Raw genomic sequence first — 112,948 nt, forward strand, 5'->3', positions numbered from 1 at the left:
CGAGAAACGGTAAGACCTGAGTGCATGAATGATGATGTACGACGGCTCGGTTCGGTGAAGTGGGAATCCCTTTCCTTTTGGGAAGGGTGCAGCCAAGATGTCCTCAAGTGATCACGGGTTATTTCAATGCGTCGCCGGATTCGGCCAGCTGAATCAGCATCGAGGCTGGCTGCCAGAATTTCGGATTGCGCGACTGCGCGGCAAACCGGCGCATGGCGCGCACCACGTTGTACAGGCCGACCTGCTGGGCATAGTGCATGGGGCCACCGCGATGCAGCGGGAAGCCATACCCATTGAGGTATACGATGTCCAGGTCAGAGGCCCGTTGCGCGATGCCTTCCTCCAGGATTCGTGCGCCCTCGTTGACCAGCGCGAACACGCAGCGCTCGACGATCTCACGCGAGGTAAAACTGCGCGGCACGATGGATTTCTCCTGGCGGTAGGCATCGAGAATCTCGGCAACCGCGGGGTCTGCGTGAGCAGTGCGGCTGCCAGATTCGTATCGATACCAACCCGCGCCAGTCTTCTGACCAAATCGTCCTGCTTCGCAGAGGCGATCCGCTACGCAGGAGAAATCCCGGTCCGGATGCTCGGCTTGCCGGCGCTTTCGGATGGCCCAACCAATGTCCAAGCCTGCCAGGTCGCCCATGCGATACGGGCCCATGGCAAAGCCGAAGTCCTCGAGAGCACTGTCGATCTCCTTGGGCGACGCCCCCAGCAACAGCAATTCCTCGCCTGCTTCACGATACCCGTTGAGCATGCGGTTGCCGATAAAGCCGTCACACACGCCTGAGACTACCGGCTGTTTGCCAATCACCTTCGCCAGGCCGAGAGAGGTCGCCAGAACTTCGTCAGAGGTCTGATCGGCACGCACGATTTCAAGCAATCGCATGACATTGGCCGGGCTGAAGAAATGCAAGCCCACCACATCTGAGGGACGCTTGACGAATCCGGCGATGGCATTGACGTCAAGGGTAGAGGTGTTAGTCGCCAGGATCGCACCTGGCTTTAGCACCTCGTCCAACGTGCGGAATATTTTTTCCTTGATCGCCATGTCTTCGAATGCAGCCTCGATGACCAGGTCCACATCGCTCAGATCGCTATAGCTGAGGGTCGTCTGCAACAAGGCAATTCGCTGTTCCACCTGCGTTTGGCTGATTCTTCCCTTACGCTTGGTCGCTTCGTAGTTCTTGCCAATGGTGGCTACGCCCCGGGCAAGTGCCTCGTCGCTCATATCAAGCAAGGTCACCGGTATGCCGGCGTTCAGGAAATTCATGCTGATGCCGGTACCCATGGTGCCAGCACCAATGAGGCCGACGCGGCGGATCTCGCGTTTCGGAGTATGTGGCGAGATGCCCGGCACCTTGGCCGCGGCACGCTCGGCAGCGAAGACATGCCGTAGTGCCGCGGATTCGGGCGTATTCATCAGTTGGATGAAAAGCGACCGCTCTTTCTTGATCCCATCGTCGAATGGGAGCAGGCAGCCGGCGACGGCCTCGACGCATTGCGAGGGTGCGGGCAGCCGAGGGTGAGCGGCTGCTGTGTTGCGTCGAACGACTTGCAGGAACGCTTGCGCATCCGGCTCCGTGATGGTGAGGTCGCGCGTGCGGCGGATCGGATCGCCGGCGCGAACGCGTTCGCGGGCAAACGCCATGGCGGCATCCGCCACAGCGCCCTCGACCACTAGATCAAACAGGCGGGTGTCGGTCAGGTCAGCGGCTTTTTCTTTTTTGCCGTTGACGATCATATCCAGCCCACGCTCCAGTCCCACCAGGCGTGGCAGCCGCTGTGTGCCTCCCGCGCCCGGCAATAAGCCCAGTTTTACTTCCGGCAAACCAACCAACGCCCGTATGGTAGCGACACGGTAATGTGTCGCCAGGGCTAACTCGAGCCCGCCACCAAGGCATATGCCATCGATGGCGGCGACGACAGGCTTGGAATATGCATCGAGCGCGTCAATGACGTCGCGCAACGTCGGATGCCGGTTCGCCTTTGGCGTTCCGAACTCAGTAATGTCGGCACCACCCGAGAACACTTGCTCGGAACCCGTTATCACCACAGCCTGTACAGCGGCGTCTGCCTCGGCTCGATCCAAAGATTCGAGGATCTGTCGGCGTTGCATGTGCCCCATGCTGTTGACGGGTGGATTCTGCATCGTGATCAGAGCGATGCCGTCGACCACGGTATAGGTGAGCTGCGTCATATGTATGAAGAACCTTTCACGTTCGGTGTAATGGGAAAAGCGATACTGGCATTGCCTACAGCGGTAACCTAGACAGGAGCGCCCGTCTGTTCCTTGATCTGTGATGCCAGATCCAGCAAGCGCGGACGGACCTCGTTAAGCAGATACTCGCGTGACATGCGAAACGCAGGCCCGCCGAAGTTCAGCGCCATCAGTGGTTGACTGCCGCCGAGCCGCAGGCCGACGGCGATGCTGTGCACGTCGGGGTTCCAGTCGCCAAAGCAGCAGGTGCAGCCTAGCTTGGCGTAGTCTTCCTTTGCCTGCTCGAGCCCTCGTGCGATGGCTTGCCCGGAGCTGATGTCCAGTTCGCTGGCGCGTTCAATGATCTCGCGTTGCTCTGCGGGGCCCGCCTCTACCAGATAAGCACGCCCGATGGCCGTGACGGCAATAGGCACATGCGAACCCATTTGCAGATTCAAGGTCAAGGCAACCTGACTACGGCAGGCCTCCAGATACAGCATCGAAAACCTGTCACGGGCACCGAGCGCCACCAGACCACCGCAAGCGGTCGCCAACTGCTGCATGCCGGGTTTGGCAATCTGGCGTACGTCCAGCTTGGCGAGCATACCGGCCCCCAAAGCCAACGTGGCTACACCGAGGTGATATTTGCCGGTGCTCTCATCCAGCCGCAGGTAGCCCAGTCGTGCCAGCGTGGCGGTCAGGCGCGACACCGTGGACTTCGGCAGCCCACAGAGACGCGCGATCTCCTGATTGCCCAAAGCGCTATCGCCGCCGTTAAAGCTGGCTAGAACCTCCAAACCGCGCGCGAGCGCTGTCACGAAATGCCTGTCTTCCGAGTCCGTGCTTTTTGAACGCGTCAGAGTGTCTGTAGAGGTTTGCGCAATGGTCATGTTTTACATCTAGGGCACGAAGCCCGAATCGTTACAGGCCTAGATCGGTGATCAAGGGTTTTTGAGTTTCATACTCGTTCTTGGCGAACGCAGCATAGGCATCATGATCGAGATAGTACGTTCTGACACCGAAGTTCTTGGCAGCGGTCTTGACCTCGTTATCCTCCAATGCCGCTTTGATGGCTTTGTCCAGCTTTTCGACGATAGGCGCAGGCAGATTCGCAGGGCCGCCGATTCCCAGGGGGGATTTCACAACGACGTCGTAGCCGAGTTCTTTCAGCGTAGGTACGCCCTCGAACTCGGGGTTGCGCGCCTCGTCCGCTGTGGCCAACACGCGTACGTTGCCCGACTTGACCTGGGCGAGAATGCTGTTCGTCACAACGGCGGCCCGAACATGCCCGCCCACCAACGCTGCGGTCGCGTCCGCGTCGCCTTTGTAAGGGATATGGGTGAACTCTACGCCCTCGCGTTTGCCCAGCATGGCGAGCACAACTTGATTGCCTGTGTACCGCCCCGGCGTACCGTAATCGATCTCGCCCGGATGCTGTTTCGCATAGTCGACCAGGTCCTTGGCCGTCTTGAACGGTGAATCAGCCTTCACGGCCACCGCGAAGTCATAGGTCAGGATCGTCGCTATGTAGGTCACATCACGGATGGGATCCCAGGACACCGGTTGCAAATGGGGCTGGCGAAAGATGCCTACCGGCGTCATGGTCAGGGTGTAGCCGTCGGGTTTGGCGGTCTGCATCGCCGCCACCCCCATGGACCCGCCCACGCCTGGCTTGTTCTCGATGATTACGGGCTGCTTCAGCTGTTTCGACAAGCTGGTCCCCAGCGCTCGCGCCATGACATCAGTAGTACCGCCCGCGCCATACGGAACAATGAGGGTGATGGGCTTTTCAGGATAGTTGTCCTGGGCAGCGGCAACTGAGAGGGACTGACTCACGGCCAGCACGAATATCGCCAAGGCAGCGCTGAATTTCATAGTTTGTCTCCGTAGGTGGGCATGTCGAAACTGCAAAAAGCCGCGGCAGACATACACCAACTCGTCAGCCATAACCAAACGCAGCGTGTAGAACCCCATACCGGATTTTTCCGGTCTTGTATGTGATTTGATGCTAGCATGGTCAAAATAGTTCTGCAATGCAGTTTTATATTCTGCACTGCAGAACTTAGATAGCCTTCTTTGACGATTCGGAAGCCTGATGACCAACCTTCTTATCTGCCGCGACCATCTCGATTTTGTGCTCTACGACATGCTGGACAGTGCGTCATTGACCCAGCGGGAACGCTATGCCGATCATTCTCGCGAAACCTTCGACGCCGCGATCGACGCGGCACAGCGTTTGGCCAGCCAATATTTCGCTCCTCACAATCGGCTCGCGGACGAGAACGAACCTGAGTTTGATGGCCAGACAGTCAAAACCTTGCCCGCGGTCGGCGAAGCGGTACGCGCTTTTGCCAAAGGCGGATTCCTGGCCGCGACGCACGATTACGAACTGGGTGGCATGCAACTGCCGATCACCATCTCTCAATCCTGCCTGGCATTGTTCCGTGCGGCGAACGTCGGGACCTCTGCATACTGTTTCCTCACCGCTGCCAATGCCAACCTGATACGCGCGTTCGGCACTGCCGAACAAAAAAGGCGATTCCTGCCGTCCTTGCTTGAGGGGCGCTGGCTGGGAACGATGGCGCTAACCGAATCCGATGCCGGATCCTCGGTGCCTGATCTGCGCTCTACCGCTACCCCGCTATCTGACGGCCGCTATTCGATCAAGGGTCAGAAGATTTTCATTTCTGCAGGCGACCACGATATCAGCGAGAACATCGTGCACCTCGTTCTGGCGCGCATTGCCGGTGCGCCGCCGGGCGCTCGGGGCCTGTCGCTGTTCATCGTGCCGAAACTTCGCGTTGACAATGAGGGGCGAGCTGGTGAATCGAACGATGTCGCGCTCGCGGGCTTGATCCATAAGATGGGCTACCGGGGCACCACCTCAACGATGCTCTCATTCGGGGAAAACGATGGTTGCATCGGAGAGTTGATCGGAGAACCCGGCCAAGGCCTGCGCTGTATGTTCACGATGATGAACGAGGCGAGAATCGGCGTCGGCATGGGAGCCACCATGTTGGCCTACACGGGCTACCGTCATGCGCTGGCCTATGCAAAAGAGAGACGCCAGGGACGGCTGCCCGGCGCCAACGATCCGCAGAGTCCCCAGGTACCCATCGTTGAACATGCGGATGTGCGGCGGATGCTGCTGACTCAGAAAGCCTACGCAGAAGGCGCGTTGTCCCTATGTCTCGTCGCAGCGAGGTTGGCCGACGACGAGGCGAATCATCCCGATGCGGATGAACGCGCGGAGGCCGCGCTGTTGTTGCCGCTGCTGATTCCTGTGGTCAAGTCCTGGCCTGCGCGATTCGGATTGGCAACCAACGACCTCGCGATTCAGGTGCATGGCGGATACGGCTACACGCGCGAGTATCCAGTGGAACAATTCTATCGAGACAATCGCCTGAACGCCCTGCATGAAGGCACGCACGGTATTCAAGCGATGGATTTGCTCAACCGAAAGGCGGGCATGCACAATGGGCAGGCGCTGGAGCGTTTGCACCAGCGTGTGATGCGCTCGATAGAGGCTGCAAAAGCCAGCGGCGACCCAAAGCTTGCTGAGCATGCGATTGCATTGGACCTGTCGTGGCGGGAACTGCGTGAAACGACCAGGGTCTTGTTGGACACCATTGCGCAGAACCCCCGCGAAGGATGCGCTAATGCGGCCTACTACCTGGACTTGTTCGGTCATAACGTCGTCGCATGGATCTGGTTGTGGCAGGCGCAAGTCGCGCATGCGCAGATGGCGGTACGCCCTGACCTTGCGGATTTTTACCGGGGAAAAATCGCGGCGTGCGATTGGTTCTTTCACACTGAACTTGCATTGACGTCGCCGGTGCATCAGTTGCTGCGGGCCACGAAAAACTCAGCGCTGGGAGTGGAGATTGACTGGTTGTAAAGAAACGGGTGCAACTTTTTGTATTGTCCACCCCCAAAACGTTGTGCAATCGCTACGGTCTTTGCTCCGCTGGACAATTGCCCGCGACCAGCAAGCAGTGTGGACAGGCCAGCTAACGACGGATGGTGTTGAGCACCGGTGACCCCCAGGGAGTGCTATTTCCCGAAACTTTGTATATGCTAGTTCTGACGTCCTGCTGCATTAGGTCCCTGTATTGACCAATCAAAGGAGGTAAACGCAATGAACAAGACATTCATAGCCATCGCGCTGATGGGCGCGTTGGCGGGCTGCCAATCGGGTGGCGGCATGCACACCAGCTCGGAATTCGACTGTATTGCTGGCACCGTGGGGGGCGCCGTTGCGGGTGGCCTGCTAGGTAGCATGGTCGGCGGCGGCACGGGCAAGACCGTTGCCACGATCGCGGGCGCTGGTGCCGGTGGCTACGCCGGTAATCGTTTAGGCTGCAAATGAGGTTCACCATGAAAAAGACACTGCACCGCCTCGCCCCCATTGCCGCGTTGTCCTTTTGCCTTGCCGGTTTTGCGGCTCAGGCCCAGACCCAGATGCAGCCGCGTCCGACCGAAGCTCAACTCTTTGAGCGGATGGACACCAACCGCGACGGCAACGTCACCGAAGCCGAATATCGGACCTTCATGGAGCAAGCCTTCACCAAGCTTGACACCACCGGTGACGGCAAGCTCTCCCGGCCGGAAACCGCCACCGTATTTACGGACTCCGAATTCACCATGCTGGACAAGAACAAGCGTGGCTACATCACGCGTGATGAATTCATGAGCCAAGTCATGGACGACTTCCGCAAGCAGGATCGTGACGGTAACGGCATGCTGTCCCGTTGATATGTTCCGCTGGCGGTGTGAAATGACGGAGTAGTCTTTACACCGCCGCCAAGGCCTTTGCCCACTTGGATAGCCACCACCCGTAAGGTTCCGGCCAACGGGAGAAGTCCGGGTCTTCTCCGAGCTCTTGCGCGCAATGCTGCACCCAGGACGGGTTGAACAGCAATTGCCGGCCAATCGCCACCAGATCCGCCTTGCCGTCGCGCAGCACTTGCTCTGCCTCGGCGCCGGTACGAATCATGCCAACCGCCATCGTAGGAACGTTAGCCCTGCGGCGCACGGTTTCGGCAAAGGGAACCTGATAGAGCGGCCCACGAGCGAGGTTGGAGTTGGTTGCGCCCCTGAGCAGATTTCCGCCAGACGAGCAATCGATCAAATCAACACCAGCTTCCTTCAGTCGTTCGGCCAGCACCACGCTGTCTTCCAGTGTCCAGCCGCCATCAATCCAGTCAGTGGCGGAGATACGCGCAAAGATCGGCGTTTTATCGGACAGCGCCGCACGCAGGTCACGCGCAATCTCCAAAGGGAGACGCATGCGGTTCTCCAGCGAGCCGCCATAGGCATCCGTACGCTTGTTTGCCAGCGGCGTGAGAAAACTCTGCAGCAGATAGCCATGCGCCAAATGCAGCTCAATAATGTCGAATCCTGCCCGCTCAGCCAATAAGGCAGTCTGCACAAATTCTCGGCGCAGCAGCTGGATTCGATCTAGCGTCATCGCTTCAGGTACCGGCCACCCCGGTGCAAACGGCAGATCCGAGGGGCCTTCCGGCTGCCACAGCTCCTCTCCACGCGCGATATCGTCTGCAGTCAGGGGGCCATTACCTTGCCACGCTCGTTGCGCACTGGCTTTGCGTCCGCCATGGTTGATCTGAATCGCCGCCTTGCTGCCAAAACTATGTATCACATCGGTGAGCCGGCGAAAGGCCGGCAGATGGTCTTCGCTCCAAAGGCCAAGGCAGCCATTGGTAATTCTGCCTCGACGGCAAACCGCTGTTTGTTCGACAGTGACCAGGCCCACACCCCCCATGGCGAACTTGCCATAATGGGTCATATGAAAGTCATTTAGTGCGGCTTCTTCAGCGATATACATCGCCATGGGAGACAGGACAATGCGATTCGGGAGCGTCACTCCACGGAAAGAGATCGGGCTGAAAATCAGATAGTCATTCGACATGATCGACACTCACAAAATATGGGTTCAACGCAACGGATTAACGGGGCAGATTTCTTAAGCTGGGGTGGCAGCGCAGATACGGATCTGCGACACGCATTTCGCCTTTCAGCGTCAGGCCGGCATGCCAGGCCCAACGCGGGTTAAACAACATTCCGCGGCCCACGGCAATCAGATCGGCTTTTTCTTCGATCAATACGCGATTCGCCACATCTGGATCGGACAACATGCCAACTGCCATCACCGGCAGCCCGGACTGAGCACGGACCTCAGCAGCGGCGGGGACCTGATAGGCAGGTCCAACGGTAATTTTCTGATCGGGTGAAATGCCCCCACTCGAGATGGCGACATAATCGCAACCCAATACTTTTAAACGCTCGGCGAACACTACGGACGATGCAATATCCCAGCCGCCTTGCACCCAATCGGTGACGGAGATGCGCACACCCATGGGTTTCTCAGCCGGCCATGCCTCGCGCAGACGCCGGAAAACCTCCAATGGATAGCGCATCCTTCCCTCGATGTCTCCGCCCCACTGATCATCGCGGGAATTGCTCAAGGGAGACAAAAAGGTGTTCAAAAAATAGCCGTGCGCGGCATGCAGCTCCACCAAATCGAAACCAGCCTCATCGGCCCTTCTGAGCGCCGCCAGATAGCTCTCGGTGATCCGTTCCAGGTCCGCCGCATCGGGGCAGATGGGTTCATCACGGCCCGGGTAGGGCGTGGCCGATGCTCCCCACAATTTCCATCCGCCCTCCGATTCAGATAGTGCTGCGCCCCCGTTCCAGGGTTGGGCAACCGAGGCTTTACGCCCTGCGTGTGCCAGCTGGATTCCCATATAGCTTGCGTTCGGCCGGCGGGCAAAATTCACGATCCTCCGCAGGCCTTCGACCTGCGCGTCGTCCCACAAACCCAAGCAACACGGCGATACACGACCCTCGGGCACAACAGCAGTGGCTTCCATGATCACCAGGCCAGCACCGGACAGAGAGAGGCCTCCATAATGAACGAGATGCCAGTCCGTCACCAGGCCATCGGCATTGGCCGAGTACTGTGCCATTGGCGACACGACAATTCGATTCGGCAACGTCAGCTCGCGCATACGATAAGGCTGAAACAACAAATCGTTCACTTGTATCTCTCTCCATCCGTTGCTGAATCCGATATCAGCAGAGTGTTATGAGGAAATGCGCCTACAAGATTGGCGCAGTACCAATTCCGTTGGGATCTCGATCCTGACGGACTTGTCTTCGTGAGTCCGGTTTTCTATTTGGTCAATCAGGTTTTCCGCAGCCATTCGGCCCAGGGCCAACGCGTCATATCGCACAGCAGTGATGTGGGGGGTCACGATTCGCGCGATGTCGGAGTCATTGCCGCAGATCAAAGACAGATCGTCGGGGATTTTCTTGCCAATCAGTTGCAAGGCCTCCAGCACGCCTGGCAACAGGCGTACCCCCATCGATAGCAGCGCCGTGGGCGGCGCTTTCATACTCATCAAGCGTTGGGTTTGTGAAAGCCCGTATTCGGCCGAAAAAGAGTCCAGGCAAAACAGCGCAGGATCAGGCTCAATCCCGGCCGACCGTAGTGCTTCCTCGAGTGCGCGCACTCGATCGCGAGCGACTTTCGTACCCCGGCCGCCTGTAATCAAAGCAATTCGGCGATGGCCGAGACCCAGCAAATACTCCACTGCCTGACGAGTCCCGTGAAAATGATCGGCACCAATGGACACCGAATTCATGGGAATTTCCCGCTCCATCATCACATGCGGAATGCCCCAGTTCGAGATCGCAGAAAGCACCGCACTATTGTTTTCGTCCTGGATCGTCAGGATCATTCCGTCCGCACGGCGGCGTTTGAAAAATTCCATCAACGCCACTTCACGCTCGGGGTTACCATCGCTGCTGGCGGTGACGAGCAAATAGCCTTTGGTGCTCAGCACTTCTTCAGCGCCTTTGGTCATACTTGAATAAAGCGAATTCCGAATATCCGAGAATATGAATCCGATCATTCGCAGCGACGGCGATCGTATGTTCTGCGCGGCGATGTTCGGGCTCCAGCCCAACTCGTCTATCGCCGCCTGCACTTTTTTGACATAGGCAGGCCGAACTCCGGGAACGTTGTTGACAACGCGAGAGACCGTACCGATCGATACTCCCGCGCGATCGGCAACCTCTTGCACCGTGATTCTGGGGGGTGATGATGGTGACATCGTTTTTTTTGCGCGCGCCATAAAAATGCTCCAATTCAGCTGGTTTCTTTCAGCATAGCCACGGCGCCGCAAGAGTGAGTCAAAGCCTTAATCCTCATTCGCCGTAGGTAGTGCAGGTTGGGAAATATCCCATACACCATCAATGCCCGCAACAGCAGGGAATCGCTCGCGCAACTTGGGGTCATGCCCGGGAATAATGTGGTCTGGCGTCGCTGCCAGACGCTTGAGCAACGCCAGGCCGTTCATATAATCCAGCACATTCACAATCACGGGATAAGGGTTGGTCAGCTCTCCATTGGCATAGAAATGCATGGCGTCTGACGCGAGGATCACCTGCCCGCGGGCTGTCGTGACCTCGACGATCTGAAGGCCTGGCGCATGGCCTCCCACTGGCCGGATGAAAATACCTGGCAGGATTTCGGCAGTCTGGTCCGTAAATGAAACACGGCCAGCATATAGCGCGCGCAATACCGTACAAACCTGATCGACGTCATATGGACGGCGTAGCGTTTCGTGACACATCGCGCAGCCCGTAGCGTGCTGCATCTCGGTCTTGTGCACATGAATCCGCGCATTAGGGAATTTTTCCAGATTGCCCAGATGATCCCAGTGCATATGGGTGACGATAACGTCCGTGACCTGCTCGGGCGACACGCCCAGACTGCGTAACGCGTCAGTCGGGCAGCGATGAAACGTATGTCCACGGCGATTGCAGGTCTCCTCGTCGCAACCGCTGTCTATCAGCACGACCTTGTCCTTTGACATCGCCACCCAGACATAGAAATCCAGTGGCATGGGCACATCGTGAAAATCCACGGCTGCCATGAAATTGTGCTGTGCCTTGCGGTTTGCCGGACTGGACGCATAGTGCACCGTGAGCAGCCGATACTGGGAATCGTCCACCTGGGTATTCTTTGACGAACTCATAAATATTCCTCCTCAAGCGCTGTGCTACGCAGCTCATCCACCGTCCCTTGACGCAGGATATGGCCCGTACGCATCACATAACCACTGGTCGCCACCTTGAGTGCCGGTACCGCCATTTGTTCGGTCATCAGCACCGTTACACCTTCGGCGCGAAATACACGGATCGCCTTGCTGATCTGCTCGATCCACACAGGAGCCAAACCAAGAAAGGGTTCGTCCAACAGCAAAAGCTTGGGCGCCGCACTCATCGCCCGGGCGATTGCGACCATCTGTTGCTGGCCGCCGCTCAGAAATCCGGCGTAATCATTCGCGCGTTCTCTGAGCATGGGGAACAAGTCAGCCAGTTTTTCGTATATGGTGCTCTGCTTCGCCCTACCGAGCCGGGATGCGCCCGCCAGCACGTTGTCGCGTACCGTCATGGTCGGAAACACCCGACGCCCTTCCGGGGAATACCCTATTCCCTGATTGGCACGCTCATAAGGCGGGATCTTTCCCAGATCGACGCCATCAAGCAGGATGCTGCCGTCGCTGATCGGCGCCATTCCGATAATCGCGTTGATCAGACTGGATTTTCCCGCGCCATTTGCCCCGACGAGAATGACCGTCTCGCTCTTTGGCACCGTAATGGAAACCCCGCTCAAGGCGGAAATGCCGCCATAGCGGACGGCGAGATTGCGTGTCTCAAGCATGAGCGTGCCCCTCCTCTGTCGTCGTTCCCAGATAGGCATCGATCACGTCGCGTCGGGCCAGCACCTCGGCGGGCGGGCCATCGGCGATCAGAACGCCTCCGTCCAGCACGCACACGCGGGGACACAGCCGTTTAACGAGATCCATATCGTGTTCGACCAACAGTACGCAGCAGCCCATCTCTCTCCTGGCTGCCTGCACGTACTGATCGATGAAAAACCGTTCTTCCTTTTCCAGTCCAGCGGCGGGTTCGTCCAGCAGGAGGATACGTGGGTCAGTGACAAACGCCATGAGCAGGCCCAGCATTTTCTGCATACCATAGGGCAAGGAATCGCTGACGTGATCCAATCGGCTGAGCAAGCCCGCCGTACGTAAAAGCTCGGTCAAATAGGGCTCGTCGAGTGAGATTCCCCGTCCGCTGAATAATTTCGCTCGATGCAGGTTCTCGTATACCGATGCCGTCTTGAAAGTTTTCGTCTGCTGGAAAGAGCGCACCAGACCCATCGCACTGCGGGTATGAAACAGCTTGTCGCTGATATCACGCCCGCCATACAGGACGCGGCCGCTGGTTGGCGCTATCTGGCCTGAAACCACGTTGATCAGCGTGGTTTTTCCCGCCCCGTTAGGGCCGATGACGCCAAGCACCTCGCCTGCGCTCAAGGACAAGCTGACATTGTTGAATACCCGATTGCCGCCAAACTGCTTAGAAACGTTATCGACCTGCAGTATCGGACCAGAATGAGCAGAAACGTCAGTCATACGTACTCCTTTTCATTTTGACCCTTGACCTGCCCTGTGGAACGGCGTTTGCGCGAGAAAACGCGGACTCCATATTGCTGGATGAGGCCGATGAGGCCACCTTTGGCGAACACCACGGCTAGCATCAGCACGAGACCGAACAGGCCTTGCGAAATCTCGCCCTGCAAGCTGAATAAGTTGGCCGCCCATACCAGAATCCCTGCTCCCACCAACGGCCCCAGAATGGCGCTTTGCCCCCCAACGATGGCATAGGCCACGTAATTTACCGACGACATCGCGGAAAACGACGAGGGATGCGCGGTCATCAACATTTCCACCAGTGCAAATCCAGCCAGTCCCGCAACACCCGCAGCAAAACAAAAACCGATGATTTTGTAGCGGGCGACTGCCAGACCCACGCTTTGAGCCAGGACTTCGTCTTCGCGGATAGAGTCGAATTGAGACTTGAAATAGCGGGTGAGTGCCACGGTCAACACGACGGACAACAAGGCCAAGCCAGCGGCCAGCATCAGCACGGCGTTATTGGACTCGATGGCGTAGGTGTCCCCAAACACCGTGACGGCTGGCAACCCCGCTATCCCGTTCGATCCGCCCGTAAAGCCAGGTGTCTCAAAAAGAATGAGCGGCATGATTTCAGCGAGCACGAAGGTAACGAGCACGAAATACACACCCTTCATCCGCAATACCAGTAGACCGAGCGGAATGGCCAGCAGAAAGGGCAACCCGAATGCCGTCACCGTCAGGATAGATAGATCCGTGATGTCGTGACGGGCACTCAGAATCGCTGCGGCATATCCTCCGATCGCCATGAAGGCGGGCACCGCAAAAAACATCAGATCCATACGCAGCATGATGTAGACGCTAAGCGCTCCCATCGACGCGATCATGAACTGCGTCAGAACAGACACCGCCGCCGCGTCGGTCATGATCGCCGGCAGAATCAGCGCAAGCGCCATCAGTGCCAGCGCGATCGACTCCGAAGGCCCGACAATACGTATCAGATTACTTTTTTGCATGATCTCAGGCTCCGCGTGTCCGCACGCCCATGAGTCCGGTCGGTCTCACAAGCAAGACAATCAGAACAAGCACAAACAGCATCAGCGCGCCTTTGGAGCCGCCCAGATAGACAGCGGCATAGGCCTCGACCAGGCCAACCAGAAAAGCGGCGATTGTGGCGCCGCCCAGGCTGCCCAGACCTCCCAAGATAACCACCAGGAACGAGGCGGCCAGCACTGGATCACCTACGTGAGGCGTGAGCGAGAGTATGGGCGTGACCAGCGCTCCGGTCATCCCCGCCAGGCCGGTAGCCAGAGCAAAAGCCAAGGGAAACATTACTCTGGCACGAATACCCAGGGCCACTGCCACCGGGCGGTCCTCGGACAATGCCCGCAGGCTGCGTCCGAAGTTGGTCCGGTACAAAAGCCCATAAGTCAGGCCGATTGCACCAAAACAAACCGCGAAAACGATGAGATTGGCTAACGGCAGATACACACCGCCAAAATGCAGCACCCCGTCTACCGGGAACTGAAAGAGCGGCGCATCCGGCCCGAACACCACGACCACTGCGGTGCAAATAACCAGATACAGCCCCAGCGTCAGAATCAACGTTGCCAGGTGGTTATCGATAACCCGTTCCAGGAGCAGAAGTTCGAACAGATATCCCAATACTGCCGTCGCCAAGGCGGCGCACACGACCGCGAGGGGATAAGGCATCCCGAACCACGATACGCCTACGTATGCCACATACCCGCCCAGGAGATAAAACCCTCCGTGGGCAAAATTCACCACACCGAGGATTCCGAAAATCAACGTGAACCCCAAGGCAAGCAGTGCATACTGAGCGCCGAGCGAAAGCCCGATCAGGCCTGCTGAGATAAAGCTATCCACGATCGCCCCTCGTCTTGAATCTCAATAATCGACAGGAGCTTTAACCTGGATCACAGGTTGTTCCTTGCCGCCAAGAATCGTGCCGATACCAAACGGCAACGACAACTCCTGGTTGATCTTGTAGGTGGCCTGGCCGATCCACTTGCCTTCACCGAGGTTGGGGTCAACCACGTCGAGCTTGCGCAGCACTTCGGCTACCTTGTCAGCGTCGCTATACGTGCCTGCTTTTTCAATGGCTTGCACCAAAGCGCGGCCACCGGCGACAAACAGATAGAAGAAATTGTTCTCTGGCGGCTCTGCCTTTAACAACGTCTGGTAGCTTTCCTGCAGCTTCAACACATTCTCATCAATGAAGACCGGCTCAAACCAGTAGAAGTCGCGCAATACGTCCATACCACCCGCCACACGTGCAATCTCGACAGTGCCTGGTCCGCCAAGGCGGCCGATTACCCCTTTGTAGCCTGCCTGGCGCAATTGCTTGACGAGAATGCCGGCATCACCCGGCGGCGTCGATACCGTATCCACCGTATCGGGGTTGCTCGCCATGATGCGTGTGACAATGGGTGCGAAATTGGTCGTGCCACGTTGGTAATACTCGAGCTTGGTCGGCACACCATTTTTTTCATAGATACCAGCAACCACCTCGGCCACATCGGTGCCAGCCTGGTCATTCGGTGCAATCGTCAATGCAGTTTTAATGCCAAAGGTTTGCTTCGCGTGCTTGACGATCGGATCTCCCCAGGCAGCCGGGCCCGGTCCAATATGGAACGTGAGCGGCCAACGAGGACCGATGGCGTCACGCGCGTAGCTATCGCTCATCATGAGCATCTTGTTGCGCGTGGCGATCGGCTTCATACCAGTGACCTCCGGCGAACCCATGGGTCCCAGGATGAACTTGACGCCCTGGCTGACAAAATTGTTCGCCGCTGCGGCGGCACCTTCTGCGGTGTACTTCGCATCAATGGCAACAACACGCAGCTGACAGGTTTCGTCCCCGACCTTCATCCCGCCTTTGGCATTGACTTCGGCGGCCACATAGTCAGCAGCCCCTTTGATCGCCAATCCCCACTGCGTGGCGGCGCCGGATAGCGGACCCGTTGCGCCTATTTTGATTTCGCAATTCGCCGCAGCCACACCGGGCAGAGCCGCTATCGTGCATGCGGCGACAAGGCCTACAAGCTTCTGGTTCATATCGTCTCCTCAACCTCTTGATTAGCCATAATCAAAGCTATGGTCGTTTTAAATAAATGAAGTGGGTTCAAGCGTTATTGGCTTGTCCGTTCATCTCTACTCTCGCGCAAACATCAGAATGCTTCAGCGAACAAGGCGCGAAAGTCCTCTGTAGTTGTCGTGCGTGGATTCCATCGGTTGTAATTGGCTTGGGTGCACAACTCCGCGATTTCATCGAACTTGTCTTCTGTTGCTCCGACGTCGCGCAACCGGGCCGGTATCGCCAGATCCCTGCACAATGCCTCGATAGCCTCTACCGCGGCACGCGCGGCATCCATCTCGGCCAGTCCTCGCACCGGGCAGTCCATGGCGGCGGCCACGCGGGCGAACTTGCGCGGGTTGGCAGAGAGATTGAAACGCGCCACGTGTGGCAAACACACGGCGTTGGATAGGCCGTGAGACAAATGCCAATAAGCGCCGACGAAACGCGCCATGCAGTGGACATTACCCAACCCTGTCTGACCGAACGTGATGCCAGCCAGTGCCGAACCCACCAGCATGTTCAGGCCGGCCTGCAGGTTGTCACGGTTGGCAACGAAGGGCCGGATATTGGCTGCCAACAGTTCGATCGCTTCGATGTTGATGGCGTCGGTGACCAGATTTGCCTGACGCGAGATATATGATTCGAACGCATGTACGAAGGCGTCCATCCCTGAGTGCGCCGCCACGTGTGCCGGTAATGTCCGCAACGCGAGCGGATCGAGGATGGCAAATCGCGCAGGGTTGAGCGCGGCATGGCGAATCGACATCTTCAGGTTCTTCTCGGTATCGGTGATGACACACGATCCCGATACTTCGGAGCCCGTTCCTGCCGTCGTAGGAATGGCGATCAACGGCAGCGGCGGCGTAGTGAATTTCTCGATCCCCTCATAGTCGTGGATACGTCCGCCGTTGGTAGCCAGGATACCGACTGCTTTTGCGACGTCCATGGCGCTGCCGCCGCCCACTGCCAGCAACGCGGTGGCTTGATGAGCCTGGCATGCTGCGAATGCGCGCTCTACGGTAATCGCGCTGGGGTCCGGCTCAATCTCCGAATAGCTCGCAATGGCGATTCCCAGATCATCCAGCATCGTGCGGATGTTGGTATAGAACTCGCCGGACAATAGTGCGCCGTCGATGACGACGAACAGTCGATTGCAACCCTGCGCTCGCAGCAGATCGCCGAGTTTTCGGTGCGATCCTATACCCATATACAAGCGGGTTGGACAAAAGAATGTGCTGATTTCGGAGACTGCCATGCTGAACCTTTGTGTGAGTTGTCTTGCTGTAAACGCTTAGTCGTTGCTATCCCAGTCCTTGGCCAGACCGGTCCAACGTACTGTTTCCTCGTGGACGAACTTCTGGAATTCGGCCGGGTCCATGCCGCCAGGGTTTGCGGCCATGCCTTCGAGCGTCTTGCGCATGACGGGGTCGTCCATACTGGCCTTGACGGCCTGCCATATGCGTTGGACGACGGCAGGCGGCATATCTTTGGGGCCAGCCAGGCTGTACCAGGTAGACATCTGATAACCAGGCACACCAGATTCGTTCAATGTCGGCACATCGGGCAGGAACCGCGTTCTCTCCAGGCTGGTCACCGCAAGCGGCTTGACGCCCCCGCCGTTGATCTGCGCCGCGGCCGAAGCTGCTGAATCGAGGGCAAATGTGAGACGGCCGCCAATGAGATCCGTCATCATGGGCGCAGCGCCTTTGAACGGTATATGCAGGGCTTGCATACCTGTCTGTTTCTTTAGCAGTTCCGCCGACAAATGCTGTGTGGTGCCGATACCGGCCGAGCCGTAATCGATTTCCTTGGGATGGGCTTTGGCATAGTCCAGCAGTTCGTGGACGCTGTTGATCGGCGAGCTTTTCGCGACGACCAGGACATTGGGCACGTCGGCCACTGTCGTGATCTGCGTCATGTCGCGTTCGAAGTCATACGGCAGATTCTTGTACAGCGCACTGGCTGCAGTGTGGCCGACATTGGCCAGCAACAAGGTATAGCCGTCAGGCTTGGCTCGGGCGACGATGCCTGCCCCCAGGGTGCCGCCTGCGCCAGGCTTGTTTTCGACGATCACGGTTTGACCGAGTTGCTGTTGCAACTGCATCGCTACGGCACGCGCGACGATATCGGTCGTACCGCCCGGGGTAAACGGCGCAACCAATGTGATGGGCTGTTGAGGCCACTCGGCTGCCTGAGCCGCCGTCCCTGGCATGAGGAACATCGCACAGGTGGCGAGCGTAGCCGCGGCACGTGAACTGAGTTGACGCATTGTGTCTCCTGTATTGTTATCAATCAACGGTGATGTTGAGCTTGGTCAGAATGGGGGCCCAGCGCTGTACTTCACTGGCGAGCAGTTCGGCCGCACCTTCCGGTGTCTGGCTGCGTGAATTGGGCACTTCGATACCGGAGCCGGACAGGCGCTCGCGGGTAGCTGGCGCAGCTACGGAATTGCGCAACGCCTGATTCAGGCGCTCAACGACAGGCGCAGGAGTGCCACGCGGTACCAACAACATGTTCCAGATGTCGTAGTGCAGGTCTGCGAAGGCCGACTCGCCCGCGGCCGGCACGTCGGGCAACGCTGCAATTCGCTGCGGCCTCAGCACGGCGACACCGCGCACCATGTTGGACTTCACATAGCCGACCGAAGTTGTGCTGCTGTCCACCAGATAGTCCAGATGCCCAGCGATCACATCATTGAGTGCCTGACCGGCGCCGCGGTAGTTGACTGCAGTGATTTTCAGGCCCAGCCGCTCATTCAACAGGATCCCTCCCAGAAACGAGCCTGACCCCACACCGGCTGCACCGAAATTCATCTCCTTGGCGTGATCGCGGGCGTAGGCCGCAAACTCGTCCAGACCGGAAACCGGCAGATCTTTTCGTGCCGACAAGACTTGTGGCGCATCGCCGACAGAACCCAAGGCGATGAAGTCCTTGAGGATGTCGTACGGAAGCTTTTTATACAGCGTCGTGTTGGCTGCCAACGTGCCTACGTTGCCAATGAGCAGCGTATATCCGTCACCCGCCATGCGTGCGGCGCGAGCATTGCCCACGGTGCCGCCGGCACCAGGTGTGTTCTCGACGATGATGGGCTGCCCCAGATCCTTGGCCATCCCCTCGGCGATGACTCGTGCCAGCACATCAGTAGGGCCGCCCGGCGCAAATGGAACGATCAGGACAATCGGTTTGGAGGGAAAGGCGCCGCCGCTGGCACAGGCCCTCCCCAATGGGAAGGCAGCACCAGCGGTTGCGATGGCCGCTCCCAACAGGAGGCGGCGTCGCGCATCGCATGTCTCACTCCGAATGAATTTTTCTTTTTTCATGATTATTTTGCAGAACGCCTCATGGATTGAAAACGACCAGCCGTTCTTCGGTCATTTCGCGAATCGCGTGAGCGGGGCCTTCTTTGCCAAAGCCGCTGTCCTTGACGCCGCCAAAAGGCATCACGTCAGAGCGGGCGCTCGAGGTTTCATTGATCTGTACAGTCCCGAAACGCAAGGTCGAAGCCGCGCGCAAAGCACGATCAATATCTTGGGTAAACACGCCGGCCGACAGACCGAACGGCGTCGAGTTGGCATCGCGTATCGCTTCCTCGAAATCGTCGAAAGGCCGCAGGGCCAGCAATGGCGCGAAGGCTTCCTGGCACCAGACTCGTCCGCCGTCGGGTGCATGCGTCACGATCGCAGGTGTGATGACCGAGCGTTCGCGTTGCCCGCCACACAGCAGTTTGGCGCCGCCTTGTTCTGCTTCGCGCAGCCAGCTTTCGGCACGGATGGCAGACTGCTCGCTGATCAGCGGACCGACTTTGGTATCCGGGTCACGCGGATCGCCGGCTTTGAGCGTGGCAGCGAATGCCGCAAGACGCTGGCCGACCTCTTCGGCGATATCCCGCTGCACGTATAGCCGCTGCACAGAGGTGCAGACTTGCCCGGCCTTGCGCAGTCCGGCATTGGCAATCTTTGGTATTGCGCGTTCCAGGTCGGCATCAGAGCAGACGATCGTGCTGGCGATACTGCCCAGCTCCATCTGGGTACGCCGCAGACCGGCCGCCTGTTGAATGATGCGACCAACCCTCGTACTGCCCGTAAAGGTATAGAAAGCGATGTCCTGTTCCTCGAGCAACCACGTGCCGACGGTATCCCCCTCCCCCTGCACCACAGCCAGAAATGCGGGCGGCATTCCGGCTTCCAAAAGCAGTTGAGCCAGCAACGCACTGGTCAAGGGCGTAAAGGCCGAGGGCTTGAGTACGACTGAGTTGCCTGCTGCATACGCGGGCCCGACCTTATGCAGCACCGTATTGAGGGGCGCATTAAAGGGCGTAATGGCACAGACAACTCCAATGGGGAATCGCTGCGTAAAGCCCATACGGCGATGTGCGCCCGGGCTGGCGCCAAACGGGATGACTTCGCCTACCAGGCGCAAAGCTTCATCGGCAGACAGACTCAGTGTGACGATCGCACGATCGATTTCGCCATTGGCATCAACGATAGTGAAGCCGGCTTCGGCCACCATCACGTCGACCAGGCGCTGACGGTAGGACTCAATCAGTCTGGCAGCGCGACGCAATACCTGGGCACGGTCGTGCGGCGGCGGTGGACCGCCATCAACGGCGGCTCGCGTGACGCGGACGGCTTCGGTGACTTGTTCACGGGTTGCCGAGGAGACTTCGGCAATAGGACGGCCGCTGAATTTATCCTCGACCGTAAAGCGGGGACCGCCATCCAGCCACTGGCCATTGATCAGTTGTCCGGTCGGCGGCAGGCCATCGATGTGCAGGGGGGCTGCGCTCATTAGTTGGTCCTATAGTGAAACGTTATCTGAAATTTAAAGCGCTAAATAAGGGAAATTTTCATCCAATATTCCTATCTGAATGAAATGATTCATTCTCAGATTATAGGTAGCTCAGCCTTTTCTCCGTATCCAGTTTTCATGAAGAGGTGTTTAAAGCGGGTGAAGTCGCTTTACTGCTCGACCCCGGGGAAGAGCAACGCACGACAACACATCTCCCGACGGTCGTGCTGCTGGATGAGGCAAACAAAGTGAAGGAAGTCCGGTCGTTCGAACCACGAAATGCCGGCTAGGATGCCGAGCGCTGATATTGATCTGCACCCTGTTTAAAGCATATGGAATCGGGCAGGCACGACTCCATATGCATCAGGGTCGGCTTCTGCGGACGACGAGGGCGGCCGCCACCAGCAAAGAAGTCAGCACAGTGAAGATCAAGCTGGCAGCAGCCAAGCCCCACAGTACTGCCGCCAGGCCTATGCCTAATACCGGAATGGACGCACCGACGAAACAAGCGAGATAGTATGCGGACGAAATCGACGCGCGATGGCTGGACGGGCTGATTTGGCCTACAACGCGCAGACTGCCGCCGAACCCCATCCCCGATGCGGCGGCCGTGAGCAGCGTACCGAGGGCTAGCAACCAGAGCGACGACTCGCGCTGTGCCAGATAGAACGTGCACAAAGCCGGCACCAACAGTATCAGGCCGATGCACATACTGCGATCGCAAGGAAAGTGACGCTCAGCCAGCAGCGCCCCCAGACCTCCCATGAACAGCACGAACATGATGACGCCGGTCACCAGGCCACCGCCCGACGGCAAGATCGCCTGCACGATACTGGGCAATAGAGCCAGGTAGTAGCCAATGAAAGCGAACACGCAGAAGGCCGTCAAGGCCGGCGTGATGAAGTATCGGCGCAGACGCCGCGGTACTGCGATGCGCGGCCGCAGATCCGGCCGACCGGATGCCATCGACCGGTCCGCCGGCACGCGATACAGCAATATCAGTACGCCAACCAGTGCGGCTAGATAGCAGATCCATGCCAATTGCATCGGCGCGAACGCGTACTGATACAGCACGCCGCCCGCCAGTGGACCGATAGCAGATCCGACGAAGTTCGCTCCTGCCGCCCGCACGGTAGCATGTTCGGTGTGGTGCTCGGCGTCGATGTCGACCAGCCAGGCCGTGCCCGTGCTGGACGCCAGGCCTACCGCCAGCCCGCTGACCAGCCGGGCAGCAAATAGCCAGATCGTGCCAGTTGCGAAAATGAACAGCAGGGTAGACAGGCAGGCGAGCAGCAATGCCGCCATCAGGATGGGTTTTCTGCCCAGGCTATCGGACAGGCGCCCCAGAAACAGCAGCGCCACCATATTGCCCAGCACATAGATTGCATAGATCTGCGTCAGCGTGAACTCGCTGAACCCGAAAGTTTGCTGGTACGGCAGATAAAAGGGTGTCGCGAGCGTGCTGCCCAGGAATGCGGCCCCGATGATCAGCATGGCAGTGGGGACGCTATGAGGAGGCCGATATTGTTGGTTGTTCATATATATCGGCCCATCATAGGCACGCAGCCGCACGTGCTCAACGCTCGACAGGTTTCCGCTCCTGAACGAATGTTTCGCCCGAACTGCCTCCGACTCAGCGAACGCTACGTGGAAATCCCTCACCAAAAATGTAACAACCGCCCCTCCCCCCCTTGAACCTCCCGCCATCATCCCTATAATTAGCACTCGCTGCCGGTGAGTGCTAACACGACTTCCCGGCCTGAAACCCGATTTTTTCACCTTCTATATTTAGAAACAGGAGTTCCTCATGGCCCTGCGTCCCCTGCACGATCGCGTGATCGTCAAACGCCTGGACAACGAGCGCAAAACTGCCTCGGGCATCGTTATCCCCGACAGCGCCGCTGAAAAGCCGGATCAAGGCGAAGTCGTGGCCGTTGGCCCGGGCAAGAAGACCGAAGACGGCAAAGTGCTGCCGGTCGATCTGAAGGCTGGCGACAAGGTTCTGTTCGGCAAGTACGCCGGCCAGTCGGTGAAAGTCGACGGCGAAGAGCTGCTCGTCATCCGCGAGGACGAAATCCTCGCCGTGATCCAGTAATTACCTGAACAAAATTTCGAAGGAAGCTCACAATGGCTGCCAAGCAAGTCCTGTTCGGCGATGACGCGCGTGTGCGCATCGTTCGTGGCGTGAATGTTCTCGCCAACGCTGTCAAAACCACCCTGGGCCCCAAGGGCCGTAACGTTGTGCTCGAGCGCTCGTTCGGCGCCCCGACCGTCACCAAAGACGGCGTGTCGGTTGCCAAGGAAATCGAACTGAAAGACAAGTTCGAAAACATCGGCGCTCAACTCGTTAAAGACGTTGCTTCGAAGACCTCGGACAACGCCGGCGACGGCACCACCACCGCCACCGTACTGGCTCAAGCCATCGTTCAAGAAGGCCTGAAGTACGTTGCCGCTGGTTTCAACCCCATCGACCTGAAGCGCGGTATCGACAAGGCTGTGGCCGCTGCCGTGGCTGAACTGGCCAAGCAATCCAAGCCGGTCACCACCAGCAAGGAAATCGCTCAAGTCGGCTCGATCTCGGCCAACAGCGACCAATCGATCGGCCAGATCATCGCTGACGCGATGGACAAAGTCGGCAAAGAAGGCGTCATCACCGTCGAAGACGGCAAGTCGCTGGAAAACGAACTGGACGTGGTCGAAGGTATGCAATTCGATCGCGGCTACCTGTCGCCCTACTTCATCAACAACCCGGACAAGCAAGTCGCCGCTCTGGACGACCCGTACGTTCTGATTTTCGACAAGAAGATCAGCAACATCCGTGACCTGCTGCCCGTGCTGGAACAAGTCGCCAAGTCGAGCCGTCCTCTGCTGATCATCGCCGAAGACGTCGAAGGCGAAGCCCTGGCTACCCTGGTTGTGAACAACATCCGTGGCATCCTGAAGACCACCGCTGTCAAGGCTCCTGGCTTCGGCGATCGCCGTAAGGCCATGCTGGAAGACATCGCCATCCTGACCGGCGGCGTTGTGATCTCCGAAGAAACCGGCATGTCGCTGGAAAAAGCCACGCTGCAAGAGCTGGGCCAAGCCAAGCGCATCGAAGTTGCCAAGGAAAACACCACGATCATCGACGGCGCCGGCGACGGCAAGTCGATCGAAGCTCGCGTCAAGCAAATCCGCGTGCAGATCGAAGAAGCGACCTCGGACTACGACCGTGAAAAACTGCAAGAGCGCGTGGCCAAGCTGGCCGGCGGTGTTGCCGTGATCCGCGTCGGTGCTGCTACCGAAGTCGAAATGAAGGAAAAGAAAGCCCGCGTCGAAGACGCCCTGCACGCTACCCGCGCTGCTGTGGAAGAAGGCGTGGTTGCTGGCGGCGGCGTGGCTCTGCTGCGTGCCAAGCAAGCTATCGCCGGCCTGCAAGGCGATACGCCTGACCAGAACGCTGGCATCAAGCTGATCCTGCGTGCTGTCGAAGAACCCCTGCGCACCATCGTTACCAACGCCGGCGAAGAAGCCAGCGTCGTGGTGAACACGGTTCTGGGCGGCAAGGGCAACTACGGCTACAACGCTGCTACCGGCGAGTACACCGACCTGGTCGAGCAAGGCGTGCTGGATCCCACCAAGGTGACCCGCACCGCGCTGCAAAACGCCGCTTCGGTTGCCAGCCTGCTGTTGACGGCTGAAGCCGCTGTGGTCGAACTGGCTGAAGACAAGCCCGCTGCTCCCCCGATGCCTGGTGGCATGGGCGGCATGGGTGGCATGGACTTCTAAGTCCAAGCCATTGTCGCGAAATATCCCCGGCATGCCGGGGATATGCCGAATCAACACCCTCGGGGTTTATGCTCCGAGGGTGTTTTTTTGTCTCATAGCCCCCAGATCCCGCTCGAGGGCAGCAAGCCGTAGACTCAGCGTGAGGGCCTTTTTACGCAATGCGGGGGAGCGTTAGCTCAAACTTCGTCGTCATGTCGTCCGATGTAACGGACACCGCACCGCCGTGCGCTTGTGCGATGGACTTTACGATGGCGAGCCCCAAGCCTGCACCGGCAGAGTTTCGTTGACGTGCAGGATCGACCCGGAAAAATCGGTCGAACAATTTGGGCAGATATTGCTCGGGAATTTTCTGGCCGGGATTTTCCACCCTGATCCGCGTCGACTGCTCGTCCTGCATCAAGCTGACTGTGACAGATGCACCGCGAGGCGTATAGCGAATCGCATTGGACAAAAGATTGCTCAGTGCACGCAAAATCATTTCCTTGTCTGCACGCACAGCCTGGGCTCCGCCCTCTAGTCGAAGCACAATACCTGCCTCCTCTGCGAGCGCTTCAAAGTAGTCGAACAAGCCCCGAATCAGCTCAGCAAGGTCTATAGTCGATCTATGTAGATTCCCGGGATCATTTTCCGTTTGAGCCAGAAACAGCATGTCGCCGATCATGCGACCCATGCGGTCAAACTCTTCCAGGTTGGAGTAGAGAATTTCCCGGTATTCGTCGGCGGAGCGAGCCTGGCTCAGCGCTACTTCCGTCTGAGTCACCAGATTCGTGACAGGGGTTCTCAGCTCATGGGCAATATCACCAGAGAAGTGCGATAGCTTGGAAAAACTGTCTTCGAGGCGTCCGATCATATCGTTGAATGATGTGGCCAATTCAGCCAGCTCCTTGGGAACATCGGCTGGATGCAACCTGACGTCGAGCTGCGAAGAACGAATGGCTTGAATTTCTCTGGTGATCTTGCGGATCGGACGATGCCCCCACTGAACAGCCAACCAAGCGACGATGATCGAAATAAGGAGCACGATAGCCGTTGCCCAGCGTTGCATCTGCTTGAAGGAATCCAGGAAATGCACATGGAAATCAATATCCATCGCCACGACAACGCGGGGCGCGGACATATCCGGGTCCGTAGCATCAGTCCAGAATGCCCCACCGCGATACGATTTACCGCCCTCATCCCACACTAGCAAGCTATCAGGATCGAAACGAGAGGACTTGCTTGGCGGAGAAATTGCAGAAAGATCCGGGCCCGGAGTGGCATAGATCATTCGCCCTGCATCGTCGAACACGCCATAGAACACACCATGATGTCCCACGGCGATCGCACTCAGCCGTTGCACTAGCGAGGCGTCATCATGGTTTCCTGCTTGCAGGGTGTTGACGATAGCTTTTGCTACGGCATCGAGTTCCCCTGCGTCCTGCTCCGAGAAATGCATATGCAGAGCCCGCAAGACGACCCAGTTGAATGAGAGAAATACCAAGGTGGTCGCGATGCCTACCAGCAACGTCACGCGCAACGCCAGTGAAGCAGGCCGCCGCCCTGCGGCTGGTTTATTTCTCATCGGGCGCGTCCAGCATGTAACCCATCCCCCGCACGGTATGAATGAGCTTGGGCTCGAACGCATCGTCTATTTTTGCGCGGAGCCGGCGTATGGCAACATCGATCACGTTGGTATCGCTATCGAAGTTCATATCCCATATCTGGGATGCGATCAACGAGCGAGGCAATACCTCGCCTTTGCGTCTTGCCAGCAATTCGAGCAAGGAGAACTCTTTATTCGTCAGATTGATCCGCACGCCTTTGCGGGTGGCGCGCCGGCCAAGTAGGTCAAGCACCAGGTCTGCGACTTCGAGGCGGTCTGGATGAGTAGAGGCGCTGCCACGCCGCAAGAGCGTGCGGACTCGCGCCAGCAACTCTGAAAACGCAAACGGCTTCACGAGGTAGTCATCGGCCCCTAATTCCAGGCCTTTTACGCGGTCGTCCACGCTACCACGCGCGGTCAGGAACAAGACAGGCACACGCGCCCCCGCGTTTCGCAACGACTGGACGATACGCCAGCCGTCCACATCCGGGAGCATGACGTCGAGCACGACCAGATCATAGGTCTCGTTCATCACCATGTGCTGACCATCCAACCCATTGCGCGCCAAGTCCACCACAAACCCCGCCTCTGTGAGGCCCTGCCTGACATAGTCCGCGGTCTTGTTTTCGTCTTCGACGACCAGCAACTTCATTGCTTATCCCTCGTGGTATTCCGGTGACGACGGCTGTCATACATGAAGATGCGACGCTCGACAGACCACCATCGTGCAATTTACCCACCGCCACCTGCCATCAACATTACCGGAACATTACATAAATGTAATGCGCGGGTCATTTAACGGAAAGTGGCGGATCCGTATTCTGCCCATAACACGTCAAAACAAGCGATTCCATGCCCGCAGGGATCTGTGCCGACGCTTTTCATTGATCCTCTGAGGAAATCTTTCTATGCCACGTCGATCATCGTTTATCTTGCCTCCCTTTGGACTGAGCCGCCGGCGCTTTGTGCAGGGGTTGGCAGCGGGTGGCGTATTGACCAGCCTGTCTATTCCGGCAATGCGGGCGATGGCTCAGGAAGCGAGGACCAGCCATGGCGCACCGCCGATTCTACGCGGCAACGAGTTCGACTTGGTGGTCGCCGAAACGCCGGTGAACTTCACCGGCAAGCCCGGCGTCGCGACGACGATCAACGGCTCGCTGCCGGCTCCTACGCTGCGCTGGCGCGAGGGGGAGACAGTCACAATCCGTGTGACCAACGGGCTGCGCGAGTCGACCTCGATCCATTGGCACGGAATCATTCTGCCCTACCAGATGGATGGCGTGCCCGGCATCAGTTTTGCGGGTATTGCACCAGGAGCAACATTCACCTATCGGTTCAAAGTCCAACAAAGCGGATCCTACTGGTACCACTCGCACTCGGGCATGCAGGAACTGACCGGCATGTACGGCGCCATCATCATCGACCCTGCTGGCGCCGAGACCATCAAGGCAGATCGGGACCATGTGCTGGTCTTTACCGACTGGACCGATGAAGATCCGATGCGAGTATTCGGCAAGCTCAAATCACAGAGCGACTACTACAACTATCACCAGCCTACGGTGCTTGATTTCTTTCGCGATGCGGCACAGGACGGCTTCGGCGCGGCATTCGACAAGCGCAAGATGTGGAATGAGATGCGCATGAGCCCGACCGACCTGGCCGATCTGTCTGCGCAAACGCTGACTTACCTGGCCAACGGCGTCACGCCAGCTGGCAACTGGACGGCGCTTTTTCGTCCTGGTGAACGCGTGCGATTGCGTATGGTCAACGGCGGCGGCAACACCTTCTATGACGTGCGCATTCCCGGCTTGAAGCTGCGGGTCGTGCAGGTCGATGGCGTGGATGTCGAACCTGTGACCGTAGACGAATTTCGTTTTGGTCCGGGAGAGACGATCGATGTGATCGTCGAACCTCGTGATGATGCATACACGATCTTTGCCCAATCGATGGACCGTTCAGGATACGCGCGCGCAACGCTGGCCGTACGGGAAGGACTGCAGGCAGCCGTACCTGCAGTCGATCCGGCTGAGTGGTTGAGCATGGCGGACATGATGGGGGCTATGGATCATGGGGCCATGGGACATGGATCGATGGACCATGGTTCGATGACTGGTATGGCTGATACGACCGAAATGACGGGCATGACTGGAATGACAGGCATGACCGGAATGAGCCCTGAGCCGATGACCAGCATGAATCATGGCGCGATGACGGGGATGAATCATGGCGCCATGGCGATGGATCACAGTCAGCACACCGCTGCAGTGGCGGGCCTGAACGCGCCGTCAACGACGGCGCGCCACGCTCGCACCGAATACGGACCCAGCACGGATATGCGCGTCGACATGGCCCGCACCAATCTTGACGATCCTGGCATAGGGCTGCGCAACAACGGACGGCGGGTACTGACGCTCGCGGATTTACACACGCCTTCGGGCCCGATGGATGCGCGCGGACCGGGACGGGAAGTCGAGTTGCATCTGACGGGCAATATGGAGCGTTACACCTGGTCCTTTGACGGATTGGAATTCAGCAAATCCACGCCGATCCATTTCCGCCATAACGAACGTCTACGGGTGATCTTGCATAACGACACCATGATGACTCATCCGATGCATCTGCATGGTATGTGGAGCGAACTCGAAAGCCCGGACGGAAAGTTCCTGGCACGCCGCCACACCCTGCCCGTGCAACCCGCGCAGCGGGTGAGCTTCCTGGTGACGGCCGATGCACTTGGCCGCTGGGCGTGGCACTGCCATCTGATGTTCCACATGGATGCGGGGATGTTCCGCGAGGTCGTGGTGTCTTGAGCCAGTGCAGAAAAAGGAAACGTTGATGTCGAAACTAGCACCTATCAGAGCACTGGCCATGGCTGTTGCTTCGCTGACGAGCATTGCGGTACAGGCGGCAGACCCGCACGCAGGCCACGGCACCGAACAGAATGCAGCAGCATCCGAGCCGTCAATGGATCACGGCGATATGAAAATGCAGGGTGGCTCGGCGCCACCGGACGCACGCGATCCGAATGCATACTCCAATGGTTTGAAGCTGGGCGAAGGCGACTATGCAGTGCCGGGTGTTCCGAAGCTCATGCTACACGGAGAACACCGTTTCATGTCACTGCGCGCCGATACCTTTGAACGCCGCTTTGCCCGCAAGGGCGCCGACAGCACGGCCTATTCTCTGCAGGGTTGGTATGGCACCACGTACGACCGGCTGGTGATGAAGGCCGAAGGCGACTGGGCCGAGGGAAAGCTGCAAGAGTCCCGGACCGAGCTGCTGTGGGGCCACGCGATTTCTTCGTACTGGGACAGCCAATTGGGTGTGCGCCTGGACGCTGGCGAAGGCCCTAATCGGGAGTGGCTGGCATTTGGCATACAGGGGCTGGCGCCGTATTGGTTTGAGGTCGATGCCACGGCCTACGTGGGCAGCGCCGGCCGCACCGCGCTGCGTCTCGAGGCGAGCTATGAAATGCTCCTCACCCAACGGCTGATTCTGGAACCCAAGGTCGAGATGCAGCTCTTTGGTAAAGACGACCCCGCCCGCCAAATCGGCAGCGGCTTGTCCGAAGGCTCTGTCGGGTTGCGCCTGCGCTACGAACTGCATCGGCAGTTCGCACCATACATAGGGATAGAACAGGCCGCGACTTTTGGAAAGACTGCCGATTACGTGCGCGCCGAGGGCGAACGAACGACACAGACTCGTTTCGTGGCAGGCGTGCGCTTCTGGTTTTGACTTCAACCTCAATACAACGGGAGTTTCCATGTATCTTTCACGTGTTACAGCAAAGTTCGCGATGGCAGCCGCGAGCACACTATTTGCCACCGCTGCGCTTGCGCAGCCCGATCTGTTGTCCTCTACGCCAACAGACAAATCAACAGGCGCGGCACCGGCCGCCATTGAGCTGAAGTTCTCCGAACCCCTGACGACGCAGTCGTCGGCGGCAAGCTTGACCATGACGAGCATGCCGGGCATGGCAGACCATGGCGAAATGAAAATGAAAATCAGCGTGGCTGGCGCAGGAGACGGCAAGACGATGGTCATCACACCGGCCAGTAAATTGACCGCAGGCACGTATCGAGTGGACTGGCGTGCAGTCTCTTCGGATGCTCGCCCTGCCGTGGGAAAAATTACTTTTCAAGTGCAGTGATCGGCGCCGGGGGTTTGTAACATCATAGGAACGCCCCCTACAATGCGGGGACTCTGACTGCATTCCGCCGCACGCCATGCCCATTCCTGCCCGTCTGCTGAAAGTACTGCGTCCCTCGGAAATCTATGGATTGCTTGTCGAATCGGGCAAGCAATGGTCCAAACACCGCGCATCGAGCAAGGGCGCTGCGCTATCGCTGTACATGGTGTTTTCGCTGGCGCCGATGTTGATTCTGGTCATTGCAGTGGCGGGCGTGTTCTTCGGCGAAGAAGCCGTACGCTCGGAGCTCTTTGGCCAAGTGCATGACATTATTGGCGCACGTGGGGCCGAGGTAGTGCAAACCGTACTGGCCAGCGCCCACGAGTCTGGAGGAGGCTGGATCGCGGCTTTGCTGTCCATTGCAATTCTCGTATTCAGCGCGACGACTGCGTTTGCGGAATTGCAGGCGAGCCTGGACGAGCTGTGGGACGCGACCAAGAACCGTAAATCGGGCCTGCAAGGCATGGTTCGCAGCCGGATGGTGTCGTTTGGACTGGTGCTGGTGTTGGCGATGTTCCTGCTGCTGTCGTTGATGATGAACGCGGCGCTGGGCGGTGCCAAGGCGTATTACGGGGATCTGTGGACAAACTCGGTTTTCGCGACGGTGGCTGAATGGATGTCGAATCTGTTCTCTTTTGCAGTGGTGACGGCACTGTTCGCTGTGGTGTACAAGCTGCTGCCCAGCATCAATATCCCCTGGCGCGACGTCATCCCCGGTGCGATTGTGACCGCAGCCCTGTTTCTGGTCGGTAAATGGGGCATAGGCCTTTATCTGAGCCGTGGCGGCGCAGTGTCTGCGTATGGCGCTGCGGGCTCGATGATTGCACTGTTGTTGTGGATTTATTATTCCGCGCAGATTTTCTTTTTTGGCGCGGTGTTTACGCGCCAATTTGCAGAACGGTTTGGCAGCAGGCAGGCCGAGGAAATGATAGCCAAGGCCTCAGGCGACGACCCCGGCACGGTGTAGTCGATAGTCAGGCCGTGTCAATGACTGAGGGTAGCTGCAGATGCAACCGCTCGCTCCATTGCGTAAATTCCCGCCATAGCCCCGGCTCGATGGGAATGCCATCATGCAGACGCTGTGTTTGGGCTGACTGTTCGGGGTCGCCAGGCATACGTGGCTGGCCCGGTTGCGCTGCGAGTTCTTGCGCCATTTGGGCAACGACAGCACCCAACATAGGGCCGCCTGCGAAACGTGCAGGGTCTATCACGATAAAGAAAGCCCCTAATCGGCGAGCCACGTCCAACTGTTCGTACATCGGAGAGATATGCGGGCCGAATGGATTGCCGTTCAATGGTCCACACAGCAGTTCGATCATCAGCGCGAGGCCGTAGCCCTTGTAGCCTTGTTGGGGGCCGCCCAGAGGACGCAATGCACGGGCTAATTGAGGGTCGGTGGCCTCGTTTCCGTCTACATCAAAGGCCACACCTGGCGGGAGTTCATGGCCCTCGCGACGGGCGTTCATCACGCGGTTCCAGGGAATGGCGGTCGAGGCCATGTCCAAGCAGACCGGAGCAGCATTATCGCGAGGTACCGCCACGGAAATGGGATTAGTGCCTAAAAACGGGGCATAGCCGCCAAAAGGCGCTGCGATGGAATCGGAGTGCGTAGACGCAAGGCCGATCAGGCCCGCCTCGGCCGCGGCTCGGCTGTAGAGACCAACTGCGCCGCAATGAGATGAGTCACTGACGCCTACCGCAGCGATGCCGGTTTCTCGTGCCAGGTCCATGGCTAATGCATTGGCACGATGCGCGACGACAATACCCAAACCCTGGCCGCCATGCACCTGTGCCGTGGCGGGGCCGCTCTGCACGACACGGATGTCAGGGCGTGGCAGAATCGAGCCATGTGCCAGGCGATTCAGATAATGCGGCAGGCGCGCGATACCGTGAGAATCTATACCCCATAGGCTGGTCTGGACCAGGCTATCCGCCACGCAGGCCGCGTCGGTCTCGGAAACGTCCATGGCCAGCAAACAATCTCGCCCCCACTCCCGCAGCGCGGCGGCGCCGCAGTGACGCAATAAAGTTGATGTGTCGTCCGTAGTCATATCCACGCTCATTCCATCAGAAAAGACGGACCGCCGCGCCGGCCGCGGCGCGCACGCCCTGCTGTCTCAACACCGTCGCATGGCGCGCCACCTCGATAATGAGTTCCTCGCATCCGGCGAGATCGCCAAATACCGGCGCATAGCTGATCAATGCACGCGCGCGCTGAATATCATCGATGTCGCTGCCCTGCCCTACAGCGGCGAGACGAGCCTGGAATGCCTCTGCCAACGGATCCTGTATCGGGTAGGTTTTGCCCTGCTCGTCATGCCCCCGCAGATAATGCATCCAACCCGCCAATGCCAACGCCAGTCGTTGGTAACCGGCCCCTGCACGCATACGGTCGCGCACTGTGCCCAGCAAGCGCTGCGGCAGTTTTTGAGAACCGTCCATGGCGATCTGCTGGGTGCGATGTGGTAACGCAGCGTTGGAAAAGCGAGTCAAAAGACGCTTGCGTAACGCCGCGAGATCGACGCCGGGTACGGACTGCAGTGTGGGGGCAATTTCCTCTCTGATCAGGGCATCGAGATAATCATGCAATGCAGGATTCGCCATCGCCTGGCTGACCGTGTCCAGCCCTGCGGAAGCCGCCAGATAGGCCAGCGCGGAATGGGGGCCGTTGACCATGCGCAATTTCAGATGCTCGAACGGGGCGGCGTGTTCGACAAAGCGCGCGCCGCCGGGCTGGTCCCACGCAGGGCGGCCGTTGACGAATCTATCCTCGATGATCCATTCAAGAAACGGTTCTCCGACCACAGGCCAGGCATCGACCGCCCCCAACCGTGCGGCGATCCGCTGACGGTCGGCATCGGTCGTGCGCGGCACGATGCGATCCACCATGGAATTGGGAAAGGTGCAATGCGCGGCGATCCATTCCGCCAGACCAGGATCGCGCAAGCCTGCGAATTCCAGCACCAAGCCGCGTAGCGTATCGCCGTTGGATGGCAGGTTATCGCATGAGAGCAAGGTAACCGGAGGCAAACCGACATCGCGACGGCGTGCAAGACCATGCACCAGCATGCCGATGGCGCTGCGTGGCGTGTCGCTGTCTACCAGGTCGTGAGCGATATCGGGATCGTCGCGATGTAAACGTCCCGTGGCGGGCTCGTGACAATAGCCCTTTTCCGTCACAGTCAGGCTGACGATACGGGTATCGGGATGCGCAATCTGCGCCAGCACGGCACCAGGGTCCTCGGTTGCCACCAACACCCTCAGAACCGAACCTACTACCGACAAGGTCTCGCGCGCTGCGCCGCTACCATCCGTGTCGCGCAGCGACAGCGTATACAAGCTGTCTTGCGGCAACAAAGCGTCGCGCGTATCGGGACTGCGCAACGATACGCCAATAATTCCCCAGCGCAGATCACCGGTGGCCGAGAGCGCCATATCAGTGACAGGGGCCTGGTGGGCGCGGTGAAACGCGCCAATACCCAGGTGGACAATACCTGGCCGCAACTGTGCGCGCTCGTAACCCGGACGCTCAACATCAACGGGTAATTGAGCCAAGCTACCGGGACCCAGCCGCCGAGTCTCAGCGTTGAAAGACTTCATCACCAGTTCCACAACGTACCATCGTGCGCCTGACGATTCACCGGCAGATACGCACGCTGATATGGATATTTTGCCGCCAGCTTTTCATCGATATCTACACCATGCCCTGGCGCATCGCCGGGATACATCATGCCGTCGGCAAAAGAATACGCATGGGGAAACACCGCATCCGTCTCGTCGGTGTGACGCATGTATTCCTGGATCCCGAAATTGGGCACCCACAGATCAAAATGCAGCGCGGCGCCCATGCAGGCCGGCGACAAGTCTGTCGCGCCATGGCACCCGGTGCGCACCTGATACAGCGATGCGAGATCAGCGATCCGGCGTAGATGCGTAATGCCTCCTGCGTGGACTACGGTGGTGCGGATATAGTCGATCAATTGATTCTGGATAAGGTCTTTGCAGTCCCATACTGTGTTGAATATCTCGCCCACCGCCAATGGCGTCATCGTATGCTGGCGGATCAATCGGAACGCTTCCTGATTCTCGGCCGGCGTGGCGTCCTCCATCCAGAACAGCCGGTAGGGCTCCAGCGATTTACCCAAGCGCCCTGCCTCGATTGGCGTCAGACGATGATGGACATCGTGCAGCAGATGTGTATCCCAGCCCACGGCATCGCGCACGCGCTCAAACAGTTTCGGCGCATGGTCCAGATATTTTTCGGTGGACCAGTCATGCTCGGATGGCAGGTCTGCATCGGCAGGCTCGTAAAACATGCGGCCACGGCCTACACCGTAGACGGAATTCAGGCCCGGCACGCCGCTTTGCGCGCGGATGGCGCGGTAGCCCATATCGCGATAGCGCAATACCTCGTCGACCGTTTCGTCGATATCGCGGCCATTGGCGTGGCCGTAGACCATGACCCCGGTGCGGCTCTTGCCGCCCAGCAATTGATAGAGCGGCATGCCGGCAGCCTTGGCTTTGATATCCCACAACGCGGTATCGACTGCAGCGATGGCCGACATGGTCACCGGTCCACGCCGCCAGTAGGCGCCGCGATACAGGAACTGCCAGATGTCCTCGATCTGATGCGCATCACGACCGATCAAGCAAGGGATGACGTGATCGGTCAGGTAGCTCGCCACCGCCAATTCGCGGCCATTCAGCGTCGCATCACCGATGCCGGTGAGACCCTCGTCGGTCTCTATTTTCAGGGTAACGAAGTTGCGTCCGGGACTGCACACGATGACACGTGCGTTGCTGATCTTCATCCGAAGCTCCGAGAAATGGGAATCCGCGCGCATCAAGGCGCGGCACAATCAAATCGACCGGGATCGCTACATCACTGCGCCTAATTGCCAGGGCACAAATTCGTTCTGTCCGTAGCCGTGGATCTCACTTTTGCTGCGCCGTCCTGAGGCTGTGTTCAGCATCAACTGAAAAATCCTTTCGCCCATGGCTTGCACATCGCTATCGCCGTCGACGATTTCGCCACAGTTGATGTCGATGTCGTCCTCCTGCCGCCGCCACAATTCGGTATTGGTCGAGAGCTTTAATGAGGGCGACGGTGCACAGCCGTAGGCCGAGCCGCGACCTGTCGTGAAGCAGATCAGGTTCGCGCCACCTGCGACTTGCCCAGTTGCAGACACGGGGTCGTAGCCGGGCGTGTCCATAAAGACCAACCCACGCGCCGTGACGGACTGCGCGTACTCATAGACGTCTACCAGATTGGTCGTGCCGCTCTTGGCTATTGCGCCCAGAGATTTCTCCAGGATGGTCGTCAAGCCGCCGGCCTTGTTGCCCGCCGAGGGGTTGTTATCCATCTCGGCATCGTTACGAGAGCAGTAGTCTTCCCACCAGCGCAGTCTTGCGAGCAGCTTGTCGGCCACAGCGGCCGACACGGCGCGGCGCGTCAGCAGATGTTCACCCCCATAAATTTCTGGGGTCTCTGACAGGATGGCAGAACCGCCGTGACGCACCAACAGGTCCACTGCTGCGCCGAGCGCTGGGTTTGCACTGATTCCCGAATAGCCGTCCGACCCGCCGCACTGCAGCCCTACGGTCAGGTGACTGGCCGACACGGGCTGACGTTGCACGCGATTCGTTTCCTCCAGCATCTGTTCGATCAACTCGATGCCGCGAGCCACCGTCCGGCGCGTACCGCCAGTGCCCTGGATGCTGAAGGTATGCAGCCGCCCGCTTTCCCGCAGGTGTTCTTGTTCCATCAGGCCTTCGATCTGGTTGGTTTCACAGCCGAGACCCACCACCATCAGCGCACCGAAATTGGCGTGACGCGCATAACCGCCCAAGGTACGGCGCAGTACCCGTAAAGGTTCTCCATCGCTGCCCGTCGCACATCCCGCGCCATGCGTCAACGCCACGACGCCATCGACGTTGGGATAGGCGGACAAGGCCTCGGGATGAATGTCGCGCCGAAAATGATCAGCGATGGCGCGCGCCACCGTGGCAGAGCAATTCACCGACGTCAGCACACCGATATAGTTGCGCGTGGCCACGCGACCATCAGCACGCACAATGCCTTCAAACGTCGCAGGCTTCGCGACATAGTCCGTCGCATGGGCATCTTGACCTACGGCATAGTCGCGCTCGAAATCGGAGAACACCAGATTATGCGTATGCACGTGCTGGCCCGGCGCGATGTCTTGCCGCGCGATGCCGATGACCTGGTTATAGCGGCGTACGGGCTGCCCCGCAGCTATCGCGCGCACTGCGACCTTGTGGCCGGGCGGAATCAGCCCGGCCACGGTGACGCCCTCTGTCGGCAACACCGTGCCGCCTACCAATTGGCGGCGCGCAATCACGACATTATCAGCGGCATGGATACGAATGACGGGAATATCGCCGGCCCGCGCGCCGGCTTGTATTGTTTGACTCACTTACCACCTCCGACCAGGTCGGGCAACCACATGCTGACACTGGGAATATAAGTAATAACGATCAGGGCGATGAACAGCGGCACGAGCCAGGGCAAGATTGCCATCGTGGTGCGCTCAACGGACAGCTTGGACACCCTCGCCAAGACAAACAACACCATCCCCAATGGAGGATGCAACAACCCTATCATCAGGTTCAGCGTCATCACCAAGCCGAAGTGAATCGGATCGATGCCCAGCTTCAATACCAAGGGCAGCAGAATCGGCACCAGAATAGTGATCGCCGCGATGGTATCGATGAAGCATCCGACCACCAGGATCAGCAGGTTCGCCAACAGCAGGAATACCCATTTGTTATGGGTCACCGCCAGAATGGCGTCGGTCAATGTCTGCGCGGCCTGAGTCGTGGTCAACAGCCAGGCGAACACCGAAGCCGCCGTCACGATGAACAACACCGATGCCGTAGTTTCAATGGTATCGAAGGTAGCCTTGGCCAAGGTACGCAAGGTCATCGAGCGATAGCGCACCAAGCCCAGGAACAAGGCCCATATCACGGCGGCCACGGCGGCCTCGGTGGGCGTGAACCATCCCATCGTCATGCCGCCTATCAAAATGACCGGCGCCATCAATGCCATCACGGCAGAAAAATCAAAGTACCAATCGACGGCCAGCAAGGCGGCAAAGGCAATCAACGTGGCGGTATTGGCGGACACGCCAAATTGGGTCATTACCCAGATACTGAACGGGAATGCCAACACCACCAACACCTCGAGGGACGCGCCAGCAAGCCGTTTCCAGTCAAAGGCCACGTCGCCGCCCCAATTGTTCTTACGGGCGAAATACGCAACGGTGAACATCATCAGCAGCGTCAACACGACACCGGGGACAATGCCTGCGAGAAACAACGAGCCAATAGACACGTTGGCCATCATGCCGTAGATCACGAATGGCAAGGACGGCGGCAAGATCGGACCCAACGTCGCCGAGGCAGCGGTCACGCCTACCGCAAACTCCGTCTCATAGCCATGGTCCTTCATGGCCTTGATCTCGATGGTGCCCAGTCCTGCAGCATCGGCGATCGCGGTGCCCGACATGCCAGCAAACACCACCGAGCCGATGATATTCACTTGCCCCAATCCGCCGCGCATCCACCCTACCAACGCCACGGCAAAGTTATAAATGCGGCCCGTAATCCCGGCGATATTCATCAAGTTGCCGGCGAGGATAAAAAACGGCACTGCCAGCAACGGAAACGACTCGACGCCAGCGATCATGCGCTGCGCGATCACCACGTCGGGCACGCTGCCCGACCACAACAGAAACAATAAGGACGCGCCCGCCATAGACACGGCCACCGGCACACCAAAGATCATCAACAACAGAAAGGTTCCGATCAGAATTCCCATACTGGCTCCTTTGCGCGTCAGGTCAGTCCAGACTTTGATAAGCGGCGGGATTATCCAGAGAGGAATATCCCTGGCGCCAGTTCTGCACGCTGACCTGTATGGAGCGCACAAACATCATCACGAAACCGGCCTCTGCCAGCCAGTACACATAGCTCTTGTTCCACATGATCGTGGTCATGGGTTCTACCCCCACGAGTTCGATGTAGCGATACACCAGCCACACGGCGTAGCCGAAGAACACCGTACGCACGATGTCGATCACCGTGGACAACGCCCGCGCCACCCCTTTAGGCAAGTAGCGATAGAGAAAATCGACCTGAATATGGCGGCAGGCGCGCACGCACATGGCCGACCCAATAAAAACAACGCCGATCAACGCATAGACAGCGAGCTCTTCGGTCCACGCGAAGGAATCGTTCATCACGTAACGCGTAAAGAACTGCAGAAAAACCAGGCATCCCATGATCCAGAACAGGACCAGACAGAGCCAGTCTTCGAACGCGTAATGCGAGAGATCGACCTTTTGGTTCTGGTCGGCTTCTTCGAAGCTGTGGACAATCGATTCAACGGACGATTCGTGCTGTGCCGTCGCAGCACGTTGGCCGTCGTTGCGGTATTGAGCCATGGCGCTCGGCCCGGCTCCAGTATTGACGTGCATGTTTTCCCTCTGCTGGTTATGTACCGTGGCGTGTACCAACCGGGGCCGCCGTACGGCCCCGTCAGTGGGCAGTTACTTGATGGCCTGGATCGCTTCCCAATCAGCTTTTTCGTAGCCGTATTGTTCGAACGGAACCTTCTTGAGCACCGTATCGCGATAGGCGGCGGTATCGACCTCGGTCACGGTCAACCCTTTTTTGCGGAACACATCGACCAGTTCTTTTTCACGCGCGATGACTTCGAGCGAGGCCTTGGCGGCAGCTTCTTGCGCGACCTCGGCGAAAATCTTGCGGTCTTCTTCGGACAGGCTCTTCCACAGCTTTCCGGAAATCACCGTATTCAAGTGATCAACAATATGTCCGGTCAGGATGATGTTCTTTTGCACCTCGAAAAACTTCTTGGCTTCGATGGTGGTCAACGGGTTTTCCTGCGCCTCTACCGTACCGTTCTGCAATGCCAGATAGACCTCGGCAAAGGCGATGGGCGACGTATTCACGCCGCAGGCGCGCGGCATAGCCAAGTAGGCCGGCACATCAGGCACACGCATTTTCAGGCCCTTCATTTCCTCGCAAGTGGAGAAAGGACGATTCGAGGTGGAATGCCGTGTGCCGTAATACGTGGTCGCCACAATGTGGTTGCGGCTTTTTTCTTCGTAGCCCTTGGTCAGCGTCTTGTAGATATCGCTCTTGGTGTAGGCCAGCAGATGCTCGGGATTACGGAAGGTATAGGGGTAATACGTCACGCCGATGCGCGGAAAACTCTTGGCGGCAAAGCTCGAGCCGGAGATGATCATGTCGACCGTACCCAGCGTCAGGCCTTGATTGATGTCGTTTTCCTTGCCCAGTTGCGAGGCTGGATACACATCGATGTGATAGCGGCCGTTGGTGCGTTTCTCGATTTCTTTCGCCGCCCATACCGAACTGGTGTGGAACGGCTCGGAGGTCTCATACACGTGCGCCCATTTCAGCGTGGTCTGGGCCCATGCGCTACCCGATGCAGCCAGTGCGGCCGCGGCTAGCAGTACCTTGAGAGCGTTACCTTGCGTCATTCTTGTCTCCTCTCTTGCGATTAAGCAGGCGACAGCGGAGTTTTTATGTTTGCCGTTGCCTTTGGTGGTGGTCAGGGTTCACATACGAGTTGCACCTTGGTACTACGCTGGCGGTCGGCCGCCAATTCAAAAGCTTCCACAGCACGATCGAGCGGCAATTGCGCGCTCATCAACGGCCGTACATCGACCCGGCGCGAACGCAAGAACGACACCGCCCAATCGAATTCGATACCAGCGCGGAATGCGCCGACGTAATCCAGCTCGCGCGCCATGATGTTGTTGGCGGGAAAGGCGATCCCTTCAGCGGGCAGCGTGCCCACCTGCACAATACGGCCGCCGCGGCGCGTTGCGCGCAAGCAGGTGTCAAGCGCGGCGGGATTGCCGGCGGCCTCAATAGACACGTCGGCGATATCCGCCAGGGCGGCAGTGTCGGCCTGATCGGACCGGATGGTCTCGTCGGCGCCGACCTGACCGGCCATCTGCAGCGGACGGTCTGCAACATCCGTCACGATCACATGCGCTGCGCCGGCTAGTCGAGCCGCAATCACGGTCATACAGCCGATGGTGCCGCCGCCGGTGACCAGCACGGTTTTGCCCAATAGTGCGCCGGCGCGATTCACGCCATGCAAGCCGATGGACAGCGGTTCGGCACAGGCCAACTCACCCAACGAGATGTCTTCGTGCACAGGGGTCAACTGGCGCTCGCCCATGACAAAGCGCTCGCGGAACATGCCCTGCACATGCGGATAGATGCTGGCGCTGCCCAGAAAACGCATGTTGCGGCACAAGTTGTCGCGTCCGGCGCGGCAGTAATCGCACTGTCCACAGGGATGCGACGGATTGATGGCGACCTTCATGCCGGGCTGTACGCGCGTCACAGCGTCACCTACGCGCAGCACGACGCCTGACGCCTCGTGGCCAGGGATCAAGGGCTCGCGTATGACAAAAGCGCCGACACGTCCATGCAGGTAATAGTGCAGGTCAGAGCCGCAAATTCCTGCTGCGCCCAGCCGCAACTCGACCTCATGCGGCGCAAGCACGCACTCATCATCATGTTCGAGACGCAGGTCGCGCGCGCCGTGGATCTTACAGGCCAGGGTCATGTTTTTACCTTGTCGGGCGCGGGCGCCCAGTTGGCGGTCAGACGATCATGCGAGCAAGACAGATGATGCCGCATGGCCTCGCGCGCACGTGCCGCATCACCGGCCGCAATGGCGTCGACTACCAAGCCATGTTCCGAGATCGCGGCCTTCCAACTCGAGGGGTTTTCAAAATAGTCGCCGAGCTTGACCGACAAGGGGTTGTGGCGTTCGTCGAACAAATCGCCCACCACGCGCAGCAACACGGAGTTGTTGCTGATCTCGGCAATACGCAAATGAAACAGCCGATCGCCCTGGATGGGTATCTGTCCAGCCGCGGCCTCTGTCTGCATGGCGTGCAGCGCTTCGCGCAATCCGGCGACTTGGGCTGGCTGGGCTAATTCGGCTGCCTGTGCCGCCAGCTCGCCTTCGACCAACTGACGAGCCCGGATGGTTTCCAGCGGGCTTTCGGCCACGACGCTATCGGCGGCGTGACTGCTGTGCACATAGATGCCCGAGCCCATGCGGACCTCGACCAGACCCTCGACCTCCAGCGCGATCAGAGCCTCACGGACAGACGGCCGCGATACGCCCAACTTGATCGCCAGGTCCCGCTCTGGCGGCAGGCGCGCGCCCACCGGGAATTCACCGCCTTGGATCAGCAGACGGATCTGGTCGGCGATCTGACGGTACAGACGACGAGGCTCAATGGGTTGAAAGGGCATGACGACCGGCTAGGAGGTAAAGTGGCCTGACCAATTTGTTTCGCATCTTGCGCCCAGATGCATAAGCCTCACAATTAGGGTTTCCGCTAGGCCCAGATTGGCAATTCGCCTGACGCGCGCAACGCGAATCTGTTAAAAACGACGCGCCTCTTTTCTACTTGCTGAATTCATGTCCCACACTCCGCACCCCTCGCCCTACAAAAGCACGGGCGGCCTGCGCCGCGTGTTGAACGCGTTGCGCTATTCGCTGCAGGGCCTGCATGCCGCCTTCAAATACGAAGCTGCATTCCGCCAGGAACTGGCACTGGCGATACTGTTGATTCCGGCGGCATTTTTCCTGGGGCGCAGCACAGACGAGGTCTTTATCCTGATCGCGTCGGTGATCCTGGTACTGGTAGTGGAATTGCTGAACTCCGCCGTCGAAGCCCTCGCCGATGCCTTGTCAGTCGAAACCCATCCCTTACTGGGGCGCGCCAAAGACCTGGGTAGCGCAGCGGTCATGCTGATGCTGTTGTTCACGGTCGCCGTGTGGGTGGGGGTGGCGATCAGCCGCTTTGTCATGTAGATGGGGACGGATGTATTTGCAACACTTTTTGCATTGCACAATACGTTTTCAATCAATAACTTAGAGAACTTGTAGTCTTTTATAAGACCGAAATTTCGACGCGATTTCGAGCGGCACACCTTATACTGGCCGCTATGGATCAAGCACCCGCCAGGCCGGCATCAGGCCAACCTCATCATGTCATTATCGTCGGCGGCGGCGCCGGCGGCCTGGAGCTGGCTGCAAAGCTCGGCCGCAAGCATGGCCCCAGACACGTCACCCTGGTCGACAGCCGGCCTATCCACATCTGGAAACCGTCGTTGCATGAGGCCGCCGCGGGAACGCTGGATATATACCAAGAGGGCCTGTCGTACCTGATGTTGGCCAACTTGTGCGGATTCACTTTCGCACTAGGCGCTGTCCAAGGCGTGGACCGCGAACGCCGGACCGTCAATGTCGCAGAAGTACGGGATGCAGTGGGCGAAGTCGTACTGCCCGAGCGTGAACTGCCCTACGACACTCTGGTGCTGGCGCTCGGCAGCGAATCGAACTTTTTCAACACCCCCGGCGCCGCGGAATACGCGGTGACGCTGGACTCGACCGAGAATGCCGAAGCCTTTCGTCTGACCATGCTCAAGGCCATGGTCCAGGTTGATCAGGCCAAGGTCAACGATCCGTCAGCCGAATTGAATGTGGTGATCGTGGGTGGCGGCGCGACCGGCGTCGAACTGGCTGTCGAGCTGCGCGAGGCTGGCGGTATTGTGGCCGCCTATGGTTTGCCGAATTTCCGCGCAGATCGGGATCTGGTCATCACCCTGGTCGAGGGTGCCCCGCGCATTTTGTCGGCGCTGCCGGAAAAAATTTCCAACGCCGCCCTCAAACGCCTGACGGAATTGGGCATCCGGGTGGAAACCAATTGCCGTGTGGCCGAGGTCACCCCCGACAGCATCAAGACCGCCGACGGCCGCGAGTTTGCGGCAGGCCTGTGTATGTGGGCCGCCGGAATTCAAGGCCTGCCCTTGATGAAGACACTCGATTTGCCGCTGAACCGCATTGGCCAACTGATCGTCAACGGCCAACTGGAATCACCTGATCCGAATATTCTGGCGCTGGGCGATTGCTGCGCCGTGCCCATGGGCGAGGATGGCCGCACGGTGCCCGCCCGTGCGCAGGCCGCGCATCAAGAGGCCAGCTATCTGATGGACAAGCTCACCGCCCGTATCCGCAACACCGATGAGCCGACAAAACCTTATGTCTATCACGACCATGGCTCGCTGGTATCGCTGGGGCAGGATGCAGGCGTAGGCAGTTTGATGGGCAAGCTCGCCGGACGCGGATTGTTTGTCAGCGGTACACTGGCGCGCCTGATGTACATGAGCCTGCACCTGATGCATCACCATGCAGTGCTGGGCATCTGGCGCACGGGGACGCTGGCGCTGGCACGCTTGTTGCTGCGCCGTACGCATCCGCGCGTCAAACTACACTGACGGCTCCTTTCTTTCTACGGCATGACTGCTGAGATTTTTCGACGCGACTAATGACCTTTATTCAACAACTCGAACAAGCCTGGGCCACCGGCAACACCCTGCTGCAAGTCGGCCTGGACCCTGATCCTCAGCGCCTGCCGCGCGAACTCGACGGCAAGCCGGATGCGATTTTCCAGTTTTGCCGCGACATCGTCGACGCCACCGCGCCGTATGCATGCAGCTTCAAGCCGCAGATTGCGTACTTTGCGGCGAACCGCGCCGAGGACCAGCTCGAGGCATTGTGCGCTCATATCCGTGACAAGCATCCAGGCTTGCCGATCGTATTGGACGCCAAACGCGGCGACATCGGCTCGACAGCCGAGAACTATGCGCGCGAGGCTTATGAACGTTATGGCGCGCACGCGTTGACGGTGAGCCCGTATATGGGGCTGGACTCGATCGAGCCTTATCTGGCGTGGAAAGATCGCGGCGTGATCGTGTTGTGCCGCACTTCGAACCCTGGCGGCTCGGATCTGCAGTTTTTAAAGCTCGACAATGGCGAACCGCTGTATCTGCATGTCGCCGGCCTGGTGGCGGACAAATGGAATGCCGGCGGCCAATGCGGCCTCGTCGTGGGCGCGACGTTCCCCAATGAACTGGCATCGGTGCGCCAGCGCATTGGCGATGCAGTGCCCTTGTTGGTGCCGGGGATCGGGGCGCAAGGCGGTGACATCACCGCTACCGTCAACGCGGGCCGCAACGCGGCGGGAACCGGGATGATGATCAACTCGTCGCGGGCAATTTTGTACGCGAGCGGCGGCGATGATTGGCGTGATGCCGCCGCCAAAGCAGCGCGCGATCTGCGTGATGCGGTGAACGCGGTGCGTTGATTGATCTGCTAGCCCAGGCCGCAGCATAGGCATCGCTAGAGATGCGGCTTGTCGCCGGGACGTAATGCCGGCCCGAGTCAGGGCCGGCTGCGATTCACCGGCTCGCCAATTAATTCCAATAGCCCCCGCAGGGCATAGACCACCGAAGCCTGCCTGACCTGAGCCCGGTCGCCGGGGAATACCTCCGTCAGCGCACGCGACGTAATGCCATCGGTACCCCGCATGGCAAAACCAAAGCACACCATACCGACCGGCTTGCCCGGCGTAGCGCCGCCCGGCCCGGCGATGCCCGTGGTCGAGGCGGCAATGTGCGCGTTCGGCGTCGCCAGCAACACGCCATTGGCCATCTCCAGCGCGGTGGCTTCGCTGACCGCGCCATAACGATCGAGCGTATCGGGAGACACGCTGATCTCGGCGACTTTGGCCGCATTGCTATAAGTCACGAACCCGCGCTCGAACCATTCGCTGGAGCCCGCCACCGACGTAATCGCCCCCGCCAACAAGCCGCCGGTGCAGGATTCTGCTGTGCCCATCAGCCAGCCGCGGCGCTGCAAGGCAGCGCCCAGGCGTTCGGCCAAGCCCAAAGCCTGGGCGTGAGAAAGCGAGGCAGGCGCCAGACCGGGCACGGGCTTGTGGGGGGTGGTACTCATGCAAAGGCTCCCAAACGCACGACAATTGCCATGACAAGCAACGCATAGGCGGCCGCGACAATGTCATCCCACATCACGCCAAAGCCGCCTTTGATCTTCGAATCAAAGTATTTGATGGGCGGCGGCTTGGCAATGTCGAACAAACGGAACAAGCCAAAAGCGAGCAGTTGCGCATAAAAGGTGTCGGGCGTGAGCCACAAGACCAGCCAGAACGCGACCATCTCGTCCCAGACAATACCGACGTGATCGCCGACTTGCAACTCGCGGCCCACGCGATGGCAGGCCCAGCATCCATAGAGAAATGCCAGGGCCAGGAATATGCTCATGGCCAGATCCGAGGCTGCCCCCGCAGCGACGGCCCAAATCAACCACGCCAATAACGTGCCCCACGTACCCGACGCGGGACGCAACAAGCCACTGCCCAGGCCAAAGGCAATCAGCCTGCCTGGATCGCTCATGACCCAACGCGCCGAGGGATAGGCTACCCGCGTGCGGTCGCGCATGGTCTTGGACGACGAATCAGAAGAAGCATCGAGCATGATTCAAGACACCGGAAAATGATCAAAACCGCGCGGTAGTGCCGACAATGGTTGGCCATCTGCACCCAGCACCACCACACCAGGGGTCTGGGTGATATGGCCCACTCTCGTCACGGCTGCGCCCGCGCGCGCCGCAGCGCTGAGGACCTGGTCATGTTGGTCCGCTGCCGCCGTAAAACATAATTCGTAAACATCGCCTCCGCCCAGTACGGCTTGCGTCAGAGCGGCGGGAGGCATGCCATGCAAGGCAGGCGCCACTGGCATCGCATCGTAATGTAATTGCGCCCCCACCCGGCTTGCGGACAGGATGTGCCCCAAGTCTTGTAATAGGCCGTCGGAAATATCGATCGCTGCATGGGCTACGCCAAGCAGGCCCTGCCCTAAGGCAACACGAGGCTCGGGCCATTCGAGCGCCCGGCGCGTTGCGGCCAACAAAGTGGCATCCGCGGGCAAATGACCATCCAGCAGGCGGTACGCAACATCCGCAGCGCCCAACGTACCGGATACCCAGATTTCATCGCCCACCTGCGCCGCATCGCGGCGTAGGGCACGATCGGCGGCAACCGCGCCAAAGATCGTCACGCTGATCGCCAGATCGTGCGGGCTGCGGGTCGTATCGCCCCCGATCAAGGGGCAGCCATGCATATCGGCGAGCGCGTGGAAACCCTGCGCAAACGCCGCCAGCCAGGGCTCGTTCGCCTGGGGCAATGCCAATCCGAGGACACAACCGACAGGACGGGCGCCCATTGCCGCCAGATCTGAGAGGTTCACTGCCAGCGATTTGTGGCCTAGCGCCCGTGGATCGACATCGGGAAAAAAATGCCGACCCTCGATCAACAAATCGGTGCTGGTCGCGATGTGCATTCCCGCAGGCACAGGAAACAACGCGCAGTCGTCGCCCACCCCAAGCAGGCCCGCAGGCGCGGGTCGAGTGAAGTAACGCGCAATCAGATCGAATTCAGACGACAAAGAGAAATGCCCCCCACGCTGCCCCTATGGGTTGCTACCCCCCCAAGGGCAGTGTTTCGCCTTGGGGCGGCCGCAACCGCCGCCGGGTCAGCCTCCTACGCTCAGCGGCGCTGAGCGGCTGCGGCCTGGACTTCGGTGGTGCGCACGTCGGCGGCGAGCTTATCGAGCACGCCGTTGACGAACTTGAAGCCGTCCGTGCCGCCGAACGACTTGGCCAACTCGACGGCCTCGTTGATGGCGACCTTGTAGGGGACCTCGACGTGATGCACCAGCTCGAAGCTGCCGATCAGCAAAATACCGTGTTCGACCGGCGACAGCTCGCTCAACGGACGGTCGATATACGGCGTAAAACGCTCGCGCAAGCTGGGCGCCTCGCGAAACACGCCGTGCAGCAAGGTCTTGAACCACTGTGCGTCCGCCTCGGAAAAATCGTCAGCATCGCGCAGGTGTGCGTCGATCTCGCCGGCGTCCTGCGTGCCTTCGCCGCCACGCAGCAGCCACGCATACACGCCTTGTAAAGCAAACTCACGGGCGCGACGGCGGGCGCTGCGGGCGTTGGCGCGTGCCTGGGCAGCGCTATCCGCGGCGGTCGGTTTATTCGTTGTCAAAATCTTCTTCCTCGTCTTCGTCCTCGTCGTCCTCTTCGGGCTCCAGCGCCGCGACCAGGTTGGCCATTTCCACGGCGACCAGGGCGCAATCGCGGCCCTTGCCAGCCGCACGGGCCTGTGCCTGCTCGTCGGTGTCGACGGTCAAAACGCCATTGGCCACGGGGATGCCAGTTTCCAGAGAAATGCGGGAAATGGCGGTAGCCATTTCGTTGCTGACGACTTCAAAATGATAGGTTTCGCCGCGAATGACCGCGCCCAGGGCGATCAATGCGTCGAACTCGAATGTTTCGGCCATGTGCGACAACGCAACGCCCAGCTCGAGCGCGCCAGGCACCGTCGCGACCATGATGTCGCGCTCGTCCACGCCCTGCTCGGCCAATTGCTGCAGGCAAGCGTCGAGCTCGGCCTGGCCGATTTCCTCGTTAAAGCGAGCGCGCACGATACCGATGTGCAGCCCTTCGCCATTCAGATCAGGGGTAAGGATGTAAGGATTCATGTGTCAGCCTTGTGAAGTGGCGGGGGTTGAAGGGTCGCAATCGTAACCCGTAACGGTCAGCGAAAAGCCGGCCATGCTGGGCATTTTGCGCGGACGCGCCAGCAAACGCATCTGGCCGACGTTCAGATCACGCAGGATCTGGGCGCCGATACCATAGGTGCGCAACCCGTAGCGATCGCCGCCATCGGTGCTGGTTTGCTGGGCGTTGCCGGCCCAACCCGCGATTTGTTGGAACAGGTGTTCGGTAGAGGATTGGCAATTCATCAAGACCACGACGCCAGCGGGCGTCTTGGCGATGGCTTGCAACGCACGGCCCACGCCCCAGCTGTGAGGCGTGCTGCCGGTATCCAGGGCATCGAGAATGGACGCGGGCTCGTGCACGCGCACTAGGGTTTCACGCTGCGGATCGATATCGCCGTGCACCAGGGCCAGATGGGCCGAGCCGCTGGCGGTATCCTGGTAGGCCACTGCGCGGAATTCGCCCCAAGCGGTCTGCATGGTGCGCTCGCCGACGCGCTTGACCACGGACTCGTGCTCGCTGCGGTATTGGATCAGATCGGCAATTGTGCCGATTTTCAGATTGTGCTGGCGAGCGAACTGAACCAGATCAGGCAGACGCGCCATCGTGCCATCAGGGTTGAGGATCTCGCAGATGACGGCGGCAGGCGTCAGGCCGGCCATGGCGGTCAGGTCGCAACCGGCCTCGGTATGGCCCGCGCGCACCAATACGCCGCCGGGCACGGCACGCACCGGGAAAATGTGGCCCGGTTGCACCAGATCGGCGGGTTTGGCGTCACGCGCCACGGCGACCTGGATGGTGCGGGCCCGGTCAGCAGCCGAAATCCCGGTTTCCACGCCGACAGCAGCCTCGATGGATTGGGTGAAATTCGTGCCGTATCGCGTGCCGTTGCGGCTGGCCATCAGCGGCAGCTCGAGTTGGCGGCAGCGCTCTTCGGTCAGTGTCAGACAGACCAGCCCGCGCCCATGGGTGACCATGAAATTGATCGCCTCGGGCGTTACAAATTCGGCCGCCATGACCAGGTCACCCTCGTTTTCACGGTCTTCTTCGTCGACCAGGATGACAATGCGGCCGGCGCGCAGCTCGGCGATGATCTCTGCGACAGACGCAATACCGAAGGATTCGGGTGCGGCGTCAGGGGAAACGGAGGCAAGCGGGGCGGACATGACGTCAGGGAAACCGGCTGGGGAAAAACGTGATTTTACCTGCCCTTGCGGCCTGCTGGGGCCAGCCCCCGTGACAAAAGCCCTGCCCTGGATCCGGCCACCTGCCCGAGCGCGTCCCCGAACGGTACACTGCGGTCAGAAAAACTCATCAGAAACCAGACAAAACAGCCATGCAAGACCTTGCGTCCCTCCCCGCCTCCGTTGCCGCAGCCGTTCAGATCGTACTGACCGATATCGACGACACCCTGACCACCGAAGGCCGTCTGCCCGCCGAGGCCTATCATGCCCTGGAGCGTCTGGACGCCGCCGGGATTCAGGTCATCCCGATCACGGGCCGTCCGGCAGGCTGGTGCGATCACATCGCCCGCATGTGGCCGGTGCGGGCCGTCGTGGGCGAGAACGGCGCGTTTTATTACGCCTATGATCGCGCCGCGCGCCGTATGAAAAGCCATTATTGGGCCGATGCGCAGACTCGCGCGGCCAATCGCGAACAGCTCAATGCGATTCGTGACCGGGTACTGCGCGAGGTGCCGGGCACGGCAGTTGCCAGCGATCAGGATTACCGAGTGGCCGACCTGGCGATTGATTTTTGCGAAGACGTGCCTGCCTTGCCGGATGAGGCAATCAGCCGGATCGTGAGCATTTTCGAAGCAGCCGGCGCGCAGGCCAAGGTGAGCTCGATTCACGTCAATGGCTGGTTCGGGGACTACAACAAACTCAACATGACGCGGACCTTGTTCGAACGCGAACTCGACCTGAATATTGATCAAGTCCTGTCTGACTGCTTGTTTATCGGGGACTCGCCCAACGACGAGCCCATGTTCCAGTTTTTTCCGATTTCCGTCGGCGTCGCCAACATACAGGCGCTGTTGCATCGGTTGACGCATCAGCCGGCCTACGTGGCGTCGCGTCACGGAGGCGGCGGGTTCGTGGAAATGGCTGAGCGTCTGTTGCAAGCTCGCGAAGCACAGGGGCAGCAAGCATGACGGCGGCGGCCAAGCCTAACGATGGGCGGCGGAGCATTCAATCAGTAGAGGTCGGCTTTCCCTTGCTGGCTGCGTTGGTGGATGCCGGCAAGCCTCTGACTTTGCGCGATCTGGCTGCAGCGGCAGGGATGACCTCAGCGAAAGCGCATCCGTATTTAGTCAGTTTCACTCGTGTCGGTCTGGTACAGCAGGATGGAATTACTGGCCAATATGAATTAGGGCCTTTTGCGCTGCAAATGGGGCTGGTCAGTTTGCAGCGATTGGATCCGGTGCGCGTTGCCTTGCCCGAGATTGCTGAATTGCAATCGAGTATCGGGCATACCTTGGGTATTGCAGTACTGGGCTCGCATGGTCCCACGATGATTCATATGACCGAGGCCAGTTATCCAGTGCATGTGAACATGCGCAAAGGCACGGTCATGTCCATGCTGCACACGGCAACGGGATTGGTGTTCGCCGCATGGCTGCCGCCCAAAGTCGCCGAACACTATATCCAGCGTGAAGCAGGCGACACCGCTGTCATCGCCGGCCAACAGCCGCCTCGCAAAGTGAGCTATGCCGATGTAGAGGCGCGCTTGGCGGACATCCGCGTGCACGGGATGGCGCGCGCGATTGGCAATCCATTGCCGGGGGTAGACGCGTTGTCAGTACCCGTGTTTGATAACACAGGGAACGTGACGTTGGCGTTGACGTGCCTGGGACCATCGGGATTATTCGATGTGGCATGGGACGGAGCCATTGCGAAGCCGTTGCTGGCTTGTGCAAACGAAATTTCGCGGAAACTGGGATACCGGAAATAGGCATCGCATGAGGCGACATCGCAATGCCATGGAGCAAGTCAACCACGCGTTGGACTACCGTCCGCCCTATCAATGGGACGCCATATTGGCGTTTCTGTCGGCGCGCGCCATCCCTGGCATAGAGAGTATCGAGTCGAATACCTACGGCCGTGCTGTAGCGTTGACGGGGCTCGACGGAAAAATGCACTCGGGATGGATACGCGTGAGCCATCTGTCGCGGGAACAGGCACTCAATGTCGAAGCCTCAGCTTCACTACAGCCCGTTCTGCCGCAAGTGTTGGCGCGTGTGCGCCATCTCTTTGACCTCGATTGCGATCCAGTGGCCGTCGATGAAGGACTGCGCGTGATGAACGACTTGGCGCCGGGACTACAGGTGCTGGGAACGCGGTTGCCAGGCTGTTTTGACTCTTTTGAAATGGCAGTGCGGGCGGTGCTTGGACAGCAAATCACTGTGAGCGCGGCGCGCACGTTGGCAAGCCGCGTGGTGAATCAGTACGGCACGCCGGTTCAGACGGGCATCGCAGGCTTGTCCCACGCCTTTCCTGCGCCGGAACGCATACTGTCCCTGGACGGAGATATCGAGAGCCATCTCGGCCCGCTTGGCATCATACGCACTCGCGCCAGGACGATTCTCGCGCTCGCGCGAGCGCTGGCCGAAAGCGAGATCGACTTCGGCGCGGACGCGCAGCCCGAACAAGAGATCGAGAAACTGTTGGCACTGCCTGGCATCGGACCGTGGACCGCGCAATACATTGCGATGCGCGCAATGGCGTGGCCCGACGCATTTTTGCCGACTGATTACGGCGTGAAAAAGGCTCTGACGCCGCGTACACCAAAGCAGATCGTCGAGCTCGCAAACGGATGGCGTCCGTGGCGCAGTTACGCGACGATCAATCTCTGGAATTCTTTGCACTGAAGCAGCTCAGGCACAGTACTTGCTGAGCCATAACGGCAAGTGGGGCGTTTCGCCCTGGGTGTGTTAACCGTTATGGAGAAAAGCATGGCCGATCATGTCGTCAAGGTACTGAACAACCTTATTGAAACTTCCAAGAACGGCGAAAAAGGCTTTACCGCCGCTGCCGAGGACACTAAAAACCCCGAACTGCAAACGCTATTCAGGGATCGTGCGCGCGATTGCGCATCCGGCGCTGCCGAGTTGCAAACCGTCGTCGTTCAACTGGGCGGCAAGCCCGAAGACAGCGGCACGGTGGCCGGCGCTATGCATCGCGGATGGACGAACCTAAAAGCCGCCGTCACTGGCCGCAGCGACCTCTCCATCCTCGAGGAATGCGAGCGCGGAGAAGATGTCGCAAAAGCCCAGTACAACGACGCGCTGAAAGAAGCGCTGCCGGAGGAAATCCGCGCCCTCGTTGAGCGTCAGTATCAAGGTGTATTACGCAACCACGATCAGATCCGTAATCTGCGCAATCGCTACAAAGACGCGACGTAATGTCATACGCGCCCGGCTATTGCCGGGCGCTTTTTTTTCAGCGGTCCGCCGGTTCGGCAAAATACCGCAGACAGAGCCTTCAAACCGTGGAGCAACGCCAACGCCCGTCGAAATGACGGTTCAGGCAAATCCCGTGCAAAAAAGAAATCCGCATGCGGTAGTCCTGTAGCGTACGACAGGCAGCATTGTTGTAGCTGTCCGCTATCGCAACAAGACAATTCGAAATACCGGTATTGCCAGTACCCAGCAGAGAACAGGCCTGGAAATTAGATCGGCGCAGCCTGCCGCTGTGTCGAGAATGCGGGCCTTTGGCCCGTCGTTTGCAACCACACCGAGCAGCCCGCTGGCGCGGTTGTCCCGCTAACGTAGAGCGCACCGGATCCGTATAACGCGAAGCTCTGTCGGAACGATAGATTCCGGACCACCCACACGCCGCCAGCACGGTCCGTCCAAACGATGCGAGCGTCGGTTCCGTCCAAGGCTTGCAGCAAGTCTGCGGCCGAGGCATTTGGGCGCAGCGCCACCACCGTCGTGCCATTGTCACCGCGCAAGGGAAATAGATTGGCCGCGGCCGCCCCGCCCAACACGACGATCAGTAAACCAATGGCTACACGGCCCGCCCCCATTGATCCGCCTCCGTTGAAACGGCCGCGCCAACCGAAGAAGAACGGCACTAATCCAAAAACCACCAGCCATGCGACGTCCCAGAACAGCGGCATATTGGAATCCATTCGGATGCGGTGGATCCCGGTGACCCAATGAGAGAACACGGCATCGACGATATGCCAGGCACCGAACCCCATCCAGAATGCCGGCCATAGCGAACGAAGCGATACTGCCGGTGAGCTGCCACGCAGCCGGAACAGGACCCACAAACCGGCGGCGGCCAGCACATACATCAGCGCATGGAACACGCCATCGACTGCCACCTGCACGCGCAAGTCTCCCAGGATTCCTGTCTGGATGGCAGACAGCAGATGATGCCACTGCAGGATCTGGTGCAGCAGAATGCCGTCGAAAAAGCCCCCCATGGCAAATCCCAGAAGGTAACCGGCGCGGCGCACACGGCGATCGGATGCATCAGCAGCAGATGAGATGTCCACGCGTCACTCCGGGTTCTTTGGCCCACTACGCTTGGGCATCACGGCTGGCGTCTCGTCGGCGGGCTTGAAGACGCCGGAGTCTTCGTCTGCTCGGGGGTTTGGTGAACCGTCGAACTCCGTCGCCTTGTGGCCAGTGGGGGATGTCCGCTTTTCAGGCTCGCGTTGCTCGTTCGATTTCTTCAGGCCACCCTGCACGCGAGACGCAATATCTACCTGCGACTCGCTACCGGGTTCGGGCGTCGCAGGCTGCCTGTGGTGCGGCGGGCCGTTATGCTTTGATGATTGCATGGCTGTCTCCGTTTATGGCTGGGAGTACAGCGCAGCAAGCGGCGTGCCTATTTGCCCCCGTCACTCCCTCTATTGCAATTTCGCTCTCACGCTAGAACGGATGTGGTTCAGCAATTCTGCGCGCTCTCGTGGATAGGCGGCGAGATTATCTGTCCCTGATCCGAGGTATGCATCTCTCGCAGCCATGACGATTTTCTGGTGCTCGATTGGCAAACGCTGTAGGGCCCAGTCAGCTGCGGCATCTTTCGATGCGATATCTCCCGTCATCGCTGTGTACCAAATGCGGACCAAGGCCAGGACAATGTTTCTTTCATCGCCCTCCCAATCTGCCTCGGTGTTCCAGAGCGCCAAGGTGTCTGATAGCGAACGCTGCACATCGCGCAGAGGGATTTCGTCGAAAAATTCCTGGGCCGCGGGACCGTACAGGGGCACGCTATGCCGCCGCACCTTGGTCAACAAGATCGCCAGGTCGTGGTCCATCATCGCCGGCTCGATAACACCAGCCTTGATATCCTCACGTAGCCATTCACCGAATTGCATTTGCCGCTGTGCCGGATATCGCCAGGGTTTCACGTCTGCTTGGGCCAGTATGGTCACCTCTAGCGCTCGAAGTGCAGCATCGGTACACGGGAAAGCCGACACCGATAACAGATCGGACATCAAAGTGGCTCTGGTTGAGTCATCCAGCGCAGCGCTCACCGTAATCAGTAGATCGATATCGCTGGATGGTTTTAAGCCACCGTCCACCGCGGAGCCGAACAAGTGAATCGCCAGAATCTTGTCGCCCAGGTGTTTTTCCAAAATTGAAAGCGTGTCTGATACTTGGTCTGCGATTGATTCTGGAAACTTGATAGGCATGGTGAAGATGACGTCGTTATGTTGCAGGTGTTAGTCGTGGCCGAAAACGCTCAAAGGCAAACGTCCGTGGTGCGCCCATAGAGAACTTGCGACGCGCGAAAGCGCGCAGTCAGGACTCGTCGCGCTCAACAAACGCTGACAGCCTCGCGAGCGCCTGATCCCATTGCGCTGAAATCTGATCGAGATATTGTTGAGCCTGCAGCAGCCCCCGAGGCTCGAGCCGCCACACGTTTTCACGACCGCTTCTCTCGTTGCGCACCAAGCCTGCGTCCGACAACGCATGCAAATGCTTCGTGACGGCCTGACGCGAAATATTCGCGCCTTGCGTGAGCAGCGCAATCGATAGCGGACCTGCGTCGCACAGTTTGGCAACGATGCGAAGACGCGAGGGGTCTCCGAGTGCGGCGAATACTGGCGCCGTACTAATGAGCCTTTGCGCGGCAGTCGTAGACGCACGGGTCACGATGAAAACTGATCGAGGTATTTCTCGATGAGCTTCAATTGATGTGTCCAGCCGCCTTCGTTGCCCGTGAATGCCTCGGCGCGGCGCTCGAGCGGAATGGCATCGAACCCGGACTCTCTGATCACGAGCAGCGTACCTTGCTCGACGTCTTGCAGACGAAACTCGACGAGCGTCATCGGATCGTTTGAGTAGTCTTTGTTGACGTCTGTCGCGCTCGGATGCCAGCGAAAGGAAAAGAGATCCATCGGTTCGATCCGCTCAATGCGGAACTCGAACGGAATCCCAACGTAGGGCTGCTGCAGCTTGGCGACCTCGGGATCAACCTGTGTCGGAACAATCCGGCCGGTCAGCCGAGTCCCGGCGGCAAACTCGCCATCGAACTCGACCCCGAACCAGGTGCCGAATTGCTTCGCCTCGGTGATCGCCCGCCACACACGCTCGCGAAGAGCACGCAAGACGATTCGCTTTTCGATGTAGTCAGGGGTAGGATTCATTACGCAACCTCCAGGTTGCATAAACTATAACTCCGGATGTTATGCGGAGCAAACTCAATATGCGCCGCAGTTTGAGTTTCAGTTCCTATGAAATGGGACACATTGTCTGGCCCCACGATACAACCGTACTCCGAGGTCCTATTTCCCCTCACCGACGAGAGCACTCCGCCTCCTCGGTCGACACACACACGATGTGTAAAATGTCCCTGTTTTCCCAATATTCAGGAAATAGGCATGGACAAGACGCTACTCAAAGGCCTGACCGTTCTCGAAGCCGTCACCGACGTGGAGCATCCGTCGCGCACGATCGAGGAACTGGCGGCCCGGGTAGGCTTGACCCGCAGCAACACGCACCGCACGCTGCAGACGTTGATGCACGCCGGCTATATCGAGCGCGACGAAGGCACCGGCTACCGTGGCGGCATCCGCCTGTTTGAACTCGCTGCGCGTCAGCTCGGTAACCTGGACCTGCGCAGAATCGCGGGCCCTGCCATGCGCAAGCTGGCGGCTGACACCGGCGAAACTGTTCACCTTTCTGTGCTCGACGGGATCGAAGTTGTCTACATCGACAAGATCGACAGTCCTCAGCCGATCCGCGCGTATTCGATGATCGGGGGCCGCGCGCCAGCGTATGCCGTAGCGACAGGCAAGGCCCTGCTCGCCCATCAGCCTGAGGGCTATCTCGACGCGTACGCAGAATCGCTGAGCCGCCACACGGGCGCCACCATCACCACGCTGCCGTTGCTGAAAGAAGACCTGCGGCGTGCAGTGCGCGTCGGCTACGCCCTGAACCGGGGAGAATGGCGAGATGGCGTGGGCGGCGTTGCGGTGGCGATCTTCAATGCCCTGGATGATGTGGTGGCCGCGATAGGCATTTCGGGACCGCTGGACCGGCTGTCGTTAGGCCGAGCCAAGGAACTGGCCTCCGACGTCAAAGCCTGTGCCGCCGACATTTCGGCAGCGCTCGGGCACAAGGCACCCTGACGGACAGATGGCCGGCACCTGTCGAAACTTCACGATATAACGGCCGCCTGGCGCTGTGTTTCCACCCATTTGGCGACCGCCTTGCGATCAATCTTGCCCACCGCATTTTCTGGCAATGCCTCACACCGGTACACGTTGTGCGGAACATAGATACGCCCCAGCCGCTGCTGAACTGTGGCGCGCAACGCCGCTTCGTCGACGGAGGACGCAGTACGATCCGTCACAATCACTGCCACCGGCACTTCACCGAGATCATCATCGGCCTGGCCCACTACGCAACATGCCGCGACGCCAGGAAACGATGCCAGCACGTCCTCGATCAATTTGGGCGAGATGTTTTCTCCACCCCGGATAATCACCTCCTTGATTCGGCCAGTGATAGTGAGGTAACCCTCGGCATCGAACCGGCCGAGATCGCCGGTATGCAGCCAGCCATCGCGCACTGGATCATCCCCATCGTGTCCCAGATACTTCAGCATCAGCGCATCACCGCCTATGCATATCTCGCCCTCGCCTCCTCTCGGCACAGGCGCACCAGCGGCATCAAGCAGGGCAACCTGCTGACCGGCCAGCACTGTCCCGACGGTTCCTATGCGGCGTGCGCCCGGAGGATTCATCGTAGAAGTGCAAGTCGCTTCGGACAAACCATAGGAGACCACCAATTCGCAACCCGTGAACGTCTCGATCTCGCGATGCAGCGCCGGCGTAATCGGCGCCGAACCGCAGCGCATCAGCCGCAGACGGGCAAATGCGTCTGGCGAGATCTTTTGCTGCAGCATGCGTGCATACATGGTGGGCACGCCGGTGAGGATGGTCGGGCGAAAGCGCGACAACACATGAGGCAAGGCCTCGGCGCGAAACCGGTCGGCCAGCGCAATCGTCGCACCGCAGGCCAGCGGTGCAAAGACTTGATTATTGATGGCGTTGGTATGGTGCAGCGGCATCAGGTGAAGCAACACGTCCGCCGATGTCAGCGCCGTGTGCGAGATGACTCCATGGGCGTTGAGCGCCAGCCCGCGATGCGCCAGCAACACGCCTTTGGGTTTTCCGGTGCTGCCCGAAGTGAACAGCAATAACGCGGCGTGATCCGGCTCGGGATTATCCGCCCAGAACGGAGCAGCGCCTTGCAAATCGTTAAGCGGCAGCACATGCCCGTCGGGCAACCCGGACATCTCTGCGCAAACCGCATTCTCCTCATCGTGCACGATCCAACGTAATTCCACGGCCTGCACCCGGCGTGCAGTTTCCTCTGCCGCAATACGCGGCTCCAGTGGGCACGGGCACGCGCCAGCGGCAATGCAGCCCAGCAACATAAGCACCTGCGCGGGGCCCCGCTCCAGTGCCAATGCAACGTAGTCGCCCGGCTGTACACCGGCGCGCCGAAGCCCCCCGGCCAGCACACGCACATCGTGATCCAGTTGCGGATAAGTCCAGCTGTGCTGTTCGGTAACCAACGCAAGCTGGTCTTGAAATTCCGGCGCACGCCAGACCGACTGCCAGACCTGCGGCAGGCTCGAGATCGCATTCATGGTTGTTCCCCCGGGGCTCTCGTCTCAGCGCAGCTTCACATTGGCATCGCGTTCAAATGTGCCGTCCGGATCGAGTGTCGCCAACGCTGCACGCTCTGCATCTGTCGGGAAAGGCGTGGGCTCGGCGCCTGTCGCATCGAACTCAAACCCGGTGCGCTCGCGTACCTCGTCGAGGCTGGATTCCGGATGCCAAGACTGCAACGCCAATCTGCCGTCTCGCTTGATAAAGATGGCAATCGGCGTAGCAACGCCGTGAAAGCCTCCCCACGACGTACGAAAATCGAGCTTCTGCACAAAAGTCCGAGTGGAATGCTCGGTGCGCCACGTGCAGGCTCTACGAGCGGTCGGCAGCATGACGGCACCGCCGCCACCACCGGGCAGGCGTACCTTGGGCTGATGCCAATCGCCGATGCAAGAGTTATTGGCGCACCCTTCACCATCGATCTGCGCCGCCCCTAGAAAGGTGAGATCCATCTTGCCGCGCGTGCACAGATCATAGAAATCCTCGTTGGAAAAAATCGATGCGGTATGCGCCGCGAGCTGCGGATCGGAACTCGAGATGGGAATCGAATCGGGCCGCGGATCAACACCGCCCGCGACGTTGATATAAATAAAGTCGAAATCGTAGGCACGCTTGGCCAGCAGGCACGCCAGCATCGGCGGCGTGGAATTCACACCGCTGAAGGTGATTTCATTCGGCCGGATGAATCGCGCCAGGCCCAGCACCACGTGTTCGAACGGGGAAAATGCTTCAGACATGCAGGGTCTCCTTGAGCTCGGGGGCTTCGGCCATGTGGGCCTCCAACGAGCCTTCCTTATTCATGTAGCGTTCGACCGCGGGATAATCGATGTCGTAGTACGGCGTGCAGGAACCCGGCCATGCGCTGCCGGGCAGCACGGTAAACGCCTCCACCATGAAATAAGGCAGCAGCGTCGCCTCTGGCTGATCTTCGAACACGGCAGTTTCCACGAGCCTCTCTGCCACCACCAGTACCGTTCCTGCCGCGCGCGACATGATGCGATCCCAGTGCGCTGTGCCATAGACACGCGCATTACCGAGCCGGTCGACTTCAGAAACCTGCAGCACCGCGAAATCCGGTTTCACGGCGGGAATCAGATAGGTACTGGCGCCGCTGCCATACGGATCATCCAGCAATGTCCAATTATTCAACGCAGGAAGATCGCTGCCGTGCAGGCCACCGCAAGGCATAAAGGGCACACCGAAAGCAGCCGCACGCAGACCTGCAGTCAAGCTGGCGCATGCATGCTCTTCGAGCTTGAGCTGGCCACGTTCGATCGCCTTGCGATACCACGGCGCGAGGCCGAAGTTGCCTTCCATTGCGACGATGCCTGCACGCGCCCGCGAGGCCACGCCCGCGCGGCACAGAATATCGATGTCATACCCTGGGGATTGCTTGATGATCTCCAGATCTCGGCGTTGCTGGCGGATCAGCTCACGCACGAACGCGAATGGACCACGATGCAGAAAGCTGCCGCCCAGCGCCACCGACGCGCCGTCGGAAATCTTGGCAGCCAGCTCGGCCAACGCCATCTGTTTACCGGATTGGTTAAAGCCTGATGTCATTTGTCTCACTCCAGATAGGCCTCGCTGCTCGCCGGCAGCATAGGCAGCAACATGTCCGCCTATGGATTCAAGTAGGCGCGTATACGGCTCTTTAGCCCTGGCGCAGCGGCCGAGCGCACCAGGCTGGCGAGGTCGGCGTCGCTCTCGCTGCCTCCCAGCACTGCGTGCAGCTGTTCACGCGCACTGGAGCTCAGCTCACGTGCGCTGACACGCGCAGCAGCCGCTACCGCGTCCCATTCACTCACCTCGGCCAGCGACGTGGCAAATCCCATCTGCAACGCGGACTCCGCATTAAAGGTACGAGTGTGAATCAGCACGTCATGTGCAGTCTGTGCGCCCACCACGGCCGCAAAACGGCGCGTGCCCAGCACCAGGCCGAACTTCAGTCCAGGCATACGAAAACTCGCGTCCGGTGCCGCCACGCGCAATCGGCACGCACCGAACAGATCCACGCCTGCGCCGAAATTTCTGCCATGAGCCAGCGCCAGGGTGAGCGCGGGCGAGGCTGCGACCTTCTGCAGCAGCTGTTCCAGGCGCACGAACCGCAGCAGCAAATCGCCTTCGCTCTGTTCCTGGTAGCCGCCAAAATCAAAGCCCGCGCTGAAATTCTTGCCGTTGCCCTGAAAAACGATAGCCTCGCTGTGCCGAGCATGTGCCTCGTCAACCGCCTCGATGAGTCCCTCGACCAGTTCAGCCGACAAAGCATTCATCTTTTCGGGCCGTTGCAGCGTGATGCGGCACAGGCCATCCTGATATTTCACATCGACGAGCGCACTCATGACGACACCTTGTCTGCAGTGCGCAGCGCGCCCAGGATTTCGTCGGTGTGTTCTCCCAAGCTGGGCGGACGCATGCGGATAGGCGCGCTTTCGCCGCCGATGCGCACAGGTGCGCCGAATGTCTTGGTCTGCACGCCGTTGGGTAACTCCAGCGGACGTACCCATTCCATGTGTTCGACCTGAGGATCTGTCAGCACCTCTGAATAGCTGTTGATCGGTGCGCACGGCACACCGCGTGCGCGGAACTTCTGCAGCCAATTGGCGCCGTCGTCCTGCACAAAGAGCGCTTCGAGAAATTCGCGCAGCTCGTTCTGGTTGCGTGCGCGCAGCGTCGTATTGGCGTAACGGGGATCCTCGACGAGTTCAGGATGACCGATGATCTCGCACACGGAGCGCCACAGCGCATTGTTGCCCGCAGCCATCCCGAAATATCCGTCACGGCAACGAAATGCCTGGTACGGCGCATTGCGCGGATGCGCAGAGCCCAGTTTCTGTGGGTCTTTGCCGCTGCCAAAATACTCCGAGGTCTGCAGCGCAGCAATGCCGAGCGTCACGCCCAGCATGGCGACGTCCAGATGCGTGCCCTTTCCGGTATTTTCTGCCACGCGCAGTGCAGCCGAAATCGAGGTCGCCGCATACAGCCCGGCCGTGAAATCCGCCAGCGGCACACCGCATTTCACGGGCGCGCCGCCTTGCTCGCCCGTCACGCTCATGATGCCGCTCATGGCCTGAATGGTGAGGTCAAAGCCGCCCTCTTGCGAACGAGGCCCAGTCTGGCCATAGGCAGAGATCGAGCAATAGATGAGACGCGGATTACGAGCCGCCAGGGCCTCGTAGCCCAGACCGAGACGCTCCATCACGCCAGGGCGGTTGTTTTCCAGCAGCACATCAGCCTCGTCGATCAACCGGCGAGCGAGTTCGGCATCGCCGGCATCCTTGAGATTGAGCGTGACCGAGCGCTTGTTTCGATTTAACGATGCGAAGTTTTCGCTATATCCATCACTGAGAGGCGGCCACGACCTGAGGGTGTCGCCGCCGTCCGGATGTTCGATTTTGATGACATCGGCCCCCATATCGGCGAGCAGCATGCCGCAGAACGGTCCTGCGGCCACGTTGCACACCTCGATGACACGCACACCGGCCAATGCTTGCTTGTGATCCATGTTGCCTCTTCGCTTTTCAAATCCTGATTTTCATACATCGAATCCCATAAATAACCTGGGGTGGTCGATCAATACTTGACCAGAATAGCATCACATGCGATTCTTGTTAAGCCAAATTTGGGATTCATATCCTATATATTGGGAAATATAGAAAGGCACATAACTTTGCGCCATAAGAAACACATCGGAGACAAACCACCATGTACAAGACCCTGTTGCTATTGCTCGCCACTGCCATCAGCGGCCCGTTGACGCCCGCCGCCCACGCTGCCGATTGGCCCGATCGCCCTATTCGAATGGTCGTCCCCTACCCGCCCGGCGGCGCCACCGATGTCGCTGCGCGCCTCTACGCGCAGCACATGGGTGATTTCCTCAAGCAGACCGTCGTCGTGGAAAACAAAGCTGGCGCGGGTGGCGAGGTAGGCGCCGAGGCCGTCGCACGCGCCACGCCCGATGGCTACACCGTGCTCATGGGCGCGCTGGGCAGCCTCGCGATCAACGCCTCACTGCTCGACAAACAAAACTACAGTTTCGTAAAGGATTTCAAGGGGGTCTCTGTTGCCATCACCATGCCGATGGCGCTGGCGGTAAACACCAGCGTACCGGCCAACTCCGTACAGGAGCTGATCGCCCTGGCCAAATCGCGCCCCGGCAAACTGTCGATGGGTTCGGCCGGCAACGGCAGCTCGCAGCACATGGCTGGAGAATTGTTCAAGCAGATCACCGGCACCGACATCCTGCACGTCCCCTATCGCGGCAGCGGCCCGGCCGTCACCGATCTGCTCGGCGGTCAGATCGATATGGTGATCGACACGCTGCCTGCGCTGATGCCGCAATTGGCCAGCGGCAAGATCCGTATTCTCGGCGTCACCACCGCCGAACGCGCCCCTGCCCTGCCCGACGTCAAGACCCTCGCCGAACAGGGTGTCCAGGGCTATGCCGTTGCCACGACCTATGCCTTGCTGGCGCCGACAGGCACGCCGCCTCAAGCCATCGAAAAAATGTCGATGGCCATGCAGAAGGCCGGTGCGCTGGCTCAACTGCGCGACGGCGCTGCCAAGCTAGGCGCCAAAGCAACGCCCACGTCACCAGCCGAGACTGACAATGTGATATCCAACGAATTGGAGAAATGGGCCGCTGTCGTGCACCGTTCGGCTACCCGTACTGCGAAAAAATGATCGAGCAGCAAGATCATCATCCGGCGGCAATCAAATCCAGCGCGTGAGTAAAGCGGGCTCCGATGAAGCGGCTTGGCAGGATTTCAGGCAAACAACGCTATAGCAATGGTAAGGTTCCATATGCGCCAAGTGACGCATCGCCGAGCTCCTATCAATCACGCCACGAGTTGGATCCATGGAATATCTATCTCAGTTGTTCACGCTGTCTGGCATCGTTCTGCTGGCCTGCATCAGCCCTGGGCCGGACTTCGTCGCCGTCACGTCGAATGCCTTGAATGATCGGCGATCAGGCGTGTTCGTAGGCCTGGGTATCGCATGTGCGGTAGTCGTGTGGGCGACCTTGGCCATCCTAGGATTCGGATTGCTTATCAAGGAGCTGTTCTGGCTGTATGAAGCCATCCGCTTAGTCGGCGCAGCTTACCTGATCTATCTCGGCACGCGAATGCTGATGGCCTCGTTCAAAGCCAGGAACGGCGAGCCGCGCGTGGACGATGTGCCTCGAATTGGGGCGCAGCAAGCGTGGCGCCAAGGCTTCATGGTCGGCATCACGAATCCAAAGACAGCGACTTTCTTTGCCACCTTGTTCGTCACCGTACTGCCGGTCGGCGCCCCCACATGGGTGTATGTCAGCGTGGTTGCGCTGGTGGGTTTAATAACAGCTGGGTGGCTGGGGTTACTCGCCACGTTTTTTTCCGTGGGACGTGTTCGATCGGTCTATGCACGTATGAGCCGCGTGGTCGATGCAGTGATGGGGGCCGCGCTTGTATGTCTCGGGATTCGCTTGGCCAGCAGCCGCTAGGCAGCGCCGGCCCTGTAGTCGACCGGAGTGCTCTTCATGAACGATCTCGAATCCCTAGATGTGCTGGTGCTGAGCGCAGAGGCATTTATGCCCTACGGCCGGATGCTCGGCAAGCCTTTTGATCCTGAGGGCGACGTTCCAGGATTCACCAACGCTGCCACTGATTTCTGGCATACCCATCTATTCGACCCTGGAGAAGGCGGCCGGACCGAAGTGCTATGGGTCAACTATCGCAGTCAAGCCGATGTAGCAGTGCTTGAGGTACATCGCCTGACGGAACAGGCCATCGTCCCCCTGACTGGCCCGATCATGCACGTGGTCGCCGTCAGCCTAGCCGATGGCAGCCCCGACCTGAGCAGCCTGAAAGCCTTCCGTATCGAACCCGGCCAAGGAATCTGCATGCAGCCCGGCTGTTGGCATGCCTCACGAGTCGAAGCCGGGGAAGTTACATGCCTGATGCTCACTCGGCACTCGACGACACTGGAGTTGATCGAGCATATGACAAGAGGCGCCCCGGCCAGGGAAAGTGCCTTGCAGCCCATTGCACCGCGCCGTTTGATTGAAAACAACAGCACGTCCAAGTAGGCTCGATTAAAGAATCGCAGCGAGATGACAGCCAAGTACTTGACGAAACTGTTGACGTAATTCCGCCGTAGAGATGCGTAATATGAGACTCAACGGAGCATCATAGCAAGGCACTCAAATTATCAAGCCGAGTCCGGGTGCTGCGATTGCGCCAGCGCTATGGCCCCCTGAATAGCTGCACGTGCCGGCAGTGCGCTTTGGAGCCTGACCGATCAACCAGAATGACCACGAAACTCGACGCTGGACAAAAACTCCAGCAATGAATCCAGATCAATCGGTTTCGCCAGATGGGCGTCAAACCCGGCGTCTAACGAGGCTTGACGATCCTCGGTCTGTCCCCAACCGCTGAATGCGAGAATGGTCAGTTGCCTGCCCCATTCCTGCTGGCGGATACGGCGGCAAGCTTCGTGTCCGCTCATCCCGGGCAGTCCGATATCCATCAGAATCACCTCCGGGCGCATTTCTTCAGCAAGTTCGATAGCGCGCGCCCCATCGTATGCGAGGCTTACCTGATGGCCTTCCATCTCCAATAAAACAACCAGAGACTCCACTGCATCTCGGTTATCGTCCACCAGCAGAATACGGCGTGAAACGCTTGGACCTCTGAGCTTGGGTTCCGGCACGGGCGTGTCCTGAGGTGCGGCCACAGGCAGCCGAACCACAAAGGAACTGCCTTTACCCAGCCCACCGCTATACGCCTGCACTGATCCACCGTGCATTTCAACCAATCGTTTAACCAACATCAGACCGATGCCCAAACCACCCTGCGCGCGTTCCAAGGTCCGATCCACCTGAGTGAACATCTCGAATATGTTATCGAGCTGGTCCGGTGGAATTCCCGAACCGTTATCCCGCACGGTGATTTCTACATTGTTGTCTTGCGTGCATGCAATCAGTTCAATATCACCACCGGGCGGCGTGTATTTCGCTGCATTCGATAGCAGATTGCTGAACACCTGAGCCAGGCGTGCCGAGTCGCCCAAAAGCGTGATCGCTGCGGCTGATTGTTCTACCTTCAGGCGATGCCCCAGTCGCTCGATCATGGGGCGACATGATTCGACGGCTTGCTGCAGCACGTTATCCAAGTTGAGCGTCTCTATGCGAAGCTCCATTTTTCCGCGATTGATGCGGTTTATATCCAGCAGATCGTCAACCAGCCTGACCAAGTGCTTGAGCTGGCGCTCCATGCCCTCGCGTGCCCGTTTCGTAGCCCCTGTATCATGCTCCGTCCGTTTTTGGATTTCCAACATGTTGTGCAGCGCGGCGAGCGGATTACGCAGCTCGTGCGCCAAAATGGCCAGAAACTCGTCCTTGTGCTTGCGCTCTTGAATCAGTTCGGACTCCGCCAAATGACGCTCAATGAGTTCCGCCGCCTGTCGTGCCAGGAGGTCGATATAACGCAATGCGTCGGGAGTGGGGCCGCCGCGCTGGCGATAATGGTTGTTCAACATGCCCAGCAGTTGCCCACTGCGGCTAATGAGCGGCGTGCACTGGATTGAGCGAATATCATCCCCACGGACAATCTCGAGCCCCAAGGTACCTTCCAGTTCTTTCAGTTGCTCTATATCTTCTACAACCAATCGCCGAGCCTGCTTGGCCGCCTCTCCGCAACTCGCGTCCCATCCGTCTTGAGCAAAATGCTCTACGAACCGGGCGCTCAGACCTTGGTGCACAGCGATCCGCAAAGTTTTCTTGACTGGATCGAAAATCTGTATGTTTCCCTTGTCCGTTCCCGAGATATCAGCGGCGGCGGCCAGGATTTTTTTCAGCAACGGATCGAGCTCGCCAGGCCCCACCAGCTCTGCGCTCAGTTCCTGCAACCTGGCAAGTGCTCGTACTTCGTTGCGCAGATGCACTGCGGCACCGTCGCGCTCCACCACGATGCTAGTGACCAGCGCACCGAACTCTGTCACACGTTGTTCCCACGCGGTAGGCTCCCTCGCCTCTGAAAAACAGAGGCAGAAAAACCCAACCGTTTTACCTCCTTGTCCGAATGTCGGATGCGCGTAGTACGCCCGGATATCGTTCTCCAGACAAAGCGCACGCCATGTTTTGTCCCATTCCAGTGCGCTTTCGACATCGGCACACACCACGGGACGCCCCTCGTGAACGGCTGTGGCGATAAAGGCCTCGCCAATCGGCAAACCGCGGACCGCCGCGGCAAAACCGGCCGGAAAATGGGATGAGTAGCCATCGTCCATCGCAGTGAGCTCTGCATTGGCCAGCAATACGCAAGCGCGCGTGCCCGGAATCAGCCGACCAGCGGCGAGCGTCAGCGCGTTCAGGCACGTCTTGAGTGATGCCCCCGATGCAACCAGAAGCAGAGCCTGCCGGTGTTCCTCATCCAGAGCTGTAAAACTTTCGAATTTCGATGACACTTGTTTCAATGCGACTCTCGCAGTTTATTCCGGGGACGCGGAATCAATACGATATCATTAGTAAAATTGTTTCACTTTGTCTCACATTGGACCAAGTCGATGCGCTCTAGCACATCGCGATTCAGGCGGGCTTGATCACCATCAAAGCAAAGATGGCGAGGAACGCACCGAGCGCCGGGAAACCCAACACAAACCAGGCTCGGAAGGCGCGGTGAAAATCTGCGGATAGGGGCAATCCATTCGCCGCACTGGCCTGAGCGCTATCGCGCATTCGGATCTGCAAGCGCACCACCGGCAGCCAACAGGCGATCGCCAACGCATATAGCCCCAGTGACCACGCCACCCACGGCGTCGACAGCGGCAGCTGTGTGCGATGTACCAAATACATACCAGTGAGCGGTTGCAGCACTGCCGTTGTCGCCGTGAAGAGCCAGTCAGCCATGACGACAAAGCGCGCCACGCTCGCGACCACCTGTACGTCGCCCTGCCTCACGACGCAAAGCAGATAGAACGCCGTGCCCACGCCGGTGCCGAACAACACAGTAGACGAGAGAATATGCAGCAGTTTGATCCAAACGTAGTCCATGCTCACCTCTTGCGTGCATCGTAGAACCAGAGCAGCACCAACGCGGCCAACATGGGCAGGTTCTTCGAGATGGGGCCGAAAGGATGCAGCCATTGTTCGGGTAAGCGCACCGTGATGATGAGCGTGTATCCCAGGATCAACAGGATCTGTGCCAGCCACAGCCAACGGCGCCGGGGTGCGCTCAACGTGAGTGTCAATACGCCCAGCACGAGGTCCAACATGGCCGCACCGTAAAGTGCGATGGGCGCGAGCACTTCGCTCACACCGACCTCGCGCAACATCGCCAGGCTATGCTTTGCAGGGTAAAGACCGAACGACACGATGGCGGTCCATAGCCAGACCAGCGCAATGCAAAAGCGCAGCGCCGGCACCGTGATTGCCAGCACTGCCTGCGCGTGACGTGCCCGGCTGTCATGCTCGCCGAGGAACTGTTCAGGCGCACGTGCAGGCCGGCCCAACAGACGCTCAAAGGGCTGCGGATCCGCGACGTTGCCTCGTTCCAGCATGATGAGGCTATCGCGGCTCAATAGCCCTCCGCTCACACGCTCGCCAATAGGCGCGACTGCCTTGCACAATGCCATCGACACCGGTATCACATACTGGCGGCCAGCGCTGCCCAGTCCGTCGCGCAACACCTGTAAGTATTCTCGTATGGAAAGCCGCGTCGGTCCGCAGAACGCGATGGTGGCGGGCGCATCCGCGGGCACATCAATGAGCGACACAATTCCCGCGACCAGATCGTCAATATGCACGGGCTGTATCAGTTGCCGCCCGCCGGCAGGCAGCAGCAGTACCGGCATCAAGGCAAGGCGCTCAAACCAGGCTGCGCTGGCGCCGCCTGGCCCGTAAACCAGCGATGGCTGCACGATAAAAGCAGGCCCGGCACGACGACGCAAGGCCTCATCGGCAGCCGCTTTGGTGCGCAAAAAGGCCGTCTCAGCCTGGATGTTGGCGCCTAGCGCAGATATCTGGATCACACGCGTACCACGCGCCGCCTCGAACAACGCCCGTGGAGCGTGAGCGTGCACGGCTTCGAGTTCCTCGGTATTGGCAGAGAACACGCCCACGGCGTTAATCACGCAGTCGACACCATGAAGCCACGGCAGCCAGTCATCGGGGCGGGTCATGTGCGCGAACTGTGCGGGCACGAAGCTTGCTCTGCCTATGTCAGTCTTGACAGCCACGCCGCGCACGGGACAAACCACGTCGTGACCGCGCGCGGTCAAGGCTGCCAGGATATGGCGCCCAATGAAGCCAGATGCGCCGGTCAACAGAATCTTCATGTTTTTCCTCGCGGCAGAGATGGACAGTTCCGCGAGCGTTGTGTCAGCAATCCCCGTTCCCACCATCATAAACGGAGGAGACATCATGTCGAGTTGGCGAACCTCGCTAGCCGAGGGCCTGCGTGCAGGTACTGCCGCCAGCGTAGTCTCTACTGCGGTGCTGATAGCGGGTGGCCGGGCCCATACCGGCCACGCGTTTTCCGCGACCAATGCCACCAGTCACTGGGTATGGGGCAGACCCGCGCTGTACGTCAATGCGCCGTCCATGCGCCATACCGCAATCGGCTACATTGTCCATCACGGCGCATCGATATTTTGGGCGGCGTTACATGCACAGGCGACTGCACACAAGCCCAATGCCGATTCGCCTCGTGCGGTGATGACCAGCGCTATGGTTACGTCTGCCGTCGCCTGCCTGGTCGATTTCTGGCTGACGCCCGCGCGCCTCACGCCAGGCTTCGAGCACAGGCTGCCACGCGCAACGATAGGCGTGGTCTATCTGGCGTTTGGACTCGCGATGGGAATTGGGGCGCTGTGCTGGCGGCGTAGTGCCAAGCACCGAACTAAGAAAGCAGCGCGATAACACTCCTGACTACCCGCTTTTAGCGAGTAAGATTGGCTAATCTGTCTCGCCCCAGGAGGACCACCATGCCGATATTTCAGATTAAGCACTTGGATCATGTCGTCCTCAGAGTCCAGGATATGGCGCGTAGTGTGGACTTTTACACGAAGGTCTTGGGCTGTTCCATCAAGAAAAAGAACGACAAGTACGCCATGATTCATCTTGGTGCCGGCGGGTCCATGATCGATCTGGTCGATGTGAAAGGACCTTTAGGTGCCGCGGGCGGCGCAGCCCCAGAAAAAGAGGGGCGTAATGTCGATCACTTTTGTCTGCGAGTCGATCCCTTCGATGAAACCGCCATCCTCGAGCACCTGCAAGCTTTCGGAATCACCGCGGACAAGGCGGTGATGCGATACGGCGCAGAAGGAAACGGACTTTCAATCTATTGCTTCGATCCCGACGGAAATCAAATCGAGCTGAAGGGACCTGCGATCTAGAGCGAAAATGTCCGCCTCGCAATCATGGGGTGAGTTGATCGCGCTCGGGATATGTGCCATTGGGGATGGCGTGGGTTCAGGGAACGGTTACTGTCCATCCGTCAACTTAACCGCCCCACTATCCAGCAGCTTCTGCCATTTAGCGGTGTCCTCAGCGATAAATTTCTGCAGATCGTCGCGCGAACCGCCGCCTGCAACCATACCTGCGTTATTTACCGCAGCTTGAAACGCCTGCGAGCGCACCGTCTGCTGTAATGCCGCATTCAATTGATCGAGCACCGCCGCATCAATGCCGGGCGATGCCGCAACCGAGAACCACTGGCTGGCGTCATAACCCGCAAACCCCGCCTCTGCCACCGTGGGCACATCAGGCAACGCATCCAATCGCACGCTGGTCGTCACGGCATAAGCCTTGAGCTTGCCCGCCTTGATTTGAGGCAATACCGGCGCAGAGCCCAAAATAGCCAGTGGAATCTGCCCGCCCGCGACATCCGAAACGGCCTGCCCGCCTCCCTTATACGGGATGTGCATGATGTGCGTACCGGCATACTGATTAAGCAACTCACCCGCCAAATGCTGCGACGTGCCGTTACCGGAACTGCCATAGCTCCAACTCTCTGGTCTCTGACGCGCATCCGCCAACACATCACGCAACGCCGGTAACGCACGCTGCGACGGCCCCACGATCACCATCGGCCCTTGAGCCATCAACATCACCGGCGCGAGTTCTTTGCCGATCGCTGGCTGCGGCGTCGGATAGATCAGCGGTCCTGGTACAGTAATCAGGTAGCCATCACCAGCCTTGCTGCGCGCCACCTGCTGCAAGGCAATCGCACCCGAAGCGCCGGGCTTGTTCTCGACCACCACGTTCAAGCCGGTGCGGCTGGCCAGATCCTGCGCTGCCACCCGCGTGAGCACATCTGCCGTGCCACCCGGCACAAAGCCCACCACCCACGTAATCTGTTTGGCAGGCCAAGGCAGCGAAGGCTGCGCGTAGCCTGATAGGGGCATCATCCCGACACAGCCCAGCGCTAGCCACGCGACACCACTACGAATAGCAAACTTCATAATTTCCCCTTGTGATGGCGATGTCCGTCTATGCGGACCGCTCAGTCCCGGTCGGGCCGACCAGGCGTAGTATTGGGATGCTCGGCGCAGGTTTGATTAAACGCCTGCACCATCTTCAGCATGGGACCGAGCACCCAGGTGTTGAATATCAGGATATCGCTTTCTTCCTTGGGATCCTGTTTCAGGTTAAAGAGGTACGGCGACTCGAGTTTTCCCTTGCCCTCATTGACCTCGGGCTCCCAGTAAAAATGCAGTTTCCAATCGCGCCATTTCAGCGCGCGCAAGTCGTTCTTGATGTAGAACAGGAATCCCTCGCGCGCTGAATTCGGCCGCGCGCCGGTGAAAAACTCAGTTTGATCTACACCGTCGATGGGCCGATCCTGCGGCACGCTGGCGCCGCCAATATGCGAGAGCGTGGTAAAGAGATCTGTCACGTGCACCATCTCGTTCGACACCTGACCGGGCGCGACCTTTCCAGGCCAGCGGATAATAAACGGCACACGCAGGCTGCCCTCCATCGCGGTGTGATAGGTGCCGGACCAAGGGCCCGCCGTCCCGCGATAGGGCCTGCGATATTCTGGGCCGTTGTCACTACAGAAAATGAATACCGTGTCGTCGCGCAGGCCGAGCTCATCGACCTCGGCCATGATCTGGCCCACGCGATGATCCATTTCCACCATTGAATCGGCGAAATCGCCCGCTCCAGTGCGGCCGGCGAAATCCGGATGGGGCAGCGTCGGGAAATGCAGATGCACCAACGGCAGGTAAAGGAAGAATGGCCGCGCGTTGCGCGCTTGCTCTCGCATGAAAGTCTGGGCATGTTGCACCAGATCGGCGTCGATGCCGCGGCGGCTATCCAGGTCGTACAGCTTCACATTGGTCGAAGGCTCGCCGGCGCGGCCCTCCATGATGTACGGCAGTTCCGCCACGCTAGGATCAAAACCAATCGAAGACGTGAACTGGCTTTCATCAGTGGTGCGTGGAATTCCATACCAATGATCAAAACCGCGATCAGAGGGATAGCGTCCTGGGATATCGCCCAGATGCCATTTGCCGTAATGGGCGGTGGCATATCCCTGCCCTGACAATTGCTGAGCCAGGGTGATCTCGTCACGTGTCAGTCCTTGCGGCAATCCTGGCGGCACAGATTGCAGACAGCCGGTACGGATCGGATGACGGCCGCTCATCAGCGCCGAGCGGGTAGGTACGCAGTCACTTTCTACGTTGAAGTTCTGCAGCAACAGGCCCTCGGTCGCGAGCCGGTCGATATTGGGTGTAGGCGCGCCCCGCAATGCGCCGCCGCCATAGCAGCCGAGTTCGCCCCATCCAAGGTTGTCGGCGACGATCAGAACGATATTAGGGGAATTCGGCATGGGGATATATCGCAGGGAGTATGGGGTATGCCCGAAATTCTAGAATCGCCATCTCGCCGTAATATTCCCAGAAGCACATCAATACATAACTTCTGTTCATGAATCTTTCCCTGCGCGATATCGAATATTTTCTGGCCGCCGTAGAGCACGGTCACCTGGAACGCGCGGCGGCGGCCTGCGGGGTGAGTCAGCCCGCGCTGTCCAAATCTTTGCGGCGGCTGGAATCCGATACTGGGTTGGCGCTGATGCAGCGGCATGGGCGAGGCCTGAGGCTTACCTCTGAGGGCATGGTGTTCCTGGATCACGCCAAAAAGCTTTGGGCGGAATACCGGGATGCGGTGCGCCATGCGATGGAATTGCGGGTGGGCGAGGCTGGGTTGCTGCGTATCGGCGCTACGGGGGCTACGGTCGACAGTGTCGTGATGCCGGCGCTGCAACGGTTGTTGCCGCGCCGTCCGGCGTTGCGTATTCAGCTGACACAAGGGTTATCGGATGATTTGAATGCCCAGGTAGAGAGTGGAAAGCTGGATCTCGCGGTGACACCTATTTATGCAGATGGTCCGGCTACGTTGCGTCACGAGATCATGTTCGATGATCCATTGTGCGTGGCGGCCGGGCGGCGTCACCCGTTGGCGGCGAAGTCTCGGCTGGCGCTACGGGAGTTGGAGGGGCAGCGATGGATCTTGCCTCGGCCTAGCTCAGTGGCGCGACAGATGTTGGATGTGCGGTTTGCCGAGGCTGGCTTGGCGTTGCCCGCAGGGGCGTTAGAGGTCGAGCATTTTTCCGAGGGATCGCTGCAGTTGCTGGCAGACAGCGGCATGCTGGCGGTCTTACCGCAGAGCGCCCTGGCCAAGTGTGCTGAGGTGACGCGTTTGCCGGTAACGTTGGGACCGCCGCTGCGACGCAATATTGCGTTGATATCGCGTCGTGGCACGACGTGGTCGCCGTTGATGGATGAGTTTCGGGACACGATATTGAGAGGCAAAAAACGTCCTCTGGCCTCGTCCAACTAGACCAAACATCGACGAGGTTTCCGTAATGGCAATAAGAATGGATAATGGTTATCATTGCCATTTATAGCGACGCCATCCACCCTGGAGATGGGCCCATGCGCCCCAGCGAACCCAGTTTGCACGAGCATACGAAAACCTTGTATTCCCAGCACCATACGTGGCTGGCAGGTTGGTTGCGGCGTCGCATGAGCGGCGCCGACTGCGCCGCGGACTTGGCCCAGGACACATTCCTGCGCGTGTTGACGGCCAAGGAGGCAACGCCCCCCGCGGAACCGCGCGCGTTCCTGGCCACCATAGCCCGTCGCTTGTTGGCCAATTACCGTCGCCGCGAGGCGCTGGAGCATGCTTATCTGGAAGCGCTGGCCAGCTTGCCGGAAGCCCTGGTGCCAGGGCCAGAAGAGTGCAAGTTGGTGCTCGAGGCGCTGTGCGCCATCGACCGCGCGCTCGGCACGTTGCCGGACAAGGCCCGCGAGGCCTTCCTGCTGGCCCGCCTGGAAGGCCTGACCTATGACGAGATTGCCGAACGGCTGGGCGTCACGACGCGCACGGTGGGCAACTACATGGTGCGCGCCGTGCAGGCCTGCTTTTTTGCCGAACAGCAGCCGGCATGAGCCGCGTGCCAACGACGGCCACGGCGCTGTATGCGGGTGGGGTGCCGCTCGCTCCACGCGTAGCCGAAGAGGCCTCTCGCTGGTACGTGTTGTTCATGTCAGGCTCGGCCAGCGAGGCCGACCGGCATGCCTGGGAGGCATGGCGGCACGCCAGCCCTGATCACGAGCGGGCCTGGACACACCTGACGCGCGCCGATGCACGACTGGACGCGTTGTCTGGCAGCGCCGCCTATAACGCGCTGTCACTCGACCGGCGCAAATCCCGGCGCCGCACCGTCCTTGCCATACTGGGCGCGGCCATCTGCGGCACCCCCGCACTATGGGCAGCCGACCGGATGCGTTGGGTGCGGCTGTCACCGGACTACGAATCGGCAGTCGGACAGCAGCGCACGGTTATGCTGGCCGACGGCACCACCGTTCTATTAAACACGGACACGGCGATCGATGCGGTGTATGAGGCCAGCATGCGCCGGGTGCGGCTGCGTCAGGGCGAAATCCTGGTCAGCACGGGGCACGAGGGCGGCTACCGCGGCACGCCGTTCCTGGTGGAAACGGCCCACGGCCGGATACGTGCACTGGGCACGCGCTTTACGGTGCGCGATGATGGCGATGCCACTACCGTAGGGCTCCTGGACGGCAATGTCGAGATCGAGGCCGCAGCCGGAGGGCGGCGGTTATTGCTGCAGCCCGGGCAGATCGTGCGTTACAACGCGACGTCGATCGAACCGGTCCGGATGCTGCAGACGCATGACACAGCCTGGGTGCGCACGGAATTGGCCGCCGACAACATGCGGCTGGATCAATTCCTGGCCGAACTCAGCCGCTACCGGCCAGGCCTGATTTTTTGCGATAGCGAGGTGGGAGGCCTGCGGATTTCAGGCCTATTCCCGTTGAGCGACACCGACAAAGTGCTCGCCGCAGTAGCCCGCTTGCTGCCCGTGACGGTCAGTCAGCGCACACCCTATTGGGTACACGTGTCGGCCTCGCTGTAGCGCGTGCCGGTGGCGTTGGCTCGCCGCCAATTATTTCTTGCCGCGGATTTTCCGGTTTTTGATTCTGGCGTGTCCTACCTGATGAGAGGACCGCAATTACAGAAAAGGAAACCCAGGCAGATGGCCATTTCGGCAGGTGATCGACGGCGGACACGCATCAGACGTGGCAGCGCACAGCTGGCATTGCTGGTGTTGCTGGCGCTGACTGGGTCGCTCGCCCATGCCCAGAATGCCCCGTCACCCGCTGAACTGCGCGTTTTTCAGGTCACCCCGGGTCCGCTGGTGACTGTCCTGCAACAGATCGCGAGCCAGGCGCATGTCTTGTTGGGGTTCGACCCACAACTGGCGCGCGGCTTGCAAAGCCCGGGTTTGGCCGGCCGGTACAATCTACCGGCCGCCTTTGCGGCAGTCTTGCAACCCCATGGCTTGCAAGCCTACGAGGATGCACCGGGCAGTTTCCAGATCCGTCGCGAATGGACGCTGCCGCCCGCCCACATGCCGGCCACGCCAGTGGTGGGAGAGGAGTCGGGGCCTTTCGTGGCCCTGGACGATACTGCCGGAACCAAGACCCTGACGCCTCTGGCCCGAGTGCCGCAGTCAGTATCGGTGATCACCGCCGAAGACATGCGGGCGCGCGACGCGCGCTCGGTGCCGCAGGCACTGCAATACACGCCCGGCGTGCAAATCAATAACTATGGCGGCAACGAAGTCCGCAACGACTGGCTAGTGCTGCGCGGCTTCGACGCAAAGCTTACCGGCGACTACCGCGACGGCTTGAGCCAGATGCCGTATGACCAGATACGCGCGCGCGTGCCTACCTATGCCCTCGAACGTATAGAAGTGGTTCGCGGACCGGTCTCCTCGCTGTATGGACAAGCGGCGCCGGGCGGTATCGTGAACCGAGTGACCAAACGGCCCACGCAGACCGTGCTGCGCGAAGCAGCGTTGCAAGCGGGTTCGTTCGATTTTCGGCAAGCCTATCTGGACCTGGGCGGGCCCTGGGATGACAGCAGCAATGGGCGCGTCAGGTTGACGGCGACCGGCAGGGTGTCGGGGACGCAGGATAAGTACGACGGCACGCACCGCTACCGCGACGACTTGGCGTATGTGGCGCCCGCCTTCAGTTGGCACGACGCCGACACGTCCATCACCGTACTGACGCACTACCAATACGACCGTAATGACGGCGAGTCGCGAGCGTACTATCCCACCCGCGTGCTGGTGGGCGACTACCGCTACGACCGGAACCAGCGTGACTTCTTCAGTGCGGGCTATCTGTTCGAGCATCGCCTGGACGCTGCCTGGACGGTGCGTCAGAACGCTCGCTATCAGCGCGGCAACATGCTGCTGCGCAATCTGTATGCCGGAACGCTGCAGGCCGATGGCCGCACGCTGCCGCGCACGCAGTTGCAATCCCGCGAATGGGCCGAAGGCGTTGTGGTCGACAGCCAGCTCGAAGGTGTGGTGCTGGCGGCTGGTTTGCGCCACACACTGCTGGCCGGCGTGGATGTGCGCCGCCTGTCTGGCAGTCAGCACTATCGCCAGGCCGACGCGCCCAGCCTGGACTTGCGTGATCCGCGCTATGGATTGGATATCACGATGCCTGCCGATGCCACGACGGTGCTGGACGTGCGGCAGGTTAGCAGCCAATGGGGACTCTATGCACAAGATCAGGTTCAGGGCGGGCGATGGACCCTGACCTTGGGTGCACGCCGCGATGGCTACCGCGATGCCACTGAAGATCGCTTGAATCGGACCCGCACGCGAGCCGATGGCCATGCATACACCTGGCGGGCGGGCCTGTCGTATGAGTTTGCCCGAGGTGTAGCGCCCTATCTGAGCTATGCGACCGCATTCTCGCCGCAGCCCGGCACCGCCTACGACGGCGACACTTTCGAGCCCAATCGTTCGCGGCAGGTCGAGGTGGGAGTAAAGATCCAGCCGCCGCAATCACAAAGCCTGATCACGCTGGCACTGTTCGACCTGAATCAGCGCAACGTGCTGACGACGGACCCGGATCCGGCACACTTGGGTTTCAGCGTGGCAACAGGCAAGGTGCGTGCCCACGGCGCAGAACTCGAGGCGCGAATCCGCCTGGAAGCGGGTTGGGATGTCCTGGCGGCCTATACCTACAACAACGTCGAGATCCTGTCGGACGAAGCCGGCACGCGAGGCAACATGCCCGTCGTTACGCCCCGCCACATGGCCTCGCTCTGGCTGGGCCGCTCATTCGGCGCGGGCTGGAGTGCCGGCCTGGGAGTGCGATACCTCGGCTCGACGTATATCGACGCAGCCAACACGATGAAGAACAACGGCGCCGCCATGGTGGATGCCTCGCTGGGCTACGAATTCGATCAGTGGCGCTTGTCCGTCGACGCGACCAACCTGTTCGACAAGCAGGCCGTGGTCTGCCGCAACGACCGCGCCAATTGCCGCTATGGCGCAGAGCGCACGGTGCTCGCCACGGTGACCTATCGCTATTGACGCCATTGCCGTCCGGCTGTAGCCGGACACGGGATGGTTTTTTCTTTGCAGTGCTTTCCTTTTCCAGATGCCCTTTATTGATATCAGGCTGGCCATGAAAACCAACAGCATTCCCCCGCGCGTCGCTCCTCTGATTCCTCACTATGCCTTGGCCTTGCTGCTGGGATTCGGTTGCGCTCATACAGCGCAATCCCAAACTACGTCCACGACAGGCACGGTGTCGACCTTGCCCAGCGTAGTCGTGCAAGGCAGTGGACTCGACGATGCTGGCACGGGGCCGGTGCACGGTTATGTTGCCGAAGAAACGACTACTGGCAGCAAGATCGCCACGCCACTGCGCGAGATTCCGCAATCAGTATCGGTGGTCGGAGCGGAGGAAATCCGCGACCGCGGTGCGCGGACGGTGTCGCAGGCAATCCAGTATGTGCCCGGCGTGCAGGTTAGCAATTTCGGCGGCGCCGAAGTACGCAACGACTGGATCGTGTTGCGCGGCTTCGATGCCAAGATCACCGGCGATTACCGCGACGGCCTGAACCAACTCCCCTACGATCAGATCCGTGCGCGCACCGATCCGTACGGGCTGGAGCGCGTCGAAGTCATACGCGGGCCGTCATCGGTACTCTATGGACAGGTCGCGCCCGGCGGCTTGGTCAACCGGATCACCAAGCGTCCAACGCTGGATCCATTCGGCGAGGTCGTGCTGCAGGCAGGCAGCTTCGATTGGCGCCAAGCCGCCTTCGACATGGGTGGCCCCATTGATGAAGATGGCAAGTACCTGTATCGCTTGACCGGTATCTGGCGCGATGCCGGCAACCAGGTCAAGTACGATTCCGACCATCGCTATCAGGACGATGTGGGCTACATCGCGCCCGCGTTCACATGGCGCCCGAATGCCGACACGTCGCTGACGCTGCTGACGCATTACCAGCACGACAAGACCGACGGTGAGTCGCGTCCGGTGTATCCCACACATGTGCCGGTGGGCGACTACGGCTTCAACCGCTACGATCGGAAGCAATATGCGATCGGCTATCTGTTCGAACACCGGTTCAACGACCGCGTGACAGTGCGGCAAAATGCGCGCTATCAGCGCGGCACGCTCGACCAGCGTGACCTGTACAGCCTGGGCCTGCGGCCGGACGGCCACACTCTGCGGCGCTATGCGCTCGTGTCCGAGGAAGAGGCCGACGGTGTGGTCGTCGATACGCAGGGCGAGTTCAAGTTCAACACCGGCCGGGTGTCACACACGTTGTTGACCGGCTTCGATTATCGTTTCCAGGACGGCCAGCAGTGGTATCGCCAGGGCCTGGCTCCCGACCTGGACCTGGACAATCCGGTCTATGACCAGGACATTCCCTACCCACTGGAACAGAACACCATCATCGACCAGAAGGATGTAAACCGGCAGTTCGGGCTATATGTGCAGGATCAGATCAAAGTTGATCAGGTCGTGGTCACGGCGGGGTGGCGCCAGGACTGGGCACGATCTGCCAGCCGCAATCGCCTGGTGGGCGACACCACGCGGCAGAACGACACGGCATTGACGGGTCGCCTGGGCCTGGCCTATTTGTTCGAATCGGGCATTACTCCCTACGTGAGCTACTCCACCTCGTTCCTGCCGCAGAGCGGCGTGGCGCGTGATGGCACGCCCTTCAGGCCCACCAAGGGCGAGCAATACGAGTTCGGTATCAAGTATCAGCCGCCCGGCTCGGAAAGCTTGGTAGCGGTGTCGTTTTTTGACCTGACTCAGCGCAATGCGCTCACGCCTGATCCGAGCAATACCCAGTTCAGCGTGCAGACCGGCAAGATCCGCTCGCGCGGCATCGAATTAGAAGGCAAAGCCAGCCTGAGCCGCGGGCTGGACTTGGTGGCGTCGTACACCTTGAATGACGTTACCGTGACCCAGAGCAACAACCCCTTGGAAAAGGACAATACCCCCATCGTGACCCCTCGGCACATGGCCTCGGCATGGATCAACTACACCCTGCCCCATACCGCGCTGAGCGGACTAGGCATGGGCGTAGGCGTGCGCTATATCGGCAAGACCTACGTCGATGTAGCCAATACGATGGAAAATGGTTCGTCGTTCATGGTGGACGCCAGCATGCACTACCAGTTAGCCCAATGGCGCTTTGCTGTTGATGCCACCAATCTTTTCAATAAAGAAACCGTCGTGTGCCGCAACAATGAGCTGAACTGCCGTTACGGGCTGGAACGCACGATCATCGCCAGCGTGGCCTATCGCTGGTGATGGGGGAGTGTCGCTGAGGCGGCGGCGATCGAGGACTGCCAGCAGTTGCCGCTGCCTAGCACCCGCAGGAAAACGTTGGCGACGCTCCGAAACCAGAATTATTGATTTAAAGCAGCTTTCGCCGCTTCCGCAGGGGTCAGTCCCCCGTAAAACATATCAGTGAACCACTCGGCCTCGTCTTCGATATGCTGCTGGGATTCTTCGCGTGACGCGCCAGCCGCGACGAATAGCTCTTCTACTTCAGTACACCACTGAATCAGTGCGACTTCGTCCGGATCTGGTGCCTCGGGTTTTCGGGCCATGATTTGCTCCTTGATAGATCTGCGCATCATACTGCTGCGCCAGCTCAGTGTGTTGTGGTTGCAGTTCGCTTGCGACGCAGTTCCACCACCTGCTCTGCGCCAACGGCGCGAGCGCGCAACTGGCCACAGCCGCCGTCCACATCCTGCCCAGCGCTGTTCCTCACCTTGGTCAACACCCCGCGGTTGTGCAGATAGCGCACAATCTCGCGTATGCGCTCGGCATCGGGACGCTGGTAGTCACTCCCTTCGAGACTGTTGAAGGGAATGACGTTGAGCACGCCGTACTTGCCCTTGAGCAGACGCACGGCTGCATCGAGTTCATCGTCGCCGTCATTGATGCCCTTGAGCAGCGTCCATTGATACTGGATCGGATAGTTGCTGTCTCGAGCGTATCTCTCGCCCAGTTCGATCAGTTCTTCGGGCGCAATCTTGGGCGCGCGCGGCAGCAGCTGTTCGCGCAGTTCGGCCTTGGTCGTGTGCAGCGACAGCGCCAGCGCGGGCTTGATGCGTTGTTGCGGCAGGGCTTCGAACACACGCCGGTCCCCCACGGTGGAAAACACGAGATTCTTGTGACCGATATTGCCTTCGGTGCCGAGCAGGTCGATTGCTTCGAGCACGTTGTCGAGGTTGTGCGCCGGTTCGCCCATACCCATGAAGACGACTTTTTTCACTGGGCGCAGACGCCGCGCCAGTACGACTTGGGCGAGGATTTCCATGCTCGTGACCTGGCGGATCAGACCGCTCTTGCCCGTCATACAGAAGCGGCAGCCGACCGCGCAGCCGACCTGGGTGGAGACGCAGAGTCCGTCGCGCGGCAACAGCACGCTTTCCACCATCTGTCCGTCGGCGAGTTCGACGAGCAAGCGCGAGCCATCACTGCCGGCGTGTTCGGAGCGGACGCGCGTGAGACTGTCCAGTTCCTCCGTCAAAGCGGGCACAGCGGCGCGCAGCGCGAGAGGCAGAAAGTGCTCGGAACTGCGCCGTCGCGTGCCGATGTCGAGCGCTTGCCCTTTCAGCCAGACGCGCACGATCCGGCCCCGATGGACGGGCAAGGCGCCGAGAGCGGCGAGGCGTTGGTCGAAGTCGGAGAATCGCATGGGAGGCGGATTTTACTCTGCATTGCTTTCTGCTCGCCTTACCGCAGCCAATCGCACTACTTCAGTTCTGGAAAATCCACAACGGTGTCATTCACGCGGTTGAACACATTCGTGAATGTGATGATGGATATCGCCAATGCGATATCCACTACAGCCTCGTCCGGAAAGCCCGCCGAGCGCAATGCAGTGAATGACTCTGCGTCGAGGGTCCCGCGGCCCTCCTGAAGACGCCGTACAAACTGGATCAACGCATCGCGCCTTGCGTCTCCGGTAGCTTCCAGCGCCCTGATAGCGCGCACCGTGTCCACGGACAGGCCAGACGCCTTAGCCGCCAAGCTATGTGCCGCGACGCAGTAATCGCAACCGGCGATCGCGCTCACCACCAGCTTGACGGTCTCGCGCTCCTGTGCGGAAAGAACACCACGCGCAAGCACCGCGTCGGCGGACAGCATCGCCTTAAGGGCCTGCGTATTCAAGGTGCCAATAGCCGCATAGGCGTTGGGGACCATTCCCACTGCTTTACGGATACCGGCAAAAACGTCGGCGGTTTCGCCGGAGGCGCTAGTGGCTGCGGGTGTGTTGATACGGGAAGTCATTTTCTTGAATCCTTTTAAAGTGGTCTTGCTGGAAACGAGTGCAACAGGCGCGAAAAAAAGCTCAAATTTTTGGGGCAATGGCAGGATTCAGGCCCAAGGCGATCAACTCCGCCAGAGCCGCCGCCACGCCGATCGCCCAGAACGCGCCTGCGCCCAACATGACAGCCCCCAAGGCGCTGCCGACGGAAAAACCTAAATACATAGTCGACGAATTAAGCGCCAGGACAACCGGAGCCTGCGCCGGGATACCCACGCCAATCAGCCGAGCCATCTGCGCGGGAAAGAATGACCACACGGTAAAACCCCACACAGCGACGGCGGCCAAGACCAGACCCAGCGACACGCCACGAGGTAACACCGTTGCGATGGTCAGCGCCAGGAACGACAACCCCAATAGCACGAGCGATCCGCGTACCACGCTGCCTGCCCCAAAACGGTCGTTCAAGACCCCACCGGTCATAACTCCTGCCGCCGCGCAAAGCCCCCAGAGCGAGACAGACGCGGTGATCTCCAACGGGCCGAAGGCCAGCACGGCGCTCAGATATTCGGCAATATAGGGATAGGCAACAAAGGCGCCAATGGACCAGAACAGACTGACCGCCAGCAAGCGCTGCACAGAGCGCTGACGAACCACCGAGACACGTTGGCGCAAGCCGGCCACTTCGATACTCTGCCCCGCCTCACGATCGATGCCGGTCAAAATGCCTGCGATAGCCACGATGCTCATCGCGCCCACCAGCAGAAATGTTGCGCGCCAACCGAAGGCATGGCCGATCAGTCCGCCAAGCGGCAGGCCCAGAGCAATGGCCAGAGTCTGTCCCGCACTGACGATGGCAAGCGCCCGCCCCCGCATTGCGGGTGGAACGATGACGCCGGCCAGTCCGTTGGCAGCCGGCACATAAAGGCCCGCCGCAACGGCCATCAGTACTCGCGCAACGATCAATACGGCGAATGACGACGATAGAGCTGCCACTACATTGCCAATGGCGAACAGGACCATGGCAATCAGCAACACCTGCTTGCGCGCCATCCGGCCAGTGACCACCGTGGTGAGCGGCGACGACAGTGCCAACACTAGCGTGAACACAACAACCAACAGAGCGATGGTGGGAACCGGCAGCGCAAAGTCTTGCGCCATGACTGGCAGCAACGGCGCAATCATGAACCCTTCTGTACCTATGGCGAACGTCCCCAGGGCCAGGAATCCGGCCGGCAGCAACACGGCGCGCGAATCCTGGGCAAGCGTCGCGGTCATGAAAAAACTCTCCTATAAATGCAGCCCGGGCGAACGCCGGGCTGCATCAATCCACGTGCTTTACACCGGGATGGGATTAGCTGCGATTTCAGCGTTGAAACCATCAATCAACGCGTGTTCACCAATTCCAGGGTTATCGCGCAAGGCGCGAATCGCCTCAACGAACACTTCCGGCGCGTCGGTTGCCAGCCCCTGCATCGTTTCTGCGATGAAGGCGTCAAGCGGCATGGCGCGAGGGTCGCCGCTCTTTTTGATGAGGTCGGTGTCGACCCACGGAGGCGCGATTTCCTGGACAGTTACGCTGGTACCTTTAAGCGTGAAACGCTGTGACAAGGCATAGGAGTGCAGTGCCGCCTTGGACGCGGAGTACACCGCATTAGTGGCGATAGGCACGTAGGCCAGCACCGAGGTGTTGTGGATGATGGTGGCGCGCGGTTGAGCCTTGAGATGCTCGATCAACGCAGAAGTCAACCGGATCGGACCAAGCAGGTTCGTATCAAGAATCCGGCGCGAAACGGCATCATCGATGCGGCCGGACGGGTCGTCGAACGGCATGATGCCTGCATTATTGACCAGTACGTTCAACGCCGGATACTCGCGGATCAGTTGCGCGGCGACGCGGTCGATGTCGGCTGCATCAGAAATGTCCAGGGCCACACCCTCGATCCCGGGATGCGCCGCAGCCACTTCATCCAGCAGAGCCTGCCGGCGCCCGGCGATGATGACTTTGTTGCCCAGAGCATGAAACTGCTCTGCCAGCGCACGGCCGATGCCCGAGGTGCCGCCGGTGATAAAGATCGTGTTGCCCGTCATTTGCATGATTTGTCCTTGTCTGACGCCTGGATGGCGTTTTCAATGGACGTACTATGCGCGATTCCGGAAAAGACTCAAATGTCATAGATCCGGCAATAACGGACATGTGCAATCAACGCCGCAAGAAAGCCCAGCAGTCAGGCTGACTCGCGTTCTTGCATCGGCATCAGGCCCCGCTTCACACTGGCTGGTGGCTGGCCCAGGTTACGCAGAAAAGCGCGCCGCATCCGGTCTCGGTCCGCAAAGCCTGTGTCGCGCGCCACAATTTCCAGGGGATAGCGGCCGTCTTCCAACATAACGCGGGCGGCTTCCAGCCGCAGCATTTCCACGGCTTTGGCGGGAGACCTTCCGGTCTCTTCGCGAAATACTCGGCTGAACTGGCGCGGAGACAGGTTGGCAGATTCGGCAAGCTCTTCAACAGACAAGGAACTGCGCAGGTTTTCTCGGGCATAGGCCAGCGCACGTTTGACCCGGTCCGAACGAGGTTCCAGCGCCAGCATCGCCGAAAACTGCGACTGCCCGCCGTGGCGGCGATGGTAGACAACGAGTTTCCGAGCCAACAGCCGAGAAAGCGTGGACCCATGGTCTTCCTCAATCAGCGCCAGAGTCAGATCAATGGCGGATGACATGCCGGCGGATGTCCAGATGTTCCCGTCACGGACAAAAATGCGGTCCTCTTCGACTTTTATCTTCGGAAAGCGCTTCTGAAGCGCGTGTGCATGTGCCCAATGCGTCGTGGCGGTGCGGCCATCGAGCAGGCCCGCCTGCGCCAGCACAAAAGCGCCAGTGCACACCCCAGCCACGCGGCGGGCCTCATTACCCGCAAGGGCGACATACGCGCGCAGCCCAGGCGAAATATCCTGGGGCGCCAATTGCCCGGCGACCATCAGCGTGTCGGGCATGAACCCTAGCGGCGCCGTTTCAATACCTGCATTCATTGATGACCTGATCGTGCCTCCCTTCTCGGACAACACCGTCAGCCGATAGCCCATATCGCCTAGCTCGGCGTTGGCCAGTTCAAAGGCCGAAAGGGCTGCCAAGCCCATCAATTGGAAGCCATCTTCGAGGATCAAACCAACATGCCGCATCATGCGTCCTTCGGGAAACGGAAGATCAGAATAATCCCCCTCCGCGGCAGCATCCACTTGTTGATGAGCATCGGCCTACTTTGTTGCATTATTCTGACGTAGGGATACGACCTTCATTCTCCCCGCTCGCGCAATATGCGTGTTGGAACCACATCACAATTTGGCAGCAACAGGAAGCCGAAACGGCGCGCCCAGTCGGTTGAACGCATTCATTGCGGCGATCGTGATCGTGAGGTCGACAAGGTCTTTGGGTGTGAACGCTGCCGAGGCGGCGGCATACGCCTCATCCGAGGCATGCGTTTCGCTGACACGGGTCACTTCCTCTGCCCAGGCCAGCGCGGCTCGCTCCTGGTCGGAGAACAGGTGGTGCACCTCGTCCCAAACCGGCACCAACGTGATCTTGTCGATCGACATGGTTTTCCTGAGATCTCGGCTGTGCATGTCGATGCAGTGGGCACAGCCGTTGATTTGCGACACGCGGAGGAACACAAGGTGGATGAGCTCCTCGGGGAGACTCGTCTTCCTCGTGACGTAGTGATGAATACCAAAAAGGGCCTTCGCGCCATCAGGTGCGATCTCCTGCCAGTTCAAGCGGATCATCTCAGTTCTTTCCTGTTGTTGATGGTGAGTAGCGTTGCGGTCGGCGCGCCCGGGTCGGCTATCGACTTCGGCCGCGATCCATGTCATAACTCCACGATACTCCGCCGGAAGTTGGAGAAACAGGCCCAAAAACTACCGAAACGACTGATCCAAGATGACTGACCCGAACACGCCTGCTGTGCTTTCCATCCAGGTCGACCGTACCACCGCGGTGCCTATCGGCGACCAGATCCATGCGAACCTGCGACGGGCAATCGTCGACGGCCGGCTTGCACCCGGACAGCGTTTGCCTTCCGGTCGGGACCTCGCCGTGCAGCTTGGCGTCGCGCGCGGCACCATCCGCGTGGCCTACGATCGACTGATGGCCGAGAACTTGGTGTTCGGTGCTGGCCCCGCCGGTACACGCGTATGTGCACGGCTGCCTATCAGCCGAACGGACGACGGGACGTCGCTCGACGGGCCTTTAGCAGGTTTCACCCGCCCATACTCCAGCGCCCCGCTACCGTTCCAGATGGGCGTACCCGCTCAAGATGCGTTTCCCGCCAAGCTCTGGGCCCGCATGCGGGCGCGTGCCGCACGCGCCGATGCCATCGCTTACACGGCCTACTCCGACCCGCGCGGCGAACCTGCATTGCGGGCGCATATCGCGAGCCACCTGGCCGTCAGCCGACGAATGCAATGTCATCCTGATCAGATTATCGTCACCAGCGGATACCGGCACGGCCTGATGATTGCGCTGACGGCACTGCGCGCGCATGGACGCAAGGCGTGGATTGAGGAGCCAGGTTTTCCGCTAGCGAGACGCGCACTGGAACTGATCGGAGCCGTGATAGAACCCGTACCCGTCGATGCGGAGGGCGTGCGTGTGGAAGATGGCATCGCCAGCGCGCCAGACGCGCTGCTGGCGCTGGTCACCCCGGGCCAGCACGCACCGCTGGGCGTGCCTCTGTCGTCGGCACGAAGGCACGCCCTGCTCGATTGGGCAGCAGCAAGTGGCGCCTGGATCATCGAAGACGATTACCTCGGAGAACTACAGCTCGATGGCCGGGCGGCACCGGCCCTTGCCGCAGGCGCAGGCGCCGAGCGCGTGATTCACATTGGCGCGTTCAGCAAGACGATCAGCCCGGCGCTCGGCCTTGGTTTCGTCGTTGCTCCACTCTCCGTGGCGGAGCGTCTGGTCGAGGTCTCAGCCGTGTTGGCCCCCGCTCCGAACCAGACCACCCAATTGGCGATCACGGAGTTTCTGGCGGGTGGACATTTCCTGCGGCATTTGCGTCAAATGAAGGCGCTCTATGCCGAGCGCCGCAGCCTCGCGCTACAACATGTCAGCGAGTTTCTACCGGGCACACTGACGGCTGGCCTAGGCCTGATCGCACCGCTTCCACAGACCGCCAACGACAGCACCATTGTCGGCATTGCCCGCGCACGCGGCCTCGCACCGTCTGCACTGTCTTCCTGGTATCTCCGCCGCACTCACGCGCAACGTGGCTTGCTACTCAGCGTGACGAACCTGCGCCTCGACAACATCGATGCCGCTTGCGCGACGCTTGCAAAAATCGTTGCGTCTTATTGATTCGTAACCCGCGTTTCATACCTCAACGCTCGCCACCTCCAGTCTGTGTGCCCTGCTCCAGCGCCTCTGCGAACTTGCGCATCAAACGCACCAAGTCCGTGATGTCTTCTGCAGTCCAGTCCTGAAAGATCTCCCGTGCCAGACGCTCGCGGGCCTGGTCAAGCCGGTCAGTCACGGCCTTGCCTTTGGCAGACACCACCGCTTCGCGCATGCGGCGATCTCCGGCATTCTCATGCCGCATCACCATCCCCATGCTTTCGAGTTTGGCCAGCTGGCGACTGATGGTCGTGTAATCCCTGCCCAGGCGATCCGCCAGATCCACCACGCCGATCGGGCCCACTCGTTCGATCACCACCAAGAGGCGAAAAAGCGCTTGGTCCAGCTGCACGCCGGCTTCCGCGATCAGCCGCTCGTCGTTTCGCGGGCGGTTCATGACGCTCACGATCGAGATCAAGGACCGATGGAGGTCCTTCAGCTGCGCCGAAATATGTGTATCTTGCACTTTCTTTTTGGCGGTCATAAACTGCCCTCCTAATATGTGCATTTTACACATAATTCGGAGAAACGATATGCGTGAGCCTGTTGACGTCCTGATCTGCGGTGCGGGTGCTGCTGGCCTGACCCTGGCAATAGAACTGGCGCGACGCGGCGTGCGCTTTGCCCTCATCGAAAAACTCGCCTCCCCCTTTTTGGGCTCGCGTGGCAAAGGGATTCAACCGCGCACCCAGGAGGTCTTTGAAGACCTGGGTATCCTGGACCGAGCCATGGCTGCGGGGGGGATCTACCCGACGATTCGCAAATACTCGAATGACGGCAGCCATGTGGATCAGGAAGTGACACGTATTGCTGACCCTACGCCTGCCGAGCCCTATCCGTTGCCGTTGATGGTCCCTCAGTTCAAGACCGAAGCGATCATGCGAGAGCGCCTGGTTGAACTGGGCCACGCGCCGGAATTTGGTGTCGAGCTCACCAGGATGGCGGTCAGCGCCGACGGAATAGAAGCCCAGCTCCTCACACCCGAGGGCGAGCAGACTCTCCACGCCCGCTATCTGGTGGGCACCGACGGCGGGCGCAGCCTGGTGCGCCGCATCCTGGGGATCGGCTTTCCGGGCAAGACCTTGGGCGTGCGAGCCATCGTGGCCGATGTCGTGCTGGAAGGGTTGTCGCGCGATGTGTGGCATCAATTTGGTGGTGGGGACGCAGGCCCCATGGCCATCTGCCCGCTCGCAGGCACCGATCTGTTCCAGATCCAGGCGCCCGTTCCGCTGGAGGGCGACATCGATCTCTCTGCGGCGGCGCTGACCGAACGCGTTGCCCTGCACACGCAGCGCGCGGACATCACAGTCCATTCGGTTGCCTGGTCCTCCACCTACAACATGAATGCCAGGCTCGCCGATCGTTACCGGGATGGTGCCGTGTTCCTGGTCGGCGATGCGGCGCATGTCCATCCTCCCACTGGTGGACAAGGCCTCAACACCAGCGTGCAGGACGCCTACAACCTGGGTTGGAAGCTGGCGGCCGTACTTGCCGGCGCGCCTGAAGAACTCCTAGAGACCTACGAAGCCGAACGCCGGCCTGTGGCTGAGGACGTACTCGGCCTGTCCACACGGCTGCTTGCTGGTTTCAAGAGCGGAGACAACAGGCGGACTCGTGAAGTCCAGCAACTGGATATCGGCTACCCGACCTCACCGCTATCCCTCCCGTCGCAAGCCGCGAGCAGACTTGCTCCGGGCGATCGCGCACCTGATGCCATTGTGCGTGGCGCAGGCGGCAGCCCAACACGCCTGTTCAACCTGATCAAGGGCACGCACTGGACCTTGCTGGTCAACGGCCCCTCGACCTTTCCGCCACGCGCTGGCTTGCACATCCACAGCATCGGGCCCGGCATGGAGATCGAAGATCACTTGGGACTGTTCGCCAGGTTCTATGGCCTCGGTGAAGGCGCCGCCGCACTGGTCAGGCCAGATGGCTATTTGGCGGGAATCTTTCACAAGGATAGTGAGGCAGCGTTGCGAGAGCACCTAGACCGGTATTGCAAAATCGGCTTCGCAAGACGCGGCAGTCAGCACACGATAAGCAGATCTCATTAATACTGGAAACCTCACACATCTATATCCAGCATCGCAACGAAGCAGGTCACCCTCTTCCGCATCATGTCCTGCAACGCCCCGCCACTCAGTCAAATCGAACTCCACGGACAGCCTTGAAAGTGCGAGTTCGAAATCACGTCGTTGGCCACAAAGATAGGTATAACTTTGGCCTCCCCAGCCACTACACATCGCAGGCAGCATCTTGCAGTGCGATCACCTCTTCGAGCGGAACAAACCCTTTCATTGCGCCACTGCCGGCCGCCGGTTCGCCGTCTTCGACCGCCAACGCAAAGCGAAACGCGGGATCGGCCTCGATGCGCTGGCGTAGCGCCAGGATGCGCGGATAGTCTCGCGGATCGATCGCCTGATGAAAGTCCGCCCAGCGTGCTACACCGACGAACACCGCGTCCGCCAGCGTTGGCTTGTTGCCCAATAGATAGTCGGTGTCCCCTATCATCGCCTCCAGCTGTTCATGCCGAAGAGCAACGAAACTGCGGCCAAACTTGCGCAGCGTTTCCCGCTCGCCTTCAGTGGCCTCCTGCGCTTCCAGTGCGACCCACAAGGGATAAAAGGCGCCGGTGAAACTGGTATTGAGGAAAGCGAGGTACTGATGCATCCGGTCAGCCTGCGGTGTGCCGGGCTCGAAACTGATGCGGCGCTCGGTGTCCCGCGCCTCCAGCCACAGGGCGATCGCCATTGTCTCGGTGATGACGTCGCTTTGTTCGGTGATCAGTACAGGGGTTTCCACCCTGCCATTCAAGCGTTTGTAGGCGTCGGTGCGCATCTCCCCCAGCATGTCCACCCGGGTAATGCGATAAGGCTGGCCAAGCCATTCGAAGGCGGTGACGAGTCCAGCCGAGCTGCCGAGGGGGAAACCGGCGATGAAGATCGGTTCAGATGTGGAATTCATTTCATTTCTCCGTTGTCGATGCTGGGAAATATACATACGTGGACGTTTATCAAAAAGACGGGTAAATTGCGACTCAATGTCCACATATGTAGACCTAAATGCTGAACCTCAATGATCTGCATTTTTTCGCTCAGGCAGTTGAGTGCGGCGGTTTCGCGGCGGCAGCTCGGCGTCTCGGCTGTCCAAAATCGACGGTCAGCAAGCGGGTCGCTACGCTGGAAGCAACGCTCGGCGTGCAGTTGCTCCACCGCACGTCGCGCAGTTTCACGTTGACCGACGTGGGACGCGATGTGTACGACCACGCCCGCGCGGTAATGATCGAAGCAGAGGCCGCCGAGACAGTCGTGCATCGACGGCTGGCGGAGCCTAGCGGCACAGTACGTATCACGGCGTCGGTACCTATCGCGCAATTTCAGTTGGCGGATCGGTTGCCTATCCTTGCGCGGCAATATCCAAAACTACGCATTCAGTTGCACGTCACAGACCGCTTCATTGACCTGGTGCAGGAAGGATTCGACATCGCGATCCGCAGCCATTTCACGACGCTGCCTGATTCCGATTTGGTGCAGCGACGCATGAGTGAGGAGCCGATTACGCTGGTGGCCGCGCCCTCCTACATCGCAGAGCGCGGCGAGCCGCCAACGCCAGAGGCCCTGAGCGATCACGATGGGCTGATGACCAGCGCGACGATGAAGCTCTGGCGATTGGGCGATGCAAGTGGCCGTATCGTGGAGGTCGCACCGCGGCCGCAGCTATATGCCGATGAATCCGTGTCGTTGGTGAAGGCAGCGGAGATGGGGCTCGGCATTGTCTGCTTACCGGAAATGATCTCTGCACAGGCGGTCAGGGAGGGACGACTGGTACGCGTGTTGCCGGCATGGACGGCCGGCAGCGTGATGACGACGATCTTGACACCACACAAACGTGGCCAGCTTCCTGCGGTACGCGCGGTAATCGATTTTTTGATGCAGGAGCGACCAGCAGCATTGCGGCACTCTAGCTAGAATGGATCAGGCGTGGACGCTCATAGTGCGTTCAAAATGTGAAAAACTATCGATTCGAGTTTTGGCCTCAAGAGGACCTCATGGAGATTCGTCGGTTCAGGTTGGGTGACGAAGCAGCGTTGTTTCGCGTGTATTTCACTGCCATCCATGACGTTGCGGCCGGCGACTACTCATCAGAGCAAGTCGAGGCATGGGCCCCGCCCGACTTGGACATGGATCTGTGGGCAAATCGAATTCAAGGAATCCAGCCCTTTGTTGTTGAGATTGACGGCGAAATTGCCGGCTATGCGGACGTTCAGCAAGACGGATACATCGACCACTTCTTTGTGTCAGGCGCTCATCAGCGGCAAGGAATCGGGGCGCGGCTGATGGCTCGTATCCACGAGGAGGCCGGGTCCCTTGGTCTCACCGAGTTGACGGCTAATGTGAGTAAGACAGCCGAGCCCTTTTTTTCCCTGTATGGATTTCAGGTGATCGAACGACGATTTCCAATAATTCGGGGGGTGACCCTTCAGAATGCCCTGATGCGCAAGGAGCTTTAGCATGGCGATGCGGTAATTCCGCTCCCCGCGCAACGACTCTGCACGCGTTCGTCCATCGTTAAGCAAATTTCTCAACTAGCATAGGAAACATCGACATTGTCACGCACCCTTCGATATCTCTCGTCGCCGGCCTTGCGCTGGGCATTGCCGACGCTGGTCCTTTTGGCCGCCGCCGGGTGCGGATCTAATTACGCCGATAGCCCGGCCAAGGCTGGCATTGCATCCAACGCAGCCAAGCCGCCGCTGCGCAAGCTGAACCCCGCTCCGACACAGGCCTATGAGATACGACTCACACTTGCCAATGCGTCGGATCTTTCAAGCGCAGCCGACGGCAAATCGCCGTTTACGGTGGTAGAGGGCACTGTGCAGTTCGACGCCAGCAACGGCGCCCGCTGTGGAAAATCCAACGCCCTGTCCGGCCACGTGCCGAGCTTATCCAGCCACGAACCGTTCCGCCTTTCCCGTATATCCGCCACCGAGTACGTGGGCACCATTTATGCCGACATGCTGCTCGACGAAAACTATTACGGGCGCGAGGTATGCCATTGGACATTGACCGAGGCCCGAGTCGCTTTGCGAGCGAGGGCGGACATCGCCGATACGCGCTTCGTAGCCGGGCTGCCTGCGAAAAAAGTGCTCGCGGGCAGTACACAGGCGCGCTATTTCTGGAAAGGGTATTACCCTCGATTCCAGGACGGGCAACATGCTGATTATGGAACCAACCAGTTGGATGCCGTTCCGGCCGATAAGCTTGACGAGTTTTTCACCGCGACGCTGACGGCTAGGAAGATCGGTGACGACGCGCAAGGCAAGTAAATAACAGGCGGAGAATACCGAAGCCGCCCCCGGCCCGTGGGAATGCTTCGGGCCAGGCGGCAAGGTTTCTGATAAATTGACGCCTCGAAAATCAAGCACTCAGCTTTCAACAGTCAAACTTTTGGGTAACAGTCAAAATGAGAAAACTCGCGCTGTTTGTTGTTCTGTCATCACTGCTCGCGGGATGTACGTCTGCACAAATGAATATGCTGACGGGCAAGCGGAATAAAACCTACAACGACGTGAATGCGACTTGGGTGGGCAGCACAGAAGAGAAATTGGTTTCCAAGTGGGGACCTCCCAAAAAGAGCTATACGCTTGAAAGCGGGGCAAAAATTATTTCGTACGAAGATATCTGGGGCCCTATTTCCTCATATCACGTGTGCGTAGAGAAATTCATGATCGAGAAGGGTATGGTGACCAAGTGGGGGATCTCGGGTTGCCCGGCGCGCATTTCGGGAACGCTGCCGAAAGACACGCCGATTCCGGAACCGACCCTGTAGGGCGAGCGTCGTGAGGTCCCCATGTCCCTCATGCTCCCAGCTCTACACAGCCAGTACTTGGAAACAGTCCGCACGGCAGTTGCTGCAGATGCGCGACTGACCGCGCTGCTGGCAGCGGGCTCGTATATACACGGCGGCTTTGACCAATATTCGGATCTGGATTTCGTCATTGTCTGCGAGGACAACAGCTACGACGAGGTCATGGCCTCACGGCTGGCGTTCGCGCAGCGGATAGGCGGGCTGCTCTCGGCTTTTACCGGAGAGCATGTGGGCGAGCCGAGACTGCTGATCTGCTTGTACGGGCCGCAGCTGCTGCATGTGGATTTCAAATTCGTGACGCTGGGCGATCTGGATCAGCTGGTGGAGTGCCCAGCCGTGCTGTTTGCACGTGACGCACAAGTCATCGAGGCCCGGCTGGATTCGGCGGCGATTGCATGGCCAGAGGCTACGCCCGATTGGCTGGAGCGCCGAGCATGGATCTGGCTGCATTACGGCGCCAGCAAGCTGGCACGCGGCGAGGTCTATGAGGCCATCGGTATTCTCGGATTCTTTCGCGAGCAGGTGCTTGGCCCCATGCTGCATCGCAGGGCGGGACAACGGCAGCGCGGAGTCAGGAGGATAGAGACGGTGGCTGGGGACGCTGGGGCGCAGCTGGCGACGACGGTGCCAACGTCTGATAAGGCGTCAGTCCACGCAGCGCTATTGGCCGCGATTGCGCTCTATGTTGAACTGCGCGCAGATGAGCCGCCGTCTGAAGCCGTCAGTCATATGCCGGAAGCGCTATACGATTATGTGAGCAGACATGCTGGCGCTTCATGAAAATGAACTGCTGGGACAGCGTCACAAATTAGCATGGGTCTCGCCTAAGTAGCGACAGCTACGCGTCACGCCTGCCACGTTATCCCTTGTTTAACCCCTGGCAGGGAGCAAGACACCCAGCTCCTGTAACCGGGCAACCAACTCATCAGCGTTCTGGAAATGAATGCCGTGAAGGCCTTCTCGCTCTGCCGCGTCAACGTTGCGGACGTTGTCATCAATGAAGACCGTTTTCTCGGGGCTCAGATGGTAGCGCTCGATGATCAGCTTAAAGATGGCTGGATCGGGTTTGATGATACGTTCGCGGCCGGAAACCACGATTCCCTCAAACCAATTCAAGAATGGGAACCGTGCCTCCGCAATGTGGAACGTCTCTGCCGACCAATTTGTCAACGCCAGCAATCGGAGGCCGAGGCTACGCAACTGCGCGAGAACCTTGACGGTCCCCTCGACCTCGCCCGGTATCATTTCTGACCAACGATCGAAATAGGCATTGATGTTCGACTCGTGTTCCGGATGTCGTGCGGCCGCTTCTGCAATAGCGTCCTTCCATAGACGGCCACGGTCCTGTTCCTCGTTCCATTCCGGAGTGCACACGACGGATAGGAAATGTTCCATTGCGACTTCGTCAGAACCAAAGATTTTTCTGAACAGATGGCGTGGGTCCCACTGGATGAGAACATTACCCAGGTCAAAGATGATCGTATCTATACAATGAGACGACGGCCGTGCAATGCGATGGATCATGTTTTTCGGGTCCTCCTTGTCAGTGGCTATGCGGTGGGACTGGACCTATTGTAGGAGTCTTCGATTTAACCCAAAATAGCCTGATAACGAGGGGAAAGTCTTGAACATTAAATTCTTGTCGGCAGCGGCCGGCTTTTCGATACTGGTGGCATCTATGTCTTCAAGCCTGGCCGGCCAGATTGGCTATCTCGGACCTGCTGGATCGTGGACGCACCAGGCATGTCTCGATTTGTTTGGTGCCAGCGAACTTGTCGCATTGTCACGGGATGAGCTCTTCAATGGCTATAAGTCCGGTAGCCTTGAGCGCGCTTGTGTTCCAGTAACCACATCTGTAGTTGGTGTGACTCCGTACATGGATGCTGTACTGGACTTGCCCAATGTGATGATTGTTGGAGAGTATCCAAAGATGCTGGGTTATAGCTTGCTGGCCAAACCCGGCACGAAGCTGTCCGACGTCAAGGAGGTGCTTGCACACCCCGTGGCGTTCGAAGAGGTAAAACCCTGGCTGGATCGAGAAATGCCTACGGTTAAACGCACTGAGGCCGCTAGCGGAGGGGCTGCGGCAAAAACTGTCGCGGGCAGCGAAACCACCGAGAAAGCATCCTTTGGTCCCAAGGTTGGCGCTTCAGTGTATTCGCTCGTCTCTTTGGTCGACGGCATTGAAGAAGGTCCGCACAACGTGACGCGATGGTGGGTTCTCGGGCGATCTATGCCCGCCCCGAGCGGCAAGGACAAGACGTCGCTAATGGTGGACACTTCTGACGATGACTTTAATGCAGTGCTTGCTGCGCTAGTCAATGCAAAGATACCGGTCTTGACGATATACGAAAGGCCGAGCAAGAAGACGTTGGACATGCATCGATATTTGATCGAGGTCGCCGGCCACGCCCGGGAGGAGCCTCTTGCTTCTTTGCTGAACGCCAACCAGAGAATCCGTCTGTTGGGTTCATACCCGCGAAAATAGATATCGTGTTGCCAATTGCTTGGGAGCCTCGCTGTCAGGCAAAAGAAACCGCCGAGAAATCGTCGCTTATGAATCTGACCTTTGCCAGTACAGACTCGTCCGATGCTGATGTCCTAGTCGACATTCGTATTGCTGCAATGCGCGACAGCCTGGAGCGCATTGGGCGTTTTGACCCACAACGCGCCCGAGAGCGTTTTCTGGCATCTTTTGACCCTCCTCTGTGCCGATTCATAGTCGCTGATGGTGTTCGAGTAGGCTTCATTTTGATTCGCCCACGAGAGGACCACTGGCTTCTGGACCATTTTTATATCCTGCCCAACCATCAAGGAAACGGTATTGGCGCCGCAGTCTTGCGCGCCGTATTCAAGGATGCAGACGCCCATCGCATGGAAATCCGCTTAGGAGCCTTGCGCGATAGTGATTCAAACCGTTTCTATCAGCGCCATGGCTTCGTGCCGACTTCTGAAGGGGAATGGGATATCTACTACGTTCGAAAGCCGAGTAGAGAATGAACTCGCCACCCAAACGGTTACTCGTCATTGAGCAAAGCGACGCAAGCGTCCACTAGATCATCAAAGTGATGCAGCAGAATGTCCGGGGCTAGTTCAGCGGCGGGGATTTCGGTATAGCCGAAGTCGACCAAGATCAGAGACGTCCCAGCAGATCTTGCGGCTCCGGCGTCGGTGTCGGCGTCACCTACCATGATCGTGCGCGCAAGATCGCCGCCTACGGCATCCACGGCCTCAATAAGATGGGCGGGATTAGGCTTGGCCGCTGTTACGGCGTCCAACCCTACTATTCCGTCAAACAAATCTGCCATATCTAACTTGGCCAGCAACGTTCGTGACAGATCGGTGGGTTTATTGGTGCATACCACCAGCTTCGCTCCTGCGGATTTGAGGACCCTCAGAGCATCAATCACGCCAGGGAAGGGTTTACTTTCGTCCGCAATATGCTCGGCATAGTAACTAATGAAACGGCCAAACAAAGCCGCCGTGCGGGCTGCTGGATCTGAATCACCAGCGTTCTCAAGACCCCACTGCAACAGCCACCGCGCGCCACGACTAATAAATGGACGGCCTGCTTCATACGCTAGCGGCTTAAAGCCTTCCGACATAAGGATTGCGTTCACAGCGCCAATCAGATCGGGAGCTGACTCGACCAGGGTGCCGTCCAGGTCGAATGCGACGGTTGCTCCGTTAAGAATGCTTAGATTCCTCATCTTTTAAAAATCAATGGAAGACAATTCGACGGTAAATCGTCGGCGAAACCCCGAACCTGGAGGCGAACGCGGAAGTGAGATGCGCATGACTTGAAAAGCCACAATCCAGGGCTACGGTGGTGACCGGCACATTTGCGTTTCGCAGCAGCTTCTGAGCTCTGTTCAGGCGCCGACTGACAATGTACTGATAGGGCGTAACGCCGGTTGCGCGGCAAAAAGCAGTGGTGAAGTGGAATTTGCTTAATCCCGCTTCATTCGCCATTTGTTCCAGTCCTATGTCCCGATGCAAGCATTCTTCGACCAAATCTGCTAGCCGTTTTACCATGGTCGAACTTAGCGAACTTGGACGCTGGTCTCGAGATGCTGAACCTATGCACCGGCGGTATTGATTCGCCAATTCGGCTCCCAACTCCTGCCGCAAAAAATCTGCTTCGCAAGGTGCGGCAGTCAGCACGCGATAAGCAGATCTCATTAACGCCGGAAAATTCACGCATCTATGTCCAGCATCGCAACGAAGCAAATCACGCTCCGCCGCGTCACGCCCCATAACGTCCCGCCACTCAACCACGTCGAACTCCACCGACAGCCAGTCCGCATCCAGACCTGTTGTATGAACATGCTCTGTTGCGGGAGGAACGAACTCCAACGCCCCGGCGGGCCAACTCACCGAGCGTAGCGCTTGACCATGGTATGCCTCTGCGCCATATCCGACGCCCATACGAATTCTGATGGTCGGAGCCGTATTCATGATCGAGCGCGGCGCACTATGGGCTGCGCCCGGAACCCATTTGAACCTCATAGAATCCCCTGCAAATAATCTGCGCAGCAAACCGCAATTTCTTGAAAGCGCGAGGTTGAAATCACGTCGTAATCTCTGCTCTCACCATACCATGGGAGCAATTCTCAAACCGTGCCATCGAACACCAACTATCAACGGATGCAAGTACAAGGTGCCTCGAACCTGGGCGGCGTGCTGTGGGCGCTCGCTGGCATGGGGTTGTTTTCCTTTATTTATGTATCCGGAAAACTTAGCGGGACCGGCGCCTCCGCCCTGCAGATCATGTGGCTTCGATATGTCGGCGGGTTCGCGACGATGGCACTGGCCCTATTGACGCAACGCGACATCGCCCGGGCGCTCTCCACAGCCCAGCCGGTTCTACATGCATGCCGGGCGGCGGCAGGAGGTCTAGGCGGTGTTGCCGCCATATTCGCCGCCGCCCACATGCCTGTCGCGTCTGCGAGCGCCATTGGCCTAATGGACGGACTCCTTACCGTTCTATTGGGTGTCATTGTTCTGCGCGAACATGTGTCGCTGCGTCAATGGATGGCCACGATAGTGAGCTTGGCTGGTGCGATGACGGTGGTAGGCTCACAAGGAGCGTTCTCTGCATGGGGCACAGACTCCGCCGGGCCAGCATTCATCGCGCTGTTGGGAGCGCTGCTCGTCGCACTCGAAAGCATCCTGATCAAGACCCTCGTTCATGCCGAATCCACCTTCACTGTGCTCTTCTATGTGAACTTTTTTGGATCATTGATTCTCGCCTGGCCAGGGCTCGCAAACTGGCATGGCATACCGGTACAGTGGCTACTCGCTTTCCTGATGCTGGGTCCCGTGGCGATTCTGGCGCAGTACTGCAACATCAACGCATTCAGACGAGCGAGTGCCAGCGTAGTTGGCCCCATTCGATACAGTTGGGTCGTCTACGGTGCTGCGTTCGGGATGTTGTTCTTTAATGAGCCAATCTCTTTAGCCACAGGTATAGGTATAACCTTGGTCCTCGTTGGAGGAGGATGGCTTGCTACCTCAAAAGCCTGAAGTTGTTGTGCGTCGCGGTACCACCTGATCTTTCCGAACTGGTGCCCAAGGCCAGATGAAACATCGGTCCACGCAGCGCTATTCAATTACCCGAAAAATTGACTCCGCCGAGCGTCATGTAGCATCCGAAGTTTTGTCAATAATCTTCTCGAGATAGTCAAGGTCCTCCCGAACCAAGCGCAGAGATTCCCGTGCATCTGCTGGCGAGCGCGATCTTCGCGCCTCATCACGCAATAGCGCATTAACTCCCATTTCCGCCATCAGGTCGGCGACTTCAGCAATGCTCAATCTGCCGGACGGCTTGTACCACCAAGCCGACCAATTGCACATGCCGATGAGACTGAAGGCGGCTACGTGCGCATCAACCATCCGGAATTGACCTTCACGGATCCCTCGCTCAATTACGCTACTGAAGTTATCGAGCACATTGCGCCGCGCACTTTGCATCGCGGCGCGCTGCTTGCTAGTCATATCGGCTTGCGTGCGATCCGCAACTCGAAATTCAGCGGGACGCGACAGTATCAATTGAGCATGTTGAGCCACTAGCGCGCGTAACGCGGACACTGGATCGAGATCGTCGCGCGCGACCGTATCTCCTGCCAGCTTTCGCGCATCGGCCAGCACCTCTTCTGTCAGCGCTCGCTGAATCGCATCCTTGCTCTTGAAATAGTAGTAGACGGCAGTACGGCTCAGTCCCAGCCGTTCGGCGATGTCTTGAATACTTGTGCCGGCCGATCCCCTCTCAATGAACAGCTTTGCTGCCACGTCCAGAATCGCACTTCGCAACGCGTCACCCTTCAGGTTGACCTTTGTCGAAATGTCATTCACCACGATTTTCCTCATTGCGATCGTGCATAGCGCCGATACCTGTCCCTAATTCATCTTTTGCAGTCTCTATTGTCCTCAAACTGACGTACGCGTCAAATTGCTCAAATCAATTGACACTACTGTCAATAATTCGTCTAATGAGACAAATTCGATGCGAGGCACATCTGAAGGAGACCAATGTGACCAAAGAACTGACCACAAATGGGGTCAATGCGGGCTTCCTGAATACCGACTGGAATCCGCGCGACCTGCCGTCGGGGGCCACGACCCGCAACGTCGTGCTACGCACTGATGACAACGCCGCAACTTCTGGATCTCTGTACTTACCGGCTGGGTATCGGCCGGATACCGTCGTCTGCGTAATGCATCCCCGCGAGTTCATGGCGTGTCACTACCTCATTCCCGACATCGTGGGATCAGGATGTGCAGCATGGTCGCAAGGCGCGCGATCCGTCGGTAATGACCTGCGACTGGAGCACGAGATTGCCCTGCATGACGTTGCCGCGGGCATGCGCTTTTTGCGTGATCAAGGTTTCAAGAACATCGTGTTGCTGGGCAACTCAGGAGGCGCGGGCCTCTACAGTCTGTATATCCAACAGTCATCTCTTCCTGCTGCCCAACGAATTGCCCGTACGCCAGGCGGCAAGCGCAGCGGTCTTCCGGAGTTGGACATGCCCGCAGTCGACGGCATGGTGCTCGTCGGCCCTCACCCTGGCCAGGGCGCGCTGCTCCTTAATTGCATCGACCCCTCGGTTGCTGATGAAGATGACGCCCTGTCAGTCGTCGCTGCGCTCGATCCGCTCAGTCCCGACAACGGGTATCGGAAGGCGGGTGAGGCGCGGTATTCCGCCGAATTCATTGCCAACTACCGCGCAGCCCAACGGAATCGGGTCGCACGACTGGATCAACGCGCCCGCGAGATCATTGCCATGCGGCTTGATGCGCGCGAGCAGATCAAGACCGGAGCCAACACCTCCGCAGAAGTTCGGAGACGGGCAGCTCACACCCCGGTCATGACTGTCTGGCGTACAGACGCAGACTTGCGCTGTTTAGATCTCAGCATCGACCCCTCGGATCGTCACCCGGGCTCGCTGTGGGGCAAGGATCCCTACGCATCCAACTTCGGAGCCGTTGGTTTCGCCCGCTTCTGTACCCCCGAGAGCTGGCTGTCCACATGGTCAGGCCTATCGTCCAACGCCACCCTCGCGTTGACTGCCCCCGCAATCATCCAGCCGACATTGATCATCGAATACACCGGCGACCAAGCCTGCTTTCCTGCTGATGTCAGAGACATCCATAACGCGATCAACGCGCAGGATAAACAGCACTTGCGCATCCGAGGCGATCATCACGGACGCGCATTACTGGAACAGGAAGAGCCCGGCCGATATCAAGCGGGCCGCGAACTTGCCTCCTGGCTGCAAGCACGCTTTCTTTAACTCTACATCGGAGTAGCTCAATGATTTCAACTCCTCCCACGCCCCGGTCTTTGGCGCTACATGGCGTTGACCACACGGCACGCCCGACCTGGCGTCTGCGCGAAACGATCAACTTCTATCGCGATATCTTGGGCCTGCCACTAGTGCACGTTATTTCGGCGCGCGGCTGGGGACCCGAAACGCATCCTGACTTCCTGCACTTTTTCTTTGACAGCGGCCAGGGCAGCACGATTGCTTTTTTCTACTACCTGGGATCCGACGAGCCAGATTCGGTACGTGCACGCCGTAGCATGCGCCCTCTCCCTGACGACCATGTCGGCGATGCGACCCATACCGCGTGGCTCGTCCGAGACGAAGACGAACTGAAGGCGTGGAAGCACCGGCTGGAATCCGCCGGGCTGGACGTCTCCGTCGAAACCCGTCACGAGGTCATTGAATCCATCTACGTTCGTGATCCCAACGGATATTTCATTGAATTCACTCGCAAGCTTCGCCCCCTGGCGGCAGTAGATGCCATCGACGCTGCCCTGACCATCCAAGCCGCCATCGAACTCGAAGATGAAGCGATATCCGCCGGCCTGCGCGTCTCCCAAGTGGATCACATCTGGGCGCGTAAAGCCGCGCTGCTGGCGTCCGCTGAAGGAGTGGGCTCGAAGCAACTGTCGGGCGTTCGAATCTTTGTGCCACGTGTCGAAGAATTTTCCGCCCTGGTGCGTAATGCCGAATCGCGTGCTGAATGCGAGGTGCAAGCCGGTGAGTTCTTCGACTGCATACAAAGCACCGGTCCCCTGGAATTCCGGCGCAAGACGTTGGGACTAAAGCCTGCAGTTTGGTATGGCCTTTTCACCGGTGGCGTAAGCGGAAACATCACCACTATGGACCGAGACCTGGTTCGAATTGAACCCGCTGAAGCTTGATAACGGGGGAGGAGACACATGCGAGATATTAAATTCCCCATAGAGGGCGTTACGTACCACTCGGACGAACGATCGCAAGCCTATTTCAAGAGTGGCGCCTGGCGTGCGCAAACAGTCGGTCAAGTCCTGCGCGATACCGCGACTCGTTGCGGCGAGCGCCCTGCACTCATTACCGATCAGGGCACCCTAACCTTCGCCGAGCTAGACGCGCAAAGTGAAAGACTGGGCGCAGCCCTGCTAGATATCGGGTTAAGTCCAGGCGACCGCGCAATCTTTCAAATGGGCACGACCCTTGAGACTGCGGTGACCCTTTTGGCCTGCTACAAGGCTGGAATCATTCCGGTCTGCTCGCTGCCCCAGCATCGCGCGCTCGAGATCGGCCAGCTTGTCCGGCAATCCGCCGCGCGCTGCTATTTCGTTCAAGCGGACTTCGGCTCCTTTGATCTCGTCGGTTTTGCTAAGGAAATGATGAGATCGCACGACAGCCTGGAACACCTCATTGTCGCCCGAGGTACTGCCAATGACGCAACCTTGCTTCAGGCGCTAATTGACGACATGCCACTTGAGCAAGCGCGCGCGCGTCTTGCAAAGGACCAGCCTGGATCCGAAGACGTCTTGGCCTTTCAATTATCCGGCGGCACCACTGGCATTCCGAAGATCATTCCTCGCTTTCACGCTGAGTACCTGGCACACGCCCTCGCGTGCGCGCGCTTGTACGAAATGGAGGAAGACGATCGAATCATCTGGGCATTGCCGCTCTTGCACAACGCCGCTCAAGTCTACGTGCTGATGCCCATGATTCTTATAGGGCTTTCCGCGGTCTTGATGCCGCGCGTGGATGTCCCGCGCATGCTGGAATTGATCGAAGAACATCGCGTCACCCGCGCTATTTCAATTGGTCCCATCGCGCCGCAGTTAATGGCCTACGAGAACTTGGCGCGGCATGATCTGTCGTCTCTGCGGTTATTCACCACGATGAGTGCCGCCGACCGATTGGAAGATCATCTCAAGGTGCGTTGCTCCAACCTCTTTGGAATTACAGAAGGCTTGCTGCTGGGTACACCTCATACGGCTTCCGAATTTGTCCGTCACCGGACACAAGGGCGGTCAGGCTGTCCGGAGGACGAAATCCGACTGCTTGATCCAGCTAGCGAACGTCTGGTCGAAGCCGGTCAGATGGGAGAACTCTGCTTCCGTGGTCCGGCAACCATACCTGGCTTCTTCGATGCGTCCGAAGCCAATGCGAAAGCATTTACGTCCGACGGCTTCTACCGCACCGGTGACATGATGACCGAGGTGGTACATGACGGAAAAACCTATTACGCATTTCAGGGACGGCTACGCGACAACATCAATCGTGGTGGCGAAAAGATCGGCTGCGAAGAAGTCGAGGCGTTGGTGGGCGCCCACCCGGCAGTGTCTGAGGCGCGACTAGTCGCCATGCCAGACGAGCTATACGGCGAGAAAGGGTGCATTTTCATTGTCCCTCGGCCTGGCCATCACGCCCCGAGCGTCGAGGAGCTCCTGACGTATCTCGTCGCCCAGGGCCTTGCGAAATACAAATGCCCGGAACGCGTAGAAGAAATCGCAGCTTTCCCAGTGACGAAGGTCGGCAAGCTCGACAAGGCAGCACTGCGCAAAACGATCGCCGAAAAGCTCAACAACGAAGCTGAAGCCGCAGGACGAAAACCATGATCGCCACCGAATACATCGTCAGCGACTCGCCTTTTGTGATTCGCAGGCGCGTCAAATGGGGCGACTGCGACCCGGCTGGCGTCGTATACACCGTCACGTTTAGCGAGTACGTCATCTCCGCAGCGGAGCTTTTCTACGAACGCCTGCTCGGAAATACCCCGCAATCATCCAAGGACGAGCATGGCTTCGGCACTCCCACGCGGGCGCTCACCTTCGATTTCCATGCCACCCTTTGGCCCGACCAAGAATTCGACATGACCGTCTCTGTCGAACATATCGGCGAACACACGTACACCCTGAACATTACGGGTACTGTGCACGGCAACCCCGCATTTGTGGCGAAGCTCACCCCCATCTGCGTTGCGCGCGGTGAACGCCGGGCAATCCCCATTCCCGCCATCATGCGCGACGCCTTGCTCACGTATCAGGCCGCCAATCCGATGGCGGCCCCCTTCCGGAGTCCCCAAATATGAAAATTGCAATCATTGGGGCTGGTCCCGCCGGCCTGTATTTTGCTCTTCTGGCTAAGAAGAACGACCCAGGTCATGACATTCAAGTGTACGAACAGAACCCTCAGGGCGCCACGTACGGTTGGGGCGTAGTCTTTTCAGACATTGGACTGAACTTTCTGCGGGATGCAGACCCGGATTTCTTCAAAGATTTTATCGCGCATCATGAACGATGCGACTACATGGAGATCGTTCACCGGGACGAGCGGATCCAAGTTCACGGCAATCACTTCTCCCGTACCGCTCGACTCAAAATGCTTCAAGTGCTGGAAAAAGCTTGTGTCCAGGCCGGCGTTCGAATCAAGTACGACCACCGCGTGGGAGACGTGTCGCTCCTGGCCGCAGAATTCGACATGGTCGTCGCCGCAGACGGATCCAACAGCCAAACCCGCACTCAACTCGCTCAACACTTTCAACCCACATTCGAAAAGCGACGCAACAAATTCGCCTGGTATGGCACACGCCAACGCTTCCATCCGGTGTCCTTGATCTTTCGTCAGACTGGACACGGGATCTTTATCGCCCATAGTTATCAATACAGCCCCGAGCTCAGTACCTTTTTGGTCGAGGTCGACCCTGACACATGGACACGCGCCGGTCTGAACAACGCCAGCGAAGAGGAAAGCCGCCGTTATTGCGCGGACGTATTTCGCAACGACCTGGGCGCCAACGAGCTTCTCGGCAATCGCTCGCTCTGGTTCGAAGCGAACATCGTGCGCAATGAAAACTGGTCGCACGGCAACGTCGTGTTGCTCGGCGACGCTCTGCGCACCGTGCACTTCTCGCTTGGCTCGGGAACACGCATGGCCATGCAGGACGCTATCGCGCTGCACCAGGGGCTTCGACAGTATCCGTCTGATGCACGCGCCGCATTCTCGGTCTTTGAGTCTCTGCGTCGGTCGCCGTCTACAAGCTTTCAAACCGCCGCCGCGCGCAGCTTGGATTGGTATGAAAACGTTGCAGACAAAATGTACCTGGACCCCGTTTCCTTCGCCTACGACTACATGCGACGCACAGGACAAGTCAGTCACGAAGACCTGCGTCACCGAGACCCCATCTTTACCGCAGCCTATGAAGCGAGAACCGAGCGTACGGGCAAAAAGGACGTCCGGCTCGTCCCATAAAACCACCCATACAATGGGGGAGACATGAAGAAAACTCTGATTTTTTCCTTGATTGCGTTCACTGCAGCTTGGAACGCCTACGCGCAAGCACCCGCATATCCCGACCGAAGCGTACGGGCCGTTCTCCCCTACTCCGTAGGAAGTGGCCCCGATGCGGTCGCTCGAATGGTAGGGGAACAACTCTCGAACGCGTGGAAGCAGCCATTCATCGTCGAAAACAAGCCCGGCGCCAATGGCTGGCTCGCCATCGGCGAGGTCAAACGGTCCGCCCCGGATGGCTATTCGATTGCCATCGTCGACAACACCCATATGACGTTGCAGCCCCACCTATATAGCAAGATGCCGTTCGACCCCATACAGGACTTCACGCCTGTCGCGCCCATATACACGACGAACTTCTTCATTGTCGTCGCAGCGAATTCCCCATGGAAAAACGTGGCCGATCTCGTTGAGGCAGCGCGTAGGGCCCCGGAGACCTTGACTTATGGAAGTTGGGGAATCGGCAGCGTTGCACACGTCGGAACCACGCTCTTTCAGCAGAAAACGCAGACGTCCATGGTCCACGTCCCCTTCAAGGAATTGCCGCAGCTGTATACGGCTGTTGCTAACGGAGAGATCAGTTGGGCCTTCGGTACAGCAGCGACCGTGCAGAACCTGTACCAGGCCAAACGTGTGAAGCTATTAGCCCTGGCGGCACCGCAACGCCTAAGCCTCTATCCTGATATTCCCACGGTATCTGAGGCTGGAGGGCCCGCGGATTTCACGCTCAAGACCTGGGTTGCCGCATTTGTTCCAAAAGGAACGCCATCAGACGTTATTCAAAAAATCGGCGGGTCCATCGCCACCGCGTTGACCACGCCGGCTTTGCAAGAGCGCTTTCGAACTTTCGGGTTCGAACCCTGGCCCACGGACCCAGCGGGCGTTGCTCGCGCGCAAGAACAAGACTCCGCTCATTTCGCCGACGTCGTCAAGCAAGCAAACATCTCCCTCAATTGATTCGTATAGGGCTCGCTATGACAAATTCGTTATGGATAGGGTAAATCGTACCTAGTCGATGCGTGCGCTGGTTCGGAAGTGGAGCACCGTAGCTACGCTACGGCGCCCAATGCTCCTTGCCACTCCATTCCGGCCCATGCGCACACAACTTCTGCAACAGTCTCTCGAAAGTCTGCCGCTCGGCGGATGATAAACACGCCATCATGTCATCCTCTCGCTGCTTCAGTGCTGGCATGAAGGTGTCATGCAGCCGTCGCCCCGCGGCGGTGATGTAGATGATGAGCCGGCGTTGGTCCTGCGGGTCGGCCTTGCGGCGCACGAGGCCTTTGGACTCCAGGGCCGTGATGGCTCGGCTGATGTTGTTCTTCAGGTGACCGGAAAAATCGCAGATGTCTGCAGCAGAAATCCCGTCTCTGAAGTACAGAAATATCAGCGAAAGAATTTCGGGCCGCGTCAGACCATGGCGGGCCTCAATGGCCCGAAACGACGGCTCGCGGTACGAGTTGATCATGTACCCCAACTTGTAGGCGAACGGAATCGTCACCCCATCGAGGATGTCACTGAGTGGCTGGTTCATGGCGTGGTGGCGTTGAGCATCCTACGAGTATAGAACTCTTGCCTGCTCCTAAGGAAAACCCGACCTTCAATATAGTTCCATATGGAACTATATGAGTCTATACTCCGATGCGTTCACACGAAAAAAAAGCAGTCGGAGACAATGAAGCGGACATACCTCTATTCCGGAACGGCGGAACACCCGGTGTACGCCGATGTGGTGGCATCCGCTGGCGGTGTGCGCAAGCCGCCCATCGTCATGCTGCATGGCGGCTTTCACAATGGCACGGCCTTTTTGGCAACGCCCGACGGGCGCGAAGGGTGGGCTACTTTCTTTTCGCGCCGGGGCCATGACGTGTATGTCATGGATTGGCCTGGCCACGGCCGCTCTCCGAGTACGCCTGCCTTCTCGCAACTTTCGATGGCCGACGTCGGGAGGTCCTCGGGCGCCCTGCTGCAGGAAATTGGCCCCGCCATTGTGTTTGCGCACTCTGCAAGCGGACCTGTTGCCTGGTGGGTGGCAGAGAACTACCGGGCCTTTGTCGTCGCAGTGGTCGGCCTGGCACCTGGTGCACCGGCAAACCTCGTACCTGCGCTTCCACCTGAGCCTGTTGCCCCTATCGATGGCGACACCACCGGCCATCCCATCTATGCACCGACCGACCGTCCCGCGTTTGTCGACCGAGCGTTCATGAAAGCCTTCTGGGCCAACAGCCCACGCTTTCCACACGAGGCGTTCGAAGCCTATGCGCGCTCCATCGGACCCGAGAGTCCGCGCATTTTGAATGAACGTTTCAACATTGGCGCCAGCGGCTTGCACCTGACGGATACCGCACAACTCCATGGCCTGCCCATGCTCGTGCTGACGGGCGATCAGGACCCTCGTCATCCGAAAGACGTCGACGGCGCACTTGCCGCGTTCCTGGGGGCCGACTTTGTCTGGCTGCCTGATGTGGGCATCACAGGCAATGGTCATATGTTGATGATGGAAGACAACCACGAACAACTGGCGGAACTCATCAGCCGCTGGCTCGCCGAAAAAGGCCTTTAAGGCTGAAAAAAAGGAGACAACATGCCATCACACTTCACACGCCGCAAGGCGCTGCGCGCCCTGACCCTGCCGGCGCTTGGCGTCGCGCTGGCTGGCTGGGCGCAAACCAGCGTCTCCGCCTCACGTCCCATCAAGATCATCGTCCCATGGGCGGCTGGCGGCGGTGGTGATGCCTTGGTCCGTGTCATAGGGCCGGTGTTGTCAAAGCGCCTCGGGCAGTCGGTCATCATAGAGAATCGTCCCGGAGCCATCGGCACAATCGGTAGCCTCGCGGGCGCCAGAAGTCCGGCGGATGGCCACACCCTGATTTATGGCAGCGCAGACTCGCACTCCATTGCGCCGCACATTCTCAACCCGCCGCCATTTGATGCAAAGAAGGACTTCGTGGCGATAGCCGCCCTGGGCTTCACGCCGCTGACGGTGATGGTGCACGCCTCGCATCCGGCAAAAACCTTGGAAGAATTCCTGCAAATGGCCCGCCAGGCCACAGAGTCCTTGACCTACGGCTCCTGGGGCCAGGGCAGCTCCGGGCACATCATCATGGAAGTCCTCAAGCAGACCACCCATACCCCGCTGCTGGCAGTGCCCTACAACGGCACGGCCCCTCTGATGCAGGCGCAACTCGGCCAACAAATCGACTGCGCCATCATCCCCACCATGGTGGCGGAACAACATGTGGCGGCAGGCACGATCCGGATGCTCGCCGTTACCGCCCCCCAGCGCCTGTCGGCGCATTCCGATGTCCCGACCCTGAAAGAGTTCGGTGTAGATATCGACATTGGACCTTGGCTGGGATTCGTGGCGCCTGCAAAAACGCCCGCCGATGTGGTGGCACGCCTTCACGCTGCTATCGCAAGTGCATTGACCGATGCTGGGTTGGCAGAGAGCATGCGTCAAATGTCGATGGTGATGACGCCGATGAGCGTTGGTGAGTACCAGGAGTTTTACGAGCGTGAGTATGACCGGTGGGGTAACTACATCCGGGCGGCAAACATCTCGTTGAGTTAAAGCAAGCGCGGCGCGTTAATCCGCACGTTTCAACGTCATCGCGCTGTGGCCGAATTTTTCCCGGTAGGCGGTGGGACTCGTCCGTACGATACGTCGAAAATGCCTGCGCATTGATTCCTCGGAGCCAAACCCTGCCAACTCGGCAATACGACTGATCGGCAAGGGGTTCTGCGCCTCGAGCATCTCACGAGCCGCCGCCACGCGTTCGCGTACAAGCCATTCATACGGCGCCATGCCAGTGGCATCATGAAACTGGCGCTGCAACGTGCGCGGACTCATCGCCGCGCGCTCCGCGAGCGAGCGCAAGGTGTGCGACAAAGCGGAGTGCTGGCGCATCCAGTCCATCAGCTTCGTGAGGCGCCCACTCTCGTCTTGCGGCATGGGACGTGGCACGAACTGCGCCTGCCCGCCCTCTCGATGCGGGGCCACCACAAGCCGCTGCGCGACCCGATTCGCCACTGATCCACCGTAATCGCGTCGCACCAGATGCAGCAACATATCCAGCCCTGCTGCGGAGCCTGCGGAGGTGATGATTTGTCCTTCGTCGACATATAAGGCATCCGGCTGAACGCGTACGTTCGGGTGGCGCTGCTGCAGCTTTGCGGCGTATCGCCAGTGGGTGGTCACGGTCTTTCCGTCCAGCACACCGGCCGCTGCCAGTACGAACACGCCAGAGCAAATCGAGCAAAGCCGCGCCCCGCGCTCGTAGGCCAAACGGATTTTCTTTAGCAGTGCCTCAGGCGGTAACTCGTCCGCATCGCGCCAACCAGGCACCACGATCGTATCCGCACGATCGAGCAGCCGCAGTGTGTAGGGCGCGGCGATCGTGATTCCGCCGGCGGCGCGCAGCGGGCCAGGCTCGCCCGCGCAAACGGCAAAACGATACCAATCGACGCCGAGCTCTGGACGCTCGAGCGCGAAAAGCTCGGTCACGCAGCCGAATTCGAACGTACAGAGCCGGTCGTAGGCCAGCGCGACGATAAGATGTTTGCCCATGGCGTAATGTTACCGGTGTTTGTCGATTACGCCACTTACCCGGAACGCCTTCTGACGCGAAAATGAGGCTCCTGGATCAATTTGCCAGGCGTTTTTTCCGGACAATCCGCTCAGAGTTGCAACATGTCGACCACTAACGCCGTTAACACCATCCCCGCTGCCGACCCCGCAATCGCGGTTGCCCATTTTCGCGCCGCGCTGCAATTCGAAACTGATTGCTCAGACGTCGCCAGCGCCCTCGCGACCGGCACGCCCGGTTTTGTCTTGCTGGACGTGCGCAGCCCTGCGCTATTCGCACAGGGCCACGTGCCGGGCGCGGTGAATCTGCCTCACGGCAAGATAGTTGAATCGAAACTCGTGGACTATCCCGCCGATACGCTCTTTGTCACGTACTGCGCGGGCCCGCACTGTAACGGTGCGACACGTGGCGCGTTGCGGTTCGCTCAGCTGGGACGACCGGTAAAGGTCATGATCGGGGGAATTACAGGATGGCTCGACGAAGGTTTCAGACTCGCGACCGGTGATGCCTGACATAGAATCGAGATTGCGGAGTCATATAGGCAGGAAACGGTCGTTGAGGTAGACGGCGCCTTTGAAAAGCCGAACAGACTAATTCGGGACTTGGCGCCGCACTGCGCTGCCACGGGCTAGTTGATGCGTGCCCCGGCCTGCTCTACTACCTTGCCCCAACGATCGTATTCCGACTTGATATAGGCGCGGTACTTTTCAATCGAACCGCCCAGTACGATGGTGCCTTGCTGGTCCAGTTTTTGCCGCACCTCAGGCGAGGCCAGCGCATTGTTGATGGCGGTGTTGATCTTCGCGAGCACCGGCTCGGGCGTTCCGGCCGGCGCCACGATGCCCTGCCAGGCCAGGCTCTCGAAGCCCGGAATCAGAGTTTCCGCCACAGTCGGCACATCGGGCATGCCCGACCAGCGTTCTTTGCTGGTGATGGCCAGTGCGCGCAGCTTGCCGGCCTGCACCGGCGAGATCACCGTATTCAGTGTGGTTGTGGTGAACTGCGTGGCGCCTGCAATCAGGTCTACCTGGGCCGGCGCCGTGCCTTTGTAGGCCACGTGGGTCGCTTTCAGGTCCAACATGCTCAAGAGCTGGGCGGCGGTCAGGTGTTCGATCGCGCCCACGCCCGAGGATGCATAGTTGTATTTGCCGGGCGCGGCTTTGATCATCTCGACCAGGGCCTTGGGGTTCTGAGCCGGCACCTGCATGTTTACCGCCAGTACCAGCGGCACTGCCGCCGTCAGGCCGGCCGGCGCGAAATCCTTCAAAGGATCGAAGCCAGGCGACTGATAGACCCAGGGCGCGATGACGATGGACGAGGTGTTATAGAGCAACGTGTAGCCATCGCCGGTGGCCTGCGTCAACGCGGTAGCGGCGATATTGCCCGCCGCGCCTGCCTTGTTCTCGACGATAACCGGCTGCCCCAGTTCGCTGCCCATTTTCTCGGCCAGGATGCGTGCCACGTTGTCGGTCGGTCCGCCCGGCGCAAAGCCTACCAGTAGGCGGATGGGCTTGGACGGCCAGTTGTTAGCCTGGGCAACGGCGTTATTACCTGCGGCAAGCGTGGCAACGCTGCACAACAGTGTGGCCCGCAGGATTCCGATTAGTTGTTTCATGTCTCTCTCCTTGTTGAAATCGTCGTTCTTATACGATGCGCGGAGTCTTGCGCCCTGACATGCCATCGGCCTCCTGAATTTCCAATGGCATGGCGGGCTGTTATACGGTGGCGATCGGGTTCAGCGGCGAGCCCACCGCACCGGGCAGATGCAACGGCGGCGCGGTCAGCAGAAATGCATGACGCTCGTGCCGTGCCAGCCAATCGGCCAGCGGGGTCAGATGCCACAGCTCGCCTAAATGCAGGCCCAACTTGAACAGGCAACGCTCGTGCAACGGCAGCAGCGCATGGCAGCCATCGCCCTTGAAATCGTAGGGCCGATCCTCGACCGCATAGTTGTCGGCGATCAGCGCAGCAATGCCACTATCGTCGATCCAGTCCAGCAATCGGCTGTCCGAGCCGTCGAGCACGGCGCACGAACGCGCCAGCCGCTGCGCGTCGGGCTTGCCGCCCATGCCCAGCACCACATCGGCGAAACCGGTGTGCAGGCACAGCATGTCGCCCTTGCGCACCTCGACGTGGTCATGGTCAATCACGCGCATCAGATCGTCGTACCCAACGCGCTTGCGCTCGTCGCCGAAATGGCGTCGCAGGTCGAGCAACACGCCACGTCCCTGCACCCCTTTGGCCGCCATGTGTTCGATGCCCAGCCTATGCGCGCGCGACGGGCTGTCGCGGTCTTCGTGTTGGTGCGAGAAATTTTGCTTGCCGGTGTAGCCGTTGTAGAACACGATCTCGGCCACCCCATCGCCATCGGCATCGAAATGCGAGCCGATGTGCGACAGCGCGTCCCATTGCGTCGAGTACTGCAGGCTCATGGCTACCATGTCGTCGCACGCCACGTCGGTAGTGTTGTGGTCGTGCTGAAAGGCGTGCAGGTACATGGGCTTGTCATCGCGCCGGGTCGGCATCAGGCGCGGTGGATGGCGCGCCGGGTTCAGTACGTTGCCGCCCGGCAGGTCCAGCGGCAGGCTCAGACTGAACACGATTCCCTCCTTCACCTCGGCCACGGCCTCGCGCACTTTCTCGGGAGTCAGCAGATTGAGCCGGCCCAGTTGGTCGTCATCACCGAAATCGCCCCAGTTCGAGCCCGGGGGTCGTTGTTTCCATCGTCTGGTCATGATTGTGTCTCCTGTGTTATCGGTGCAGGGGTTAGCGGCGCGCCGCATTCAGGTCGACGACCTGCGTTGGCAGGTCGGCCAGTAAATGGCGCTTTACTTTCTGCGTTTCGGTTTTGGGAATGGCGGGCACGAACGAAAAATAGCGCGGCGCCATATAGGCTGGCAGGCGCTCCTTTAGAAAGGCCTGCAGGGCCTTGGCATCAGGATCGCCCTGCAGCACCACGTATGCATGGACCTCCTCGCCCATGATGTCGTCGGGCACGCCGACCACTGCGCAGTCGCGAACCTGCTCGTGCTTGAGCAACTGTTGCTCTATCTCGGTGGGCGCAATCATTTCGCCGCCGCGCCGGATCAGTTCCTTTTGGCGTCCGTCGAAATACAGGAAGCCGTCTTCGTCCAGATAGCCGCGGTCGCCGGTGTGCAGCCAACCCTGCTTAAGTGTGCCGGCCGTGGCCTCGGGATTGCGCCAGTACTCAGAGAAAAACACGTGCGGGCGTTTGGAGCGTGCCACGATTTCGCCCTTGACGCCGGTGGCTACCGGCGCGCCCGCGTCGTCTACCACGGCCACCTCGATGCCCTCGCGTGCGTATCCCACCGAGCCGAAGCGTGCGCGCTGAGGCGTGTTCATCGACACCCAGCCGCCGGTTTCCGTCATGCCGTACAGCTCGCGCACCGCGATGCCGAAGCGCGATTCGATCGCTTCCCACACGCGGGCCGGCGCGCCACCACCTACGCACCAACGCAGAGCATGATCACGGCGCGGCTCGGGATAATGTTTGTCCAGGATGGACAGCACTGTGCCCACATACGTAAAACCCGTGGCGCCATGCGCTATCGCTTCGTCAAAGAAGCGGCTGGCCGAGAAATTCCGCAACAGCACCAAGGTGGCACCGCAGCCCAACACCGATGCCACCGCGTACATCTGTGGGTTGGCGTGAAACAGCGGCAGGAACACCAGGATGCGATCGGCGCGGGTCAATTCCAGCGAGTGCATCATGTCGTCGCTGGCAGCCACATACGCGCCGTGCGGCAGCGTCACGCCTTTTGGCAAGCCGGTCGTGCCCGACGTGAACAGGATGCTGTTCACATCGCCCGCGGCGCGCGATGGTCCGGCCCAACGTGCCGGCGATTCGGCTGGCGGCAGATCCATCGCGGCGTCGATCTCCAGCACCGGCGGTGCGCCTTCCATATTCTCGAGCGTGTCGCGGCGTGGCGCCAGCAGCTCGGGCTCGATGATCAGCAGACGCGATTCGCTCTTGGCCAGCGAGTAGCAAAACCCCTCGCCCACTAGCCCAGTGTTCAGCGGCACGCACACCGCGCCCAGCTCGCTCAGCGCGAACCAGCAG

113 protein-coding genes (1 of these 113 cut by a window edge) are annotated in these 112,948 nt (G+C 59.3%); 46 read left to right on the forward strand and 67 right to left on the reverse strand.

The genetic code is table 11. From position 1 onward, the window contains the following. Positions 1 to 118: 118 nt before the first annotated feature. The 3 genes from CAL20_RS20255 to CAL20_RS20265 form a co-directional block, all read right to left on the reverse strand. Positions 119 to 2,203 (reverse strand): 3-hydroxyacyl-CoA dehydrogenase NAD-binding domain-containing protein, encoded by a 2,085-nt coding sequence (locus CAL20_RS20255; RefSeq protein ID WP_094838797.1) that lies wholly within the window; start codon positions 2,201 to 2,203, stop codon positions 119 to 121. A gap of 68 nt (positions 2,204 to 2,271) precedes the next feature. Next, on the reverse strand, positions 2,272 to 3,093 hold the full coding sequence (locus tag CAL20_RS20260) for an IclR family transcriptional regulator (protein WP_094838798.1): 822 nt from the start codon (positions 3,091 to 3,093) through the stop codon (positions 2,272 to 2,274). Between the two features lie 31 nt (positions 3,094 to 3,124). Beyond that, positions 3,125 to 4,078, reverse strand: coding sequence for a tripartite tricarboxylate transporter substrate binding protein (locus CAL20_RS20265; protein ID WP_094838935.1), 954 nt, complete (start codon positions 4,076 to 4,078; stop codon positions 3,125 to 3,127). A 220-nt stretch (positions 4,079 to 4,298) separates the two neighbouring features. On the opposite strand from CAL20_RS20265, the gene CAL20_RS20270 reads away from it, so the two are divergent. From CAL20_RS20270 to CAL20_RS20280, 3 genes are all read left to right on the forward strand, one after another. Continuing rightward, complete coding sequence (locus tag CAL20_RS20270; RefSeq protein ID WP_094838799.1) at positions 4,299 to 6,101, forward strand: acyl-CoA dehydrogenase; 1,803 nt, start codon at positions 4,299 to 4,301, stop codon at positions 6,099 to 6,101. A 240-nt stretch (positions 6,102 to 6,341) separates the two neighbouring features. Then, on the forward strand, positions 6,342 to 6,572 hold the full coding sequence (locus tag CAL20_RS20275; protein WP_094838800.1) for a glycine zipper 2TM domain-containing protein: 231 nt from the start codon (positions 6,342 to 6,344) through the stop codon (positions 6,570 to 6,572). 8 nt (positions 6,573 to 6,580) lie between these two features. Then, positions 6,581 to 6,958, forward strand: coding sequence for an EF-hand domain-containing protein (locus CAL20_RS20280; protein ID WP_179266710.1), 378 nt, complete (start codon positions 6,581 to 6,583; stop codon positions 6,956 to 6,958). A gap of 37 nt (positions 6,959 to 6,995) precedes the next feature. Here the strand turns inward: CAL20_RS20280 and CAL20_RS20285 are convergent, their stop codons facing one another. The 14 genes from CAL20_RS20285 to CAL20_RS20350 form a co-directional block, all read right to left on the reverse strand. Next, the gene (locus CAL20_RS20285) at positions 6,996 to 8,132 is read right to left on the reverse strand and encodes an NADH:flavin oxidoreductase/NADH oxidase (RefSeq protein WP_094838802.1); all 1,137 of its coding nucleotides are present in this window, start codon (positions 8,130 to 8,132) and stop codon (positions 6,996 to 6,998) included. Between the two features lie 37 nt (positions 8,133 to 8,169). After that, positions 8,170 to 9,261 carry an NADH:flavin oxidoreductase/NADH oxidase gene (locus tag CAL20_RS20290; RefSeq protein WP_094838803.1) on the reverse strand — a complete coding sequence of 364 codons (1,092 nt, stop codon included), beginning with the start codon at positions 9,259 to 9,261 and terminating at the stop codon, positions 8,170 to 8,172. Positions 9,262 to 9,306: 45 nt separating this feature from the next. Then, positions 9,307 to 10,338, reverse strand: a complete 1,032-nt coding sequence (locus CAL20_RS20295; protein WP_094838936.1) for a LacI family DNA-binding transcriptional regulator — start codon at positions 10,336 to 10,338, stop codon at positions 9,307 to 9,309. 87 nt (positions 10,339 to 10,425) lie between these two features. Further along, positions 10,426 to 11,265, reverse strand: coding sequence for an N-acyl homoserine lactonase family protein (locus CAL20_RS20300; RefSeq protein WP_094838804.1), 840 nt, complete (start codon positions 11,263 to 11,265; stop codon positions 10,426 to 10,428). After that, entirely contained in the window at positions 11,262 to 11,993 is a 732-nt protein-coding gene (locus tag CAL20_RS20305; RefSeq protein ID WP_256981659.1) for an ABC transporter ATP-binding protein, read from the reverse strand. The genes CAL20_RS20300 and CAL20_RS20305 overlap by 4 nt, the downstream gene beginning before the upstream one ends. Next, positions 11,947 to 12,711, reverse strand: a complete 765-nt coding sequence (locus CAL20_RS20310) for an ABC transporter ATP-binding protein (protein WP_094838806.1) — start codon at positions 12,709 to 12,711, stop codon at positions 11,947 to 11,949. Before CAL20_RS20310 ends, CAL20_RS20305 begins: the two co-directional genes overlap by 47 nt. Continuing rightward, the gene (locus CAL20_RS20315; RefSeq protein WP_094838807.1) at positions 12,708 to 13,727 is read right to left on the reverse strand and encodes a branched-chain amino acid ABC transporter permease; all 1,020 of its coding nucleotides are present in this window, start codon (positions 13,725 to 13,727) and stop codon (positions 12,708 to 12,710) included. Before CAL20_RS20315 ends, CAL20_RS20310 begins: the two co-directional genes overlap by 4 nt. Positions 13,728 to 13,731: 4 nt before the next feature. Continuing rightward, complete coding sequence (locus CAL20_RS20320) at positions 13,732 to 14,598, reverse strand: branched-chain amino acid ABC transporter permease (RefSeq protein WP_094822898.1); 867 nt, start codon at positions 14,596 to 14,598, stop codon at positions 13,732 to 13,734. Between the two features lie 21 nt (positions 14,599 to 14,619). Further along, the gene (locus tag CAL20_RS20325; RefSeq protein ID WP_094838808.1) at positions 14,620 to 15,789 is read right to left on the reverse strand and encodes an ABC transporter substrate-binding protein; all 1,170 of its coding nucleotides are present in this window, start codon (positions 15,787 to 15,789) and stop codon (positions 14,620 to 14,622) included. 113 nt (positions 15,790 to 15,902) lie between these two features. Continuing rightward, entirely contained in the window at positions 15,903 to 17,066 is a 1,164-nt protein-coding gene (locus CAL20_RS20330; protein WP_256981660.1) for an iron-containing alcohol dehydrogenase, read from the reverse strand. 36 nt (positions 17,067 to 17,102) lie between these two features. Further along, the gene (locus tag CAL20_RS20335; protein ID WP_256981661.1) at positions 17,103 to 18,080 is read right to left on the reverse strand and encodes a Bug family tripartite tricarboxylate transporter substrate binding protein; all 978 of its coding nucleotides are present in this window, start codon (positions 18,078 to 18,080) and stop codon (positions 17,103 to 17,105) included. A gap of 19 nt (positions 18,081 to 18,099) precedes the next feature. Next, positions 18,100 to 19,131: a Bug family tripartite tricarboxylate transporter substrate binding protein gene (locus CAL20_RS20340; protein WP_094838810.1), complete on the reverse strand. Its 1,032-nt coding sequence runs from the start codon at positions 19,129 to 19,131 to the stop codon at positions 18,100 to 18,102. Positions 19,132 to 19,150: 19 nt separating this feature from the next. Next, positions 19,151 to 20,599, reverse strand: a complete 1,449-nt coding sequence (locus tag CAL20_RS20345) for an aldehyde dehydrogenase family protein (RefSeq protein ID WP_094838811.1) — start codon at positions 20,597 to 20,599, stop codon at positions 19,151 to 19,153. 363 nt (positions 20,600 to 20,962) lie between these two features. Further along, a complete protein-coding gene (locus CAL20_RS20350) occupies positions 20,963 to 22,309 on the reverse strand; it encodes an MFS transporter (RefSeq protein ID WP_094838812.1) in 1,347 nt (448 codons plus the stop codon). 97 nt (positions 22,310 to 22,406) lie between these two features. Here CAL20_RS20350 and groES point away from each other — a divergent pair, with 97 nt between their 5' ends. Together groES and groL are read left to right on the forward strand one after the other, a co-directional pair. Further along, positions 22,407 to 22,694: a co-chaperone GroES gene (gene groES, locus CAL20_RS20355; RefSeq protein ID WP_066127625.1), complete on the forward strand. Its 288-nt coding sequence runs from the start codon at positions 22,407 to 22,409 to the stop codon at positions 22,692 to 22,694. Positions 22,695 to 22,726: 32 nt separating this feature from the next. Beyond that, positions 22,727 to 24,367 (forward strand): chaperonin GroEL, encoded by a 1,641-nt coding sequence (gene groL, locus CAL20_RS20360; protein WP_094822906.1) that lies wholly within the window; start codon positions 22,727 to 22,729, stop codon positions 24,365 to 24,367. 151 nt (positions 24,368 to 24,518) lie between these two features. On the opposite strand, the gene CAL20_RS20365 is transcribed toward groL, so the two are convergent. Continuing rightward, positions 24,519 to 25,928 (reverse strand): heavy metal sensor histidine kinase, encoded by a 1,410-nt coding sequence (locus tag CAL20_RS20365; RefSeq protein WP_179266712.1) that lies wholly within the window; start codon positions 25,926 to 25,928, stop codon positions 24,519 to 24,521. Further along, a complete protein-coding gene (locus CAL20_RS20370; protein WP_094822907.1) occupies positions 25,918 to 26,601 on the reverse strand; it encodes a heavy metal response regulator transcription factor in 684 nt (227 codons plus the stop codon). Before CAL20_RS20370 ends, CAL20_RS20365 begins: the two co-directional genes overlap by 11 nt. Positions 26,602 to 26,857: 256 nt before the next feature. Here CAL20_RS20370 and CAL20_RS20375 point away from each other — a divergent pair, with 256 nt between their 5' ends. The 4 genes from CAL20_RS20375 to CAL20_RS20390 all read left to right on the forward strand — a co-directional run bounded on the left by CAL20_RS20375 (position 26,858) and on the right by CAL20_RS20390 (position 31,105). Beyond that, positions 26,858 to 28,759 (forward strand): copper resistance system multicopper oxidase, encoded by a 1,902-nt coding sequence (locus CAL20_RS20375; RefSeq protein ID WP_094838813.1) that lies wholly within the window; start codon positions 26,858 to 26,860, stop codon positions 28,757 to 28,759. Between the two features lie 25 nt (positions 28,760 to 28,784). Next, positions 28,785 to 29,684, forward strand: a complete 900-nt coding sequence (locus CAL20_RS20380; RefSeq protein ID WP_094838814.1) for a copper resistance protein B — start codon at positions 28,785 to 28,787, stop codon at positions 29,682 to 29,684. Positions 29,685 to 29,712: 28 nt separating this feature from the next. Continuing rightward, the gene (gene copC, locus CAL20_RS20385) at positions 29,713 to 30,099 is read left to right on the forward strand and encodes a copper homeostasis periplasmic binding protein CopC (RefSeq protein ID WP_094838815.1); all 387 of its coding nucleotides are present in this window, start codon (positions 29,713 to 29,715) and stop codon (positions 30,097 to 30,099) included. 76 nt (positions 30,100 to 30,175) lie between these two features. After that, positions 30,176 to 31,105 carry a YihY/virulence factor BrkB family protein gene (locus CAL20_RS20390; RefSeq protein WP_094838816.1) on the forward strand — a complete coding sequence of 310 codons (930 nt, stop codon included), beginning with the start codon at positions 30,176 to 30,178 and terminating at the stop codon, positions 31,103 to 31,105. Positions 31,106 to 31,112: 7 nt separating this feature from the next. Here CAL20_RS20390 and CAL20_RS20395 read toward each other — a convergent pair whose 3' ends face one another. From CAL20_RS20395 to CAL20_RS20435, 9 genes are all read right to left on the reverse strand, one after another. Further along, positions 31,113 to 32,189 (reverse strand): Ldh family oxidoreductase, encoded by a 1,077-nt coding sequence (locus CAL20_RS20395; RefSeq protein ID WP_094838817.1) that lies wholly within the window; start codon positions 32,187 to 32,189, stop codon positions 31,113 to 31,115. A 16-nt stretch (positions 32,190 to 32,205) separates the two neighbouring features. Beyond that, positions 32,206 to 33,738 carry a mannitol dehydrogenase family protein gene (locus tag CAL20_RS20400; RefSeq protein WP_094838818.1) on the reverse strand — a complete coding sequence of 511 codons (1,533 nt, stop codon included), beginning with the start codon at positions 33,736 to 33,738 and terminating at the stop codon, positions 32,206 to 32,208. Continuing rightward, positions 33,738 to 34,949 (reverse strand): D-mannonate dehydratase ManD, encoded by a 1,212-nt coding sequence (gene manD / locus CAL20_RS20405; RefSeq protein WP_094838819.1) that lies wholly within the window; start codon positions 34,947 to 34,949, stop codon positions 33,738 to 33,740. Before manD ends, CAL20_RS20400 begins: the two co-directional genes overlap by 1 nt. Before the next feature lie 66 nt (positions 34,950 to 35,015). Beyond that, complete coding sequence (locus CAL20_RS20410; RefSeq protein WP_256981662.1) at positions 35,016 to 36,575, reverse strand: UxaA family hydrolase; 1,560 nt, start codon at positions 36,573 to 36,575, stop codon at positions 35,016 to 35,018. Continuing rightward, positions 36,572 to 37,978: a TRAP transporter large permease gene (locus CAL20_RS20415; RefSeq protein WP_094822915.1), complete on the reverse strand. Its 1,407-nt coding sequence runs from the start codon at positions 37,976 to 37,978 to the stop codon at positions 36,572 to 36,574. The genes CAL20_RS20410 and CAL20_RS20415 overlap by 4 nt, the downstream gene beginning before the upstream one ends. Before the next feature lie 22 nt (positions 37,979 to 38,000). Beyond that, on the reverse strand, positions 38,001 to 38,636 hold the full coding sequence (locus CAL20_RS20420; RefSeq protein ID WP_094822916.1) for a TRAP transporter small permease: 636 nt from the start codon (positions 38,634 to 38,636) through the stop codon (positions 38,001 to 38,003). Between the two features lie 72 nt (positions 38,637 to 38,708). Further along, the gene (locus tag CAL20_RS20425) at positions 38,709 to 39,683 is read right to left on the reverse strand and encodes a sialic acid TRAP transporter substrate-binding protein SiaP (protein WP_094838820.1); all 975 of its coding nucleotides are present in this window, start codon (positions 39,681 to 39,683) and stop codon (positions 38,709 to 38,711) included. Between the two features lie 71 nt (positions 39,684 to 39,754). Then, positions 39,755 to 40,786, reverse strand: a complete 1,032-nt coding sequence (locus CAL20_RS20430; RefSeq protein ID WP_094838821.1) for an L-idonate 5-dehydrogenase — start codon at positions 40,784 to 40,786, stop codon at positions 39,755 to 39,757. Next, on the reverse strand, positions 40,783 to 41,487 hold the full coding sequence (locus CAL20_RS20435) for a FadR/GntR family transcriptional regulator (protein WP_094838822.1): 705 nt from the start codon (positions 41,485 to 41,487) through the stop codon (positions 40,783 to 40,785). The genes CAL20_RS20430 and CAL20_RS20435 overlap by 4 nt, the downstream gene beginning before the upstream one ends. 169 nt (positions 41,488 to 41,656) lie before the next feature. Here CAL20_RS20435 and CAL20_RS20440 point away from each other — a divergent pair, with 169 nt between their 5' ends. From CAL20_RS20440 to pyrF, 3 genes are all read left to right on the forward strand, one after another. Next, positions 41,657 to 42,052 carry a diacylglycerol kinase gene (locus CAL20_RS20440; protein WP_094822920.1) on the forward strand — a complete coding sequence of 132 codons (396 nt, stop codon included), beginning with the start codon at positions 41,657 to 41,659 and terminating at the stop codon, positions 42,050 to 42,052. A gap of 134 nt (positions 42,053 to 42,186) precedes the next feature. Beyond that, positions 42,187 to 43,518: an NAD(P)/FAD-dependent oxidoreductase gene (locus tag CAL20_RS20445; protein WP_094838823.1), complete on the forward strand. Its 1,332-nt coding sequence runs from the start codon at positions 42,187 to 42,189 to the stop codon at positions 43,516 to 43,518. Between the two features lie 50 nt (positions 43,519 to 43,568). After that, a complete protein-coding gene (gene pyrF, locus CAL20_RS20450) occupies positions 43,569 to 44,387 on the forward strand; it encodes an orotidine-5'-phosphate decarboxylase (RefSeq protein WP_094822922.1) in 819 nt (272 codons plus the stop codon). Between the two features lie 77 nt (positions 44,388 to 44,464). Here pyrF and CAL20_RS20455 read toward each other — a convergent pair whose 3' ends face one another. From CAL20_RS20455 to ribBA, 6 genes are all read right to left on the reverse strand, one after another. Next, positions 44,465 to 45,037, reverse strand: a complete 573-nt coding sequence (locus tag CAL20_RS20455) for a CinA family protein (RefSeq protein ID WP_094838824.1) — start codon at positions 45,035 to 45,037, stop codon at positions 44,465 to 44,467. Next, positions 45,034 to 45,540, reverse strand: a complete 507-nt coding sequence (locus CAL20_RS20460; RefSeq protein ID WP_094838940.1) for a phosphatidylglycerophosphatase A family protein — start codon at positions 45,538 to 45,540, stop codon at positions 45,034 to 45,036. The genes CAL20_RS20455 and CAL20_RS20460 overlap by 4 nt, the downstream gene beginning before the upstream one ends. A gap of 39 nt (positions 45,541 to 45,579) precedes the next feature. Beyond that, complete coding sequence (thiL, locus tag CAL20_RS20465; protein ID WP_094838825.1) at positions 45,580 to 46,545, reverse strand: thiamine-phosphate kinase; 966 nt, start codon at positions 46,543 to 46,545, stop codon at positions 45,580 to 45,582. Between the two features lie 101 nt (positions 46,546 to 46,646). Then, positions 46,647 to 47,153, reverse strand: a complete 507-nt coding sequence (gene nusB, locus CAL20_RS20470; RefSeq protein ID WP_094822925.1) for a transcription antitermination factor NusB — start codon at positions 47,151 to 47,153, stop codon at positions 46,647 to 46,649. Beyond that, positions 47,140 to 47,649 carry a 6,7-dimethyl-8-ribityllumazine synthase gene (gene ribH / locus CAL20_RS20475; RefSeq protein WP_094822926.1) on the reverse strand — a complete coding sequence of 170 codons (510 nt, stop codon included), beginning with the start codon at positions 47,647 to 47,649 and terminating at the stop codon, positions 47,140 to 47,142. The genes nusB and ribH overlap by 14 nt, the downstream gene beginning before the upstream one ends. Before the next feature lie 3 nt (positions 47,650 to 47,652). Then, a complete protein-coding gene (gene ribBA / locus CAL20_RS20480) occupies positions 47,653 to 48,834 on the reverse strand; it encodes a bifunctional 3,4-dihydroxy-2-butanone-4-phosphate synthase/GTP cyclohydrolase II (protein WP_094822927.1) in 1,182 nt (393 codons plus the stop codon). A 170-nt stretch (positions 48,835 to 49,004) separates the two neighbouring features. On the opposite strand from ribBA, the gene CAL20_RS20485 reads away from it, so the two are divergent. From CAL20_RS20485 to CAL20_RS20500, 4 genes are all read left to right on the forward strand, one after another. Continuing rightward, positions 49,005 to 49,820 carry an HAD-IIB family hydrolase gene (locus CAL20_RS20485; RefSeq protein ID WP_094838826.1) on the forward strand — a complete coding sequence of 272 codons (816 nt, stop codon included), beginning with the start codon at positions 49,005 to 49,007 and terminating at the stop codon, positions 49,818 to 49,820. Next, positions 49,817 to 50,620 carry an IclR family transcriptional regulator gene (locus CAL20_RS20490; RefSeq protein ID WP_094822929.1) on the forward strand — a complete coding sequence of 268 codons (804 nt, stop codon included), beginning with the start codon at positions 49,817 to 49,819 and terminating at the stop codon, positions 50,618 to 50,620. The genes CAL20_RS20485 and CAL20_RS20490 overlap by 4 nt, the downstream gene beginning before the upstream one ends. Before the next feature lie 7 nt (positions 50,621 to 50,627). Further along, positions 50,628 to 51,536: an AlkA N-terminal domain-containing protein gene (locus CAL20_RS20495; RefSeq protein WP_254924297.1), complete on the forward strand. Its 909-nt coding sequence runs from the start codon at positions 50,628 to 50,630 to the stop codon at positions 51,534 to 51,536. Positions 51,537 to 51,620: 84 nt separating this feature from the next. Further along, on the forward strand, positions 51,621 to 52,070 hold the full coding sequence (locus CAL20_RS20500) for a PA2169 family four-helix-bundle protein (protein WP_094822931.1): 450 nt from the start codon (positions 51,621 to 51,623) through the stop codon (positions 52,068 to 52,070). Between the two features lie 266 nt (positions 52,071 to 52,336). Here CAL20_RS20500 and CAL20_RS20505 read toward each other — a convergent pair whose 3' ends face one another. The 5 genes from CAL20_RS20505 to CAL20_RS20525 form a co-directional block, all read right to left on the reverse strand. After that, positions 52,337 to 53,173, reverse strand: a complete 837-nt coding sequence (locus CAL20_RS20505; RefSeq protein ID WP_094838827.1) for a DUF2243 domain-containing protein — start codon at positions 53,171 to 53,173, stop codon at positions 52,337 to 52,339. A 3-nt stretch (positions 53,174 to 53,176) separates the two neighbouring features. Beyond that, positions 53,177 to 53,461 carry a hypothetical protein gene (locus tag CAL20_RS20510; protein ID WP_094838828.1) on the reverse strand — a complete coding sequence of 95 codons (285 nt, stop codon included), beginning with the start codon at positions 53,459 to 53,461 and terminating at the stop codon, positions 53,177 to 53,179. 69 nt (positions 53,462 to 53,530) lie between these two features. Further along, positions 53,531 to 54,319 (reverse strand): AadA family aminoglycoside 3''-O-nucleotidyltransferase, encoded by a 789-nt coding sequence (locus CAL20_RS20515; RefSeq protein ID WP_094838829.1) that lies wholly within the window; start codon positions 54,317 to 54,319, stop codon positions 53,531 to 53,533. Between the two features lie 109 nt (positions 54,320 to 54,428). Further along, positions 54,429 to 54,782: an ArsR/SmtB family transcription factor gene (locus CAL20_RS20520; RefSeq protein ID WP_094838830.1), complete on the reverse strand. Its 354-nt coding sequence runs from the start codon at positions 54,780 to 54,782 to the stop codon at positions 54,429 to 54,431. After that, positions 54,779 to 55,276 (reverse strand): SRPBCC family protein, encoded by a 498-nt coding sequence (locus tag CAL20_RS20525; RefSeq protein WP_094838831.1) that lies wholly within the window; start codon positions 55,274 to 55,276, stop codon positions 54,779 to 54,781. Before CAL20_RS20525 ends, CAL20_RS20520 begins: the two co-directional genes overlap by 4 nt. Before the next feature lie 234 nt (positions 55,277 to 55,510). Between CAL20_RS20525 and CAL20_RS20530 the strand changes: the two genes are divergently transcribed. After that, entirely contained in the window at positions 55,511 to 56,260 is a 750-nt protein-coding gene (locus CAL20_RS20530; RefSeq protein ID WP_094838832.1) for an IclR family transcriptional regulator, read from the forward strand. Positions 56,261 to 56,289: 29 nt separating this feature from the next. Here CAL20_RS20530 and CAL20_RS20535 read toward each other — a convergent pair whose 3' ends face one another. From CAL20_RS20535 to CAL20_RS20555, 5 genes are read right to left on the reverse strand one after another with little or no spacing between them, the layout of a single operon-like run. Continuing rightward, complete coding sequence (locus CAL20_RS20535; protein ID WP_094838833.1) at positions 56,290 to 57,789, reverse strand: class I adenylate-forming enzyme family protein; 1,500 nt, start codon at positions 57,787 to 57,789, stop codon at positions 56,290 to 56,292. A 24-nt stretch (positions 57,790 to 57,813) separates the two neighbouring features. Then, positions 57,814 to 58,548 carry a CoA-transferase subunit beta gene (locus CAL20_RS20540; protein ID WP_094838834.1) on the reverse strand — a complete coding sequence of 245 codons (735 nt, stop codon included), beginning with the start codon at positions 58,546 to 58,548 and terminating at the stop codon, positions 57,814 to 57,816. Further along, entirely contained in the window at positions 58,541 to 59,374 is an 834-nt protein-coding gene (locus CAL20_RS20545) for a CoA transferase subunit A (RefSeq protein WP_094838835.1), read from the reverse strand. The genes CAL20_RS20540 and CAL20_RS20545 overlap by 8 nt, the downstream gene beginning before the upstream one ends. A gap of 59 nt (positions 59,375 to 59,433) precedes the next feature. Further along, positions 59,434 to 60,153 (reverse strand): enoyl-CoA hydratase/isomerase family protein, encoded by a 720-nt coding sequence (locus CAL20_RS20550; protein ID WP_094838836.1) that lies wholly within the window; start codon positions 60,151 to 60,153, stop codon positions 59,434 to 59,436. Further along, complete coding sequence (locus CAL20_RS20555; protein ID WP_094822940.1) at positions 60,150 to 61,316, reverse strand: CaiB/BaiF CoA transferase family protein; 1,167 nt, start codon at positions 61,314 to 61,316, stop codon at positions 60,150 to 60,152. The genes CAL20_RS20550 and CAL20_RS20555 overlap by 4 nt, the downstream gene beginning before the upstream one ends. A gap of 200 nt (positions 61,317 to 61,516) precedes the next feature. On the opposite strand from CAL20_RS20555, the gene CAL20_RS20560 reads away from it, so the two are divergent. The 3 genes from CAL20_RS20560 (at position 61,517) to CAL20_RS20570 (ending at position 63,878) form a co-directional block, all read left to right on the forward strand. After that, positions 61,517 to 62,494, forward strand: coding sequence for a Bug family tripartite tricarboxylate transporter substrate binding protein (locus CAL20_RS20560; protein WP_094838837.1), 978 nt, complete (start codon positions 61,517 to 61,519; stop codon positions 62,492 to 62,494). Positions 62,495 to 62,669: 175 nt separating this feature from the next. Then, complete coding sequence (locus CAL20_RS20565; RefSeq protein WP_094838838.1) at positions 62,670 to 63,293, forward strand: LysE family translocator; 624 nt, start codon at positions 62,670 to 62,672, stop codon at positions 63,291 to 63,293. 36 nt (positions 63,294 to 63,329) lie between these two features. Further along, complete coding sequence (locus CAL20_RS20570) at positions 63,330 to 63,878, forward strand: ureidoglycolate lyase (protein WP_094838839.1); 549 nt, start codon at positions 63,330 to 63,332, stop codon at positions 63,876 to 63,878. A gap of 212 nt (positions 63,879 to 64,090) precedes the next feature. On the opposite strand, the gene CAL20_RS20575 is transcribed toward CAL20_RS20570, so the two are convergent. From CAL20_RS20575 to CAL20_RS20585, 3 genes are all read right to left on the reverse strand, one after another. Beyond that, positions 64,091 to 66,256, reverse strand: coding sequence for a hybrid sensor histidine kinase/response regulator (locus CAL20_RS20575; RefSeq protein WP_256981663.1), 2,166 nt, complete (start codon positions 66,254 to 66,256; stop codon positions 64,091 to 64,093). A 121-nt stretch (positions 66,257 to 66,377) separates the two neighbouring features. Beyond that, positions 66,378 to 66,842: a DUF2269 family protein gene (locus tag CAL20_RS20580; protein WP_094822944.1), complete on the reverse strand. Its 465-nt coding sequence runs from the start codon at positions 66,840 to 66,842 to the stop codon at positions 66,378 to 66,380. A 2-nt stretch (positions 66,843 to 66,844) separates the two neighbouring features. Further along, the gene (locus CAL20_RS20585; RefSeq protein ID WP_094838840.1) at positions 66,845 to 68,125 is read right to left on the reverse strand and encodes an NAD(P)H-binding protein; all 1,281 of its coding nucleotides are present in this window, start codon (positions 68,123 to 68,125) and stop codon (positions 66,845 to 66,847) included. Between the two features lie 85 nt (positions 68,126 to 68,210). Between CAL20_RS20585 and CAL20_RS20590 the strand changes: the two genes are divergently transcribed. After that, on the forward strand, positions 68,211 to 68,708 hold the full coding sequence (locus CAL20_RS20590) for a hypothetical protein (protein WP_094838841.1): 498 nt from the start codon (positions 68,211 to 68,213) through the stop codon (positions 68,706 to 68,708). A 65-nt stretch (positions 68,709 to 68,773) separates the two neighbouring features. After that, entirely contained in the window at positions 68,774 to 69,184 is a 411-nt protein-coding gene (locus CAL20_RS20595) for a VOC family protein (RefSeq protein ID WP_094838842.1), read from the forward strand. 87 nt (positions 69,185 to 69,271) lie between these two features. On the opposite strand, the gene CAL20_RS20600 is transcribed toward CAL20_RS20595, so the two are convergent. Together CAL20_RS20600 and CAL20_RS20605 are read right to left on the reverse strand one after the other, a co-directional pair. Continuing rightward, entirely contained in the window at positions 69,272 to 70,252 is a 981-nt protein-coding gene (locus tag CAL20_RS20600) for a Bug family tripartite tricarboxylate transporter substrate binding protein (RefSeq protein WP_179266713.1), read from the reverse strand. A 41-nt stretch (positions 70,253 to 70,293) separates the two neighbouring features. Continuing rightward, positions 70,294 to 71,625 carry an arylsulfatase gene (locus CAL20_RS20605; protein WP_094838843.1) on the reverse strand — a complete coding sequence of 444 codons (1,332 nt, stop codon included), beginning with the start codon at positions 71,623 to 71,625 and terminating at the stop codon, positions 70,294 to 70,296. Positions 71,626 to 71,723: 98 nt separating this feature from the next. Here CAL20_RS20605 and CAL20_RS20610 point away from each other — a divergent pair, with 98 nt between their 5' ends. The 5 genes from CAL20_RS20610 to CAL20_RS20630 all read left to right on the forward strand — a co-directional run bounded on the left by CAL20_RS20610 (position 71,724) and on the right by CAL20_RS20630 (position 78,976). Beyond that, positions 71,724 to 72,638, forward strand: a complete 915-nt coding sequence (locus CAL20_RS20610; protein ID WP_094838844.1) for a LysR family transcriptional regulator — start codon at positions 71,724 to 71,726, stop codon at positions 72,636 to 72,638. Between the two features lie 95 nt (positions 72,639 to 72,733). Next, a complete protein-coding gene (locus CAL20_RS20615; protein ID WP_094838845.1) occupies positions 72,734 to 73,249 on the forward strand; it encodes a sigma-70 family RNA polymerase sigma factor in 516 nt (171 codons plus the stop codon). After that, the gene (locus tag CAL20_RS20620) at positions 73,246 to 74,241 is read left to right on the forward strand and encodes a FecR domain-containing protein (protein ID WP_094838846.1); all 996 of its coding nucleotides are present in this window, start codon (positions 73,246 to 73,248) and stop codon (positions 74,239 to 74,241) included. Before CAL20_RS20615 ends, CAL20_RS20620 begins: the two co-directional genes overlap by 4 nt. Before the next feature lie 120 nt (positions 74,242 to 74,361). Beyond that, positions 74,362 to 76,725 (forward strand): TonB-dependent siderophore receptor, encoded by a 2,364-nt coding sequence (locus CAL20_RS20625; protein WP_143277087.1) that lies wholly within the window; start codon positions 74,362 to 74,364, stop codon positions 76,723 to 76,725. A 94-nt stretch (positions 76,726 to 76,819) separates the two neighbouring features. Continuing rightward, the gene (locus CAL20_RS20630; protein WP_094838944.1) at positions 76,820 to 78,976 is read left to right on the forward strand and encodes a TonB-dependent siderophore receptor; all 2,157 of its coding nucleotides are present in this window, start codon (positions 76,820 to 76,822) and stop codon (positions 78,974 to 78,976) included. 98 nt (positions 78,977 to 79,074) lie between these two features. On the opposite strand, the gene CAL20_RS20635 is transcribed toward CAL20_RS20630, so the two are convergent. The 7 genes from CAL20_RS20635 to CAL20_RS20665 form a co-directional block, all read right to left on the reverse strand. Continuing rightward, positions 79,075 to 79,278: a hypothetical protein gene (locus CAL20_RS20635; RefSeq protein WP_094838945.1), complete on the reverse strand. Its 204-nt coding sequence runs from the start codon at positions 79,276 to 79,278 to the stop codon at positions 79,075 to 79,077. A 44-nt stretch (positions 79,279 to 79,322) separates the two neighbouring features. Then, positions 79,323 to 80,375, reverse strand: coding sequence for an RNA methyltransferase (locus CAL20_RS20640; RefSeq protein WP_094838847.1), 1,053 nt, complete (start codon positions 80,373 to 80,375; stop codon positions 79,323 to 79,325). A 56-nt stretch (positions 80,376 to 80,431) separates the two neighbouring features. Next, positions 80,432 to 80,971: a carboxymuconolactone decarboxylase family protein gene (locus CAL20_RS20645; RefSeq protein WP_094838848.1), complete on the reverse strand. Its 540-nt coding sequence runs from the start codon at positions 80,969 to 80,971 to the stop codon at positions 80,432 to 80,434. A gap of 61 nt (positions 80,972 to 81,032) precedes the next feature. Then, a complete protein-coding gene (locus tag CAL20_RS20650) occupies positions 81,033 to 82,226 on the reverse strand; it encodes an MFS transporter (RefSeq protein WP_094838849.1) in 1,194 nt (397 codons plus the stop codon). A gap of 60 nt (positions 82,227 to 82,286) precedes the next feature. Continuing rightward, positions 82,287 to 83,045 (reverse strand): SDR family oxidoreductase, encoded by a 759-nt coding sequence (locus CAL20_RS20655; protein WP_094838850.1) that lies wholly within the window; start codon positions 83,043 to 83,045, stop codon positions 82,287 to 82,289. Positions 83,046 to 83,176: 131 nt separating this feature from the next. Further along, positions 83,177 to 84,127: a GlxA family transcriptional regulator gene (locus tag CAL20_RS20660; RefSeq protein ID WP_094838946.1), complete on the reverse strand. Its 951-nt coding sequence runs from the start codon at positions 84,125 to 84,127 to the stop codon at positions 83,177 to 83,179. Positions 84,128 to 84,280: 153 nt separating this feature from the next. Beyond that, positions 84,281 to 84,727, reverse strand: coding sequence for a carboxymuconolactone decarboxylase family protein (locus CAL20_RS20665; protein WP_094838851.1), 447 nt, complete (start codon positions 84,725 to 84,727; stop codon positions 84,281 to 84,283). Positions 84,728 to 84,881: 154 nt separating this feature from the next. Here CAL20_RS20665 and pdxR point away from each other — a divergent pair, with 154 nt between their 5' ends. Then, positions 84,882 to 86,300, forward strand: a complete 1,419-nt coding sequence (pdxR, locus tag CAL20_RS20670; RefSeq protein ID WP_094838852.1) for a MocR-like pyridoxine biosynthesis transcription factor PdxR — start codon at positions 84,882 to 84,884, stop codon at positions 86,298 to 86,300. Between the two features lie 22 nt (positions 86,301 to 86,322). On the opposite strand, the gene CAL20_RS20675 is transcribed toward pdxR, so the two are convergent. Next, positions 86,323 to 86,820, reverse strand: a complete 498-nt coding sequence (locus CAL20_RS20675; RefSeq protein WP_094822956.1) for a MarR family winged helix-turn-helix transcriptional regulator — start codon at positions 86,818 to 86,820, stop codon at positions 86,323 to 86,325. Positions 86,821 to 86,869: 49 nt separating this feature from the next. Between CAL20_RS20675 and CAL20_RS20680 the strand changes: the two genes are divergently transcribed. Continuing rightward, the gene (locus CAL20_RS20680; protein WP_094838853.1) at positions 86,870 to 88,390 is read left to right on the forward strand and encodes an FAD-dependent oxidoreductase; all 1,521 of its coding nucleotides are present in this window, start codon (positions 86,870 to 86,872) and stop codon (positions 88,388 to 88,390) included. 181 nt (positions 88,391 to 88,571) lie between these two features. Here the strand turns inward: CAL20_RS20680 and CAL20_RS20685 are convergent, their stop codons facing one another. After that, complete coding sequence (locus CAL20_RS20685) at positions 88,572 to 89,300, reverse strand: glutathione S-transferase family protein (protein ID WP_094838854.1); 729 nt, start codon at positions 89,298 to 89,300, stop codon at positions 88,572 to 88,574. 98 nt (positions 89,301 to 89,398) lie between these two features. On the opposite strand from CAL20_RS20685, the gene CAL20_RS20690 reads away from it, so the two are divergent. The 5 genes from CAL20_RS20690 to CAL20_RS20710 all read left to right on the forward strand — a co-directional run bounded on the left by CAL20_RS20690 (position 89,399) and on the right by CAL20_RS20710 (position 92,984). Next, on the forward strand, positions 89,399 to 90,304 hold the full coding sequence (locus tag CAL20_RS20690; RefSeq protein WP_094838855.1) for a LysR substrate-binding domain-containing protein: 906 nt from the start codon (positions 89,399 to 89,401) through the stop codon (positions 90,302 to 90,304). A gap of 80 nt (positions 90,305 to 90,384) precedes the next feature. Then, positions 90,385 to 90,846 carry a GNAT family N-acetyltransferase gene (locus CAL20_RS20695; protein ID WP_094838947.1) on the forward strand — a complete coding sequence of 154 codons (462 nt, stop codon included), beginning with the start codon at positions 90,385 to 90,387 and terminating at the stop codon, positions 90,844 to 90,846. 96 nt (positions 90,847 to 90,942) lie between these two features. After that, positions 90,943 to 91,662, forward strand: coding sequence for a hypothetical protein (locus CAL20_RS20700; protein ID WP_094838856.1), 720 nt, complete (start codon positions 90,943 to 90,945; stop codon positions 91,660 to 91,662). Positions 91,663 to 91,799: 137 nt separating this feature from the next. Then, on the forward strand, positions 91,800 to 92,165 hold the full coding sequence (locus CAL20_RS20705; protein WP_256981664.1) for a hypothetical protein: 366 nt from the start codon (positions 91,800 to 91,802) through the stop codon (positions 92,163 to 92,165). A gap of 21 nt (positions 92,166 to 92,186) precedes the next feature. Further along, positions 92,187 to 92,984, forward strand: a complete 798-nt coding sequence (locus CAL20_RS20710) for a hypothetical protein (RefSeq protein ID WP_094838857.1) — start codon at positions 92,187 to 92,189, stop codon at positions 92,982 to 92,984. A 90-nt stretch (positions 92,985 to 93,074) separates the two neighbouring features. On the opposite strand, the gene CAL20_RS20715 is transcribed toward CAL20_RS20710, so the two are convergent. Beyond that, positions 93,075 to 93,728 (reverse strand): HAD family hydrolase, encoded by a 654-nt coding sequence (locus tag CAL20_RS20715; protein WP_094838858.1) that lies wholly within the window; start codon positions 93,726 to 93,728, stop codon positions 93,075 to 93,077. A gap of 154 nt (positions 93,729 to 93,882) precedes the next feature. Here CAL20_RS20715 and CAL20_RS20720 point away from each other — a divergent pair, with 154 nt between their 5' ends. Next, positions 93,883 to 94,692 carry a prephenate dehydratase gene (locus tag CAL20_RS20720; RefSeq protein ID WP_094838948.1) on the forward strand — a complete coding sequence of 270 codons (810 nt, stop codon included), beginning with the start codon at positions 93,883 to 93,885 and terminating at the stop codon, positions 94,690 to 94,692. A 68-nt stretch (positions 94,693 to 94,760) separates the two neighbouring features. After that, positions 94,761 to 95,204 (forward strand): GNAT family N-acetyltransferase, encoded by a 444-nt coding sequence (locus CAL20_RS20725; protein WP_094822963.1) that lies wholly within the window; start codon positions 94,761 to 94,763, stop codon positions 95,202 to 95,204. Between the two features lie 17 nt (positions 95,205 to 95,221). Here CAL20_RS20725 and gph read toward each other — a convergent pair whose 3' ends face one another. Both gph and CAL20_RS20735 read right to left on the reverse strand, forming a co-directional pair. Further along, complete coding sequence (gene gph, locus CAL20_RS20730) at positions 95,222 to 95,914, reverse strand: phosphoglycolate phosphatase (RefSeq protein WP_094838859.1); 693 nt, start codon at positions 95,912 to 95,914, stop codon at positions 95,222 to 95,224. Positions 95,915 to 95,924: 10 nt separating this feature from the next. Further along, the gene (locus tag CAL20_RS20735; RefSeq protein WP_094822965.1) at positions 95,925 to 96,713 is read right to left on the reverse strand and encodes a helix-turn-helix transcriptional regulator; all 789 of its coding nucleotides are present in this window, start codon (positions 96,711 to 96,713) and stop codon (positions 95,925 to 95,927) included. Positions 96,714 to 96,824: 111 nt separating this feature from the next. Here CAL20_RS20735 and CAL20_RS20740 point away from each other — a divergent pair, with 111 nt between their 5' ends. Next, positions 96,825 to 97,730 carry a DMT family transporter gene (locus CAL20_RS20740; protein ID WP_143277088.1) on the forward strand — a complete coding sequence of 302 codons (906 nt, stop codon included), beginning with the start codon at positions 96,825 to 96,827 and terminating at the stop codon, positions 97,728 to 97,730. Positions 97,731 to 97,844: 114 nt separating this feature from the next. Here the strand turns inward: CAL20_RS20740 and CAL20_RS20745 are convergent, their stop codons facing one another. After that, positions 97,845 to 98,558 (reverse strand): TetR/AcrR family transcriptional regulator, encoded by a 714-nt coding sequence (locus tag CAL20_RS20745; RefSeq protein WP_094822967.1) that lies wholly within the window; start codon positions 98,556 to 98,558, stop codon positions 97,845 to 97,847. A 179-nt stretch (positions 98,559 to 98,737) separates the two neighbouring features. On the opposite strand from CAL20_RS20745, the gene CAL20_RS20750 reads away from it, so the two are divergent. From CAL20_RS20750 to CAL20_RS20775, 6 genes are read left to right on the forward strand one after another with little or no spacing between them, the layout of a single operon-like run. Then, the gene (locus CAL20_RS20750) at positions 98,738 to 99,997 is read left to right on the forward strand and encodes an alpha/beta hydrolase (protein WP_094822968.1); all 1,260 of its coding nucleotides are present in this window, start codon (positions 98,738 to 98,740) and stop codon (positions 99,995 to 99,997) included. A gap of 20 nt (positions 99,998 to 100,017) precedes the next feature. Then, entirely contained in the window at positions 100,018 to 100,914 is an 897-nt protein-coding gene (locus tag CAL20_RS20755) for a VOC family protein (RefSeq protein ID WP_094838861.1), read from the forward strand. A gap of 18 nt (positions 100,915 to 100,932) precedes the next feature. After that, a complete protein-coding gene (locus tag CAL20_RS20760) occupies positions 100,933 to 102,609 on the forward strand; it encodes an AMP-binding protein (RefSeq protein WP_094838862.1) in 1,677 nt (558 codons plus the stop codon). Next, entirely contained in the window at positions 102,606 to 103,082 is a 477-nt protein-coding gene (locus tag CAL20_RS20765) for an acyl-CoA thioesterase (protein WP_094822971.1), read from the forward strand. Before CAL20_RS20760 ends, CAL20_RS20765 begins: the two co-directional genes overlap by 4 nt. After that, a complete protein-coding gene (locus CAL20_RS20770; RefSeq protein ID WP_094838863.1) occupies positions 103,079 to 104,242 on the forward strand; it encodes an FAD-dependent monooxygenase in 1,164 nt (387 codons plus the stop codon). Before CAL20_RS20765 ends, CAL20_RS20770 begins: the two co-directional genes overlap by 4 nt. A 24-nt stretch (positions 104,243 to 104,266) precedes the next feature. Next, on the forward strand, positions 104,267 to 105,238 hold the full coding sequence (locus tag CAL20_RS20775; protein WP_094838864.1) for a Bug family tripartite tricarboxylate transporter substrate binding protein: 972 nt from the start codon (positions 104,267 to 104,269) through the stop codon (positions 105,236 to 105,238). Between the two features lie 97 nt (positions 105,239 to 105,335). Here CAL20_RS20775 and CAL20_RS20780 read toward each other — a convergent pair whose 3' ends face one another. After that, the gene (locus CAL20_RS20780) at positions 105,336 to 105,815 is read right to left on the reverse strand and encodes a MarR family winged helix-turn-helix transcriptional regulator (protein WP_094822974.1); all 480 of its coding nucleotides are present in this window, start codon (positions 105,813 to 105,815) and stop codon (positions 105,336 to 105,338) included. Between the two features lie 141 nt (positions 105,816 to 105,956). On the opposite strand from CAL20_RS20780, the gene CAL20_RS20785 reads away from it, so the two are divergent. Next, the gene (locus tag CAL20_RS20785) at positions 105,957 to 106,844 is read left to right on the forward strand and encodes an alpha/beta fold hydrolase (RefSeq protein ID WP_094838865.1); all 888 of its coding nucleotides are present in this window, start codon (positions 105,957 to 105,959) and stop codon (positions 106,842 to 106,844) included. A gap of 21 nt (positions 106,845 to 106,865) precedes the next feature. Further along, positions 106,866 to 107,852 (forward strand): Bug family tripartite tricarboxylate transporter substrate binding protein, encoded by a 987-nt coding sequence (locus tag CAL20_RS20790; protein ID WP_094838866.1) that lies wholly within the window; start codon positions 106,866 to 106,868, stop codon positions 107,850 to 107,852. Between the two features lie 15 nt (positions 107,853 to 107,867). Here CAL20_RS20790 and ftrA read toward each other — a convergent pair whose 3' ends face one another. Then, positions 107,868 to 108,848, reverse strand: a complete 981-nt coding sequence (gene ftrA, locus CAL20_RS20795; protein ID WP_094838867.1) for a transcriptional regulator FtrA — start codon at positions 108,846 to 108,848, stop codon at positions 107,868 to 107,870. 123 nt (positions 108,849 to 108,971) lie between these two features. Between ftrA and CAL20_RS20800 the strand changes: the two genes are divergently transcribed. Next, positions 108,972 to 109,379 (forward strand): rhodanese-like domain-containing protein, encoded by a 408-nt coding sequence (locus CAL20_RS20800; protein WP_094822978.1) that lies wholly within the window; start codon positions 108,972 to 108,974, stop codon positions 109,377 to 109,379. Positions 109,380 to 109,495: 116 nt separating this feature from the next. Here CAL20_RS20800 and CAL20_RS20805 read toward each other — a convergent pair whose 3' ends face one another. From CAL20_RS20805 to CAL20_RS20815, 3 genes are all read right to left on the reverse strand, one after another. Next, positions 109,496 to 110,482 carry a Bug family tripartite tricarboxylate transporter substrate binding protein gene (locus CAL20_RS20805; RefSeq protein WP_094838868.1) on the reverse strand — a complete coding sequence of 329 codons (987 nt, stop codon included), beginning with the start codon at positions 110,480 to 110,482 and terminating at the stop codon, positions 109,496 to 109,498. Between the two features lie 100 nt (positions 110,483 to 110,582). After that, positions 110,583 to 111,602, reverse strand: a complete 1,020-nt coding sequence (locus CAL20_RS20810; protein WP_094838869.1) for a cyclase family protein — start codon at positions 111,600 to 111,602, stop codon at positions 110,583 to 110,585. Positions 111,603 to 111,633: 31 nt separating this feature from the next. Next, positions 111,634 to 112,948, reverse strand: partial view of a class I adenylate-forming enzyme family protein gene (locus tag CAL20_RS20815; protein WP_094838870.1) — the 3' portion only. 194 nt of this gene lie beyond the right edge of the window; the window shows 1,315 of its 1,509 coding nt (coding positions 195–1,509); its start codon lies off the right edge, out of view; its stop codon occupies positions 111,634 to 111,636.

The organism is Bordetella genomosp. 4, assembly GCF_002261185.1.
Classification (GTDB): domain Bacteria; phylum Pseudomonadota; class Gammaproteobacteria; order Burkholderiales; family Burkholderiaceae_B; genus Bordetella_A.

Coding starts and splice junctions, on each gene's coding strand:
- CAL20_RS20255 (WP_094838797.1), bottom strand. CDS start 2,203: ATGACGCAGCTCACCTATACCGTGGTCGACGGCATCGCTCTGATCACG.
- CAL20_RS20260 (WP_094838798.1), bottom strand. CDS start 3,093: ATGACCATTGCGCAAACCTCTACAGACACTCTGACGCGTTCAAAAAGC.
- CAL20_RS20265 (WP_094838935.1), bottom strand. CDS start 4,078: ATGAAATTCAGCGCTGCCTTGGCGATATTCGTGCTGGCCGTGAGTCAG.
- CAL20_RS20270 (WP_094838799.1), top strand. CDS start 4,299: ATGACCAACCTTCTTATCTGCCGCGACCATCTCGATTTTGTGCTCTAC.
- CAL20_RS20275 (WP_094838800.1), top strand. CDS start 6,342: ATGAACAAGACATTCATAGCCATCGCGCTGATGGGCGCGTTGGCGGGC.
- CAL20_RS20280 (WP_179266710.1), top strand. CDS start 6,581: ATGAAAAAGACACTGCACCGCCTCGCCCCCATTGCCGCGTTGTCCTTT.
- CAL20_RS20285 (WP_094838802.1), bottom strand. CDS start 8,132: ATGTCGAATGACTATCTGATTTTCAGCCCGATCTCTTTCCGTGGAGTG.
- CAL20_RS20295 (WP_094838936.1), bottom strand. CDS start 10,338: ATGTCACCATCATCACCCCCCAGAATCACGGTGCAAGAGGTTGCCGAT.
- CAL20_RS20300 (WP_094838804.1), bottom strand. CDS start 11,265: ATGAGTTCGTCAAAGAATACCCAGGTGGACGATTCCCAGTATCGGCTG.
- CAL20_RS20305 (WP_256981659.1), bottom strand. CDS start 11,993: ATGCCTATCTGGGAACGACGACAGAGGAGGGGCACGCTCATGCTTGAG.
- CAL20_RS20310 (WP_094838806.1), bottom strand. CDS start 12,711: ATGACTGACGTTTCTGCTCATTCTGGTCCGATACTGCAGGTCGATAAC.
- CAL20_RS20315 (WP_094838807.1), bottom strand. CDS start 13,727: ATGCAAAAAAGTAATCTGATACGTATTGTCGGGCCTTCGGAGTCGATC.
- CAL20_RS20325 (WP_094838808.1), bottom strand. CDS start 15,789: ATGAACCAGAAGCTTGTAGGCCTTGTCGCCGCATGCACGATAGCGGCT.
- CAL20_RS20330 (WP_256981660.1), bottom strand. CDS start 17,066: ATGGCAGTCTCCGAAATCAGCACATTCTTTTGTCCAACCCGCTTGTAT.
- CAL20_RS20335 (WP_256981661.1), bottom strand. CDS start 18,080: ATGCGTCAACTCAGTTCACGTGCCGCGGCTACGCTCGCCACCTGTGCG.
- CAL20_RS20340 (WP_094838810.1), bottom strand. CDS start 19,131: ATGAAAAAAGAAAAATTCATTCGGAGTGAGACATGCGATGCGCGACGC.
- CAL20_RS20345 (WP_094838811.1), bottom strand. CDS start 20,599: ATGAGCGCAGCCCCCCTGCACATCGATGGCCTGCCGCCGACCGGACAA.
- CAL20_RS20350 (WP_094838812.1), bottom strand. CDS start 22,309: ATGATGGCGGGAGGTTCAAGGGGGGGAGGGGCGGTTGTTACATTTTTG.
- groES (WP_066127625.1), top strand. CDS start 22,407: ATGGCCCTGCGTCCCCTGCACGATCGCGTGATCGTCAAACGCCTGGAC.
- groL (WP_094822906.1), top strand. CDS start 22,727: ATGGCTGCCAAGCAAGTCCTGTTCGGCGATGACGCGCGTGTGCGCATC.
- CAL20_RS20365 (WP_179266712.1), bottom strand. CDS start 25,928: ATGAGAAATAAACCAGCCGCAGGGCGGCGGCCTGCTTCACTGGCGTTG.
- CAL20_RS20370 (WP_094822907.1), bottom strand. CDS start 26,601: ATGAAGTTGCTGGTCGTCGAAGACGAAAACAAGACCGCGGACTATGTC.
- CAL20_RS20375 (WP_094838813.1), top strand. CDS start 26,858: ATGCCACGTCGATCATCGTTTATCTTGCCTCCCTTTGGACTGAGCCGC.
- CAL20_RS20380 (WP_094838814.1), top strand. CDS start 28,785: ATGTCGAAACTAGCACCTATCAGAGCACTGGCCATGGCTGTTGCTTCG.
- copC (WP_094838815.1), top strand. CDS start 29,713: ATGTATCTTTCACGTGTTACAGCAAAGTTCGCGATGGCAGCCGCGAGC.
- CAL20_RS20390 (WP_094838816.1), top strand. CDS start 30,176: ATGCCCATTCCTGCCCGTCTGCTGAAAGTACTGCGTCCCTCGGAAATC.
- CAL20_RS20395 (WP_094838817.1), bottom strand. CDS start 32,189: ATGACTACGGACGACACATCAACTTTATTGCGTCACTGCGGCGCCGCC.
- CAL20_RS20400 (WP_094838818.1), bottom strand. CDS start 33,738: ATGAAGTCTTTCAACGCTGAGACTCGGCGGCTGGGTCCCGGTAGCTTG.
- manD (WP_094838819.1), bottom strand. CDS start 34,949: ATGAAGATCAGCAACGCACGTGTCATCGTGTGCAGTCCCGGACGCAAC.
- CAL20_RS20415 (WP_094822915.1), bottom strand. CDS start 37,978: ATGGGAATTCTGATCGGAACCTTTCTGTTGTTGATGATCTTTGGTGTG.
- CAL20_RS20420 (WP_094822916.1), bottom strand. CDS start 38,636: ATGCACGTCAATACTGGAGCCGGGCCGAGCGCCATGGCTCAATACCGC.
- CAL20_RS20425 (WP_094838820.1), bottom strand. CDS start 39,683: ATGACGCAAGGTAACGCTCTCAAGGTACTGCTAGCCGCGGCCGCACTG.
- CAL20_RS20430 (WP_094838821.1), bottom strand. CDS start 40,786: ATGACCCTGGCCTGTAAGATCCACGGCGCGCGCGACCTGCGTCTCGAA.
- CAL20_RS20435 (WP_094838822.1), bottom strand. CDS start 41,487: ATGCCCTTTCAACCCATTGAGCCTCGTCGTCTGTACCGTCAGATCGCC.
- CAL20_RS20440 (WP_094822920.1), top strand. CDS start 41,657: ATGTCCCACACTCCGCACCCCTCGCCCTACAAAAGCACGGGCGGCCTG.
- CAL20_RS20445 (WP_094838823.1), top strand. CDS start 42,187: ATGGATCAAGCACCCGCCAGGCCGGCATCAGGCCAACCTCATCATGTC.
- pyrF (WP_094822922.1), top strand. CDS start 43,569: ATGACCTTTATTCAACAACTCGAACAAGCCTGGGCCACCGGCAACACC.
- CAL20_RS20455 (WP_094838824.1), bottom strand. CDS start 45,037: ATGAGTACCACCCCCCACAAGCCCGTGCCCGGTCTGGCGCCTGCCTCG.
- CAL20_RS20460 (WP_094838940.1), bottom strand. CDS start 45,540: ATGCGCGACCGCACGCGGGTAGCCTATCCCTCGGCGCGTTGGGTCATG.
- ribH (WP_094822926.1), bottom strand. CDS start 47,649: ATGAATCCTTACATCCTTACCCCTGATCTGAATGGCGAAGGGCTGCAC.
- ribBA (WP_094822927.1), bottom strand. CDS start 48,834: ATGTCCGCCCCGCTTGCCTCCGTTTCCCCTGACGCCGCACCCGAATCC.
- CAL20_RS20485 (WP_094838826.1), top strand. CDS start 49,005: ATGCAAGACCTTGCGTCCCTCCCCGCCTCCGTTGCCGCAGCCGTTCAG.
- CAL20_RS20490 (WP_094822929.1), top strand. CDS start 49,817: ATGACGGCGGCGGCCAAGCCTAACGATGGGCGGCGGAGCATTCAATCA.
- CAL20_RS20495 (WP_254924297.1), top strand. CDS start 50,628: ATGAGGCGACATCGCAATGCCATGGAGCAAGTCAACCACGCGTTGGAC.
- CAL20_RS20500 (WP_094822931.1), top strand. CDS start 51,621: ATGGCCGATCATGTCGTCAAGGTACTGAACAACCTTATTGAAACTTCC.
- CAL20_RS20510 (WP_094838828.1), bottom strand. CDS start 53,461: ATGCAATCATCAAAGCATAACGGCCCGCCGCACCACAGGCAGCCTGCG.
- CAL20_RS20515 (WP_094838829.1), bottom strand. CDS start 54,319: ATGCCTATCAAGTTTCCAGAATCAATCGCAGACCAAGTATCAGACACG.
- CAL20_RS20525 (WP_094838831.1), bottom strand. CDS start 55,276: ATGAATCCTACCCCTGACTACATCGAAAAGCGAATCGTCTTGCGTGCT.
- CAL20_RS20530 (WP_094838832.1), top strand. CDS start 55,511: ATGGACAAGACGCTACTCAAAGGCCTGACCGTTCTCGAAGCCGTCACC.
- CAL20_RS20535 (WP_094838833.1), bottom strand. CDS start 57,789: ATGAATGCGATCTCGAGCCTGCCGCAGGTCTGGCAGTCGGTCTGGCGT.
- CAL20_RS20540 (WP_094838834.1), bottom strand. CDS start 58,548: ATGTCTGAAGCATTTTCCCCGTTCGAACACGTGGTGCTGGGCCTGGCG.
- CAL20_RS20545 (WP_094838835.1), bottom strand. CDS start 59,374: ATGACATCAGGCTTTAACCAATCCGGTAAACAGATGGCGTTGGCCGAG.
- CAL20_RS20550 (WP_094838836.1), bottom strand. CDS start 60,153: ATGAGTGCGCTCGTCGATGTGAAATATCAGGATGGCCTGTGCCGCATC.
- CAL20_RS20555 (WP_094822940.1), bottom strand. CDS start 61,316: ATGGATCACAAGCAAGCATTGGCCGGTGTGCGTGTCATCGAGGTGTGC.
- CAL20_RS20560 (WP_094838837.1), top strand. CDS start 61,517: ATGTACAAGACCCTGTTGCTATTGCTCGCCACTGCCATCAGCGGCCCG.
- CAL20_RS20565 (WP_094838838.1), top strand. CDS start 62,670: ATGGAATATCTATCTCAGTTGTTCACGCTGTCTGGCATCGTTCTGCTG.
- CAL20_RS20570 (WP_094838839.1), top strand. CDS start 63,330: ATGAACGATCTCGAATCCCTAGATGTGCTGGTGCTGAGCGCAGAGGCA.
- CAL20_RS20580 (WP_094822944.1), bottom strand. CDS start 66,842: ATGGACTACGTTTGGATCAAACTGCTGCATATTCTCTCGTCTACTGTG.
- CAL20_RS20585 (WP_094838840.1), bottom strand. CDS start 68,125: ATGAAGATTCTGTTGACCGGCGCATCTGGCTTCATTGGGCGCCATATC.
- CAL20_RS20590 (WP_094838841.1), top strand. CDS start 68,211: ATGTCGAGTTGGCGAACCTCGCTAGCCGAGGGCCTGCGTGCAGGTACT.
- CAL20_RS20595 (WP_094838842.1), top strand. CDS start 68,774: ATGCCGATATTTCAGATTAAGCACTTGGATCATGTCGTCCTCAGAGTC.
- CAL20_RS20600 (WP_179266713.1), bottom strand. CDS start 70,252: ATGAAGTTTGCTATTCGTAGTGGTGTCGCGTGGCTAGCGCTGGGCTGT.
- CAL20_RS20605 (WP_094838843.1), bottom strand. CDS start 71,625: ATGCCGAATTCCCCTAATATCGTTCTGATCGTCGCCGACAACCTTGGA.
- CAL20_RS20610 (WP_094838844.1), top strand. CDS start 71,724: ATGAATCTTTCCCTGCGCGATATCGAATATTTTCTGGCCGCCGTAGAG.
- CAL20_RS20615 (WP_094838845.1), top strand. CDS start 72,734: ATGCGCCCCAGCGAACCCAGTTTGCACGAGCATACGAAAACCTTGTAT.
- CAL20_RS20620 (WP_094838846.1), top strand. CDS start 73,246: ATGAGCCGCGTGCCAACGACGGCCACGGCGCTGTATGCGGGTGGGGTG.
- CAL20_RS20625 (WP_143277087.1), top strand. CDS start 74,362: ATGGCCATTTCGGCAGGTGATCGACGGCGGACACGCATCAGACGTGGC.
- CAL20_RS20630 (WP_094838944.1), top strand. CDS start 76,820: ATGAAAACCAACAGCATTCCCCCGCGCGTCGCTCCTCTGATTCCTCAC.
- CAL20_RS20635 (WP_094838945.1), bottom strand. CDS start 79,278: ATGGCCCGAAAACCCGAGGCACCAGATCCGGACGAAGTCGCACTGATT.
- CAL20_RS20640 (WP_094838847.1), bottom strand. CDS start 80,375: ATGCGATTCTCCGACTTCGACCAACGCCTCGCCGCTCTCGGCGCCTTG.
- CAL20_RS20645 (WP_094838848.1), bottom strand. CDS start 80,971: ATGACTTCCCGTATCAACACACCCGCAGCCACTAGCGCCTCCGGCGAA.
- CAL20_RS20650 (WP_094838849.1), bottom strand. CDS start 82,226: ATGACCGCGACGCTTGCCCAGGATTCGCGCGCCGTGTTGCTGCCGGCC.
- CAL20_RS20655 (WP_094838850.1), bottom strand. CDS start 83,045: ATGCAAATGACGGGCAACACGATCTTTATCACCGGCGGCACCTCGGGC.
- CAL20_RS20660 (WP_094838946.1), bottom strand. CDS start 84,127: ATGCGGCATGTTGGTTTGATCCTCGAAGATGGCTTCCAATTGATGGGC.
- CAL20_RS20665 (WP_094838851.1), bottom strand. CDS start 84,727: ATGATCCGCTTGAACTGGCAGGAGATCGCACCTGATGGCGCGAAGGCC.
- pdxR (WP_094838852.1), top strand. CDS start 84,882: ATGACTGACCCGAACACGCCTGCTGTGCTTTCCATCCAGGTCGACCGT.
- CAL20_RS20675 (WP_094822956.1), bottom strand. CDS start 86,820: ATGACCGCCAAAAAGAAAGTGCAAGATACACATATTTCGGCGCAGCTG.
- CAL20_RS20680 (WP_094838853.1), top strand. CDS start 86,870: ATGCGTGAGCCTGTTGACGTCCTGATCTGCGGTGCGGGTGCTGCTGGC.
- CAL20_RS20685 (WP_094838854.1), bottom strand. CDS start 89,300: ATGAATTCCACATCTGAACCGATCTTCATCGCCGGTTTCCCCCTCGGC.
- CAL20_RS20690 (WP_094838855.1), top strand. CDS start 89,399: ATGCTGAACCTCAATGATCTGCATTTTTTCGCTCAGGCAGTTGAGTGC.
- CAL20_RS20695 (WP_094838947.1), top strand. CDS start 90,385: ATGGAGATTCGTCGGTTCAGGTTGGGTGACGAAGCAGCGTTGTTTCGC.
- CAL20_RS20705 (WP_256981664.1), top strand. CDS start 91,800: ATGAGAAAACTCGCGCTGTTTGTTGTTCTGTCATCACTGCTCGCGGGA.
- CAL20_RS20710 (WP_094838857.1), top strand. CDS start 92,187: ATGTCCCTCATGCTCCCAGCTCTACACAGCCAGTACTTGGAAACAGTC.
- CAL20_RS20715 (WP_094838858.1), bottom strand. CDS start 93,728: ATGATCCATCGCATTGCACGGCCGTCGTCTCATTGTATAGATACGATC.
- CAL20_RS20720 (WP_094838948.1), top strand. CDS start 93,883: ATGTCTTCAAGCCTGGCCGGCCAGATTGGCTATCTCGGACCTGCTGGA.
- CAL20_RS20725 (WP_094822963.1), top strand. CDS start 94,761: ATGAATCTGACCTTTGCCAGTACAGACTCGTCCGATGCTGATGTCCTA.
- gph (WP_094838859.1), bottom strand. CDS start 95,914: ATGAGGAATCTAAGCATTCTTAACGGAGCAACCGTCGCATTCGACCTG.
- CAL20_RS20735 (WP_094822965.1), bottom strand. CDS start 96,713: ATGAGGTTCAAATGGGTTCCGGGCGCAGCCCATAGTGCGCCGCGCTCG.
- CAL20_RS20755 (WP_094838861.1), top strand. CDS start 100,018: ATGATTTCAACTCCTCCCACGCCCCGGTCTTTGGCGCTACATGGCGTT.
- CAL20_RS20760 (WP_094838862.1), top strand. CDS start 100,933: ATGCGAGATATTAAATTCCCCATAGAGGGCGTTACGTACCACTCGGAC.
- CAL20_RS20765 (WP_094822971.1), top strand. CDS start 102,606: ATGATCGCCACCGAATACATCGTCAGCGACTCGCCTTTTGTGATTCGC.
- CAL20_RS20770 (WP_094838863.1), top strand. CDS start 103,079: ATGAAAATTGCAATCATTGGGGCTGGTCCCGCCGGCCTGTATTTTGCT.
- CAL20_RS20775 (WP_094838864.1), top strand. CDS start 104,267: ATGAAGAAAACTCTGATTTTTTCCTTGATTGCGTTCACTGCAGCTTGG.
- CAL20_RS20780 (WP_094822974.1), bottom strand. CDS start 105,815: ATGAACCAGCCACTCAGTGACATCCTCGATGGGGTGACGATTCCGTTC.
- CAL20_RS20785 (WP_094838865.1), top strand. CDS start 105,957: ATGAAGCGGACATACCTCTATTCCGGAACGGCGGAACACCCGGTGTAC.
- CAL20_RS20790 (WP_094838866.1), top strand. CDS start 106,866: ATGCCATCACACTTCACACGCCGCAAGGCGCTGCGCGCCCTGACCCTG.
- ftrA (WP_094838867.1), bottom strand. CDS start 108,848: ATGGGCAAACATCTTATCGTCGCGCTGGCCTACGACCGGCTCTGTACG.
- CAL20_RS20800 (WP_094822978.1), top strand. CDS start 108,972: ATGTCGACCACTAACGCCGTTAACACCATCCCCGCTGCCGACCCCGCA.
- CAL20_RS20805 (WP_094838868.1), bottom strand. CDS start 110,482: ATGAAACAACTAATCGGAATCCTGCGGGCCACACTGTTGTGCAGCGTT.
- CAL20_RS20810 (WP_094838869.1), bottom strand. CDS start 111,602: ATGACCAGACGATGGAAACAACGACCCCCGGGCTCGAACTGGGGCGAT.